This is a genomic window from Streptomyces viridosporus T7A, assembly GCF_008704515.1.
Classification (GTDB): Bacteria; Actinomycetota; Actinomycetes; order Streptomycetales; family Streptomycetaceae; genus Streptomyces; species Streptomyces viridosporus.
Genome location: NZ_CP023700.1, coordinates 862875 through 978217 on the forward strand (window position 1 = coordinate 862875; position 115343 = coordinate 978217).

The 115343-nt window shown below is 73.3% G+C and carries 93 protein-coding genes and 3 pseudogenes (2 of these 96 cut by a window edge); 59 read left to right on the top strand and 37 right to left on the bottom strand.

All coding sequences use genetic code 11. The features are described 5' to 3' along the window. The 10 genes from CP969_RS04200 to CP969_RS04240 all read left to right on the top strand — a co-directional run. A protein-coding gene (locus tag CP969_RS04200) for a TIGR03619 family F420-dependent LLM class oxidoreductase (RefSeq protein WP_016827763.1) crosses the window boundary here: on the top strand, positions 1–253 show its 3' portion. The gene continues 656 nt to the left of window position 1, outside the view; only the last 253 of its 909 coding nucleotides appear in the window; its start codon lies off the left edge, out of view; the stop codon is at positions 251–253. 472 nt (positions 254–725) lie between these two features. Beyond that, the gene (locus CP969_RS04205) at positions 726–1853 is read left to right on the top strand and encodes an enoyl-CoA hydratase/isomerase family protein (protein ID WP_223887051.1); all 1128 of its coding nucleotides are present in this window, start codon (positions 726–728) and stop codon (positions 1851–1853) included. A gap of 659 nt (positions 1854–2512) precedes the next feature. Then, the gene (locus CP969_RS04210) at positions 2513–2731 is read left to right on the top strand and encodes a hypothetical protein (RefSeq protein ID WP_223887052.1); all 219 of its coding nucleotides are present in this window, start codon (positions 2513–2515) and stop codon (positions 2729–2731) included. A gap of 324 nt (positions 2732–3055) precedes the next feature. Beyond that, positions 3056–3772: an HAD family hydrolase gene (locus CP969_RS04215; RefSeq protein WP_016827760.1), complete on the top strand. Its 717-nt coding sequence runs from the start codon at positions 3056–3058 to the stop codon at positions 3770–3772. An 18-nt stretch (positions 3773–3790) separates the two neighbouring features. Next, positions 3791–4543 carry a 3-oxoacyl-ACP reductase FabG gene (fabG, locus tag CP969_RS04220; RefSeq protein WP_016827759.1) on the top strand — a complete coding sequence of 251 codons (753 nt, stop codon included), beginning with the start codon at positions 3791–3793 and terminating at the stop codon, positions 4541–4543. Between the two features lie 49 nt (positions 4544–4592). After that, positions 4593–5045, top strand: coding sequence for a MaoC family dehydratase (locus CP969_RS04225; RefSeq protein ID WP_016827758.1), 453 nt, complete (start codon positions 4593–4595; stop codon positions 5043–5045). An 84-nt stretch (positions 5046–5129) separates the two neighbouring features. Beyond that, positions 5130–5279 carry a hypothetical protein gene (locus tag CP969_RS33145; protein WP_004992411.1) on the top strand — a complete coding sequence of 50 codons (150 nt, stop codon included), beginning with the start codon at positions 5130–5132 and terminating at the stop codon, positions 5277–5279. Positions 5280–5568: 289 nt separating this feature from the next. Beyond that, positions 5569–6750 carry a thiolase family protein gene (locus CP969_RS04230; RefSeq protein WP_004992408.1) on the top strand — a complete coding sequence of 394 codons (1182 nt, stop codon included), beginning with the start codon at positions 5569–5571 and terminating at the stop codon, positions 6748–6750. Between the two features lie 41 nt (positions 6751–6791). Continuing rightward, positions 6792–7568: an enoyl-CoA hydratase/isomerase family protein gene (locus tag CP969_RS04235; RefSeq protein ID WP_004992405.1), complete on the top strand. Its 777-nt coding sequence runs from the start codon at positions 6792–6794 to the stop codon at positions 7566–7568. Positions 7569–7928: 360 nt separating this feature from the next. Then, complete coding sequence (locus tag CP969_RS04240) at positions 7929–8654, top strand: TetR/AcrR family transcriptional regulator (RefSeq protein ID WP_016827756.1); 726 nt, start codon at positions 7929–7931, stop codon at positions 8652–8654. Positions 8655–8843: 189 nt separating this feature from the next. Here the strand turns inward: CP969_RS04240 and CP969_RS04245 are convergent, their stop codons facing one another. From CP969_RS04245 to CP969_RS04280, 8 genes are all read right to left on the bottom strand, one after another. After that, on the bottom strand, positions 8844–10262 hold the full coding sequence (locus tag CP969_RS04245) for an amidohydrolase family protein (protein WP_016827755.1): 1419 nt from the start codon (positions 10260–10262) through the stop codon (positions 8844–8846). After that, positions 10259–11476, bottom strand: a complete 1218-nt coding sequence (locus tag CP969_RS04250; RefSeq protein ID WP_223887053.1) for a CoA transferase — start codon at positions 11474–11476, stop codon at positions 10259–10261. Before CP969_RS04250 ends, CP969_RS04245 begins: the two co-directional genes overlap by 4 nt. Next, positions 11469–11645 carry a hypothetical protein gene (locus CP969_RS33150; RefSeq protein ID WP_004992394.1) on the bottom strand — a complete coding sequence of 59 codons (177 nt, stop codon included), beginning with the start codon at positions 11643–11645 and terminating at the stop codon, positions 11469–11471. Before CP969_RS33150 ends, CP969_RS04250 begins: the two co-directional genes overlap by 8 nt. Before the next feature lie 576 nt (positions 11646–12221). After that, entirely contained in the window at positions 12222–13082 is an 861-nt protein-coding gene (locus tag CP969_RS04260; protein ID WP_016827753.1) for a 3-hydroxybutyryl-CoA dehydrogenase, read from the bottom strand. A 49-nt stretch (positions 13083–13131) separates the two neighbouring features. Then, positions 13132–16359 carry a fused isobutyryl-CoA mutase/GTPase IcmF gene (gene icmF / locus CP969_RS04265; RefSeq protein ID WP_016827752.1) on the bottom strand — a complete coding sequence of 1076 codons (3228 nt, stop codon included), beginning with the start codon at positions 16357–16359 and terminating at the stop codon, positions 13132–13134. Between the two features lie 563 nt (positions 16360–16922). Next, complete coding sequence (locus CP969_RS04270; RefSeq protein ID WP_016827751.1) at positions 16923–17696, bottom strand: SDR family NAD(P)-dependent oxidoreductase; 774 nt, start codon at positions 17694–17696, stop codon at positions 16923–16925. Further along, positions 17693–18733 (bottom strand): phosphotransferase family protein, encoded by a 1041-nt coding sequence (locus CP969_RS04275; protein ID WP_004992386.1) that lies wholly within the window; start codon positions 18731–18733, stop codon positions 17693–17695. The genes CP969_RS04270 and CP969_RS04275 overlap by 4 nt, the downstream gene beginning before the upstream one ends. After that, positions 18730–19941, bottom strand: coding sequence for an acyl-CoA dehydrogenase family protein (locus CP969_RS04280; protein WP_004992383.1), 1212 nt, complete (start codon positions 19939–19941; stop codon positions 18730–18732). The genes CP969_RS04275 and CP969_RS04280 overlap by 4 nt, the downstream gene beginning before the upstream one ends. A gap of 187 nt (positions 19942–20128) precedes the next feature. On the opposite strand from CP969_RS04280, the gene CP969_RS04285 reads away from it, so the two are divergent. The 3 genes from CP969_RS04285 (at position 20129) to CP969_RS04295 (ending at position 23931) form a co-directional block, all read left to right on the top strand. Beyond that, positions 20129–20764 (top strand): TetR/AcrR family transcriptional regulator, encoded by a 636-nt coding sequence (locus CP969_RS04285; RefSeq protein WP_016827750.1) that lies wholly within the window; start codon positions 20129–20131, stop codon positions 20762–20764. 804 nt (positions 20765–21568) lie between these two features. Continuing rightward, positions 21569–22990, top strand: coding sequence for an amino acid permease (locus CP969_RS04290; RefSeq protein ID WP_016827749.1), 1422 nt, complete (start codon positions 21569–21571; stop codon positions 22988–22990). A gap of 407 nt (positions 22991–23397) precedes the next feature. Next, positions 23398–23931: a hypothetical protein gene (locus tag CP969_RS04295; protein WP_016827748.1), complete on the top strand. Its 534-nt coding sequence runs from the start codon at positions 23398–23400 to the stop codon at positions 23929–23931. Positions 23932–24021: 90 nt separating this feature from the next. Here the strand turns inward: CP969_RS04295 and CP969_RS04300 are convergent, their stop codons facing one another. Continuing rightward, positions 24022–26334: an FdhF/YdeP family oxidoreductase gene (locus CP969_RS04300; RefSeq protein WP_016827747.1), complete on the bottom strand. Its 2313-nt coding sequence runs from the start codon at positions 26332–26334 to the stop codon at positions 24022–24024. A gap of 267 nt (positions 26335–26601) precedes the next feature. Here CP969_RS04300 and CP969_RS04305 point away from each other — a divergent pair, with 267 nt between their 5' ends. Next, positions 26602–27120 (top strand): SRPBCC family protein, encoded by a 519-nt coding sequence (locus CP969_RS04305; RefSeq protein ID WP_026085435.1) that lies wholly within the window; start codon positions 26602–26604, stop codon positions 27118–27120. A 201-nt stretch (positions 27121–27321) separates the two neighbouring features. Here the strand turns inward: CP969_RS04305 and CP969_RS04310 are convergent, their stop codons facing one another. Together CP969_RS04310 and CP969_RS04315 are read right to left on the bottom strand one after the other, a co-directional pair. Continuing rightward, positions 27322–27735: an SRPBCC family protein gene (locus CP969_RS04310; RefSeq protein WP_016827744.1), complete on the bottom strand. Its 414-nt coding sequence runs from the start codon at positions 27733–27735 to the stop codon at positions 27322–27324. Between the two features lie 32 nt (positions 27736–27767). After that, entirely contained in the window at positions 27768–28778 is a 1011-nt protein-coding gene (locus CP969_RS04315) for an aldo/keto reductase (protein WP_016827743.1), read from the bottom strand. 147 nt (positions 28779–28925) lie between these two features. On the opposite strand from CP969_RS04315, the gene CP969_RS04320 reads away from it, so the two are divergent. The 4 genes from CP969_RS04320 to CP969_RS04340 all read left to right on the top strand — a co-directional run bounded on the left by CP969_RS04320 (position 28926) and on the right by CP969_RS04340 (position 33327). Further along, on the top strand, positions 28926–29825 hold the full coding sequence (locus tag CP969_RS04320) for a LysR substrate-binding domain-containing protein (protein WP_016827742.1): 900 nt from the start codon (positions 28926–28928) through the stop codon (positions 29823–29825). Between the two features lie 289 nt (positions 29826–30114). Further along, positions 30115–31071, top strand: coding sequence for a GlxA family transcriptional regulator (locus tag CP969_RS04325; protein ID WP_016827741.1), 957 nt, complete (start codon positions 30115–30117; stop codon positions 31069–31071). A gap of 100 nt (positions 31072–31171) precedes the next feature. Next, positions 31172–32170, top strand: coding sequence for a type I glyceraldehyde-3-phosphate dehydrogenase (gene gap, locus CP969_RS04330; RefSeq protein ID WP_004992366.1), 999 nt, complete (start codon positions 31172–31174; stop codon positions 32168–32170). 656 nt (positions 32171–32826) lie between these two features. Continuing rightward, positions 32827–33327: a hypothetical protein gene (locus CP969_RS04340; protein WP_016827739.1), complete on the top strand. Its 501-nt coding sequence runs from the start codon at positions 32827–32829 to the stop codon at positions 33325–33327. 243 nt (positions 33328–33570) lie between these two features. Here CP969_RS04340 and CP969_RS33155 read toward each other — a convergent pair whose 3' ends face one another. Together CP969_RS33155 and CP969_RS04345 are read right to left on the bottom strand one after the other, a co-directional pair. Continuing rightward, the gene (locus CP969_RS33155) at positions 33571–33738 is read right to left on the bottom strand and encodes a hypothetical protein (protein ID WP_004992359.1); all 168 of its coding nucleotides are present in this window, start codon (positions 33736–33738) and stop codon (positions 33571–33573) included. 40 nt (positions 33739–33778) lie between these two features. Continuing rightward, complete coding sequence (locus tag CP969_RS04345) at positions 33779–33997, bottom strand: hypothetical protein (protein WP_051044453.1); 219 nt, start codon at positions 33995–33997, stop codon at positions 33779–33781. Positions 33998–34276: 279 nt separating this feature from the next. Here CP969_RS04345 and CP969_RS04350 point away from each other — a divergent pair, with 279 nt between their 5' ends. The 5 genes from CP969_RS04350 (at position 34277) to CP969_RS04370 (ending at position 39524) form a co-directional block, all read left to right on the top strand. Beyond that, the gene (locus CP969_RS04350) at positions 34277–34666 is read left to right on the top strand and encodes a thiol-disulfide oxidoreductase DCC family protein (protein ID WP_016827737.1); all 390 of its coding nucleotides are present in this window, start codon (positions 34277–34279) and stop codon (positions 34664–34666) included. A 374-nt stretch (positions 34667–35040) separates the two neighbouring features. Next, positions 35041–36132, top strand: coding sequence for a DUF475 domain-containing protein (locus tag CP969_RS04355; protein ID WP_004992356.1), 1092 nt, complete (start codon positions 35041–35043; stop codon positions 36130–36132). Between the two features lie 142 nt (positions 36133–36274). After that, complete coding sequence (locus CP969_RS04360; protein ID WP_004992355.1) at positions 36275–36706, top strand: NfeD family protein; 432 nt, start codon at positions 36275–36277, stop codon at positions 36704–36706. Positions 36707–36710: 4 nt separating this feature from the next. Next, positions 36711–37751, top strand: coding sequence for an SPFH domain-containing protein (locus CP969_RS04365; RefSeq protein WP_016827735.1), 1041 nt, complete (start codon positions 36711–36713; stop codon positions 37749–37751). 312 nt (positions 37752–38063) lie between these two features. Next, the gene (locus CP969_RS04370; protein WP_026085434.1) at positions 38064–39524 is read left to right on the top strand and encodes a dihydrolipoyl dehydrogenase family protein; all 1461 of its coding nucleotides are present in this window, start codon (positions 38064–38066) and stop codon (positions 39522–39524) included. A 307-nt stretch (positions 39525–39831) separates the two neighbouring features. Here the strand turns inward: CP969_RS04370 and CP969_RS04375 are convergent, their stop codons facing one another. After that, positions 39832–40434: a GOLPH3/VPS74 family protein gene (locus CP969_RS04375; RefSeq protein ID WP_004992352.1), complete on the bottom strand. Its 603-nt coding sequence runs from the start codon at positions 40432–40434 to the stop codon at positions 39832–39834. 364 nt (positions 40435–40798) lie between these two features. Between CP969_RS04375 and CP969_RS04380 the strand changes: the two genes are divergently transcribed. Continuing rightward, entirely contained in the window at positions 40799–42919 is a 2121-nt protein-coding gene (locus tag CP969_RS04380) for a SpoIIE family protein phosphatase (RefSeq protein ID WP_026085433.1), read from the top strand. A gap of 70 nt (positions 42920–42989) precedes the next feature. Further along, positions 42990–43550: a DinB family protein gene (locus CP969_RS04385; protein ID WP_399474232.1), complete on the top strand. Its 561-nt coding sequence runs from the start codon at positions 42990–42992 to the stop codon at positions 43548–43550. A 292-nt stretch (positions 43551–43842) separates the two neighbouring features. On the opposite strand, the gene CP969_RS04390 is transcribed toward CP969_RS04385, so the two are convergent. Then, positions 43843–44457, bottom strand: a complete 615-nt coding sequence (locus CP969_RS04390; protein WP_063744539.1) for a CatB-related O-acetyltransferase — start codon at positions 44455–44457, stop codon at positions 43843–43845. A gap of 367 nt (positions 44458–44824) precedes the next feature. On the opposite strand from CP969_RS04390, the gene CP969_RS04395 reads away from it, so the two are divergent. After that, positions 44825–47833, top strand: coding sequence for a 3-keto-alpha-glucoside-1,2-lyase-like domain-containing protein (locus CP969_RS04395; RefSeq protein WP_016827730.1), 3009 nt, complete (start codon positions 44825–44827; stop codon positions 47831–47833). 489 nt (positions 47834–48322) lie between these two features. On the opposite strand, the gene CP969_RS04400 is transcribed toward CP969_RS04395, so the two are convergent. Next, positions 48323–49681 (bottom strand): MFS transporter, encoded by a 1359-nt coding sequence (locus CP969_RS04400; RefSeq protein WP_004992345.1) that lies wholly within the window; start codon positions 49679–49681, stop codon positions 48323–48325. Positions 49682–49890: 209 nt separating this feature from the next. Between CP969_RS04400 and CP969_RS04405 the strand changes: the two genes are divergently transcribed. After that, positions 49891–50667, top strand: coding sequence for an aminoglycoside adenylyltransferase family protein (locus tag CP969_RS04405; RefSeq protein ID WP_016827728.1), 777 nt, complete (start codon positions 49891–49893; stop codon positions 50665–50667). Between the two features lie 310 nt (positions 50668–50977). Here the strand turns inward: CP969_RS04405 and CP969_RS04410 are convergent, their stop codons facing one another. The 4 genes from CP969_RS04410 to CP969_RS04425 all read right to left on the bottom strand — a co-directional run bounded on the left by CP969_RS04410 (position 50978) and on the right by CP969_RS04425 (position 55844). Then, positions 50978–52417, bottom strand: coding sequence for a GH1 family beta-glucosidase (locus CP969_RS04410; RefSeq protein ID WP_016827727.1), 1440 nt, complete (start codon positions 52415–52417; stop codon positions 50978–50980). 97 nt (positions 52418–52514) lie between these two features. Then, complete coding sequence (locus tag CP969_RS04415) at positions 52515–53432, bottom strand: carbohydrate ABC transporter permease (RefSeq protein ID WP_016827726.1); 918 nt, start codon at positions 53430–53432, stop codon at positions 52515–52517. Between the two features lie 12 nt (positions 53433–53444). Further along, the gene (locus CP969_RS04420; protein ID WP_016827725.1) at positions 53445–54440 is read right to left on the bottom strand and encodes a carbohydrate ABC transporter permease; all 996 of its coding nucleotides are present in this window, start codon (positions 54438–54440) and stop codon (positions 53445–53447) included. 93 nt (positions 54441–54533) lie between these two features. Beyond that, positions 54534–55844 carry an ABC transporter substrate-binding protein gene (locus tag CP969_RS04425; protein WP_004992335.1) on the bottom strand — a complete coding sequence of 437 codons (1311 nt, stop codon included), beginning with the start codon at positions 55842–55844 and terminating at the stop codon, positions 54534–54536. A 303-nt stretch (positions 55845–56147) separates the two neighbouring features. On the opposite strand from CP969_RS04425, the gene CP969_RS04430 reads away from it, so the two are divergent. The 4 genes and pseudogenes from CP969_RS04430 to CP969_RS33720 form a co-directional block, all read left to right on the top strand. After that, positions 56148–57161, top strand: coding sequence for a LacI family DNA-binding transcriptional regulator (locus CP969_RS04430; protein WP_004992334.1), 1014 nt, complete (start codon positions 56148–56150; stop codon positions 57159–57161). Between the two features lie 241 nt (positions 57162–57402). Then, entirely contained in the window at positions 57403–58134 is a 732-nt protein-coding gene (locus CP969_RS04435) for an alpha/beta fold hydrolase (RefSeq protein WP_016827724.1), read from the top strand. 325 nt (positions 58135–58459) lie between these two features. Then, complete coding sequence (locus tag CP969_RS04440) at positions 58460–58813, top strand: VOC family protein (RefSeq protein WP_004992331.1); 354 nt, start codon at positions 58460–58462, stop codon at positions 58811–58813. A 19-nt stretch (positions 58814–58832) separates the two neighbouring features. Then, a pseudogene (locus CP969_RS33720) lies at positions 58833–59227 on the top strand (IS5/IS1182 family transposase); the annotation flags it as partial. A 38-nt stretch (positions 59228–59265) separates the two neighbouring features. Here the strand turns inward: CP969_RS33720 and CP969_RS04445 are convergent. Beyond that, positions 59266–60099, bottom strand: a complete 834-nt coding sequence (locus CP969_RS04445; protein ID WP_016827723.1) for a class I SAM-dependent methyltransferase — start codon at positions 60097–60099, stop codon at positions 59266–59268. 558 nt (positions 60100–60657) lie between these two features. On the opposite strand from CP969_RS04445, the gene CP969_RS04455 reads away from it, so the two are divergent. The 3 genes from CP969_RS04455 to CP969_RS04465 all read left to right on the top strand — a co-directional run bounded on the left by CP969_RS04455 (position 60658) and on the right by CP969_RS04465 (position 63274). Next, positions 60658–60960, top strand: a complete 303-nt coding sequence (locus tag CP969_RS04455; RefSeq protein WP_026085432.1) for an ArsR/SmtB family transcription factor — start codon at positions 60658–60660, stop codon at positions 60958–60960. Continuing rightward, on the top strand, positions 60957–61349 hold the full coding sequence (locus tag CP969_RS04460) for a VOC family protein (RefSeq protein ID WP_004992324.1): 393 nt from the start codon (positions 60957–60959) through the stop codon (positions 61347–61349). The genes CP969_RS04455 and CP969_RS04460 overlap by 4 nt, the downstream gene beginning before the upstream one ends. A gap of 443 nt (positions 61350–61792) precedes the next feature. Beyond that, positions 61793–63274, top strand: a complete 1482-nt coding sequence (locus CP969_RS04465; RefSeq protein WP_016827722.1) for a pyridoxal phosphate-dependent decarboxylase family protein — start codon at positions 61793–61795, stop codon at positions 63272–63274. Positions 63275–63342: 68 nt separating this feature from the next. Here the strand turns inward: CP969_RS04465 and CP969_RS04470 are convergent, their stop codons facing one another. The 4 genes from CP969_RS04470 to CP969_RS04485 form a co-directional block, all read right to left on the bottom strand. Continuing rightward, the gene (locus CP969_RS04470) at positions 63343–64344 is read right to left on the bottom strand and encodes an NADPH:quinone reductase (protein ID WP_016827721.1); all 1002 of its coding nucleotides are present in this window, start codon (positions 64342–64344) and stop codon (positions 63343–63345) included. A gap of 220 nt (positions 64345–64564) precedes the next feature. Beyond that, the gene (locus CP969_RS04475) at positions 64565–65899 is read right to left on the bottom strand and encodes an NAD-dependent succinate-semialdehyde dehydrogenase (RefSeq protein WP_016827720.1); all 1335 of its coding nucleotides are present in this window, start codon (positions 65897–65899) and stop codon (positions 64565–64567) included. A gap of 109 nt (positions 65900–66008) precedes the next feature. Next, on the bottom strand, positions 66009–67109 hold the full coding sequence (locus tag CP969_RS04480) for an alcohol dehydrogenase catalytic domain-containing protein (RefSeq protein ID WP_016827719.1): 1101 nt from the start codon (positions 67107–67109) through the stop codon (positions 66009–66011). After that, complete coding sequence (locus CP969_RS04485) at positions 67109–68590, bottom strand: APC family permease (protein WP_004992317.1); 1482 nt, start codon at positions 68588–68590, stop codon at positions 67109–67111. The genes CP969_RS04480 and CP969_RS04485 overlap by 1 nt, the downstream gene beginning before the upstream one ends. 162 nt (positions 68591–68752) lie before the next feature. On the opposite strand from CP969_RS04485, the gene CP969_RS04490 reads away from it, so the two are divergent. The 10 genes from CP969_RS04490 (at position 68753) to CP969_RS04535 (ending at position 79972) form a co-directional block, all read left to right on the top strand. Further along, positions 68753–69388 carry a TetR/AcrR family transcriptional regulator gene (locus CP969_RS04490; protein WP_004992316.1) on the top strand — a complete coding sequence of 212 codons (636 nt, stop codon included), beginning with the start codon at positions 68753–68755 and terminating at the stop codon, positions 69386–69388. 296 nt (positions 69389–69684) lie between these two features. Beyond that, entirely contained in the window at positions 69685–70206 is a 522-nt protein-coding gene (locus CP969_RS04495) for a hypothetical protein (protein WP_004992315.1), read from the top strand. Between the two features lie 395 nt (positions 70207–70601). Continuing rightward, positions 70602–72734, top strand: coding sequence for a hypothetical protein (locus tag CP969_RS04500; RefSeq protein WP_016827717.1), 2133 nt, complete (start codon positions 70602–70604; stop codon positions 72732–72734). Positions 72735–72820: 86 nt separating this feature from the next. Beyond that, positions 72821–74374, top strand: a complete 1554-nt coding sequence (gene pelF, locus CP969_RS04505) for a GT4 family glycosyltransferase PelF (RefSeq protein ID WP_016827716.1) — start codon at positions 72821–72823, stop codon at positions 74372–74374. Beyond that, complete coding sequence (locus CP969_RS04510) at positions 74371–75774, top strand: hypothetical protein (RefSeq protein WP_016827715.1); 1404 nt, start codon at positions 74371–74373, stop codon at positions 75772–75774. Before pelF ends, CP969_RS04510 begins: the two co-directional genes overlap by 4 nt. 85 nt (positions 75775–75859) lie before the next feature. Continuing rightward, positions 75860–76861, top strand: coding sequence for a GDP-mannose 4,6-dehydratase (locus CP969_RS04515; RefSeq protein ID WP_004992308.1), 1002 nt, complete (start codon positions 75860–75862; stop codon positions 76859–76861). Positions 76862–76893: 32 nt separating this feature from the next. After that, on the top strand, positions 76894–77607 hold the full coding sequence (locus tag CP969_RS04520; RefSeq protein ID WP_004992307.1) for a nucleotidyltransferase family protein: 714 nt from the start codon (positions 76894–76896) through the stop codon (positions 77605–77607). Positions 77608–77613: 6 nt separating this feature from the next. Continuing rightward, positions 77614–78516: an NAD-dependent epimerase/dehydratase family protein gene (locus CP969_RS04525; protein ID WP_016827714.1), complete on the top strand. Its 903-nt coding sequence runs from the start codon at positions 77614–77616 to the stop codon at positions 78514–78516. After that, positions 78513–79175 carry a spherulation-specific family 4 protein gene (locus CP969_RS04530; RefSeq protein WP_016827713.1) on the top strand — a complete coding sequence of 221 codons (663 nt, stop codon included), beginning with the start codon at positions 78513–78515 and terminating at the stop codon, positions 79173–79175. The genes CP969_RS04525 and CP969_RS04530 overlap by 4 nt, the downstream gene beginning before the upstream one ends. Continuing rightward, a complete protein-coding gene (locus CP969_RS04535; protein ID WP_016827712.1) occupies positions 79172–79972 on the top strand; it encodes an endo alpha-1,4 polygalactosaminidase in 801 nt (266 codons plus the stop codon). Before CP969_RS04530 ends, CP969_RS04535 begins: the two co-directional genes overlap by 4 nt. A 256-nt stretch (positions 79973–80228) precedes the next feature. Here the strand turns inward: CP969_RS04535 and CP969_RS04540 are convergent, their stop codons facing one another. Beyond that, on the bottom strand, positions 80229–80495 hold the full coding sequence (locus CP969_RS04540) for a GlsB/YeaQ/YmgE family stress response membrane protein (RefSeq protein ID WP_004992303.1): 267 nt from the start codon (positions 80493–80495) through the stop codon (positions 80229–80231). Positions 80496–80691: 196 nt separating this feature from the next. Next, a complete protein-coding gene (locus tag CP969_RS04545) occupies positions 80692–81291 on the bottom strand; it encodes a DUF998 domain-containing protein (protein ID WP_016827711.1) in 600 nt (199 codons plus the stop codon). Between the two features lie 394 nt (positions 81292–81685). Between CP969_RS04545 and CP969_RS04550 the strand changes: the two genes are divergently transcribed. Together CP969_RS04550 and CP969_RS04555 are read left to right on the top strand one after the other, a co-directional pair. Beyond that, positions 81686–82576, top strand: a complete 891-nt coding sequence (locus CP969_RS04550) for a DMT family transporter (RefSeq protein ID WP_039831775.1) — start codon at positions 81686–81688, stop codon at positions 82574–82576. 222 nt (positions 82577–82798) lie between these two features. Beyond that, positions 82799–83248: a hypothetical protein gene (locus CP969_RS04555; protein ID WP_016827709.1), complete on the top strand. Its 450-nt coding sequence runs from the start codon at positions 82799–82801 to the stop codon at positions 83246–83248. A gap of 32 nt (positions 83249–83280) precedes the next feature. On the opposite strand, the gene CP969_RS04560 is transcribed toward CP969_RS04555, so the two are convergent. The 6 genes from CP969_RS04560 to CP969_RS04585 form a co-directional block, all read right to left on the bottom strand. Further along, on the bottom strand, positions 83281–85101 hold the full coding sequence (locus CP969_RS04560; protein WP_016827708.1) for a hypothetical protein: 1821 nt from the start codon (positions 85099–85101) through the stop codon (positions 83281–83283). Then, a complete protein-coding gene (locus tag CP969_RS04565; protein WP_191093694.1) occupies positions 85098–88775 on the bottom strand; it encodes a vWA domain-containing protein in 3678 nt (1225 codons plus the stop codon). The genes CP969_RS04560 and CP969_RS04565 overlap by 4 nt, the downstream gene beginning before the upstream one ends. Before the next feature lie 5 nt (positions 88776–88780). Beyond that, the gene (locus tag CP969_RS04570; protein WP_016827705.1) at positions 88781–89950 is read right to left on the bottom strand and encodes an ATP-binding protein; all 1170 of its coding nucleotides are present in this window, start codon (positions 89948–89950) and stop codon (positions 88781–88783) included. 35 nt (positions 89951–89985) lie between these two features. After that, positions 89986–95085, bottom strand: coding sequence for a hypothetical protein (locus CP969_RS04575; protein ID WP_016827704.1), 5100 nt, complete (start codon positions 95083–95085; stop codon positions 89986–89988). Continuing rightward, positions 95082–95936 carry a DUF4132 domain-containing protein gene (locus CP969_RS04580; RefSeq protein ID WP_016827703.1) on the bottom strand — a complete coding sequence of 285 codons (855 nt, stop codon included), beginning with the start codon at positions 95934–95936 and terminating at the stop codon, positions 95082–95084. The genes CP969_RS04575 and CP969_RS04580 overlap by 4 nt, the downstream gene beginning before the upstream one ends. A gap of 190 nt (positions 95937–96126) precedes the next feature. Further along, entirely contained in the window at positions 96127–96630 is a 504-nt protein-coding gene (locus CP969_RS04585; RefSeq protein WP_016827702.1) for a hypothetical protein, read from the bottom strand. 992 nt (positions 96631–97622) lie between these two features. Here CP969_RS04585 and cpt point away from each other — a divergent pair. The 3 genes from cpt to CP969_RS04600 all read left to right on the top strand — a co-directional run bounded on the left by cpt (position 97623) and on the right by CP969_RS04600 (position 100499). Beyond that, a complete protein-coding gene (gene cpt, locus CP969_RS04590) occupies positions 97623–98171 on the top strand; it encodes a chloramphenicol phosphotransferase CPT (RefSeq protein ID WP_004992285.1) in 549 nt (182 codons plus the stop codon). Between the two features lie 75 nt (positions 98172–98246). Continuing rightward, positions 98247–99458: an MFS transporter gene (locus tag CP969_RS04595; RefSeq protein WP_026085427.1), complete on the top strand. Its 1212-nt coding sequence runs from the start codon at positions 98247–98249 to the stop codon at positions 99456–99458. Between the two features lie 480 nt (positions 99459–99938). Next, positions 99939–100499 (top strand): hemerythrin domain-containing protein, encoded by a 561-nt coding sequence (locus tag CP969_RS04600; protein WP_004992280.1) that lies wholly within the window; start codon positions 99939–99941, stop codon positions 100497–100499. Between the two features lie 11 nt (positions 100500–100510). Here the strand turns inward: CP969_RS04600 and CP969_RS04605 are convergent. The 3 genes and pseudogenes from CP969_RS04605 to CP969_RS04615 form a co-directional block, all read right to left on the bottom strand. Beyond that, positions 100511–100879, bottom strand: a pseudogene (locus CP969_RS04605) (SAM-dependent methyltransferase); the annotation flags it as partial. Positions 100880–100943: 64 nt separating this feature from the next. Then, positions 100944–101753 (bottom strand): SAM-dependent methyltransferase, encoded by an 810-nt coding sequence (locus CP969_RS04610; protein WP_016827697.1) that lies wholly within the window; start codon positions 101751–101753, stop codon positions 100944–100946. A gap of 165 nt (positions 101754–101918) precedes the next feature. Next, positions 101919–105293, bottom strand: coding sequence for a pyruvate carboxylase (locus tag CP969_RS04615; protein WP_026085426.1), 3375 nt, complete (start codon positions 105291–105293; stop codon positions 101919–101921). A gap of 547 nt (positions 105294–105840) precedes the next feature. On the opposite strand from CP969_RS04615, the gene CP969_RS04620 reads away from it, so the two are divergent. The 3 genes from CP969_RS04620 (at position 105841) to CP969_RS04630 (ending at position 108841) form a co-directional block, all read left to right on the top strand. Beyond that, on the top strand, positions 105841–106248 hold the full coding sequence (locus CP969_RS04620; protein ID WP_004992276.1) for a RidA family protein: 408 nt from the start codon (positions 105841–105843) through the stop codon (positions 106246–106248). Positions 106249–106522: 274 nt separating this feature from the next. After that, on the top strand, positions 106523–107506 hold the full coding sequence (locus CP969_RS04625; RefSeq protein ID WP_016827695.1) for a sporulation protein: 984 nt from the start codon (positions 106523–106525) through the stop codon (positions 107504–107506). 423 nt (positions 107507–107929) lie between these two features. Beyond that, a complete protein-coding gene (locus CP969_RS04630; protein ID WP_078495539.1) occupies positions 107930–108841 on the top strand; it encodes a YceI family protein in 912 nt (303 codons plus the stop codon). A gap of 46 nt (positions 108842–108887) precedes the next feature. On the opposite strand, the gene CP969_RS04635 is transcribed toward CP969_RS04630, so the two are convergent. Then, the gene (locus CP969_RS04635) at positions 108888–109988 is read right to left on the bottom strand and encodes a winged helix DNA-binding domain-containing protein (protein WP_016827693.1); all 1101 of its coding nucleotides are present in this window, start codon (positions 109986–109988) and stop codon (positions 108888–108890) included. Positions 109989–110275: 287 nt separating this feature from the next. Here CP969_RS04635 and CP969_RS04640 point away from each other — a divergent pair. From CP969_RS04640 to CP969_RS04670, 7 genes and pseudogenes are all read left to right on the top strand, one after another. Beyond that, positions 110276–110410 (top strand): annotated as a pseudogene (locus tag CP969_RS04640) (helix-turn-helix domain-containing protein); the annotation flags it as partial. A gap of 413 nt (positions 110411–110823) precedes the next feature. Beyond that, positions 110824–112029 carry an ATP-binding protein gene (locus CP969_RS04645; protein ID WP_004992260.1) on the top strand — a complete coding sequence of 402 codons (1206 nt, stop codon included), beginning with the start codon at positions 110824–110826 and terminating at the stop codon, positions 112027–112029. Beyond that, the gene (locus tag CP969_RS04650; protein WP_004992255.1) at positions 112026–112427 is read left to right on the top strand and encodes a roadblock/LC7 domain-containing protein; all 402 of its coding nucleotides are present in this window, start codon (positions 112026–112028) and stop codon (positions 112425–112427) included. The genes CP969_RS04645 and CP969_RS04650 overlap by 4 nt, the downstream gene beginning before the upstream one ends. Further along, positions 112424–112798, top strand: coding sequence for a DUF742 domain-containing protein (locus CP969_RS04655; RefSeq protein ID WP_004992252.1), 375 nt, complete (start codon positions 112424–112426; stop codon positions 112796–112798). The genes CP969_RS04650 and CP969_RS04655 overlap by 4 nt, the downstream gene beginning before the upstream one ends. Then, positions 112773–113375, top strand: coding sequence for a GTP-binding protein (locus CP969_RS04660; RefSeq protein WP_026085425.1), 603 nt, complete (start codon positions 112773–112775; stop codon positions 113373–113375). The genes CP969_RS04655 and CP969_RS04660 overlap by 26 nt, the downstream gene beginning before the upstream one ends. A 104-nt stretch (positions 113376–113479) precedes the next feature. Further along, on the top strand, positions 113480–114781 hold the full coding sequence (locus CP969_RS04665; RefSeq protein ID WP_016827690.1) for a cytochrome P450 family protein: 1302 nt from the start codon (positions 113480–113482) through the stop codon (positions 114779–114781). A gap of 101 nt (positions 114782–114882) precedes the next feature. Further along, a protein-coding gene (locus CP969_RS04670) for a cytochrome P450 (RefSeq protein WP_016827689.1) crosses the window boundary here: on the top strand, positions 114883–115343 show its beginning. 805 nt of this gene lie beyond the right edge of the window; only the first 461 of its 1266 coding nucleotides appear in the window; its start codon is at positions 114883–114885; its stop codon lies off the right edge, out of view.

A 115343-nucleotide genomic window follows, 5' to 3' on the forward strand; every position in this document is an offset into this window, starting at 1 on the left:
ACTGCGCGACGCGGTGGAGGCGGCGTGCGCCGCAGTCGGCCGGACCGAGCCGTTGCGCTGCTGGTTCCGGATCGAGCGGCTCGACCCGGCCCTGATCGACCGCTTCACGGCCGAGGGCATGACCGATCTCGTGGTGTGGGCCGATCAGCTGTGGCGCGGGCCGGACCTCGACGCCCGGCGCGCGGCGCTTGCGGAGGCGGCGTCCCACGTCGGGCTCGGTCTTCAGGTGCGCGCCGACACGGGGACACCGTAAGCCCGCCTCGCGGGCCGCTGCCGAGGGTTCCCGGCGACGGTCCCTTCCCGGTTTCAGCGACCCGCCTCCTCGGGACCGGTGAAGGCGTTGATCGGTGCGCCTGCCTGATCCGTCGTCACGGCCTCGGTGGCGGTGGTCACCTCGACACGCCGACCCGGCCAGGCCGAGCAGGTGGCCGTACCACGGCCCGGCTCACGGCGTGCTGAGGTCGACCACGGGCAGGCCGCCGACGGGCCGTGGTGCGGGCGGCACCGACGGTGGAGCGGGGCGGGCGGCGGCAGGCGGGGGGACCGGGGCGGCGGCGGTCCGGCGGGGCGTCCGGCGAGCGCGACGATGCCGCTGGACGCCCCGCCGGCCGGCGGATCCGGGGGACGGTCATGCCGCTGCCCGCACAGAAGCCGGCATGACGCTGAACACAGGCCGACGGTACACTCGCGCTCGTCAGCCGTGATCGTTAGGAGCGTGCTGTTCCGTGTCCCCCGCGCCTGTGATCAGCCCGGCGCAACTGGCAGCCGGCGCGGCGGGCACCCCGCTGTTCGATCCGGCCGCGCGGCAGGTCGCCCCGGTGCTGGCCGTCGACCTCGACGAGCCCGTCGACCCCGCCGTGCTCGACGCCGCGGTCCGCCACGCCCGGGCTTGCGACCGGCTGCTCGTCGGGATCACGGGCGCCGCTGGGGCGGGGGCGCGCAACGAGGCCGGGGTGCTGGCGGCGGCACTCGACATGACCCTGGTCGACCGGGGCTCACAGGCCAACGATCGCCCGTTCGTCCCGGTGCCCGATCCGGCCGTCGCACTGGCCGAGGTAGAAGCCGCGGTGACGGCGAACCCCCAGGCCGCGCTCGTACTGGCCGGACTCCTGCGCACGACCGAGACGCTCCCGGTGCGCGACGCCCTGGAGGTGGAGTCGCTGGCGTACTCCACTCTGCTCGGCGGTGCGGAGTTCCATCGGTGGCTCGCCGCGCGCGGGCCCCGTCCACAGCTTCCGCCCGTCCCGGACCCCGTGCTGGTCGCCCGCAGCGGGGACGACCTGGAGGTGACCCTCAACCGGCCGTCGCGGCGAAACGCCTACGACCGGCAGATGCGGGACGCGCTGGTCGAGGCCCTGCACCTCGCCGCCCTCGACGACACCATCTCCCGGGTGGTGCTCACCGGCGCCGGCCCGGCGTTCTGCTCGGGCGGAGACCTCGACGAGTTCGGCACGGCCCCCGACCCGGTCACCGCCCATCTGGTGCGGACCCGCGCCGGCGCCGGCCGCCTCCTCCACGAGTTGCGCGACCGGATGCAGGTGGAGGTGCATGGCACGTGTGTGGGCTCCGGCATCGAACTGCCCGCCTTCGCCGGGACCGTCCTCGCCGCCCCGGACACCACCTTCCGGCTCCCCGAGGTCGGCATGGGACTGATCCCCGGCGCCGGCGGCACCGTCAGCATCCCGCGACGCATCGGACGCTGGCGCACCCTGTACCTCGCCGTCACCGACAGCGTCCTGGACGCCCCCACCGCACTGACCTGGGGACTGGTCGACGCCCTCGGGCCAACGGACGACAGACAGCCCCCGGTTCCGCAGGACGGCTCGAGCGAGACCTTGCGCCCTCAGCCATGAAGGCCACCGCGCGCCGAAGGCTCGCCGGGACCGAGGCGCGGCACACGCCGCGCTGTCCCGCACCGGCCCGCACTCCACAGATGCGAGGCGGCGTGCGCTGGACGGCCGCGTGAAAGCCGGTGTGGCCAGCGTTCGTGACCGCGCTCCACAGTGACGTGACGGCGGCGTCCCGTCGAGAGGACGTCATCCGCCTCCCGGGCGGGCCCTCCTTCGGGCAAGGCGCGGTGGCCAGTGACGCGGGGACACGGCGTCGCATCGCGCCGTGGTCACGGCCGGCCGGGTCGCGGTCGGCACCGAGGCGGGCACCGGCTTTCCCACGCTTTTGAACGACCCCGCTCCTGAGGCGCCTGCGTGCGGTGCCCCGGAGCACCCGTGTCCGCGCTCTCCGCCGACCGTCCGCGGTGTGACCACCCCCTCCCCTTGGCCGCCCCGATCAGCTTCACGACGCTCGCCACGGTGCTCTCCTCTTCGTCGGGAGTGGGGCGTACGACACGCAATACGAAACCGACGGCGACTTCATCCATAGTTGAACTTGACGTCGACTTTGAGCTAGGGTCAGCGGCGGCAGGACGACGGCGGATCCGGGAGGTCGGCGTGCTGAACTCCACCGACGACGGCCCCTACGCCGACGCGCTCGGAAGGTCGCCGCATTGCCGCCGGTGCTCCGGTCCAGTGCCACGGTCGCCACGGCCGGCTGCTGCCCGTCCAACGACGGGGCCGCGGCACCGGCGATCCCACCGGCGCGCCACCTGGGAGTCGACTTCGACCGGCTCGACGTCGACGGCGGCGCCACCGGCGTCGACCACCCCTTCGGCCCGGAGGCCATGCGCGTGGGCGGCGGTCAGGGCCTGGGGATGATCACCGAAGGACTGAGCTGAGGCCCGAGCGCTACGCGCAGCCATGCCCGGCGCCACCGCGCTCCTGAGCCGCCGACCGACCACCCCAAGACGAGGAGCCACCGTGTCTCGCAGGTTCGACGGCGCTACCGCGACCGACTCCGGTCGTTGCAGCGCCGACCGACTGGCCGCCCGGGGTGCCGAGCTGAGCGAAGCCGCCCGTCGGCACGAGGCGTTGAAGAAGGTGCCGGCCGCGCCGGGCGGCCCGGCGCACCCCCGCCGTGGCGGGTCGGGCCGACGCAGTCGGCGGGTGGCCGGGGGCGTCCAGGCCCCGGCCGCCGGAAGCACGGTGGGAGAACCGGAGTGATGGCCGACGACCCGCCCGTGGCCGCCGTGGTGTTCGACTACGGCGGGGTGCTCACCACACCGGTGCGGCAGTCGATCGCTGCCTGGCTGGAGCACGACGGCATCGAGCCGGCGTCGTTCTCCCGGACGCTGAAAGCCTGGCTCGGGCGCCGGGCACCGGAGGGCACCCCCATCCACCTGCTGGAGACCGGAGAGCTGCCGGTGGCGGAGTTCGAGCGCCTGTTCGCCGCCGAGCTGGTGCGCCTCAACGGCACACCGGTCGATCCGGTCGGTGTGTTGGACAGGTTCTTCGCGGGTCTGCGACCCGAGCCACGGATGTATGCGCTCGCCGAGGAACTGCGCGCGTGCGGTGTGCGGGTGGCGCTGCTGTCGAACAGCTGGGGCAACGACTATCCCCGTGAGCGCCTCGAGTCGCTGTTCGACCCGGTGGTGATCTCCGGCGAAGTGGGCTTGCGCAAGCCACTGCCGACGATCTTCGAGCTCACCCTGGACCGGTTGGGCCTGGCTGCGGCGCAGGTGGTCTTCGTCGACGACGCCGAGCCGAACGTGGTCGGCGCCCGTGCCGTGGGCATGCGGGCCGTGCTCCACACCGACCCCGCGGCGACACGGGCCGCGTTGGCGCAGCTGCACCAGGCCTCCTCGGCGGGGGGACGCTCCCCTCTTGGGCCGGCGCCTTCGGCCGTCCGCGACGACATGACGCCTCCCCGAGGGGAATGACGAAAGGAATGAGGAGAGATGAGCCGACGTACCGCGATCGTGACCGGTGCCGCACGCGGCATCGGCGCCGCCGTGGCGAAGCGGCTGGCCGCTGACGGCTTCGCCGTGGCCGTGCTCGACCTGGACGAGGCGGCCTGCGAACCGGTCGTCGAGGACGTCCGGTCCGGGGGCGCCGATGCGCTCGCGGTCGGCGCCGACGTCGCCGACGAGGCGGCCGTCGAGGCGGCGGTCACCCGGGTCGCGCAGGAGCTCGGCGCCCCCACCGTGCTGGTCAACAACGCCGGCATCACCCGCGACAACCTGCTGTTCAAGATGACCATCGGCGACTGGGACGCGGTGACGGACGTCCACCTGCGCGGGGCGTTCCTGATGAGCCGTGCCGTCCAGCGCCACATGACCGAGCAGAGGCGGGGACGCATCGTCAACCTCTCCAGCACCTCCGCGCTCGGCAACCGGGGCCAGACGAACTACGCCGCCGCCAAGGCGGGCCTGCAGGGCTTCACCAAGACCCTCGCCATCGAACTCGGCGCGTTCGGCATCACCGCCAACGCCGTCGCCCCGGGCTTCGTCGAGACCGACATGACCGCCTCGGCCGCCGAGCGGATCGGCATGCCGTTCGAGGAATTCAAGGCCTCCGCCGCCTCGCAGATCCCACTCGGCCGCACCGGCAAGCCCGAGGACATCGCCCACGCAGTGTCGTTCTTCGCCAGTGAAGGGGCCGGCTTCGTCTCCGGCCAAGTCCTCTACGTCGCAGGCGGTCCGTGCGACTGACCGCGGCGCGACCCCGTCCGCACGGAGCCCGACAAGAACAGGAGCACCCATGAAGGTCTTCAACGGCATCGACGAGCTGGAGAAGGCGGTCGGCACGCACCTCGGGTACAGCCCCTGGCATACCGTCACGCAGCAGCGGATCGACCTGTTCGCCGACGCCACCGGCGACCACCAGTGGATCCACGTCGATCCCGAGAAGGCGGCTGCCGGACCGTTCGGCACCACCATCGCCCACGGCTACCTCACCCTGTCGCTGATACCGCGGCTGGCTGGGCAGGTCTACCGGGTCGACGGCCTGGCCATGAGCGTCAACTACGGCTGCGACAAGGTGCGTTTCCCCTCCCCGGTGCCGACCGGGTCGCGGGTCAGGGCCGGCGTCGAACTGCTCTCGCTGGCCTCGGGACCGAAGGGGGTCAGGTCCACCTCCCGGGTCACCGTCGAGCGCGAGGGCGCCGACAAGCCGGTCTGCGTCGCCGAGACCGTCAGCGTGATGGTGCCCTGAGACGGCCGGTGTTCCCACCCCGGGCGAGCGGCCCGGCCGACCTCGGCCGGTTCGGCGCCTGGTCCGCCCCGGCCGCATCCGCCGATGTCGCTCCTCCGCTGCCCACGGCTGCTGTCCGGAGGCAAGCCCGGCTTCACCGACGAGGTGACCGACGGCGAGCGCGCTCGGATCGTGCGTCGGCCACCGCTGGGGCACCTGCTCGCCACCGTCCACGCCACGCGGGCCGCACCCTGAGCACCGTGCTCAGCGCGCTGCCCCCGCCGAGCCTCGCTCAAGATCACTATCCCCCGTACCGTCGAGTCGAGTGGATCTTGACAAGGCGGTCCGGGCGCGCGGGCTCCGGAGGCCTCCCAGGACTTTCGGCTCGCCCCGGCGTTCGCCGGCATCCGCGGGCTCCGCGCCCGACACAGGCCCACGGGGACCGGGGACGGTGATCGCTTTCAGCAGGGGTCCTGGCTTCGCAGGGCCCCACCCACCTCCCGTGGGCGCGACACGCAGAACACATCTTTCGGAAGGGACAGCCATGGGGTCACAGGAAAAGATCCTCATCGTCGAGGGGGCGCGCACTCCGATCGGCAGCTTCGGTGGCGCGTTCAAGGACGTCCCGGCGCACGAGCTCGGCGGCACCGCGGCGCGGGCGGCGCTCGAACGCGCGGGGGTGGAGCCGCAGGACATCGGCGAGGTGGTCATGGGCTGCATCGGGCAGGTCGGGCCGGACGCCTACAACGCGCGCCGGGTCGCCTTGGCGGCCGGGCTGCCGACGAGCACCCCGGCGTACACCGTGAACCGGCTGTGCGGCAGTGGCCTGCAGGCGATCTGGTCGGCGGCGATGCAGATGCGCTGGGGCGGCGTGGACATCGCGCTGGCCGGCGGCGACGAGAACATGAGCCGGATGCCGTTCTACGACTTCGGCGCCCGGTCCGGTTACCGACTCGGCGACCGAACGCTCGTCGACGGCACGGTGATGATGCTGACCGATCCCTTCCACGGCATCCACATGGGTCTCACCGCGGAGAAGGTCGCCGCGGAGTACGGCGTCTCGCGCCGGGAGCAGGACGAGTTCGCGGCGGAGTCCCAGCGACGAGCCGCCTCGGCGGCGGCCCAGGCGGCCTTCGCCGAGGAGATCACGCCCGTCGAGGTGGGCGGCCGCAAGCCTCGCGTTGTCGGGGTCGACGAGCACCCCAAGCCCCGCACGACGGTGGAGACACTGGCCGGCCTGCGCCCGGCGTTCCAGTCGGAGGGCACGGTGACCGCCGGCAACGCGTCGGGGATCAACGACGGCGGTGCGGCGCTGGTGCTGGCGCGGGAGCCGGTGGCAGCCGAGCGCGGGCTGTCCGGGCTGGTGTCGCTGGAGGCGGTGGCGACCGCGGCGATGGAGCCGGAGCTGATGGGCTACGCGCCGGTACTGGCGTTGCGGAAGCTGTTCGAGCAGACCGGCACCTCCCCGTCCGACATCGACGTCGTCGAGCTCAACGAGGCCTTTGCGGCGCAGGCGGTCGCGGTGATCCGCGACGCCGGTCTGGATCCGGAGAAGACCAACCCCAACGGCGGGGCGATCGCGCTGGGCCACCCGGTCGGGGCGACCGGCGCGATCCTGACGCTGCGGGTGGCCAAGGACCTGGTCCGCCGGGACCTGGAGCTGGGCGTGGTCACGATGTGCATCGGCGGCGGGCAGGCACTCGCCGCGCTCTTCCGGCGGGTCTGACCGCCGCGCCGAGACCGCCTCGACCAGGAAGCGAGCATGGCATGACAAAGGACCTCGTCCGCTACGAATGCGCAGCAGGGGTGGCCCGGATCACCCTGGCCAGATCAGCGAGGGCGAATGCCGTGGACCTGCCCACCGCCCGCGCCTTCGGCGCGGCGGTGGACCGGGCGGCGGCCGACCCCGGGATACGGGCGGTGCTCGTCCGCGGGGAGGGCAGACGGTTCTGCTCGGGGGGCGACGTGGCGGCGATGGCCGCCGCGCCGGACCGGGCCGCGTACCTCGAAGAGCTCGCCGGCACCTTCGATGACGCCCTGCAGCGCCTCGCGGCGCTGCCCAAGCCGGTCGTCGCCGCGGTCCAGGGGGCTGTGGCGGGAGCCGGACTGGCCCTGATGCTCAGCTGCGATGTGATCGTCTCGGCCGCCTCGACGAAGTTCCTGCTGGCCTACGCCGGTGTCGGCCTGACCCCCGACTGCGGTGTCTCCTACCTCCTCCCGCGCGCGATCGGGCAGCAACGTGCGCTCGAACTCGCCCTGACGGGCCGGACGCTCACTGCCGAGGAAAGCCGCGCGTGGGGCCTGATCACTGAAATGGTGGACGACGCCTCGCTCGACGACCGGGCACGCCGGCTCAGCGAGCAGCTCGCCGCGGGGCCGGAGTTCGCCCTCGGACAGGGGAAGCGACTCCTGCGCTCCTCCTGGCGGACCTCGCGGGAGCAGAGCGGCCGGGAAGAAGCCCGTGTGATCGCGGAGGCGGCCACCCGGCCGGAGACCACCGTGCTCCTCGCATCCTTCGCCGGGCGTCGAGGAGAACCAGCGTGAGCGGAGTGCGGGTCGCCGCATGACGCGGGCGGCCGGGAGGACGGAGCGAGCGACAAGCGAAAAGGCACTGCTGTCGTCGGCCTCCGGTGACGCGTGCGACCGCTGCCGTCCGCCATGCCTCCGCTCCAGACCGCTCCCCCACCGGTCCGTGTGGGGAGGTGCTCCTTGCCTCCCGCCCACTCACCGGGCCACTGGCACCCGCCCTGCCAGGGGTGGGTGTGCGGCCGGCGACGACGGCGCACGTCGAACAAGGCATCGGGCTCGGTGTCGCCCAGGGACGGAACTGCAGTGAACCCGACGTCAAGGTCGAGTAGTGTTGCGGGTCAGTGGAGGTTTCGACGGGACGGAGTCACCGCCGGCATGGGGAGCGACAGGGTGGACACCAGCGACCTCGCCGGGGCTGATCCGGAGGCCCGCCCGCTCCCCGCCACTGCGCGGGGACGGCGGCGCAGGCAGTCCCTGCTGGACGCGGCCAGGGAGGTCTTCGCGCGCGACGGCTTCGCGAATGCGCGGATCACCGACATCGCCGACACCGCGAACACGGCGCACGGCTCCTTCTACACGTACTTCGCCTCGAAGGAGGAGATCTTCGTCGCGCTGCTGCGCGAGTTGGAGGAGGAACTGCGGAGCCCGGGTCCCCGTGATGTGCAGCAGGACGGCGACGGGTCGAACCGCGTGGAGCCGTACGAGCAGATCCTCCGGGCGAACCGCGCCTACCTGACCGCGTACCGCAAGAATCGCGCGATCATGGTCGCCTGGGAACAGGTCGCCACGTTGGACGCGGGAGTCGAGCGCCTGCGGCGCGAGGCCAGTGACCGGTTCGTACAGCGGATCGAGAAAAGTATTCGCCACTGGCAGGACAAGGGGATCGCGGACCCGGACGTCGATCCCGTGTACGCCGCCATGGCGCTCACCGGAATGGTGAGCAACTTCGCGTACCGCTGGTCGGCGCGCGACGCGGACTACGAGGTGGGGAAGGCCGCCGAACAGCTCTCCCTGCTATGGGCCAACTCACTGGGCATCCGGACACCCCGAGGCCCCGGCGAAACGTCGATCTCCCGGGGCCGGTCGGGGCGTCAGGATTAGTCGACCGTCGGCACTCCCCGAGTCTCCGCGGGTACATCCACCCCATCGGTGGCCCGGGCCGGGGTGCGGGGACTTTCGCGGTGGTGCCGGGACGGTCGGGGCGGTGTCGGCGGTGCCCGTACCCGCTGACCGGGACCCGGTGCAGCGAGCAGGGGTGATCGGCTCGGCCGCAGTCCGCCCCCGGCCGGGTCACGGTCGGTGCCCGGCGATTCCGGGACCCGTGGTGTCGAGGCGCCGCCCGCAGCGCCACACCGCGGCGACGGCACCGGCGTCCGGCTCGGCGAGCGCCTGGTCGAGGGGCGTCCGCAGCAGGACCAGGTCGGCCGGTGCGCCTGGGAAGACGCGGCGTGGTGTGCCTCCGGGCTCGTCGTGGGCGCAGAGGTAGCCGGCGAGTGCGGTGGCCGGCGGAACCCGCTCCCCGGCCCCGAGGATGTCGCCGTCCGCGGTGGTGCGGTCGATCGCACTGGCGATCACCTGCCACGGGTCGGCCACGCCGAAGGGGGCGTCGCTCGAGGCGCAGGTCGGCACGCCCGCCCCGAGCAGGCCGGCGTACGGGTAGAGGTGTGGCAGGTCGTCGGGGTCGACCTCGCGCCGGTACGTCCCGCCGCGGGTGCGCAGGAAGTCCGGCTGTGTGACGACGCGGACCCCGAGCCGGGCCATCCACTCGGCGATGCCCTCGGGGACCACCGCCGCATGCTCGACCCGATCGCCGGGCAGCGGTCCCACCTCGTCCAGCACGGTGAGCGTGAGCAGCAGCGAGTCCCGGGTCACGCAGTGCACGGCGACCGGCCTCCCGGCGGCGTGCTCGTCGGCGATCACTGCGGCCAGCTCGTCGTACGGTGGCAGGTCGTGGTCGCGCAGGAGCAGTTTGCGGGGGCCCGCGGTGAGGCCGGGCGGCAGCTCGGTGCCGGTCGGCGCGCCGAGCAGCACCACCCGCTGCGGGAGGGCACCGTCGGCCACCGCCCGGCCGAGCAGGTGGACCGTCGCCGGGTCCAGGTCCGGTGTGGCGTCGGTGACGCCGGTGATGCCGTAGGCCGCCAGGGCGCTGCCCACCCGTGCCAGGTCGGGTGGTGCGTCGGCCAGCGCCGGTCGCAGGCGGGCGTCGTACCGCCAGAGCCGTCCGGTCGGCCGACCGTGCGCGTCCCGCTCGACGTCGGGGCTCTGGTCCAGGACGTGGGCGACCTCGCCGAGGCCACGCGAGTTCACCATCCACAAAGCGCCACTGCGGTGCTGCACCCGGACCGGCCGGTCGGGCACCAACCGGTCGAGCAGGTGCCGGTCCAGCGGACCGGCGACGTCCTCGTGGTAGCCCGTACCCCGCACCCACCCGCCGGGTCCACCCGGGGCACGGCGCAGCGCCTCGGCGAGCGCCTCAGGACTGCGGACCGCCCCGGGGCCGCAGTCGACCGAGTCGAGCGCAGCGGCCATCGAGAGCAGGTGCAGGTGGTGGTCGTGCAGTCCGGGCAGCAGCGCCCCGCCGCCCCCGGCCACCACCTCGGCGCCGACCGGTGCGGGCAGCCCGGCACCGATGGCGGCCACGCGGCCACCCGCGAGGAGGACGTCCGAGCGCCGGCCCTCCACCTCGACGTCGCGGAGGAGCACGTTCACCGCAGACCGTCCAGGATTCGTTCGCTGTCGACGCCCAGCTCGCCGGCGGGCCGGAGCGGCATGCGTGGCGCCGGGTCGGCGACCACGGCCTCGCCGCCGTCCCAGGCCACCCACCAGCGGTCCGCGCGGCGGACCACCTCGTGCGGGGCCGGCGGCCCCGAGAACTCGGCGCAGACGTGGTGCATCGACACGTCGATGAGCGCGGCGCGCTCGGAGAGCAGTGCCTCGGCAGCCGCCGCGGCTGCCGCCACGCCTGTCAACGGGTCGGCGAGGGCGTCACCGCAGGGAAACAACTCGCCGTCGTCCTCGACCACCAGGCCGGCCCCGGCCGCCACGTCGTCTCCGAACCCCACCGCGTCGCAGTCCCGGCCCCGCGCGGTGATCGACAGCCAGGACACCCCTTTGTCGACCAGCGCATCGGCGTCCAGACCGAGGCGTGCCAGTGCTCGGGGGCGGGACGCCTCGAGCACCAGGTCGGCCGAGGCGACGAGGTCGCGCAGGCGGGCGACGGCGTCGGGATCGTGGAAGTCGACGGCGACCATCGCATGCCCGCCGTGCAGCAGGTCGAGGAAGGCACGCGGCCCGCGACGGCTGCCGTCGGGACGGTGCCGGCTTTCCACCTTGACGACCTCCGCGCCGCCGAGACCCAGCAGGTGCGCGCAGAGGGGGCCGGCCCACAGCGAGGTCAGGTCGACCACTCGCGGGCGCTCCCGCGGAAAGCGGCGGCCGCCTTGCCGGGCCACGACGCCGGGACGGGACCGGTCGACCGACGCCGGGTCGCAGCAGGGCAGCCCGAGCAGTCGGCCTCGTGCCACCGCGTCCGCCGAGGCGGCACCGCGTGCCCATCGGGCGACCGCCTCCCAGGGGTCGCCCGGATCATCGTCTTCGACGAGGGCCGGCACCATTTCGATGTCCTCGGGACGCGGCAGCGACACCCCCCACCAGCCGTCCGCGGTCGGCAGCAGGCGGAAGGCGCCGCCGCAGGACCACGGGCCGTTGCGGCGCAGCCCGGCGATCGCCGCCCGTTCCCCGAGCAGGCGGACGTCCGGCAGGGTGGGGAGGGCGCCGGTGCGCCGCCGGGTGGCCTCGGCGACGCGCGCCAGCGCTCGCCGTACTGCGCCCGCCGGGTCGCCGGGGGCGGCCATGGGCGGGCCGTCGCGTCGACCGGTGAGGCACATCGCACCCGACGCGGCCCAGGCACCGAGGTCAGCCACGGCCGCGCACTTCGGCCCGGGCGTCGAGGGGGCCCCGTTCGAGCGCGGTGCCGGCACCGCCGGGCCGGTCGGGGTCGACCACTGCCGAGGGGGCGTCGGGGAGGCCGTCCGCGCCGACTGTCGGAACCGCCGCGCCGCCGGCCACGTAGCGCAACCCGACCCTGTCCACGCTTCGGCCTCCTGCCTGGTTCTTCGGGTGTCGGCACCCCGGCCGGACGCACCCAGCCTACGACGACGGTCGCGAGCCCCTCCGAGCAGGCCCGGAAGCTGACCGTCGAAGCCTGTCCGGGCCTCCCCGGCTTCATGGAGGGCCATGATCCTGGACGCGCGGGCGAGGTGGCCCGAGCGGGTGGTCCCGCATGCGGCCGGGGCGAACGTGAACGGCCGCCGGCGCCCTCTCCCCGTGCCGCTCGCACGCTGTTCCCTGCCGCGCGGACGGACCGGGCGCGGACAACGGCGCCCTCGTGGGCCACGGCGGCCTCGGCTGCGCGCAACCGCCGGGCCCTCGGGGGTGCCGCTCGGTTTCCACCACCACCCACTGGCGGTGGAAGGAGCGGGGACGTCAGGGCGCGCGAGCTTCGTCCGGGCCCGCAGGCCGTGGCCGTGCGGGCCCGTTCGCGTGCGGCGCGGTCGCTTCGGGCCGAGCACATCCGTCGTGTCGGCGCGGTCCGCGTGAGCTGTGGGGACGTCCGGCCGCCGCCGACGGTGCGGTGCAGGTCAGGTCTCTGCTGGAAACCTCCCTCGGTCAAGCGGTGTAGGTGTAGAAGCCGCGGCCGCTCTTGCGTCCGAGGTGGCCGGCGGCGACCATGCGGCGCAGCAGGGCGGGCGGCGCGTACAGCGGCTCCTTGAACTCCTCGTACATGGACTCGGCCACTGCCTGGGCGGTGTCGAGACCGATGAGGTCGAGCAGGCGCAGCGGCCCCATGGGGTGGGCGCAGCCGAGTTCCATGCCCCGGTCGATGTCGTCCGGGACCGCGGAGCCCGCCTCCACCATCCGTACCGCGCTGAGCAGGTAGGGGACCAGCAGGGCGTTGACCACGAAGCCGGAGCGGTCGGGCGCCTGGATGGCTTGCTTGCCCAGCTGCTGGGTGAGGTGGCGGGCGCGCTCCACGGTCTCTTCCGTGGTGGTGAGCGCGGGGATGAGCTCGACCAGCTGCTGCACGGGCACGGGGTTGAAGAAGTGCATGCCGATGACCTGCGCGGGACGCTCGGTGGCGACGGCGAGGTCGATGATGGGGATCGAGGAGGTGTTGGTGGCCAGGATCGCCGCGGAGTCCTCGACTGCCTTGTCCAGGGCCCGGATGACGTCGGTCTTGATGTCGCGGTTCTCGGCGACGGCCTCGATGACGAACTGGCGGTCGGCCATGTCGCCGAGGTCGTGGGTGAAGGACAGCCTGGCGAGGGCCTGATCGCGCTGCTCCTCGCTCAGCTTGCCGCGCCGTACACCTCGGTCGAGGGAGACGGTGAGACGACGGCGGCCCGCTTCGGCCGCGTCGTGTGTGGCCTCGGCGACGAGGACGTCGAGGCCGCTGCGGGCGGCGACTTCGGCGATGCCGGAGCCCATCAGGCCGCAGCCGACGACGCCGAGACGGGTAACGGGGTCCATGTGAAGTCCCAACTGGTGAGGAGAGGAAAGGTCGTTGTCGGGGCCGGGGTCAGACGTTGCGGCGGTATTGTCCGCCGACCTCGAAGAACGCCTCGGTGATCTGCTGCAGGGTGCAGACCCGGGCGGCGTCCATCAGGACGGCGAAGACGTTGCGGCCGCTGACCGCGGCGTCCCTCAGGTCGGCCAGGGCGGTCTGCGCCTGCTCGCGGTGGCGAGCCTGGAAGTCGCGGACACGCTCCAGCTGGGACTCCTTCTCGGCCTCGGTGGCGCGGGCGAGCTCGAGCTCCTGGGGCTGGGCGTCACCGCCGGGTCGGCGGAAGGTGTTCACGCCGATGATCGGCAGTGAGCCGTCGTGCTTGCGCTGCTCATACAGCATCGACTCGTCCTGGATGCGGCCACGCTGATAGCCGGTCTCCATCGCGCCGAGCACGCCGCCACGCTCGTTGATCCGGTCGAACTCGGCAAGCACCGCCTCCTCGACCAGGTCGGTGAGCTGGTCGATGATGAACGAGCCCTGCAGCGGGTTCTCGTTCATCGCCAGGCCCCACTCGCGGTTGATGATGAGCTGGATCGCCAGCGCCCGGCGCACCGACTCCTCCGACGGGGTGGTGACGGCCTCGTCGTAGGCGTTGGTGTGCAGCGAGTTGGCGTTGTCGTAGATGGCGATGAGCGCCTGCAGGGTGGTGCGGATGTCGTTGAAGTCCATCTCCTGGGCGTGCAGGGACCGCCCGGAGGTCTGCACGTGGTACTTCAACTTCTGGGAACGCTCGTTGGCGCCGTACTTCTCCTTCATCGCGACGGCCCAGATACGGCGGGCGACCCGGCCCAGCACGGAGTACTCCGGGTCCATGCCGTTGGAGAAGAAGAACGACAGGTTCGGCGCGAAGTCGTCGATGTGCATGCCGCGGGCCAGGTAGGCCTCGACGTAGGTGAAGCCGTTGGCCAGGGTGAACGCGAGCTGGCTGATCGGGTTCGCACCGGCCTCGGCGATGTGGTAGCCGGAGATGGACACCGAGTAGAAGTTGCGCACCTTGTTGGCGATGAACCACTCCTGGATGTCGGCCATCATCCGCAGGGAGAACTCGGTGGAGAACAGGCAGGTGTTCTGGCCCTGGTCCTCCTTCAGGATGTCGGCCTGCACCGTGCCGCGCACGTTCGCCAGTGCGTACGCGCGCAGTTCGGCCGCTTCTTCGGGAGAGGGGTCGCGGCCTTCGGCGGCGCGGAACTCCTCGATCTGCTGGTCGATGGCGGTGTTGAGGAAGAACGCCAGCACGGTGGGTGCCGGACCGTTGATCGTCATCGACACCGAGGTCGTCGGCGCGACCAGGTCGAAACCGTCGTAGAGGGCCTTCATGTCCTCCAGGGTCGCGACCGAGACGCCGGAGGTGCCGACCTTGCCGTAGATGTCGGGACGTTCGTCGGGGTCACGGCCGTAGAGGGTGACCGAGTCGAAGGCGGTGGACAGCCGGGTGGCCGGCTGGTCCTCGGAGAGCAGCTTGAACCGCCGGTTGGTGCGGAACGGGTCGCCCTCGCCGGCGAACATCCGCGCCGGGTCCTCACCGTCGCGCTTGAACGGGAACACGCCGGCGGTGAACGGGAAGTAGCCGGGCAGGTTCTCCCGGCGCCAGAACCGCACCAGCTCCCCGTGGTCGGTGAACCTCGGCAGCGCCACGCGGGGGACCGCGTTGCCCGACAGGGACTCGCGGGTCAGCTTGGTGCGGATCTCCCTGTCCCGGACCTTCACGACCTGCTCGTCGCCGGAGTAGGACGCCACGACGGCGGGCCAGTTCTCGATCTGTTCCGTGACGTCGGGCGGGAGCTGCTTGCGGGCCTCCACGAGCAGCGAGGCCACGTTCCCCGCGTCGGAGCCGGCCCGGGTGAGCTCGCCCTCGACGACGTCCAGGCGCTGCACCCGCCGGGCCGCCTCGGCGAGGCGTTCGGTCTCGGCGTGGTACCTGCGGATCGTCTCGGTGATCTCGGCCAGGTAGCGCACCTGGCCCGCGGGCACCACCTGGCGGATGCCGGAGGAGTGGCGCACGTCGACCGGTGCCAGCGTGCCCTCGGACAGTTTCAGCCCCTTCTCGGCCAGGGCGGTCCTCAGGTGCTGGTAGAGCGCGGTGACCCCGTCGTCGTGGAAGGTCGCGGCCGAGGTGCCGAACACCGGCATGTCCTCGGGCTTCTTGTCGAACGCCTCACGGTTGCGGATCAGTTGACGGCTGACGTCGCGCAGCGCGTCCTTGGCGCCGCGCCGCTCGAATTTGTTGATCGCCACGACGTCGGCGAAGTCGAGCATGTCGATCTTCTCCAGCTGCGAGGCAGCGCCGAACTCCGGTGTCATCACGTACATCGATGTGTCGACGAACGGCACGATCGCCGCGTCGCCCTGGCCGATGCCCGGCGTCTCCACGATCACCAGATCGAATCCGGCGACCTTGACCACGTCGATCACGTCGGAAAGGTGCTCGGGCAACTCGTGGCTCCCGCGGGTGGCCAGACTGCGGAAGAAGACCCGGTTGCCGTCGAGGGAGTTCATGCGGATCCGGTCACCGAGCAGCGCACCGCCGCCGCGGCGGCGGGTCGGGTCGACCGCGATCACCGCGATCCGCAGCTTGTCCTGCTGGTCGACGCGGAACCGGCGCACCAGTTCGTCGGTCAGGGACGACTTCCCGGAGCCGCCGGTACCGGTGATGCCGAGAACCGGCGTGGTCCGTGCTGCCGCCGCGGCACGCAGCTGGGCCAGGAAGTCCGCGGGCAGTCTGCCGAGTTCGGCGCCGGTGATGGCGCGCGCGATGGCGGGCCAGTCGCCGGCCAGGACGGCGGCCGCGTCGGCCGGCTTGTTTTCCCAGAGGTCGAAGTCGCAGTCCCGCAAAACCGAGTTGACCATCCCGGCGAGGCCCATCCGCTGGCCGTCCTCCGGGGAGAAGATGGTCACCCCGCTGGTGCGCAGCCGGGTGATCTCCTCGGGCACGATCACGCCGCCACCACCACCCACCACGCGGATGTGCTCCGCTCCCCGCTCGCGCAGCGACTGGACCAGGTACTCGAAGTACTCCACGTGCCCGCCCTGGTAGGACGAGACCGCCACGCCGTGTACGTCCTCCTCCAGCGCCGCGTCCACGACTTCCCGCACCGACCGGTTGTGCCCGAGGTGGATCACCTCGGCGCCCTGCGATTGGAAGATTCGCCGCATGATGTTGATCGACGCGTCGTGCCCGTCGAACAGGGCCGAAGCGGTGACCAGGCGGACGGGGTGCGCGGGGCGGTGCAGGTCGTTCATGAAGGCCTTCCCGGACAGGTCAGGGGAACGCTGACCAAGAGATAGTAGGACGTCCTAGTAAATTGCAGGAGGTGACGATGGTGTGACCACGAGCACAGAGGGCGAACGCCGTGCTGTCAGGTGTTGGCGGCGGCTGACGGGTAGGAGGGTTCCTCCTTGTCGGGTCGGATGTCTCCGCGGGCGACGCGGGACGGGCACGGGGCGGCCGTCCGTACGACCGAAGCAGGACGGGTGGGGCGGGTGACGTGACCGGGGCACGGCCACCGACAGGGCGGGCACGGCCGTGTCCCGGCGAAGACGGGCGGCAGCGATGCGGCTCACCTCGGGTGCGGCCTCCAGCTCCTCGTGGACCAGGCCGGAGGGCCCGGATCCTCTCCAGCGCCGTGCGGAGTCGCACCGGGTCGGTGATCGGGTGCGGGGGTGGGGCTCGGCAGCGACCGGAAGAGCACCTCCTCGGTCGGCTCGGCGCCGGAGAGGGCGAGCAGGGCCCTGCCCACGCCGGTGCGGCTCAGCGGCAGACCACCGCCGGTGCGGGAGGGCAGCCGCAGGGCGTCGTGGTCGTCTCAGGCTCGCCAGGGTCGCTCCCCGGGTCGGGTGACCACCATTTCGGGGACCACCGCGCGCGCCGACAGACGGGTGACGGCCAGGGCGAGTTCGACGATGTCCTCGACGCGGATCATGTCGGTGGGGTCGATGCGGTCGTGCGTCCACGCGCTCATGTCGGTGTCGACGTAGCCGGGGCAGATCGCGGTGGCGGACACTGCGTCCGCCGACACTTCGGCGTTGACCGAGCGGCAGAGTGAGATCAGTGCGGCCTTGCTCGCGCCGTACGCGGAGAGGGCGGGTTCGGGGGCGAGGCCGGTGATGGACGCGAGGGCGATCACCTTCGCCCCGCGCGCCGGGTTGCGGGCGGCCGTCTCGCGCAGGAGCGGGAGGGCCTCCTGGAGGAGCACCAGGGGGCCGCGTACGTTGACCGCGAACTGCTTGTCGAACCGGCGCATCGGCGCGTTGCCGACGGCTCCCGCGCTGCCGACTCCGGCACCGATCACGAGGACGTCGAGGCGGCGGTGCGCCCCTGTGTGCGCGTGTGCGATGCGGCGGACGTCGTCCTCGTCGGCCATGTCCCCGGCCACCGGGTGCACGCGTACGCCCCACGACCGCAGGTCGTCGGCGGTCTTCTCCAGGAGTCCGGCGTCCCGGGCCGTGATCGTGAGGTCGTGTCCCGCCCGGGCGAGGCCCTGGGCGATGCCGAGGCCGATGCCGCGGGAGGCTCCGGTGACGAGCGCGGCCGAGCGCTCCCCTTCCGGGGAACCCGCCGTGACGGCCCGGGTGTTCACGAGGGGTTCCCTTCCGCGAGTGCGCGCAGTCCCGCCGCCGCGAGCAGGGGCACCGCGTCGCCGACCGTTTCGAATCCGTGGCCGACGGTCATGCCGGCCTGGTGGCGGGCGTGGATGCCTTCGGCGATCACGGCGATCTTGAGGTAGCCGAGGCCGAGGTGGAAGGCGAGCCGTCCCAGGTCCCGCCCGGAGGCGCGGGCGTACTGCTCGGCGAGGTCACGCGGGGAGGGGAGCCGGTCGCTGGTGGAGGCGGCGGAGCCGCCCAGCACCGGGTCGAACGCGGGGTCCCGGTAGACCAGGGCCATGGCCAGGTCGGCCAGCGGGTCGCCGATGGTGGCCATCTCCCAGTCGACGAGCGCGCGGACCGTTCCCGGGTCGGCCGGATCCAGGATGGCGTTGTCGATGCGGTAGTCGCCGTGGACGACCGCCGCGCCGCTTTCGGCGGGCACCTCGGCGGCCAGGCGCTGGTGCAGGGTGTCGAGGTCGGGCAGTTCACGGGTGGCCACGCGTGACCACTGGTCACGCCAGCGCCGGACCTGCCGGGTCAGGTAGCCCCCGGGCCGGCCGAAGCCGGTGAGCCCGACCTCCTCGTACGGCACGGCGTGCAGCCGGGCGAGCACCTCGACCAGGGCGGTGGCGCAGCGGTCGATGTCCGCCTGCGGAAGGGCGTGCAGGTCCTCGTGGGTGCGCAGCACCGCGCCCGCCACGTGGGAGACGACGCAGAACGGCGCACCGAGCACCCCGGGGTCCTCGCACAGTGCCACCGCCCGGGCGACCGGTACGCCGGTGCCCTGCAGCGCGGCGACGATCCGGTACTCGCGCCCCATGTCGTGCGCGGACGGCGTCAGGACACCGAGCGGGGGGCGGCGCACGACCCAGCGGGAGTGACCGTCGGTGACCAGGTAGGTCAGGTTGGAGCGGCCGCCGTGCAGCAGTTCGGCCCGCAGCGGGCCGGCGGTGTCCGGCACGTGGACCTCGAAGTACCGCTGGAGGGCCGCCAGGTCCAGGCCCCGGGGGCTCGTCGCCTCGGCGGTCACGGCTGCGCTCCCGGGGTCCGGCCGTCCAGGTGGCGCCGGACCACCCGGCGGGCGATCGCCCAGCGGTGGGTCTCGGAGGGCCCGTCGTAGATGCGGAAGGGGCGGACCTCGCGCAGGAAGCGGGAGAGCAGGACGTCCCCGGAGATGCCCAGTGCACCGCAGATCTGCAGTGACCGGTCGACGACCCGCCACACCGCCTCGGCGGTGAACGTCTTGGCGATCGCGGTGGACTGCGCCCCCGAGCGGCCCTGGTCGAGCTCCCGGCAGGCCTGCAGGATCAGTCCGCGCGAGGCGGCGACGTCGATCTCGTTGTCGGCGATCATCTGCTGGACCATGCCGAGTTCCGCGAGTCGGGAGCCGAACAGCTGCCGGTCCGCGGCCCGGGCCACCGCGATGTCCTGGGCGCGGCGGGCGATGCCCAGCCACCGCATGCAGTGCGTCATCCGGGCCGGGCCGAGCCGGACCTGAGCGTACTCGAACCCCTTGTCGACCTCGCCGAGCACCGCCTCGTCCGGCACGACGCAGTCGTCGAAGAGCACCTCGCAGTGCCCGCCGAAGAAGGCCTCGTCCAAGGTGTCGATGTGCCGCACGATCTTCATCCCGGGGTTGTCGGCGCCGACGAGGAACATCGTCGCCCCGCCCCGCGTCCCCGGCTCGCCGGAGGTACGGGCCATGCAGATCGCGTACGCCGCGCCGTCCGCGCCGGTGATGAACCACTTGCGGCCCTCGATCCGCCAGCCCCCGGACACCTTCTCGGCGCGGGTCGTCAGCGCCGACGGGTCCGAGCCGGCACCCGGCGCCGGCTCGGTCATCGCGAAGCACGACCGCACCCGGCCCTCGGCGAGCGGGCGCAGGTAGCGCTCCTTCTGCTCCGGAGTGGCGATCGCCTCCAGCATGTGCATGTTGCCCTCGTCGGGGGCCGCGATGTTCAGGGCGAGCGGACCGAACAGCGAGTAGCCGGCCTCCTCGAACACCAGCGCGCGGCCCCGCATGTCCAGACCGTGGCCGCCGTATTCCGGGGAGACGTGCGGGGCGAAGACGCCGGCCCCGCGGGCGGCCTCCTGCAGGCGCGTCCGCAGCGCCTCCCCGCCGGCGGCGGTGACCCCGCCGTACTCCTCCTCGGCCGGGATCACCACCTCGCGGACGAACTCCGCCGTACGGCGGGCGAGCTCCACGGCCTCGGGGCCGTGGTCCGGGTTGACGGGCAACGGTGCCTCCTGACACCAGGCAGGCGCCTCGCACCGCGCGGCCCCAGCCTGGCTAATAGACGTTAGCCACATGACAACGGTCCGCTCCTTGCCTTGTCAAGGCCCGCAGTGATTCGCCGCCATGGCCGCCCGCGCTCCCGCTAACATGTACTAGCCGAACTGTGAAGTCCACGCCGAGGAGCCTTCCGTGCCGCAGCCCCGCACGCACCGAGACACTGCTGCGAACCGGCCCGGCGGCCCCCCGGCAGCCGGCGGCCCCCCGCGGGCCCACGCGATCCGCGCCGCCGCCCTGGAGCTGTTCACCCAGCGCGGGTACGCGGCCACCACCATGGCCGACATCGGTGCGGCGGTCGGCGTCCGCGGGCCGAGCCTGTACAAACACGTCAGTTCCAAGCAGGCACTGCTCGCGCAGATCATGATCGGCACGATGGACGCGCTCCTCGCCGCCCACCGGACCGCCGTCGCCGGGACCGCGGACCCCGCCGAACGGCTCAGGCGCGCCACCGAGGCCCACGTCCGCTACCACGCGCGGCACCGACTCGAGGCATTCGTCGGCAACCGGGAGATCCGCAGCCTCGAGGAACCGCACCGCACCGCGGTCCTGGCCCGGCGCGACGCGTACGAGAAGGCGTTCCGCGAGCTGGTCGAGGCCGGGATCGCCGCGGGACGCTTCCACGTCGCATCGGCCCGCCTGGCCTCGTACGCGATCCTGGACCTCGGGATGGGCGTGGCCGTCTGGTACCGCGAGGACGGAGAACTGACGGAAGACCAGATCGTCTACCAGTACGGCGACTTCGCCCTCTTCCTCGTGGGCGTCGGATGACCTGTTCGCGCCGCCGTCCGTTCCCGGCCCGGGCCGGGAACGGGAAGGGCGCGTCCGACGGGAAGGCGGAGCCGTCCTGCGCTCCACGGCTCCCCCTCACTCCCCGACCGGGGAAGACGAACGGGCCTAAGACCCGCGCTCGATGCGCCTGCCCTGGATCAGTCGGACGCCCCTGGACGGCCGGTACGACCTGTGCCGGGCAGGACCGTCACTGCCCGCGGCGGATGGCCACGGCCTCACGCGGCCACGGCGAGGAGATCGTCTCTCCGCGCCGGCGGCGTGCGGGTTTCGGCGTACTGGGGGGTCTCGGCCGGTGGGCGCGTCACACCGGAGTGCGAGCGGATGCATCAGGCCCCCTTTCCGGCTCCGACCGCTGCGTGGCGCCGGGCAGCGACCCGGCCCGAGGGAGCACATCGGTCGAGTTCCGGACCGTTTCCGGGCCGGCGTTCCCGCCCAAGCCGAGACAGGCGCTGCTTGCGCCGGTCAGCGATGCGCTGCCGCTTTACCCCCGGCAGACGAAGAACCTCCTGGTGCCGTACTCGCCGAAGATGCTCGGCTCCTTCCAGCCACGGCAGAAGGACGCCCGGCTCGTACTGGGTCCCGCGTCGCCGGCTGCGCGGGTCGGACGCCTCCGGAGCCCCGGACGATTCCCGGCCAGAGACCCGTGACGGTGCACCTTTTACGATGCCGGACGGGTTCACACAGGACAAAAGCGTCCGATTTGGAGCCTCCCCGGGGCATACCGGACCATGGGCGCCGTCCCGGCGACCCCGGGCAGCAGTTCGAGGAGAGGCGCACCACCCCATGCACGTCACCGGGACCGTCCCGCCGTCGGCTCCGGCCCCGCAGGAGATCCCCGCGGCCCCCGCCCACCCCGCCGGCACCACCGGCGCCCCGGGCCGGCACGCCCGCCGTTTCGGGCTGCCCGTCGCCACCGCCCTGGTCATGGGCAACATCATCGGCGGCGGCATCTTCCTGCTTCCGGCCTCCGTCGCCCCGTACGGCACGATCAGCCTGCTCGCCTTCGGTGTCCTGACCGTCGGCGCCATCGCCCTCGCCCTGGTCTTCGGCCGGCTCGCCGAACGGGACCCGCGCACCGGCGGCCCGTACGTCTACGCCCGTGAGGCCTTCGGCGACTTCGCCGGCTTCCTCGCCGCCTGGGCGTACTGGATCACCACCTGGGTGTCCAACGCGGCACTCGCCGTCGCCGCCGTCGGCTACCTCGACGTGCTGATCCCGGTGAACGACCACCGCTGGACCGCCTGCCTCGCCGCCCTCGTCCTGCAGTGGCTGCCCGCGCTCGCCAACTTCGCCGGCACCCGCTACGTCGGCGCCGTGCAGCTGGTGTCCACCGTGCTGAAGTTCGCGCCGCTGCTGCTCGTCGCCGTCGGCGGTCTGTTCTTCTTCGACCCGGACAACCTCGGCCCCTTCCACGCCGCCGGCGGCAGCGCCATCGGCGCGGTCTCCGCCTCGGCCGCGATCCTGCTCTTCTCCTACCTCGGCGTGGAGTCCGCCGCCGTCAGCGCGGGCGAGGTGGAGAACCCCCGGCGGACCGTGGGACGCGCCACCGTCATCGGCACCACGGGCGCGGCGCTCGTCTACCTGCTGGGCACGCTCTCCGTCTTCGGCACGGTCGCCCACGACCGCCTGGTCGACTCCACCGCGCCCTTCTCGGACGCCGTCGACGCCATGTTCGGCGGCGCCTGGGGCGGCTGGGCCGTGGCGCTCGCCGCGCTCGTGTCGATGACCGGCTGCCTCAACGGCTGGACGCTGCTCAGCGCCCAGACCCCGTACGCGGCGGCGAAGGACGGACTGTTCCCCGCCGCGTTCGCGCGCAGGCGGCGCGGGGTGCCCACGGTCGGCGTCGGCGTCACCGTCGTCCTCGCCTCGCTCCTGACCGTCTACAACTACACCTCGGGCACGGCGAAGGTGTTCGAGGTCCTGGTCCTCGTCACCACGTTCACCGCGACCGTGCCGTACCTGCTGGCCACCGCCGCACAGCTGTTCCACCTCGCCTCCGGGCGCCGCGACCGGGTCGACCGCGCGCGGCTGGTGCGCGACGCCGTGATCGCGTCGATCGCGGTCGGGTTCTCGCTGTGGCTGGTCGCGGGCGCCGGACACGTGGCTGTCTACCAGGGCGTGCTGTTCCTGTTCGCGGGCGTGCCGGTCTACGCGGTGATGGCGGCCCGCAGGCAGCGGACGAAGGTCCCGGCCGACGGACGGTGACGCCGGCCGGCGGCACGCACGGCGGAGCGTTCGACGCCGTGTTCCCGCGGTCCGCCGGGCCCGCCGCGACGAGCACCGGTCCCACCGGTCCCGCAGCAACGACTTCTCCAGCGGCGCGGGCGGGACGCGGTCGGCCGCTCGACCCGTGCACCGCCCGAGCGGATGGAATAGTTGTATTCCGTGAGAACAACGGTCCCGTCACGGTCCGTGCCGTGGCACGCTCGGCGTCCCGCAGGTCGGGCGGATGGAGCCGGCTCCAGCAGAAGGCTTCGGGAGAAGGCGCTGCTCGTCCGCGTCACGGAAACAGAAGTCGGGTCAGGCCACGCCTCACGCGCACAGCCGGGCCCCGATCTCCCGGTGCGCGCCTTGCCGCCTCCTTCCGCACCCTCCCGGCGGAGGCGGTAGCGATGCACCACGGTGCCCACCGTCTCCCCCGGCCGACCGCCCCGCGGCAGGGACCGGGCCGGCGACCGGCGGAAACAACACTGTTCAGCGGCGTCTACGGGCTCGTCCTGGCCAGTGCGCTGGCGGCCGCGCTCGACTCCCCCGGCGAGGCGGCCGACCCCGGATCGGACGCGCTGTGGGTCCTGCTCACCGCCCTCGCCTCCGCGGCCGCCCACGGCTATGCCCACGTTGTCGCGCACCGGCTGTCGTCTGACCGCAGCGGTGCCGGAGTCGGGCTGCGCGCCATGCTCGCCGAGTGGCCGGTCGTCGCGGCGGCCGCTCCCACCGTGGTGCTGCTGCTGACCGCGGTGCCCTCCTGGTGGACGGAGACCGAGGCGGTGAACACCGCCCTGGTGCTCAACACCCTGCTGCTCGCCGGTTGGGGAGCGTGGACCGCGCGCCGTGCGGGCCGCGGGTGGACGGCCTCGCTCCGCGCCGGAGCCGCCGACATGCTGATCGGCCTGGTGATCATCGTGGCCAACGCCCTGATCAAGTAGTGGCCGCGGCCGCCGGCGTCCGGATCGCGGCTGGACGCGTCCCGGTGTCGCGGTGGAGCCGCACCACGTCGACGGCCGTACCGGTCACCCTCAGCCCAATGCCGGGACGGGCCGGGCGTGGACGGGCTCCAGGCGGACGACGATGCCCTTGTAGGTGGGCTGGTTGCTGGTTTCCGCCACGCTGTCGAGCGGCACCAGGACGTTGGTCTCGGGATAGTACGCGGCGGCGGAACCGCGCTTGGTCGGGTACGCGACGACCAGGAAGTCCTCGGCGCGCCGCTCGGTGCCGTCCGTCCACACGCTGACCAGGTCGACGTGGTCACCGTCGACCAGGCCCAGTCCGGTCAGGTCCGCCCGGTTGACGAGGACGACCCTGCGGCTGCCGCGGATGCCGCGGTAGCGGTCGTCGGACGTGTAGGGGACGGTGTTCCACTGGTCGTGCGAGCGCAGGGTCTGCAACAGCAGGTGCCCCTCGGGGACCCGCGGCATGTCCCAGGCGTTGCAGGTGAACCGTGCCTTGCCGACCGGTGTCCGGAACACGCCCTCGTTGACCGTGTTGGGCAGCCTGATGCCGCCGGGGCGCACCACGCGCCGGTTGAAGTCGTGCAGTCCCGGGACGATGCGGGAGACACGGTCCCGGATCTCCCCGTAGTCGGCCTCGAACGCGTCCCACGGGATGTTCCCCGTGCCGTCGAGCGTACGGCGGGCGAGCCGGCACAGGATGGCGACCTCGCTGAGCAGGAGGGGGGAGGCCGGCTCCAGTCGTCCGCGCGAGGTGTGCACCTCGCTCATCGAGTTCTCCACGGTGACGAACTGCTCGCCTCCGGCCTGGAAGTCCCGTTCGGTGCGGCCCAGGGTCGGCAGGATCAGCGCGGTGCGGCCGCACACGGTGTGCGACCGGTTGAGCTTGGTGGAGATGTGGGCGGTCAGGCGGCACGAGCGCAGGGCCTCCTCGGTGACCGCGCTGTCCGGTGCGGCCCGGACGAAGTTGCCGGCGAGGGAGAGGAAGAACTTGATCCGGCCCTCGCGCATCGCCCTGATCGCGTTCACCGAGTCCAGCCCGTGGGCGCGCGGCGGGTCGAAGCCGAACTCCTGCCGCAGCGCGTCCAGGAAGGAGTCCGGCATCTGCTCCCAGATGCCCATCGTCCGGTCGCCCTGGACGTTGCTGTGCCCGCGCACGGGGCAGGCTCCGGTGCCCGCTCTGCCGAGGTTTCCGCGCAGCATCAGGAAGTTCACGATCTCCCGGATGGTGGGGACGGCGTGCTTGTGCTGGGTCAGTCCCATGGCCCAGCAGACGATGACGCGCTCGCTGCCCAGCACCTCGTCCCGGACCTGCTCGATCTCCTCGCGGGTCAGACCGGTCGCCGTGAGGATGTCCTCCCACTCGACGGTGCGGGCGTGCCGCGAGAAGTCCTCGAACCCGTCGGTGTGCGCGCGGATGAAGTCGTGGTCCAGTGCGCGGCCGGGCCGGGCGTCCTCGGCCTCCAGCAGCAGCCGGTTCAGTCCCTGGAACAGGGCCAGGTCCCCACCGCCGCGGATGTGCAGGAACCGGTCGGCGATCCGGGTGCCGTTCCCGATCACCCCGCGCGCCTTCTGCGGGTTCTTGAACCGCAGCAGTCCGGCCTCGGGCAGCGGGTTCACCGCGATGACACGGGCGCCGCTGCGTTTGGCCTGTTCCAGCGCGGAGAGCTGCCGGGGGTGGTTCGACCCGGGGTTCTGGCCCACCAGGAAGATCAGGTCGGCGTGGTGGATGTCCTCCAGGCTGACCGTGCCCTTGCCGGTGCCCAGGGTCTCGTGCAGAGCGAAGCCACTGGACTCGTGGCACATGTTGCTGCAGTCGGGCAGGTTGTTGGTGCCGAACGCCCTGGCGAAGAGCTGCAGCACGAAGGCGGCTTCGTTGCTGGCCCTGCCCGAGGTGTAGAAGACGGCCTCGTCGGGTGAGTCGAGGGCGGTGAGCTCCGAGGAGAGCAGTCCGAGTGCGTCGTGCCAGCTGATCGGCTCGTAGGTGTCGGAACCGGGCCGCTTGACCATCGGTTCCGTGAGCCGTCCCTGCTGGTTCAGCCACAGGTCGGATCGCCCGGCGAGGTCGGAGACCGGGTACCGGCGGAAGAAGTCGGAGGTGATGCGCCGCGTGGTCGCCTCGTCGTTGATGTGCTTGGCGCCGTTCTCGCAGTACTCGTTGCGGTGCCGGTGCCCCGGGGACGGGTCGGCCCAGGCGCAGCCGGGACAGTCGATGCCGTCCACCTGGTTCATCGTCAGCAGCGTCTCCCCGGCCCGCAGGGGGGAGGTCTGCCCGAGGGAGTACTCCAGCGCGTGCGCCACCGCCGGCACTCCCGCCGCCCACGTCTTGGGCGCTGTCACGGTGAGCGGGTCCTTGGAACCGTCGTCGGGCCGCTTCGCCATCGGACTCCCTCTCACCGGACCGTCGGGTTTTCCCAGTCTCGCGCCCCTGTCCGGGGGTCGCCACATGATCTTCCGTCGGCAGCCGCCACACTCCGTTTCCCCGACGTTCCCCCGACCGCGGCCTCGGGGCCGTCCCGCGTGCGGGGCGGGGTGTGCGGGTGGGCGCCGTGGGGGACGCACGGGGCCTTGTGGTGGCGGATCGGCGAGTGGGCGACGACACTGAGGACAGCAGTGCCGACGACAGGCGGGGCCATGCGTGCAGCAGCCATGAATTCCGTTGAAGAGTCGATCGAAGTCGCGGTTCCCTTGCGCACCGCCTACAACCAGTGGACGCAGTTCAAGACCTTCCCCCGCTTCATGTCCTCGGTGAAGGAGGTCGAGCAGCTCCGACCCCATCTCGTGCGCTGGGTGATCGGGGCCGGTCCGGTGCGCCGCGAGTTCACGGTGGAGATCGTGGAGCAGCGGCCCGACTCGCTGGTCGCGTGGCGCTGCCTCGACCGGTGGGCCGGTCATCGGGGCGAGGTGTCGTTCCGGGGGCTGGCCCCGGACCGTACCGAGGTCGTCCTGCGCATGCGTTTCGAGCCGCACGGAGTCAAGGGCCGCGTCCTGGCCCGCGCCGGGGCGACGCCCCGTGCGGTCCGGGCGGAACTCGGCCGCTTCAAGGAGTTCATCGAAGGGCTCGGGCAGGAGTGCGGCGCTTGGCGGGGCGTCATCCACCACGGACACGTCCAGCCCCTGGAACCGGATCCGCCCGGGAGCCGGGTGGCCGGGTGGCCGGTCGGCTGAGCTCGCCCGCGGGCTTCCCGGGCGGGGCTCAGGCGTCCGCGGAGTCGGCGTGGTCCCTCCGTGTCGTGTGGTGCAGCGCTTCGTGCACCGCGTCCGTCACGAGCGTGTGCCCGGGTTCGGCCTCGCCGCCGGGTCCCACGGCACGGGGCCGGTCGGCGCCGTCGTGCGAAGCGGACGGCGCCGACCGGCCCCGTGCCGTGTTCACCCCTCGAGGGTCTTCTTCAGCGCGGCCAGCCCCTCGGTGTAGATGCCCTGGAACAGGGTGATCGCCTCTTCTTCGCCTGCTCCTGTCGGCGTGAAGGTGCCGGACCACTCCACACGGCTCCGCCCGCCGGGCACCTCGTGCACGGTGAGGGTGGAGCGGTAGCCGGTGACAGGGAACGGTGCCCGGAGGATGGAGTAGCTGTAGGTGCGTGCCCGGTGGTCGAACGCCTCGAGGCGTTCGACGATGACGCCGCCCTCCTCGTTCGTGAGGCTGCGCACGCGGCCGCCCTCGCTGAGGGTGCTCTCGGGGATGTAGGGCAGCCAGTCGGGCAGGGAGTCGAAGCCGCCGATGAGCTGCCAGACGCGGTCGGCGGGCAGGGGGAGGTCGATGGTTGCGGACGTGGTGGCCATGGTCGTCGTCTCCTGAAGGGATGAGGGGGAGGTCAGGCTCCGGGTACGGGCGCGTCCTGGGCGATCAGCCCCTCCGCGCGCAGAGCCGTCCAGAAGGCCGCCGGGACGGTCTCGTCGAGCGCGGCGACGTCCTCCGCGATACGGCTCGGCCGGGAAGCACCGGGGACGGCCGCGGCGACCGCGGGGTGGGCGAGGGAGAACTGCAGCGCTGCCGCCTTGATGCCGACGCCGTGCTGCCCCGCGAGTGCCTTGATGCGCTCCACCTTGGCGACGACGGGCGCGGGGGCCTGCTGGTACTCGAAGTGCTGCCCGCCCGCCAGGACACCGGAGCTGTACGGTCCGCCGACGACGATGTCGACGCCCCGCTCCGTCGCGGCCGGCAGCAGCCGCTGCAGCGCGCGCTCGTGGTCGAGCAGGGTGTAGCGGCCGGCGAGGAGGAAGGCGTCCGGCTTCGGTTCGTCGAGGTCCAGCGTCAGCTCCAGGGGCTCGACCCTGTTCACCCCCAGTCCCCAGGCCCTGACGACGCCTTCGTCACGCAGCCGCTGCAGCACACGGAACGCGCCGGTGCGGGCGCTTTCGTATGCGGCGAGCCACTCGTCGCCGTAGAAGTCCTGCGCGACGTCGTGCACCCACACGATGTCGAGTCGGTCCGTCCGCAGCCGCTCGAGGCTGCCCTCGATGGAGCGCAGCGTGGCGTCGGCCGAGTAGTCGTTGACGATCCTGTTGGGGCGCCCGTGCTCGAAGAGCCCGCCCTTCTCCCCCAGCTCGCGTGCGGAGGGGTCCTCGGTCTCGTCGAGGATGACGCGGCCGACCTTCGTGCTCAGGACGAACTCCTCGCGGGGACGGCCGGCCAGTGCCGCACCCAGCCGGATCTCGGACAGGCCCGCGCCGTAGAAAGGCGCGGTGTCGAAGTAACGGACGCCGTTGTCCCAGGCGGCGTCGACGGTGGCCGCGGCCTCCTCGTCGGGTATGGCCCGGAACATGTTGCCCAGCGGTGCGGTGCCGAAGCCCAGACGGCCGGGCAGGAAGGACGTGATGGACATGGAGCGGATCCTTGCTGTACGAGCTGCGGCGGATGCGGTTCGCGCGCGCTGGGCGCGGTCCGCCGGTCTGACCTGTTCGAGGCTAGGAACTAGGCTTGAGACTGTCCAAGACTTACTTGGACACACTTGAGTCCTCAGAGGTCTTACATGCTTGACCTGCGGCAACTCCGCTACTTCGTCGCCGTCGCCGAGACCGAACACGTCGGCCGGGCCGCCGAGCGGCTGCACATCTCCCAGTCACCGCTCAGCCGGCAGATCGCGCAGCTCGAGCAGAGCCTGGGCCTCACCCTGTTCGAACGCAGCCAGCAGAGAATCCGGCTCACCCGGGACGGCCAGGTCTTCCTGGCCGAAGCCCGCGCACTGCTGCGGCACGCGGACCGCCTGGAGAACCTGGGCCGTCGACTGGGCCGCGGCGAAGAGGGCGGCCTGTGCATCGGCTACGTGGCGGACGCCATGCACACCGGCGTGCTGCCCGGCGCACTGCGCGCCGTGCGCGGCGAACGCCCCGACGTCCACATCGCCCTGTACAACCTCCCGCCCACCGAGCAGTTCGAAGGCCTGCGGCAGCGCAGCCTCGACATCGCCCTCGTCCACGAACCCCCGGCCGCGGACGATCCCGACCTGCTGGCCGCCCCCCTGCTCGAGGACCCCCTGTTCCTCGCCCTGCCGGCGAGGCACCCCCTCGCCGGCCGGGAAGAGGTGACACCCAGCGACCTCGACGGCCGGCCGTGGATCGCCGTCGGGAACAGCCAGGACCCCGCCTGGCGGGACACCTTCATCGCCACCTGCGCGGCAGCCGGTTTCACACCCGACATCCGCCTCCACGCCGCCGAGCCACTGACCGCGCTCGGTCTGGTCGCCTCCGGGCTCGGACTCGCCCTCGTACAGAAGAGCATGACCCGCGCCACCACCGAAGAGGTCGCCGTACGCGAACTCCCCTGGTACACGACGAACATCCAGCTGTGGGCCGCATGGCACCGAATCGACCTACGCCCCCTGGTCACGGACTTCCGCACCACCGTCCTGCGCACCCACGACGCCCCCTGACGTCCGTCATGGACGGGCCTCGCCCGGCACGGGAACGACGCGAGCACGGCCGCCGCTCCGACAGGAGGCGGCCGTCTCCCTCCGCATCGGGCGGCCCGGCACGGCGCGGACTTCGCCGTGGCCGGCATGACGGACGGCTTCACCCACCGCCTCGGCGGAGAACGCCGTGCGGGTGCACGGCCGTTCCCCCAGGGACGCCGATGCCGGGCAGTGCTCCCGCGTGCCCCCGGCGACCGGGCAGCGGTCGCGCTCGTCACCGGCCTCCGGGAGACCTCGTACCCTGTCTCCCGTGTCGTCCTCCCGTCTGCGCCGCGTCGCCGTCCTGGTGCTCGAGGGCGCGAAGCCGCTCGATGTCGGCATTCCCGCGCAGGTGTTCACGACCCGGGCGAGCATGCCGTACGAGGTGCGGGTGTGCGGCGCGGCGCCCGGCCTCGTGGCCGGCGGCGACGGCCTGTCGTACCACGTCGCCCATGGTCTCGACGCGCTCGCGTGGGCCGACATCGTCTTCCTGCCCGGCTACCGGTTCCCGGACCGCGACGACCCGCCACGGGCCGTCGTCGACGCGCTGCTCGCCGCCCACCGTCGGGGCGCGCGGCTCGCCGCCATCTCGACGGGCGCCTTCGCCCTCGCCGCCACGGGCCTGCTCGACGGCAGGCGCGCCACGACGCACTGGCACTACGCGCGGGCGCTGACGGCGAAGCATCCGCTCGTCCGGGTCGACGAGAACGTGCTGTTCGTCGACGAGGGCAGCGTGCTGACGTCGGCCGGGGCCGCCTCGGGCATCGACCTGTGCCTGCACATCCTGCGCGGCGACCTGGGGGTGGCCGCCTCCAACCACGCCGCCCGGCGCCTGGTCGCAGCCCCGTACCGCAGTGGCGGTCAGGCGCAGTACGTGCCGCGCAGCGTGCCCGAGCCGCTCGGCGAGCGGTTCGCCGCCACCCGCGAGTGGGCACTGCACCGGCTCGGCGAGCCCCTCACCCTCGAGATGCTCGCCCGGCACGCTGCGGTCTCACCGCGCACCCTGTCGCGGCGCTTCGTCGAGGACACGGGGTACACGCCGATGCAGTGGGTCATGCGCGCCCGCATCGACCTGGCCCGTGAGCTGCTGGAGCGTTCACAGCGCGGTGTCGAGCAGATCGCCGCCGACGTCGGCCTGGGCACCGGCGCCAATCTGCGGCTGCACTTCCAGCACATCCTCGGCACCACCCCGAGCGAGTACCGGCGCACCTTCGCCCGGGGCGAGTAGCCGGTTGCCTGGCGCGATCCTTTCGAACCGTGGCGCTCGCGCCGCGGTCGCGGCCGGATGCCGCGCGCGACGCTGGTGGTGAACCGGAAGGACAGCATTCATGACTCGCATCGCCATCAACGGATTCGGCCGCATCGGACGCAATGTGCTGCGCGCGCTGCTCGAACGCGACAGCGACCTCGAGATCGTCGCCGTCAACGACCTCACGGAGCCCGCCACCCTCGCCCGGCTGCTCGCCTACGACACGACGGCCGGCCGGCTCGGTCGCCCGGTGACCGTCGACGGGGACGCCCTCGTCGTCGACGGCCGTCGCATCGCGGTGCTCGCCGAGCGGGACCCGGCGCGGCTGCCGTGGGCCGAACTCGGCGTGGACACCGTGCTCGAGGCGACCGGCCGCTTCACGTCGGCCAAGGCCGCCCGCGCGCACCTCGACGCGGGCGCGAAGAAGGTGCTCGTCGGCGCGCCGTCGGACGGCGCCGATGTCACGCTCGCCTACGGGATCAACACCGCCGCCTACGACCCGGCCGTGCACACGATCGTCTCGAACGCGTCGTGCACGACCAACGCGCTCGCGCCGCTGGCGGCGGTGCTGGACGAACTCGCCGCCATCGAGCACGGCTTCATGACGACGGTGCACGCCTACACCCAGGAGCAGAACCTGCAGGACGGCCCGCACCGCGACGCCCGCCGCGCCCGCGCCGCCGCCGTCAACATCGTGCCGACCACGACGGGCGCCGCCAAGGCGATCGGCCTCGTGCTGCCGGGCCTCGACGGAAAGCTGTCGGGCGATTCGATCCGCGTGCCGGTTCCCGTGGGCTCGCTCGTCGAACTCAACACGACCGTGGCCCGCGACGTGACGCGCGACGACGTGCTGGCGGCGTACCGCGCCGCGGCACAGGGGCCGCTCGCCGGCATCCTCGAGTACGCGGACGACCCGCTCGTGTCGTCCGACATCACGGGCAATCCGGCCTCCGCGATCTTCGACTCGGCCCTCACCCGCGTCGACGGCCGCCACATCAAGGTGGTCGCCTGGTACGACAACGAGTGGGGCTTCTCGAACCGCGTGATCGACACACTCGAACTCCTCGCCACCCGCTGACGGGGATCCGGTGACAGGGCTCCGGGACACCCCGGTGCCCGCTCCCGGCGGATCGAGGGCGGCTCCGCGCGGACGGGGACCACGGCCGGCTCGGCCCGTGCGGACGGCTGCGAGGCGAGCACAGAGGAGGGGAGAGGACGGGAGAGAGCGGGAGAGGGCGCAGCGCACCTCGGGGGTTCTGGAAGCACGCGAGCTGCTTTCACCCGCTCGGGTGATTCCCGCCGCCCTGGCGGTCGGAGAGCTCCGTTCGGCACCCGGCCTGCCCCACGAGCAGTTCTGGTACGCAGGTGCCTCGACGGTCCGCCCGTGGTGGGTCCGGATCACCGGCAACCTCGCTCCGCGCTCCGTCGCCTTCCAGAACGCCGTCCGTACGGCGTCCACTCTGGCGCCCGCCCGTCAGTTCCTCACATCCGTTTTGCGGAGGGGCGGCTGACGGCCGCGTGCACGGTGCGTGGCGCGTGGTCGTTCGCCCGTCTCCTCGTGCCGTTCGGGGCGTTCTTTCCGCAGGTGCGGTGCGGTGGTGCCAGCACGCTCCCACCGGCCGGGAGTTCGGCCGACCCCGACTGGTGGGCGCGGGCGCTGTCCGCGCGGTCGGACGGTGCGACGGTGGTTAAATCCTTTTACGCGTCGCGCTCCGGCGTGGTTGGCTCGCGCCCATGACCTGGCTCCCGCACGACTTCGTCCACCCCCTCCACGTCGACGTACCCGGCGGCGGGGGCCACCGGCTGCGTCCGATCAGCGGTGCGGACGCGCCGCTCGACTACCCGGCGGTGATGGGCTCGCGGGAGCGGCTGTGGTCGCTCTTCGGCGCCGCCTGGGGCTGGCCGTCGGCCACGATGTCGTACGAGGCGAACCGTGCGGACCTGGAGCGGCACGCCGCGGAGATCGAGGCCCACGAGTCGTTCAACTACACCGTCGAGAACGCGGACCGCACCGCTCTGCGCGGCTGCGTCTACATCGACCCGCCGGAGAAGCGGGGGGCCGACGCCGAGATCTCCTGGTGGGTGGTGGACGAGGAGGTGGGTGGTGCGCTGGAGCGGGCGCTGGAGGCGTTCGTGCCGCGCTGGATCGCCGAGGACTGGCCGTTCGAACGGCCGCGGTTCATCGGACGGGACCTGACGTGGGAGGAGTGGCTGCGGCTGCCGGACCTCCCGTGAGCCGCGCGCGTGTGCCGGCTCCCGTGGCTCCGGCCGGTCGAACCGGTGCACGAACCGCCCGTGCGCGGAAGCCGGTTCACCCGCCCGCAGCCCGCTACCGGCAAGCCCCCTCACGACCACGCCGGCGGACGGCCCGGCCGGCAGTCATCGGAGACACCGTTGCGGCGCCGAGGGCCGGTTCGGTCACCGCGGTCACCGCGAGGGCCCGGTGACAGGATGTCACCGGGCCCTCGTGGTGCCGGGTCAGCGTCTGCGGGACCAGCCGGCCCCGATTCCTGCCACGTGCAGCGCCAGGGCCGTCAGGCCCAGCAGCATGACGTTCACCGAAGAGAACACGTCGTTGGTGCCGATCTCCGCCGCATTGATCAGGAACGCGATGAAGAACAGTACCGCCGCGACTATGCCGAGCACGGGTGAGCTCCTCTCCTAGGGGTGAATCCCGTATGCCCGGTCATCGCGTTCGCAGACGCGCCGAGACGTAGGTCCGGTCGTCACCGGTCGCGCACGCCTTGGTCCCCGTCCCCAGGTCCCGTACGAGCGGCTGGTCCGGCGGCAGGTTCTCCGCCGCGTACGCCGTGCCGGACGTGCCCGTCCCCGTCGTCACGGCCGCCGCCGCGGCGCAGCACACCGCCGCCAGTCGCGCGGCAGCGGCCCTTCGTCTTCCGGTCAACTTGTCCCTTCCTGTTCGTCGTTGGTGCACGTGGACCGCACGAGCCGCATGGAGCCAGCAGAGACGACCGACACAGCCGAAGCGATGTCCGCCGCTGCAGGACTCCTGGTGCCGCCGGGCTTTCCCGTCGACCGGTGCCGGGGGCGTTCGGTCGTGCGACGGGTGTGCGCCGGCGGTGGTCCGCCCCGGCCGGGGCGGCTCGCGCACGGTGACCGGCGCTCCCGGCGGCAGCGACACCTCGGCGGGGAGGTGGACGGCGCGCGCGGCATGATGGGGGTTATGCGGATCCGGCCTGTGCTCGTCTTCGACGGAGACTGCGGCTTCTGCACCGACTCGGTGCGTCTCATCGAGCGAGTGGTGCGGCCACGGTGTGAGACCGTCCCCTGGCAGCGGGCCGACCTGGCGGCTCTGGGCGTCACCCCGGAACGCGCCCGGCACGAGGCGCTCTGGGTGACGCCGACCGGAAGGGTGTACGGCGGCGCCCAAGCGGTGGCGAAGCTGCTGCTGAGCGCCGGCGGCGCCTGGACGCTCGCGGGAGCGTTCCTCACCCTGCCGGTGGTGCGCGGGGCGGCCCACGCCGCCTATCGGCTCGTGGCGGACAACCGGCAGCGTCTGCCCGGTGGCCCGGCAGGGTGCGCGCTGCCCGCGGACCGGACACGGCGGACGTAGCCCGGTGGCGCGGCGGCGCGGACCGGGAAGCCGTCCTTCCTTCCCGCCCCCGGCTCGTCGGACCGTCCCGGGTGTGCCCGGAGCAGGTGCTCGGCGGACCCGTCAGGGCGCCGGAGCGACGGCAGGCCCCCGTGCCGGACGGTGCCCGGCGGGCCGGCAGGACGCGACGTCCTCCCGCAGCCGGCCGCGGACGTGTGCGGCGCCGCCGAAGGAGTCGCGGGCGACGACCCCGGCGGGGCCGCTCTGCGTATGAGGGTGCGGGGCCGGTTCCCGCAGGCACTGCCTCGCGCCGCGTAGTAGACATCCGGGAGAAGGGCACTGGAACGGGAGTCACCGTCCGGCGACGAGCGCGACGAGAAAGAGAAGAGTGCCACGTGCTGCTGAAGACATTCCGCTGGACCTTCGTCGTCACGGCCCTCGGCCTGGCCGCCGGAGCGCTGTACGACGGCTGGACGGCTCTCGGCCTGGTCGCCATCCTCGCCGTTCTGGAAGTCTCGCTGTCCTTCGACAACGCGGTGATCAACGCCGGCATCCTCAAGAGGCTCAACGTCTTCTGGCAGAAGATCTTCCTCACCGTCGGCATCCTGATCGCCGTCTTCGGCATGCGGTTGCTCTTCCCCATCGTCATCGTCGCCGTCAGCGCCCGGCTCACACCGTCCCAGGCCGTCCACCTCGCGCTCACCGACAAAGCCCGCTACCAGGAACTCGTCACCGACGCGCACCCGTCGATCGCCGCGTTCGGCGGCATGTTCCTGTTGATGATCTTCCTCGACTTCGTCTTCGAGGACCACGAGACCAAGTGGCTCGGCCCGGTGGAACGCCTCCTGGCCAAGCTCGGCAGGATCGACATGCTGTCGGTCTGCATCGCTCTCGCCGTCCTGCTCGTCACCTCCATGACGTTCGCCGCCCACGCCCACCAGCACGGCGGCGTCCATGCCGACAAGGCCCAGACGGTTCTCGTCTCGGGCATCGCGGGTCTGATCACCTACCTGGTCGTGGGCGGGCTCTCCGGCTTCTTCGAGGACAGGCTGGCCGCCAGGGAGAACGAGAGCCGTGCCGAGCAGCGTCCCGAAGGCGTCGGCGGGGGCCGGTCCGCGGTGGCCCTGGCCGGCAAGGCCGCGTTCTTCACCTTCCTCTACCTCGAGGTCCTGGACGCGTCCTTCTCCTTCGACGGCGTGATCGGCGCCTTCGCCATCACCAACGACATCATCCTGATGGCCCTGGGCCTGGGCATCGGCGCCATGTACGTCCGGTCGCTGACCGTCTACCTGGTCCGCCAGGGCACCCTGGACGACTACGTCTACCTCGAGCACGGCGCCCACTACGCCATCGGCGCGCTCGCCCTCATTCTCCTCGTCAGCATCCAGTACGAGATCAATGACATTGTCACCGGTCTCATCGGCGTCACCCTGATCTGCGCCTCCTTCTATTCCTCCGTCCGCCACAACCGCGCTACGGCTCGATAAGGACCGAAGAGAGATGCACGCTTGAATCTAACCGCTCGCCGATTCGACGGGTCCCCGACGAAGAACACGCAATTCAGTGATCAGGGGAGAATGGAGAGAACCACAGGCAGTCACTGTCCTCACCTGCGAGAAGAAGCACATCATGGATCCATGGTTGATCTGGTTGATCATCGCGGCTGTTCTGGCCGTGGCGGAGATCCTCACACTCACCGCCGCGCTCGGAATGCTGAGCGCGGCCGCCCTGGTCACCGCGGGCTTCGCCGCGATCGGGTTGCCTCCGGCCTTCCAGCTGGTGGTGTACGCCGTCGTCGCCACCGTCACCGTGCTGTTCGTACGCCCCATCGCCCTGCGTCACCTGCTGAAGCCCCAGACGGCACGGTTCGGTGTCGACGCGCTGGTCGGCAAGGCCGCCTATGTCGTCTCGGAGGTGACGGGCTCCGGCGGCAGGGTCCGCATCGACGGCGAGGAGTGGACGGCCCGCGCCTATGACGACACGCTGGTGATTCCGTCCGGGGCGACCGTCGACGTCATAGAGATCAGTGGCACCACCGCATTCGTCTATCCCCGGGACTGAAGCCATGGACTCTTCAGCATCTCTCATCGCCGGCCTGATCGTCGCGGTCATCGCGATCTTCACTGTGATACGGGCCGTCCGCATCGTCCCCCAAGCGCGCGCCCGCAATGTCGAACGGCTCGGCCGCTACCACCGGACGCTGAACCCCGGCCTCAACCTCGTCATCCCCTACATCGACCGCGTGCGCCCCTTGATCGACCTGAGGGAGCAAGTCGTCTCCTTCAAACCGCAGCCGGTCATCACCGAGGACAATCTGGTCGTCGAAATCGACACCGTCCTGTATTTCCAGGTCACCGACCCGAAAGCGGCTTTCTACGAGATCGCCAACTTCCTCCAGGCCGTCGAGCAGCTCACCGTCACCACCTTGCGCAACGTCGTGGGCTCCATGGACCTGGAGAAGACGCTCACCTCACGGGACACCATCAACAGCCAACTCCGCGGCGTCCTGGACGAGGCCACCGGCAAATGGGGGCTCCGGGTCAACCGGGTGGAGATCAAGGCCATCGACCCCCCGCAGTCCATCAAGGACGCGATGCAGAAGCAGATGCGGGCCGAGCGGGACAAGCGGGCCGCGATCCTGGGTGCCGAGGGACAGCGCCAGTCGCAGATCCTCACCGCCGAAGGGGACAAGCAGGCTGCCGTCCTGCGTGCGGAGGGCAACCGTACCGCCGCGATCCTCCAGGCCGAGGGCCAGTCCCGGGCGATCGACGAGGTGTTCCAGGCCGTTCACCGCAACGACCCCGACCCCAAGCTCCTCGCCTACCAGTACCTCCAGGCGCTGCCCCAACTCGCGCAGGGCCAGGGCAACAACTTCTGGATGATCCCCAGCGAGATCACCTCCGCGCTCCAGGGCGTCTCCCGCGCCTTCACCGAGGCGCTGCCCCCGTCGTCGGCCACCCGCGAGAAGCCGTCCCACGACGACATGGCCGCCCAGGCCGCCAGCGACACGGCCCAGGCGGCGGAAGCCGCCGCCGAGGCCCTGGCCGACGCCGCACAGGCCGACGGCGCCGCCGCCGGCCGCATCCCGCCCCGTCCGACTCCCTGAGCCCTTTCCGCCGTCGGCGCGAGCCGGCCGGCCGCAGACAGGGGACGGGGGCGATACGCGGGCCGCGCCGGGCGGAAAACCTCGCGCCGGCCCGCCGGGAATGCGCGGTCCCGACGGGCCCACCGGACGGTCGCGCGCCGCGGTGCCGGAACACGGGCGGGGGGCTCCCGGCCCGCCAGGCGATGTCTCCCCCGCTGGAGGAAGATGGAGAAACGCTGCCGCGACGTCGCACGGGTCCCGTCGTCACGCAGTGGCCTCCCCCCTTCTGTGCGCCGTGCGGCGGCTGGCAGTCGAATGAGGACGGGAGCAGGGATGAAGGGCACTTCTCGCGTCTGCGACGTGGTGGTTCTCGGTGCCGGTCCCGCGGGCGAGAACCTGGCCGATCGTACGAGCGCCGCCGGACTCACCTCGGTGATCGTGGAGAACGAGCTGCTCGGCGGGGAGTGCTCGTTCTGGGCGTGCGAGCCCAGCAAGGCGCTGCTGCGTCCGGTGGTGGCGCGGGCCGACGCCCGTCGGGTACCGGGGCTGAGGCGAGCCGCCGAGGGGCCGCTGGACGTTCCCGCGGTCCTCGCCCACCGGGACGAGATGGCCGCCCACTGGCAGGACGACGACCAGGTGGACTGGTTGCGTTCCGTGTCCGTGGACCTGGTGCGGGGCCACGGCCGGCTGGACGGGCCGCGGCAGGTCGTGGTGGACACCGCGGACGGCGGGACCGTGCGCCTCACCGCCCGGCACGCCGTCGGCGTGGCCACGGGAACCATCACCGCCTTCCCCGATCTTCCGGGGCTCGAACAGGTCCACCCCTGGACGAACCGTGACGCGACCGCCGCCCGGCACGTGCCGGAGCGGCTCGCCGTGGTGGGTGGCGGTGTGGTGGCCGTCGAGATGGCCACGGCCTGGCAGGCGCTCGGGTCCCGGGTGACCGTGCTGGTGCGCGGGCACAGGGGACTGCGCAGCCGGATGGAGCCGTTCGCCGGGGAGATGGTGGCGGACGCCCTGCGCGCGGCCGGTGCGGACCTGCGCTTCGACACCTCGGTGACCGAAGTCGTCCGGGAGGGCGGGGCGGGAAGTCCCGTGCGGATCACCCTGTCCGACGGGGGCTCACTGGTCGCGGACGAGATCCTGTTCGCGACCGGCCGCGCGCCGCACACGGCGGACATTGGCCTGGAGACCGTCGGTCTGACCCCTGGCGACTGGCTGGCCGTGGACGATTCCTACCGGGTGACGGACGTCCCCGACGGATGGCTCTACGCGGTCGGCGACGTCAACCACCGGGCGTTGATGACACACCAGGGGAAGTACCAGGCGCGCATCGCGGGCGCCGTGATCGGAGCGCGCGCCAAGGGTGAGCCGCTCGACGACGGCAGGTGGGGCGCGCACGCCTCGACGGCCGACAGCGCCGCCACGCCCCAAGTGGTCTTCTCCGAGCCGGAGGTGACCAGTGTGGGGCTGACGACGCGGGAGGCGGAGCGCACCGGGCACCGGGTCGACGTCGTGGACTACGACATCGGCCGCGTCGCCGGCGCGGCCCAGTACGCCGACGGGTACCGCGGCAAGGCGCGCGTACTGATCGACGCCGGTCGCGGAACCGTCGTCGGGGTGACCTTCGTCGGTCCCGGGACCCAGGAACTGCTGTACTCGGCCACCGTCGCGATCACCAGTGAGATGCACGTGGACCGGCTGTGGCACGCCGTTCCCGCGTTCCCGACGATCAGCGAGGTCTGGCTGCGCGTCCTCGAGACCTACCGGGACCGGGCCGGCCGGACGACGTGACGCCCCTGCGGCACGGTCCCCGGCCGGCCGCGCGCGACCGGGCCCGGGCGGGCACTTCACTTCACGCTCGACGCTCGCGAAGAGCCCGTTCGCGGTGGTGACCCGGACGACCCGACAGGTGTCCGTGTGTGCGTCCGGAACCAGGGGCGGCGGTCCTCGACGCCACGGACGGCCGCGGGACGGCCGCGCACCGGAAGGAGAGGGGAAGCCGAAGGGGGGTGGGGGCGGGCCTCCGAGTCGGACCAGGACGGCGGCCGTCGGGCCGGGCCGTCGCCGGGCGGTCGGGGGCCGGCCCGTTCTCACCGCGTCACTGGCCCCGCCAGATGTTGTCGAAGGCCGCCTTCTCGATCGATCTGCGTTGCCGTACGGCAGCCAGCTGTGTGACGGCGTCGTAGACGCCTCCCAGTACGGCGCCCTGCTCGTCCGTCAGGCCGGTGAGCGCGGCCTCCTGCTGGTCGGTGATCCCGGCGGCGGCCGCGAGGCCGGTGAGGACGGGCTCGCGGGCCGTCCAGCGGTCGGCCGCACGACGAAGGTCCGGGGAGTCCACCGGTGCCGGACGGCTCCTGCTGAACGGGTTGCGGTGGGGTCGCGCGGGCGCCACCAGTCCTTCCGCTTCGAGCGCGGCCCGATAGCGCGCGGCCAGGTCACGGCCCCGACGCCACAGCCAGTCCACCACGGTTTCGTGGGGTGCTCGCCGTACGAGCAGCGACTCGGCTTCCCGCAGCAGGGGATCGTCGGTCCGTGGCGACGCGCCGGGCACGAGCCGGTCACCGTCGAGGGTGACCGCCCGGGAGTCGATGAGGTCGATCAGTTCGGCGCCCGCCAGCGCGAGCGACAGGTCGCCCTGTTCCACGGCGGGGTTGGTCTCCGGGTCGGCGGCGACGATCGACAGGTCCCGGGCGGTGGTCATGAGCGACTCCAGATCTGACGGGGCGATCGTCACCGGCGGGGCCGATCGCTTGACCGGCCGAACGCGTCGGCCGGCGGCCGGGGGGGAGGTCATCAGGAGGCCCGACCGTCTCCCCGACCACGATAAGCGCAGGCGCGGGCGGGGCGCGTCGCGGAACGGGGACCGATGACGAAAGCCGGGTGGTCCTGTCCGGCCGTGTCCGGTTCCGGGCCGGAGCGGCCCCATTCGGCGAGATCGCCCCCGGGCGGTGGTCGCGGGCGGCCGGTGAGCGACGGCCGGTGCGGAGGCGGACCGCGACCCGCCCGTGCGGGCGGTGGCGGCGGTTGCTTCGCTCGCCGACGGTCCGCACCGTACTGTCTGTTATGTGAAGAATGGCGGTTCCGGTGGGTTCGACGGCGAGAGGGCGTTGGACGAGGCGCTCGTCGCCACGGTGCGCCGCACGGGGGCTCTGGCGGGGGGCGTGTACCTGCTGTCGGCGACCGAGCCGGTCCTGGGCCTGACGGTGGTGTGCGGGCTGCCGTTGGTGGCGGTGGCCCCGTGGAGACGCGTCGCGGTGTCGGCCCTGGGCCCGCTGTCGGAGGCGGTGCGGGAGGACCACCTGGTGTGGGTGGGGCGGCAGGAGGACATGGCCCGTCTGTATCCGCACGCCGCGGCCGGGATGCCCTACCAGTTCGCGCTGGCCTTCGCCCCTCTGCACGGTGTCCACCGCTGGGGGGCGCTGGTGCTGGTGTGGTCCAAGAGCCACCCACCGTCCCTCACCCGCCGCGAACGCGGGCACATCCTGTCAAACTCGCGGCGCATCACCCGGGTGCTGGACGAGTCCCCCGGGCCGCTGAGCCTTCCCGACCGGCCGCGTGCCGTGCCCCTGCGCTGGTCCGGCCCCGATCCGGCACAGGCGGGGCTGGCCGCCGCCGACCTGGTCCAGCGGCTGCCCCTCGGCGCCCTCAGCCTCGATCTGGAAGGACGCATCACCTACCTCAACGACGCCGCCGTCCGCCTCCTGGGCCGCAGCGCCGAGCGCCTCCTGGGCACCCTGCCGTGGCAGGCCCTGCCCTGGCTCGACGACCCCGTCCACGAGGAGCACTACCGCACCGCGGTCTTCAGCCGTGAGTCCGTCGCCTACACCGCGCTGCGCCCGCCCGACCGGTGGCTGGACTTCCGGCTCTACCCGAACGACAGCGGCATCAGCGCCCTGATCTCCCCGCACCAGGACCAGCAGCCGGCACAGGAGCCGCCCCGTGTCGCGACGCCTCTGGGCGCCGCGCCGGAGGGCGTCGGCACGGGACGGATCCACCAGCTGATCCACCTGGCGGCCGCCCTGAGCCAGACCGTCACCGTCGCCGATGTGACCCATGTGGTGGCCGACCGGATCCTGCCCGCGTTCGGCGCCCGGGGCATGGTCGTCTTCGCTGCCGACGCCGGACGTCTGAAGGTCATCGGGCACCGGGGCTACGACCCGCGCGTCATCGCACGCCTGAACGGCCTGCCGCTGGACACCGACCTCACCCCCGCCGGGCACATCCTCCGCAGCGGCATCCCGTCCTTCTTCGCCGACCCCGACGAGCTGGCCCGCGTCCACCCGCGGACGCTCGTCATCAGCGGCAAGCAGGCATGGGCGTTCCTGCCCCTGGTGGTCGCCGACCGCCGGGTCGGCTGCTGCGTGTTGTCCTACGACCGTCCGCACTCCTTCAGCGCCGGCGACCGCGCCGTCCTCGTCTCCCTGAGCGGACTCATCGCCCAGGCGATGGACCGCGCGCTGCTGTACGACGCCGAGCACGACCTCGCCCACGGTCTGCAGCAGGCCCTCCTGCCGGTGACCCTGCCTCCCGTCCCCGGGCTCACCGTCGCCGCCCGGTACCTGCCGGCCGCCCACGGCATGGACATCGGCGGCGACTTCTACGACCTGATCCGCCTCAGCGACACCACCGCCGCCGCCGTCATCGGGGACGTGCAAGGGCACAACATCACCGCCGCCGCCCTCATGGGCCAGGTCCGCACCGCCGTCCACGCCACCGCCGGCGCCCAGCCCGGCGAGGTCCTGGCCCGCACCAACCAAGTCCTGATGGACCTCGAGACCGACCTGTTCGTCTCCTGCCTCTACCTCCACATCGACCTCGCCGCCCGGCGCCTCCACCTGGCCAGCGCGGGGCACCCTCCCCCGCTCCTGCGCAGCCCGGCGCCCGCGGCGAGGACCCGCGTGCTCGAGGTGGAGCCGGGCCCCCTGCTCGGCATCGACGTCGACGCCTCCTACCCGGTGACCACCGCGCCGCTGCCCGCGGGAGCGCTCCTCGCCCTCTACACCGACGGGCTCGTGGAAACCCCCGGCACCGACATCACCGCGTCCATCACCGCTCTCGCCGGCCACCTCACCGACAGCGGCGACCGGCCACTGGACGACCTGGCCGACCGCCTCGTCCACGCCGTCCCCCACCGCACCCGCGCCCGCGCCGACGACATCGCCCTGCTCCTGCTCCGCAGCCGGTGAAGGACCGCCCGGGCTCCCCCGGAGAGAATTCAGTGGCGGGCCGGGACCGCCGCGGACGAGCATGGCGCGCATGAGTGAGCGACCCGCGCGATGGAGCCAGGCGACCGTCCACCCCGACATGTGGACCGATCCGGACGACGACCCCCGTGAGAACGAAGGCCCCGGTCCGGAAGGCGAGTCGGCGACGCTGCTGGACTTCCTGACGGGTTACCGCATGACCCTGCGGATGAAGTGCGAGGGCCTGGACGCGGAGCAACTGGCCCGCCGGTCGGTTCCGCCGTCGACGATGTCGCTGCTCGGCCTGGTCCGGCACCTCGCCGAGGTGGAACGGGACTGGCGCAACTGGATCACGGACGGTGACCCGCTGCCGAAGCTTTACGGCGAGAAGGACGCGGACTTCGACGGAGCCGCCGCGGAACAGGCCGTGGTCGACGCCGCGTTCCGCGACCTGGAGCGCGAGCAGGCCGCGACCGACGCCGCGCTGGCCGGGCACCCGGACCTGGGGGCGCGCGTGGGGAAGGACGGGACCTCGGTCCGGGAGCTGATGGTGCACCGGATCGAGGAGTACGCCCGCCACTGCGGGCACGCCGACCTGTTGCGCGAGTGCATCGACGGCAGGGTGGGCCAGTGACGAGGCCCTGAGGCCCCAACCGCCCCCGCTGGCACGTCGCTTCGGGTGGAAGCCTCCTCCCCCGCCGACCCGGCCCGTGGGGGGCCTCACCGTCCGCCGGACTCGTCCGCCACCCGTCCGGGTCGGGCCGGACCCACCGCGCCGGCTTCGATGAGCCGCTCCGGCAGGGCGAGGCCCGGTGCCCCGTCACCGTGCCGGTGGGACGGTGCCTTCCGAAGCCGGCCCGCTCGGCGGCCCGAACTCCCCGCGACCGTACGGCTGATGCGTCCGTGCGGGCACTCCCGCACGGGCGTCACCCGTGCGGGGTGGCCGGGGCGGCGGCTTCCAGATCGGCGATGCTGCCCGACATGATCGTCCGCACGTGCTCGGTGATGTGCTCCGCGGGCCAGTTCCACCAGGCCACCGCCAGCAGCCGGGCGATCTCCTCCTCGCTGTACCGGGTGCGGATGAGGCAGGCCGGGTTGCCGCCGACGATGCCGTAGTCGGGCACGTCGGCGGTGACCACGGAGCCGGCGCCGATGATCGCGCCGTGGCCGATCCGCACGCCGGGCATCACCGTCGTGCCGTGGCCGAACCAGACGTCGTTGCCGACGACGGTGTCCCCGCGGTCGGGCAGGCCCGTGAGCAGGTCGAAGTGTTCCGCCCAGGAGCCGCCCATGGTGGGGAAGGGGAAGGTCGAGGGGCCGTCCATCCGGTGGTTGGCGCCGTTCATGAGGAACCGCACGCCCGTGCCCAGCGCGCAGAACCTGCCGATGACCAGCTTCTCGGGCCCGTAGTGGTACAGCACGTTGCGCGTCTCGAACGCGGTCGGGTCGTCCGGGTCGTCGTAGTAGGAGTACTCCCCGACCTCGATCAGCGGGGACTTCACCAGCGGCCTGAGCAGCACCACCCGCGGCTGCTCGGGCATCGGGTGGAGGACCGTGGGGTCGGCGGGTACGGGCACGGGGTGATCCTCCTCGGCGGCGGGTCCGTGTCCGGTCCATGATCGCGGCTCCGCACCGTCCCCGGACAGCGATTCGTCACCTGCGCGAACGCGGCGCACCGCCCCCGGCGTCCAGCCCCAGGACCATCCGCGTGGACGTGGACTTGTCGGCCCCGTTCCTTCGCGGGGCACACCGCCCCGACCGCACACGGCCCCGGACTTTGAACTCTCCGATGACAAAGTATGGACATGTCAAACAGAAGCCTTCTACCGTGGCGGCGCACGTGCAGCGCCACCGCAGCAGACCGGAGCGATATCCGGCACGGTCCGGTCCCCGACTCGTGGAGGACCAATGCCCCACCGTCTGTTCCCGCGCGTCCGAAGACACCTCGTCCCCCTCCTCGCCGGAGCCTTCCTGGCCGGCGGGCTGTGCTCCGCCCCGCCGGCTTCCGCCGCTCCCGCCGACCTGCCTCCCCAGGAACCGGGAGTCACGCTCCGCGTGTTCGACGTGCAGACACCGCTGAGCAGGCTGTGCACCCTGAAGCCGGGTCAGACCCCCAACCACGACCGACTGATGCCGACGGTCGACTGGTCCACGGAGGCCGACTTCGGCGGGTTCTCCGACCACTTCGTCACCGAGACGTCCGGTTACCTGAACGTGCCGGAGGACGGCAGCTACGCGTTCCGCCTCACCAGTGACGACGGTTCACGGCTGACCATCGACGGCGACACCGTCATCGACCACGACGGGCTCCACGGGAGCGAGCCGAAGGACGGCACGGTCCATCTCACCGCCGGTCCGCACCCGTTGCGCATCGACCACTTCGAGCGGGACGGCGGACAACGGCTGCAACTGGCCTGGAGACCGCCGGGCGAGAGCGACTTCGCGGTCGTGCCCCGCGAGGCGCTGAGCACCGACGCCGGTGTCGTCCGGGTCACCGCGCCGGGCCGCAAGGAGTGCGAGGCGAGCGGCGACTCCCCCGGCGACGGCCTGCCCCTGACCTCCGTACGCCCCGACCTGACCCTCACCGACCTGCGTCCGGACGGCTTCGAGCCGCAGGTCAGCGGTATGGACTGGCTGCCCGACGGACGGCTTGCGATCAGTACGTGGGGCGGCACCGACAACGTTGCCGGAGAGGTGTACCTGCTGGACAACGTGACCGGCCGGACGAGCCGGGAGAAGGTCACCGTGCGGAAGGTGGCGAGCGGGCTGCGCGAACCCATGGGCGTCGCGTACGTGGACGGTTCGCTGTACGTCTCGCAGAAGCACGAGCTGACCCGGCTGGTCGACAAGGACCGCGACGGGGTGACCGACGAGTACCGCACGGTCGCCACCTGGCCGTACGGCGGGAACTTCCACGAGTTCGCCTTCGGTCTGCTCTACCGGGACGGCTACTTCTACGTGAACCTCTCCGTCGCCATCGACCTCGGCGGCGCGACCACCACCCCGCAGCCCGCGCCCGGGCGCGGGATCACGTACAAGGTCAGCAAGAAGACGGGGCGCATCAGCCCCGTCGCGGGCGGTCTGCGGACCCCCAACGGCATCGGCTGGGGCCCCGGCGGCGGCCTCTTCGCCACCGACAACCAGGGCGGATGGCTTCCGTCGTCGAAGCTCGTCCAGATCGAACAGGGCCGCTTCCACAACCACTACACCGAGCCCCCGGGCACCTTCGACGACTCCCCCGTCACCGAGCCGGTGCTGTGGCTGCCGCAGAACGAGATCGCCAACTCGCCCTCCACTCCGCTGTATCTGAAGAAGGGCACCTTCGCCGGCCAGATGCTGCTGGGCGACGTCACCTACGGCGGTCTGCAGCGCGCCTTCCTGGAGAAGGTGAAGGGCCAGTACCAGGGAGCCGTCTTCCGCTACACCCAGGGACTCGAGGCCGGCGTCAACCGCATCACCCTGGGCCCCGACGGCGCGATCTACGCAGGCGGCCTGGGCGCCGACGGCAACTGGGGGCAGGAGGGCAAGCTCAGGTTCGGCCTGCAGAAGCTGACGCCGAACGGCAAGAACACCTTCGACATCCGGTCGATGCGCGCCGTGCCCGGTGGCTTCGACCTGACGTACACCCAGCCCGTCTCCGCCGCCACCGCCGAACAGCTCGCCGCCCGTTACCGTGCCGAGCAGTGGCGCTACACACCGACCGCGGACTACGGGGGCCGGAAGATCGCCGAGGAACCGCTTCCCGTGCGCTCGGCGACGCTCTCGAAGGACGGCCGTACCGTCAAGCTCCGGCTGGACGGCCTGAAGCCGGGCCGCGTGGTGCACCTCCGCTCCCCGCGCCCCTTCACCTCGGCCTCCGGTGAAGCGCTGTGGAGCACCGAGGCCTGGTACACCCTCAACCGGATGCCCGGCAAGCAACCGCCCCCCGCCACCCGGTACGAGGCCGAGGAGGCGCGCCTCACCGGCACCGCCGGCATCAACACCGACCACGCGGGCCACTCCGGCAGCGGCTTCGTCGACCGCTACGCCACCGAGGGCAAGGTCGCCACGACCTTCGACGTGACGGTCCCGAAGACCGGCGCCTACGACGTGGGCCTGCGCTACTCCAACGGACCCAACCCGTTCCGGGGCACCAAGACCCTTTCCCTGTACGCCAACGGGAAGAAGGTGCGGCAGACGGAGCTCGCCCCCACCGGTGACTGGGACTCCTGGTCGACCCGGACCGAGAAGCTGACGCTGCGCGCCGGACACAACACGCTCTCCTACCGGTACGACCCCGGCGACACCGGCCATGTCAACCTCGACCTGATCACCGTCCGCCCGCACGGAGCCCGGTTCACCCTGTTCGACGGGACGGCCGCCTCGCAGGCCCAGTGGCAGCACACCGACGGAAGACGCCTGCGGTGGCCGCTCACCGACGAGAAGTCGATGGAGGTGTGCTGCGGTGACATCCGCACCTTGGACGCGTACCAGGACTTCCGGCTGCACGTGGAGTTCCGCGTCCCCCTGCTTCCCCCCGATGTCACCGGACAGGACCGCGGAAACAGCGGCATCTTCCTCCAGGACCGCTACGAACTCCAGATCCTCGACTCCTACGGCGACACCTCACCGGGCACCGACGAGGCGGGGGCGATCTATCTGAAACGGGCGCCGGACACGAACGCGGCGACGGCGCCCGGGACCTGGCAGACCTACGACGTCGTCTTCCGCGCGGCCCGCTACGACGACAGCGGCCGCAAGACCGCCGACGCCCGCGTCACGGTGGTGTGGAACGGCGAGAAGGTCCACGACGACGTGGCCCTCGACGGACCGACCGCGTCGGGCCGGGCGGAGAGCCCGGCGGCGGGCGCGATCAGGTTGCAGGACCACGGGAACGAAGTCAGGTTCCGCAACATCCGGATCACCCCCTTGGCATGACCGCCGAGCCGAGCCGGGCCGGACGGCCTTCGCGGCCGCCCGGCCCGGCTCGGCCGGACTTGCGGCGCGGACGACCGGACGGCTCGAGGCCGTCGGTCCCGGCGCGTCTTCCCGGCGGCCGCGGGGAATTCCGGGCGGGGCCGTGGACGCGTTCGCGCGGGAGCCGGTCGTGCGTCACCACGACCGGCGTGCCGGTGCAGCGGGCCGGGGCTGCCTCGTTCTCCTCCGCCAAGGCCGGGGCCGGGTGGTCCGTCGGCTCGTCGAGCGGCAGCAGGTCGAGTGGACCGGCCGCTCCCCCTGCGAGCAGTGGGAGAAGAGGGCTTCTGCCGAGGCCGCCGGGACCGGTGACGAGCAACCGGTCGCCAGGACCGAGTCCCCTGTCGGCGCCGGGCTCCCCCGCGCGGAGCGACAGGTCGGCCACACGGCCCCCGAACCGAAGGACCGGCGGGCCGACCGCGGGCGCCGCGGCGGCAGGGGCGGCGCTCCCCGCTAGGCGCCGGGAGGCACGTCGGGTGCGGTACGGGCCACCGCGGGTCCGGGTTCGCCGGGCGCCGTGTCCGCCGTGCCCGGTCCGCCGGCCGCGGCCGTGTGGGCGGCGCGGCGCCGGCGGGCGTCCTCGTCGGTCTGCGCGTCGTAGGTCAGGAGCTTGGGCAGCGCGGTGGCCAGCAGGCCCACGGAGACCACGCAGGCGAGGCCGCCGGTCCAGAACGCCGGACGGGTGCCGGTCCAGCCGGCCATCGCGCCCGCGCGGACCTGACCGAGCTGGGGGCCGACGCTGTAGGACAGGACCTCGATGCCGGCCAGCCGGCCGCGCAGTTCGTCGGGGACGGTCTGGTTCCAGATGGTCGAGCGGCCCAGCCCGCTCAGCATGTCCCCCGCACCGGCCAGCCCCAGGCACACCAGGACCAGCCAGACGTCGGACAGCCAGCCGGCCGCCGCGATGGCCAGTCCCCAGCCGGCCGCGCCGCACACCACCAGCAGCCCGTGCCGCCGTACCCGGGACACCCAGCCGCTGGTCAGGCTCACCAGGACCGAGCCGACCGACCCGGCCGCGTACATGAGCCCCAGCGACCAGTCGGCGTCCAGTTCGTCGGCGAGGAAGGGGAAGATCGTGTTCGGGAAGGCGAAGAACATCGCCGCCAGGTCCACCGCGTAGGTACCCAGCAGCACCGGTCGCGACCAGGCGTAACGGGCGCCCTCGGCGATACCGCGCAGCGACGGCTTGTCGGCGTTCTCCGCAGGCGGCGCGGGCGAGAGCCGCAGGCACATCAGCACCGAGGCGATGAAGCAGATCACCGTCGTCGCGTAGGCCGGGGCGTTGCCGGCGTAGGCCACCACCAGGCCCGCCACCGCGGGTCCGGCGATCGCCCCGATCTGCCAGCGCAACGCGTTCAGCGCGGCCGCCGCCGCGAGCTGGTCGTGCGGCACGATCCGGGCCAACAGGGAGTCCAGCGCGGGCCGTTGGAGCCCGGCCAGGGCCGCCACACCGGCCGCCACCACGTACAGCGGCCACAGCATCGGCTCCGGCAGCATCGCGTTGACCAGTAGGACCACCGCCAGCAGCCCCAGCCCGGCTTCGGTGAGCAGGATGACCCTGCCGCGGTCCACCGCGTCCGCGAGCGCCCCGCCGTACAGCCCGAAGATCACCAGCGGCACCAGTTCGACCGCGCCCATCGCGCCCACCGCGAGCGGTGAGCCGGTCAGCTCCTTGATCTGGAGCGGCAGGGCGACCAGGGCCATGAAGCTGCCGAAGTACGTGATCAGTCCCTGCGCCCACAGGAGCCGGAAGTCACGGGAGGAACGCCAGGGCGAGAGGTCGGGCAGCACCGCGGAGAGCTTGGAGGTCACGACGGGTCATCCTCCGTCGGCGCGAACACACGGCGCAACTTCATATCGGCCCGCTCCGCACGGCCCGGCTGCCGTGGTCCACCGGCCGCGCCGTCCGGCGGCGGAGGACCGGAGAGGAGCGGAGAGGGGGCGGAGAAAAGACGGAGAAGCGGCACCCCACGTCCGGTGATGGCGTGCGGTCGGCCCGTGCGGCGGGAGACACTCGCCCGGTGGATCTGATTCGGGAGACCGTGGGGCTGGTCGGTGATGTGCTGGGGCCGGACGCCCTCGGCACCTACCTCCACGGGTCCGCCGTGCTCGGCGGCCTCAGACCGGCCAGCGACGTGGATGTGCTGGTCGTGTCCCGGCGGCGGATGGACGAACAGCGGCGACGGGCGCTCCTGGGCGGGCTGCTCGACATCTCCGGTTGCGGGGACACGGCCCGCCCGGTCGAGCTCACGGTGGTCGTCCGGTCCGAGGTCCGGCCGTGGCGGTACCCGCCGATCGGCGACTTCCTGTACGGCGAGTGGCTGCGCGCCGAGTACGAGGCCGGGAAGGTTCCCCGGCCGGAGCCGATGCCCGATCTGGCCCTGCTGATCACCACGGCACTGGCCGGCGACCACCCCCTCACCGGCCCGCGCCCGGCACAGGTCCTCGATCCCGTGCCCCGCGCCGACCTGGTCCGGGCGAGCCTGGCGGGCGTCCCCGGCCTGCTCGACGACCTGGACGGCGACACCCGCAACGTCCTGCTGACCCTCGCCCGTGTCTGGAGCACGCTCGCCACCGGCCGGATCAGACCGAAGGACGCCGCCGCCGACTGGGCCCTCGCCCGGCTCCCGCCCGAGCACCGCCCCGTCCTCGAGCACGCCAAGCGGCTCTACCTCACCCGCCGCTACTCCGAGGAGACCTGGAGCGGCGCGCTGCGGGCGCGGGTGCGTCCGCATGTGGACCACGTGCTCGGCGAGATCGACCGTTCCCGCACCCGGTCCCCGCGGGCGGGCCGCTGACGGCGCGGGCGGGCGGCGATCCGCGCCTTCGGTCCGGGCACGCGCCACGAGGGTCCGTCCGCGGACCTCGCCCGCCGGGGCCGGCGGGCCCTTCGGTTGCTCCGGCCGGGTGATGCGGGTCGTCTTCGGAGGTCCCGTCAGCACCTGCGTCGCGGGCGCGGCCCGGCTCCGGCGCCCCGGGCCCCGAGGATGCCGAACGCGTCCGGCACCGAGGACGGGCCCGCTCCCGCGCCCCGGCGCGCGAGGGCGGGAGCGGGCCCGCGGTGCGGCATCCGCGCGGGGCGGCGGTGGGACACCGCACCGGGCTCGGTCAGGCGCCGGGCAGGACGCCGGTGCGGACGACCTCGGAGTACCAGCGGGCGCTGGCCTTGGGGATGCGCCTGCCGGTCGGGTAGTCCACGTAGACGGCGCCGAAGCGCTTGCTGTAGCCGTGGGCCCACTCGAAGTTGTCCAGCAGCGACCACAGGAAGTAGCCGCGCACGTCCGCGCCGTCCACGACGGCCTGGTGGACGGCGGCCAGGTGGCCGCGCAGGTAGGCGATCCGGGCGGGGTCGTTGACCTGGCCGGCGGGGTCGGCGTAGTCGTCGAACGCCGCGCCGTTCTCCGTGATGACCAGCGGCGTCCTCGGGAAGTCCGATGCCAGCCGCCGCAGCAGGTCGTACAGGCCGGTGGGGTCGACGGCCCAGCCCATGGCGGTGGTGTCGCCGGGCGGTTGGTGGAAGGCGACCCGGTCGGCCCCCGGCCAGGGGCTGTGCTCGCTCCTGCCGTGTCCGTCGGAGGTGTGGCTCGCGCCGCCGTCGGCATCGGAGACGAGGGTGGGCGTGTAGTAGTTGACGCCGAGGAAGTCCAGCGGCTGGTGGATCTGTCGCAGGTCGCCGTCCCGGACGAAGGACCAGTCGGTCAGCGCCGCGGTGTCCTTGAGCACGTCCTCCGGGTAGGCGCCCTGCAGCATCGGGCCGGTGAAGACCCGGTTGGCGAGCCCGTCGATCCGGCGGACCGCGTCGGCGTCGGCGTCGCCGTCGGTGAGCGGGCGGACGTGGTGGAAGTTGAGCGTGACCGAGCACTGGGCGTCGGCGCGGACGCGGTCGCGCAGCGCCTGGACGGCCAGGCCGTGGGCCAGGTTGAGGTGGTGGGCGGCGCGCAGGGCGGCGACCGGCTCGGTGCGGCCGGGGGCGTGCACACCGGAGCCGTAGCCGAGGAAGGCGCTGCACCAGGGCTCGTTCAGGGTGGTCCAGGTCCTCACCCGGTCACCGAGGGCGTCCGCGGCGAGGGCCGTGTACTCGGCGAACCGCTCGGCCGTGGCGCGTGCGGGCCAGCCTCCGGCGTCCTCCAGTTCCTGCGGCAGGTCCCAGTGGTAGAGGGTGGCGACGGGCTGGATGCCCTTGTCCAGCAGTTCGTCGACGAGGCGCCGGTAGAAGTCCAGGCCCTTCTGCACGGCGGGACCGCGGCCGGTGGGCTGGATCCGGGGCCAGGCGAGGGAGAAGCGGTAGGCGCCCAGGCCCAGTTCGGCCATGAGGGCGACGTCCTCGCGCCAGCGGTGGTAGTGGTCGGTGGCGATGTCACCGGTGTCGCCGTTGCGGACCCGGCCGGGGGTGCGGGCGTAGGTGTCCCAGATGGACGGTGTGCGGCCGTCCTCGGCGGCGGCCCCCTCGACCTGGTAGGAGGCGGTCGCGGAACCCCAGAGGAAGCCCTTGGGGAAGGTACGGGCGGCGTCCGGGGCGGACGCGGTCTGCTGTCCTTCGGTGACCACGTGAGTCCTTTCGAAGTGGGGGAGTTCGCGGGCGGGCGAATACCGGAAGGGGGCGGGGTGGGGGCCCGGCGGCTCGGGGCCGGGCCCGCGCGGCGGGTCAGCCCTTGACGGCGCCCGCCATGATGCCGCTGACGATCCGGCGGCCGAAGACGACGAACATCACCAGCAGCGGCAGCGTGCCGAGCAGCGCGCCCGCCATGATCAGCGACTGGTCGCGGACGTAGCCCGCGCTGAGCTGGGTGAGGGCGACGGGGACCGTCGGGTTGGTCATGTCGAGCACCACGAACGGCCAGAAGAAGTCGTTCCACGCGTGCACGAACGTGATCATGAACAGGACCGCCATGGCGGGCCGCGCGACGGGCAGCACGATGCTCCAGAAGATCCGCAGCGAGTGCGCCCCGTCCACCCGTCCGGCCTCGACGAGTTCGTCCGGCAGCGCCTCCGACAGGTACTGCCGCATGAAGAACACGCCGACCGCGCTCACCAGCGTGGGGAAGATGACGGCGGGCAGCTGCTGCGACCAGCCCAGCTCGGACATCAGCATGAACAGCGGCACGACGCCGAGCTGCGGCGGCACCATCATGGTGCCGATCACCAGCATGAGCAGGACGTTGCGCCCCTTGAACCGCAGTTTGGCGAAGGCGAATCCGGCCAGGGTCGCGAACATCACCGTGGACATCGCGATCACCCCGGCCACGATCAGGCTGTTGATCATGGCCTTGCCCATCGCGGCCTCGTCCCAGGCCCGGGCGAGGTTGCTGAACAGGTTCGGGCCGGGCAGGAAGGGCGGCGGTGTCTGGCTGACCCGGGTGTTGTCGGTGGAGGCCGCCACCATCGTCCAGTACAGCGGGAAGATCGACAGCAGCGCCATGACGGCGAGCAGGAGGTAGGCGAGCGGGCCCGCGTGGTGCTGACGGCCGGCGCGCTGGCGCAGCAGCCGGCCGCCGCGGCCGGTCTTCTCGGCGGGGGTCCGGGCCGGGGTGTCCGTCCGGGCCGGGAGGCTGTGGGTGGTCATGGCGACTCCAGGTCAGGACGTACGGGAGCGCGCGCGCCTGATCAGGCGCTGCGCCGCGAAGACGAGGACGAGCAGCAGGAACATCGTCCAGGCGACGGTCGCCGAGCGGCCCATCTGGTAGTTCTTCCAGCCCTCCTCGTACAGCAGCAGGCCCAGCGTCTGGTACTGGTTGTCCGCGCCGCCGCTGACGCCGTTGGGTCCCTGGCCGAAGATCAGCGGCTCACCGAACAGCTGGGTGGCGCCGATCGTGGAGAGCACGATCGTGAAGACGATGGTGGAGCGGATCCCCGGGACGGTGACCTGGGTGAACTGCTTCCACCGCGAGGCGCCGTCGAGGGAGGCCGCCTCGTACCGGTCGGCGGGGATGGCCTGCATGGCGGCCAGGTAGAGCAGCGCGTTGTAGCCGGTCCAGCGCCAGATGACGATGGTGGAGATCGCGATCTGGGCGGGCCACTTGTCGGCCTCCCAGTCCACCGGGTCGATGCCGACCGTGCCGAGCGCCCAGTTGATCATGCCGAAGTCGCGTTCGAAGATCATGGTGAACACGAGGGCCGCCGCGGCGACCGAGGTGGCGTAGGGGACCAGCGAGGCGACGCGGAAGAACAGCGAGGCGCGCATCCGGTAGTTGAGCAGGTGTGCCAGGCCGAGCGCCATCAGCAGCTGCGGCACCGTGGAGAGGACGCCGAGGGTGAAGGTGTTCAGCAGCGCGTTCCAGAACCGCGAGTCGTTCCAGAGTGCGACGTAGTTGTCGAACGCCACCCACTCCATGACGTCGAGGGTGGCCAGTTCCACCTGGTGCAGGGAGATCCACGACGTGTAGACGAGGGGGTAGAAACTGAAGGCGGCGAAGACGACGAAGAAGGGCGCGACGAACGCGTACGGGGCGCCCTTGACGTCCAGCCGGTGCAGCAGCGCGCCGCGCCGCCGGGCGGTGCCCTCGCCGCCCGTCTTCGGCGGCGGGCCCGGCGGCTCCTCGCCGGCCAGGGCCCTGGTGGTGGAGGTGGCCACCGGACTTTCCTTCCTGGGATACGGATGTGTGGTCCGGGCCCCGGGCCCGCCGCGGGATGTGCCGGCGGGCCCGGAAGGCCTCAGGGGGAGGGGTCAGCCGACCGCCTTCTCGATGCGTTCCCCGGTGGTCTTCCACGCCTCGTCACGCGAGGTGCCCTGCTGCTCGATCAGGGTCAGGCCCTGGGAGAAGGTTTCCTTGATGGCGCCGTCCTTGCGCCCCAGGACCTGCTTGGCGGGGATCTCCTGGGCGGCGGCACCGAAGATCCGGCCGATCGGCGCGTTGCTGAAGTACTCCGACTCGGCGTTCTTCACCCCGTCGCTCTCCAGCGCCTCCCGCGAGGACGGGATGTTGCCGATCTCCTTGAAGATGTGGGCCTGCTGCTCGGGCGCGGTCAGCCACGCGACGAGCTTCTTGGCCTCCTCCTTCACCGGGCTCTTCTCCACCACGCCGAGGAAGGAACCGCCCCAGTTGGCACCCTTGGGGGCCCTGGCGACGTCCCACTTGCCCTTGTTCGCCTCACCCGCCTTCTCGCTGATGTGGCTGAGCATCCACGCCGGGCAGACGGCCGTGGCGAACGTGCCGTTGGCCAGGCCCGGGTCCCAACCCGGCTGGAACTGGCGGAGCTTGGCGGTCAGGCCGTCCTCGGCGGCGTCGGCGGCGAGGTTCCAGGCCTCCTTGACGGCCGGGTTCCTGTCGTAGATCAGCTCGCCCTGCTCGTCGTAGTACTGCTCGGGATGGCCGTAGACCATGGCGTTGAACAGGCCGCTGGCCGCGTCCATGTAGGCCACGCCGTCACCCTTGAAGCCCTTCTTGAAGGTGCGGCCGGCCTCGACGTACTTCTTCCAGTCGCCCTCCCACAGCTCGGCGACCTCCTCGCGGTCGGTGGGCAGGCCCGCCTTCTCGAAGTAGTCCTTGCGGTAACAGACGGCCATCGGGCCGATGTCGGTGCCCAGGCCCAGCACCTTGCCGTCCCCGGTGCTGATCTGGGACTCCTTCCAGGGCAGGAAGTGGTCGGTGTCGGGCACGTCGGAGAAGTCCGCGAACTTGTCCGCCTGGGTCTCGGTGATCTCCTTGGCCCGGCCGATCTCGATGCCCTGGATGTCCTTCAGGCCCTTGCCCGCCGCGAGCCGGGTCTGCAGCGCGGTGTAGTAGGTCTGCTCGTCGCCGGCGACCTCGGCCTTGATGTCGACGTTCGGGTTCTCCTTCTCGTACTGCTCGAGAAGGCCCGTCTCCTTGAGGCCCATCACCCCGTACAGACCCATGGTGATGACGACCTTGCCGTCCTTCTTGCCGCCGCCGGTGACCGAGTCGTCGCCGCTGCTGCAGCCCACCACGAGTGCCAGCGAGCCGACGGCCGCGGCTGTCGCCACCGCCTTCGTGCGCAACGAACCGAGAGTGCCCATGGATCTCCTCCTAGCGACGGCGCCGACACACCGGGGTGACGAGTTCTGCGGTGGCCGCAGCGGTTTCGACAACGGGTGGGAACGTGCCCACTTAAGGGTGGGCACGTTCCCATCGCCGCACCGAAGACTCCTGGCCCGCGAGGGATCTGTCAATGACTTGAACCGACTTCTCCCCCGGTCCCGCTGCCCGGCGCTCGTTCCCGAAGCTTTCGGGGGTGCTCCGCCCGCGGCGGCATCTGCAACAATTGCCGCTGGTCATCCCCGCGGCCGAGGCCGCCGCGGCTGCCGAGGGAGGGGGAGCGCATGGCTGGGAACCGCCGGCCCACGATCAAGACGGTCGCCGCCCGTGCCGGCGTGGGCCGCACCACGGTGTCCCGCGTCGTCAACGGCTCGGATCTGGTCAGCGCCGACGCCCGCTCCAGGGTCCTGGCGGCGATCAAGGAGCTCAACTACGTCCCCAACTCGGTCGCCCGCGGCCTGGTGACCAACCGCACCAACGCCGTGGCCCTGGTGATCCCGGAGTCGGAGAGCCGGCTCGGCTCGGAGCCGTTCTTCGCCGCGCTGATCCGGGGCGTCAGCGGCGCCCTCGCCGAGAGCCGGACCCAGCTGCAGCTCATGCTCGTGCGCGACCAGGCCGAGCGGGACCAGCTGACCGAGTCGGTGGCGGCGCGCCGTGTGGACGGCGTCCTCCTGGTCTCCGTCCACGCCGAGGACCGGCTGCCCGGAATGCTGGAGGAGATGGGCCTGCCCACCGTGCTGGCCGGCCGCCGCGACGCGGGCGAGCAACTGAGCTACGTCAACTCCGACAACGCCTCAGGGGCCGCCGCGGCCGTCCGGCACCTGCTGCACAGCGGCCGGACGCGGATCGCCACGATCACCGGCCCCCAGGACATGGACGTCGGCCGCAGCCGGCTCGCCGGATGGCGCACCGCCCACCACGAGGCGGGAGTGCCGGCGGACGAACTCCTGGTCGAGACGGGCGACTTCACCGAGGAGAGCGGTGGCCGCGCCATGCGTTCGCTTCTTGAACGCGCCCCGGACCTGGACGCCGTCTTCGCCGCCTCCGACCTCATGGCGGTCGGCGCCCTGGCCGAACTGCGCCGCTGGAAACGGCAGGTACCCGGCGATGTCGCCGTGGTCGGATTCGAGGACTCCGTCCTCGCCCGCCACACCGACCCGCCCCTGACGACGGTGCGCCAGCCGGTGGAGGAACTGGGCCGGACCATGGCCCGGATCCTCACCGACATCACCCAGCACGGCGCGCCCCGGCAGCAGATCACGCTGCCGACGGAGCTGGTGGTGCGCGAGTCGTCCTAGACGATCGATGCCAAGGGGCCGGTGACCGTACGAAGACAGCGACAGGTCCAGCAGGGGCTCGCGCCGTCGGCCTTGTTCGTCGCACGACGCTCTTGGACGCCCCCGTTCCCGTCTTCCGCAGACCTGTGACCGAGCGGCGTACAGTCAGCCGTTCGAGCACCTTCCGGCACCTGCCTCGATCGCGGGGTGGGCCCCGCCGGTGGGGCCGGCTCGAGGACGGTGTCGCCTGGGGGGGAGGCTGATGACGACAGCGGACGCGGTGCCCGTGGTCTTCGTTCACGGGACGCGCTTCAGCGCGGGACAGTGGAGCATGCAGCTCGCCGCGCTCCGGGACGAATTCCCGGTGGTCGCCGTCGACCTGCCCGGCCACGGGGAGCGCTCGGCTCAGCCCTGGAGCCTGAGCGCCGCGACGGAAATCATCGCTTCCGCGGTGGACTCGCTCGACCGCGGGCCGGCTCTGGTCGTCGGGCACTCACTCGGCGGATACGCCTCGCTGGAGTTCGCGCGGCGCTGTCCGGAACGCCTGCGCGGGCTGATCCTCGCGGGAGCCAGTGCCTCCACCCGCGGCCTCTGGTCAGTGCCCTACCGGTGGGTCGCCAGGCTGGTCCCTCGTATGCCTGCGGATCGCCTGGCCCGGTGGAACGACCGGCTGCTGCTGCGGCTTTACCCCCGGGAAGTGGTGGAGGCGACCATCCGGTCCGGCTACGCCTTCCATACCCTGCCGGCAGCCTGGGAGGAGGTACTCGGACGCTTCGACGCGGGTGCGATGCGTGGGGTGAAGGCTCCGGTCCTCATCCTGAACGGCGAGAAGGACACCGTCTTCCGGGCCGGGGAGACGGACTTCGCCCGCGCGCACCCGCACGCTCGCGTCGAATTGATCCCGCGGGCACGACACCTCGCGAACTTCGACGACCCCGATGCCTTCACCGATGCCGTCCGCCGCTTCGCCCACCGGCTCTCTGCCGTCGACTGAGCGCGCCACGGCCGGGATCACCCGGCACCCCTGGACGCCTCGACAGCGACCGCGTGCTCAGCCTGGTCAGAGAGTCGAAGGCCTTGCCGGTGGGCGGGGCCGCCCGCTTGCGGTGGTTGCGCCGGGTGGCGGCCTCGCGGTCCTCGACCTCTTCTTCGAGCAGGACGCGGACCACCTCGGCGGGGTCCCGCCACCGCGCTCCCGCGGTGGCGGGGACGTCCGGGGCGGCCCCGCGCAGACAGGGCGAGCCCGCTCGGGTCGGCCCGTCGGCGAGGGAGGCCTGCATGTCTGTCATGCGCTGCCCTGGCGGGTCTAAGGTCGGCAGATGACCTTGGAATGGGAACAGGTAATCGTTCACTCGGCAGATCCGGTGGCCTTGGGGCAGTGGTGGGCCGAGGCTCTTGGTTGGGTTGTGGTCCACTCCTCCGACGAGGAGTTCGAGATCCGCCCGGAGCCGGATCGCCTGCCGGGGTTGGAGTTCGTCCGGCTCGATGAGGACAAGAAGGCCAAGAGCCGGCTGCATCTCGACTTCAGGCCCGACGACCAGGAGGCCGAGGTGGCTCGTCTGGTGGCTCATGGCGCACGGCACGTCGACATCGGCCAGGGCGATCAGTCGTGGGTCGTACTGGCAGACCCCGAGGGGAACGAGTTCTGCGTCCTCGGCCCGCGGCGTCGGTGAGACCCACGCCCGGGCCGGGGCGGTGGTGAGCGCCGATTCGACCACCTGCGGGGCCCCTCGGCATGCCGCCGGGGTCCGCAGGAGCGTGCCGCGGGTGCCGGGGGAAGACGCCCGCCCCGGCGGCACCGGCCCGACGGGGACTCGGGTGCTCCCGGGGCGGCCCGACCTGCGCGACCGCTCGCGTCGGTGAGGGCGGGGGCCGCCCGCCGGCCCTGCCGGTCACCCGGGGCCGGTGGGGCGGTGCCCCGCGGCTCGTCCCGGGCGTGGAACGCCTCCGCGTCGGCCGGGCGGCCGGGCGGCGGGCATCCGCGCACCCGGCCCGATCACCTCGGCGGCGACAAGGCGTACTCGTCCCGCCGCAACCGTCGCCACCTGCGGCAAGGGCAGATCAAGCGTGCCCTCCCCGAGCCGAAGGGATCCCGGGCTGTGGCCACGGGGTCCGACGAGCGCGCCTACGTCTTCCGCGGCGCCGTCGTCGCCTCGGTCCGACTCCGCTCGTGATCCGCGACCGGCCGGTCGTCCGGGCCCGCAGCCGACGGCGGTACCTCGACGACGAAGAACAGGAAGGTGGGTTTGGTCGAAAGGTCGTGGAAGTCGTCGGGGAACAGCTCACGGGCGGCCGGGTCGGGCTGCGGCTCGCTGATGGCGGCGAGGCGGAAGCCGGCGGTGGCGAAGGCACCGGTCATCGCGTGCAACGGCCTGCGCCAGAACCTCATCGGGGCGGACCGCCCGCCGAACGTCCACTCGAAGCCATAGCTGGTGCTCGCAAAGTAGTCGGGCCGAGGTTCCTGGATCGTGTAGGCCACGAAGGGGTGCTCCACCGACGCGATCAGCCGGCCGCCGGGCCTGAGCACGCGCCGCAACTCGGCCAGCGTCGGCCCCCAGTCCTCCAGGTAGTGCAGCACCAGCGACGCGACCACGTCGTCGAACGCACCGTCGGCGAACGGCAGTCGGTCGCTCAGGTCGACCACGTGCAGGGCCACGTCGTCACCGAGCCGCCGCCTGGCCAACGCCAGCATCCCGGCGCTGGCGTCGATGCCGGTGACGACCGCACCGCGGTCGCGCAGTGCGGCGGACAGGGGGCCCGAGCCGCAACCGGCGTCCAGGATCCGACGGCCGGCCACGTCTCCGGCGAGGGCCAGCATCGCGGGCCGCTCGTAGTACGCGTTCACGAGGTTGTCCTCGTTCTCCGCCGAGTACGCCTCGGCGAAGCTGTCGTAGTCGTTCACCCGGCCCCGATCCGCGGACCGGGTGAGGCTCTCGGGCACGTCGGTCAAGCGTTCCATCGCCGCAGCCTAGTAGTCACATGATCCGCCGGACAGGCGCCGGTGACCTGAGTCGGACAGCCGTTGTCCTGCGGCATGTGACGCGCCGTTCCGCCCCCGGCGGCCCGGCGGCACCGCGCCGCCCGGACCGGCGGGGGCGGAACGAGGACGCGCTCGCGGGATCGACGACGAGAAGGGGAGCGTCCGCTGCGGGACGTCCGGTGGGGACAGGCACACCGCCGACATGCGCCTGCGCACCCTCGTCACCCGGGGCGGCATCGCCCGACACCCGACGGAGGCGGAGGAGGGGAGAAGGAGAAGGCGACCTGGCGAACCCGCCCCGTCGACCACGACCCCGTACGGGCCGCGGCTCACGGCCGCCCGCACTCGCCGCCGGGACGACCATCCCAGTATGGCGGCCGCGGCCCGTGCCCGGGACGGCCGGACCGTCACCGAGGTGAACGCCGTCCGGTGCGGCACCGGATCCTGTCGCGTCACTCCGCGGACCGGAGCGGGCCGGCCCGGAACGCGGCGCGCCCCGACTTGATAGGCAAGTGGACACTTGCCTATCCTGTGGTCGTGGCCGACGACCTCTTCAAAGCTCTGGCCGACCCCACCCGCCGCACCATCCTCGACGAACTCACGGAGAAGTCCGGGCAGACGCTGTTCGAGATCTGCTCCCGGCTGAGCATGAAGCACCGGCTCGGCATCTCGCGCCAGGCGGTCTCCCAGCACCTCGCCGTGCTGGAGTCCGCCGGGCTCGTCGAGACCAGGCGGGAGGGCCGCTACAAGTTCCACGACCTCAACACGGCCCCGCTGCGGCAGATCACCGAGCGATGGCTCGTGCCCGACCCATCCGGACCGGAGAAAAGCACCCCATGAAGATCCATCTGACCAGCGTCTTCGTCGACGACCAGGCCAAGGCCGAGCACTTCTACACCGAGATCCTCGGCTTCGTGAAGAAGCACGACGTCCCGGTGGGCGAGAAGGACCGGTGGCTGACCGTCGTCTCGCCCGACGAGCCCGGCGGCACCGAACTCCTCCTGGAGCCCGCCGGTCACCCGGCCGTCAGGACCTACCGCGACGCGCTCGCCAAGGACGGCATCCCGCTCGCCCAGTTCGCCGTCGACGACGTGCGGGCGGAGTACGAGCGCCTGCGCGGCCTCGGCGTCCGCTTCGTCCAGGAACCCCTGGAGATGGGCCCCGTCACCACCGCGGTCTTCGACGACACCTGCGGCAACCTGATCCAGATCGCGGCACAGCCGCAGTAGGCGGTCGGCCACGCGCGGGGACCGGTCCGTGGCGGCGACCGGATCCCCGCCACGGGCCGGCGGCGCGGGCATCACCCCGAAGCTGCCCGGAAGCCTCTCGTCCGGGGCGCCCGGCCCGGGACGGCCGCCCTGTCCCGTCGCACACACCCTTGCCACCGGACCGCCGCTGTTCCATGATCTGCGTTCCCGGTTCCCGGTTCCCGCACCGCGCCGCACGCTCCGCCACGTCACCCCACCGGCCCGCGCCGTCCGCCCACGCAACGCCCGGGGCCCTGTGCACGATGCGAGCTCCCCCGCACGCTGCGGCGCCACCGGTACGAGTCACCGCGGGCGGGCACCGCCGGCACCACGGACGGACGGGCGGCCGACCGGCCGAACCCGCCGCCCGGCCACCGCCTCCGCACCCGAGCCCGGCACCGCCGGCGGACAGGAAGAGACGCGAGATGCCCCCTGAGCCCTCCCCCTCCCCCACCGCGCTGCCTCCGGGCCGGCCGGCCGACGAGCTGCTCGCCGAACTGCGCGGCCTGCGGGACGGCGACGCCCCGACGCGTGGCGGCCGGACCTTCGCCTACGTCTACGACGCCGGGCTGCCCGGCCTGGACGAACTCGCCGCCGCCGCGTACGGCGCGTACGCGACCGTCAACGGGCTGGACCCCACGGTCTTCCCCAGTGTGGCCCGGCTCGAGAACGACGTGGTGGGCGCGGTGTCGGCGGTGCTGGGGGTGCCCGGTGCGCAGGGCACCTTCACCAGTGGCGGCACGGAGTCGATCCTGCTGGCGGTGAAGGCCGCCCGGGACCACGCCCGGGCGGAACGGGGCGTGGAACGGCCGGAGCTGGTGCTGCCCTCGACGGCGCACGCGGCCTTCCACAAGGCGGCCCACTACCTGGGGGTGGAGACGGTGGTGGTCCCGGTCGACCCGGTGGGCTTCCGTGCCGTCGTCCCCGCCGTCGAGGCCGCGCTGACCGACCGGACCGCCCTGGTGGTGGCGTCGGCGCCGTCCTACGCGCACGGGGTGACGGATCCCGTGGCCGAGATCGCGTCGGCCGCCGCCGCGCGCGGGGTGCTGTGCCACGTGGACGCCTGCATCGGCGGCTGGTACCTGCCGTTCCTGCGCCGGCCGGGCCGGGCGGTGGAGCCGTTCGACCTCTCGGTGCCGGGGGTCACGTCGCTCTCGGTCGACCTGCACAAGTACGGGTACGCCGACAAGGGCGCCTCCGTGGTGCTGTACCGGGACGCCGAGCTGCGCCGCCACCAGTACTTCGCCCACGCGGGCTGGCCCGGTTACCCGGTGGTCAATCCCACCGTCCAGGGCACCAAGTCCGCCGGTCTCCTCGCCCAGACGTGGGCCGTGCTGCGGCACATCGGCGAGGACGGCTACACCGAGTTGGCGCGGCGCGTCGCCGAGGCCGCCGAACGGCTGGTGCCGGGGCTGCGGGAGATGGACGGTCTGCGGGTGCTGGGGGAACCGGACGGCAGTCTGGTCGCGTTCACCGTGACCGGGCCGGAGGGTGATCCGGACCTCGGTCTGGTGCTGCACACGGCGGACGAGATGCGGGCCCGCGGCTGGTACCTCCAGCCGCAGCTCTCCTTCGACGGGATGCCGCCGAACCTGCACCTGACCCTGACGCCGGCGACCGGCGACCGGGTGGGCGCCCTGCTGGCCGATCTGGCGCAGTCGCTGAAGGCGGCACGCGCGGCCGGCCCCGTCGTCGCCGATCCGGCGCTGGTCGCACTCGCCGCGGGGCTGGACCCGGACACGCTCGGCCCCGAGGAGGTGGCCGGGGTGCTGGCCTTCGCCGGGCTGGGCGACGGAGGAGGGTTGCCGTCGCGGACCGCTCCGCTGCTGGCGCTGCTGGACGCGCTGCCGGGACGGCTCAAGGAACGGCTGCTGACGGAGTTCGTCGGTTCGCTCTTCCGCGTCTGACCGGCGACCGGACCGGCCGCCCGCCCAGCCGGCCGGCGCGCGGCGAACGGGCAGGAAGGCGTGAACGGTCAGGGAGGTGTGAGGAGCAGCCGGCCGCGCACCTCGCCGGCCTCCAGTCTCCGGTGGGCCTGGGCCGTCCTCGACAGCGGCAGGCGGTCGGCGATGCGCGGGCGCCACGCGGTGTCGCGCAGGAGGCGCACGACCGCTCCCGCCGCCTCCGCGAGGTCGCCCACCGCGGCGTTGCTGAGGGCGAAGCCCACGATGCTCGCGTCCCTGGTGTACAGCCGGCCCAGCGGCAGCACGGACGGTCCTCCGCCCAGCCCGACCATCGCGACCAGGCGCCCGCCCCGCGCCAGCAGGTCCACGGCGTCGGCGAGGACCCCGTGCCCGGAGGTGTCGAGGTGCACGTCGTAGCCCCCGGGCGCGGCCCGGCGCATCCGGGGGCCGAGATCGGGCGCCCGGTAGTCGAGGACCTCGGCGGCCCCCAGAGCGCGCACCGCCGGGGCGTCCTCGGCACGCGCGGTGCAGACCACCCGTGCCCCGGCCGCGGCGGCCAGTGCCACGGCGGCGGCGCCCACGTTGCCGGCTCCGCCGCCGACGTACACGGTCTCCCCCGCCTTCAGCCGCCCGTGCCGGAACAGCGCCAGCCAGGCCGACGCCGCGGGGTGGGCGGCGGTCACGAGGTGCTCCGCGGCGATGTCGGGCGGCGCCGCGTAGAGCCGTTCGGCGGCGACCGTGGCGTACTGCGCGCACGCTCCCTGCCGGCCCGCGTGGCCCAGGCTGTTGCACCACACCCGCTGCCCGGGGGTGAAGCCCACCGCGCCGGTTCCGGCCTCGGCGACCTCGCCCACCAGGTCGCGGCCGAGGACGAAGGGGAACGGGAGCGGTGTGGCGTAGGCCCCGGAGCGCACGAAGGTGTCGACCGGGTCGACGGCCACGGCCCGGACGCGGACGAGTACGTCCGTGGGCCCCCGGGCGGGCACGGGGAGTTCGCCGTAGTGGATGGCGTCGGCCGGGCCGACGGAGTCGATGTAGGCCGCCCACATCGTCTCGGGGACTGTGCCGGTCATGGCCCTCATGCTAGGGACCGCGGTCCCCTCGGACGTGCGCCCGCGCGCCGCCGGGCGCGGCGCGCGGGCGCACCGAGCGGGGAGCACTCGACGCCTGCTCGGGGCACGTGCCCGGCGACGGGTGGCCGTCGCCGGGTGGCCGTGGTGCGGTGCCGTCCCCGGCCCGGCCGTCCGGCGCGGTGCCGGGAGGGCGGGAAGGGGACGGCGCGGAGGAGACGTCCTACTTCACGACTCGGATGAGCTTCTTGTTGACGAACTCCTCGATTCCGAGCCGGCCGAGCTCGCGACCGAACCCGGAACGCTTGACACCGCCGAAGGGCAGCTCGGCGCCCTCCGCGCCCACGCCGTTGACGAACACCATGCCGGCCTCGATCCGGTCGGCGACCCGCTCGGCCTGCGCGGGGTCGGTGGTGAAGAGGTAGGACCCGAGGCCGTAGGGGGTGTCGTTGGCGATCCGCACCGCGTCCTCCTCGTCGGCGGCGGGGAAGACCATCGCGACCGGGCCGAACAGTTCCTGGCGGGCGGCGCCGTGCTCGGTGGTGAGTCCCGTGAGGACGCCGGCCGGGAAGTGGGCGCCGCGCCGCTCGCCCGTGCCGTGCAGCGTGGCGCCCTGGGCGACGGCCTCGGCGACCTGGCGGCCGAGGTTCTCGGCGGCGGCGGCCGACGACAGCGGGGCGCCGGTCTGGGCGGCCAGCAGCCGGGCGGTGAACTTCTCGACGAACTCGTCGTAGAGGTCCTGGACGACCACGAACCGCTTGGCGGCGTTGCAGGCCTGGCCGGTGTTGTCGAGCCGGGCGGCGACGGCGGCCTCGACGACCGAGTCGAGGTCGTCGGTGGACAGCACGATGAACGGGTCGGAACCGCCGAGTTCGAGGACGACCTTCTTCAGGTGCCGGCCGGCGATCTCGGCGACGGCGGCGCCGGCCCGCTCCGAGCCGGTGAGCGACACGCCCTGGACGCGCGGGTCGGCGATCACCCCGGCGATCTGCTCGTTGGTGGCGTACACGTTGACGTACGCGCCGGACGGGAAACCGGCCTCGGCGAACAGCTTCTCCAGCAGGGCCGCGGTGGCCGGGCACTGCGGGGCGTGCTTGAGGACGATGGTGTTGCCGATCGCCAGGTTCGGGGCGGCGAAGCGCGCGACCTGGTAGGCGGGGAAGTTCCACGGCATGATCCCCAGGAGTACGCCCACCGGGCTGCGCCGGATGACGGCGCTGCCGGGGCCGGACGTGACCTCGATCGTCTCGTCGGCGAGGAACGCCTCGGCGTGGTCGGCGTAGTAGTGGTAGATGTCGACGCAGAAGTCGACCTCGCCCTCGGCCTCCTCGAGCGGCTTGCCCATCTCGCGCACGATGCTCGCGGCCAGTTCCGCCCGGTGCTCCTTGTGCAGGTCGCCGAGCCGGCGCAGCAGCGCGCAGCGCTCGGCCACGGAGCTCGAACGGCCCCACTGGGTGGCCGCGTGCGCGGCGGTGACGGCCGCCGCGACCTCGGCGTCGCTGGCGGTCGGGTAGATCTCGGCGATCTCACCGGTCTTCGGGTCGGTGACGGCGTACATCAGGCCTCCGGAAGGTGGTCGGGCGCAGGGCGGCCGTGTCCGGTGACCGCCTGTCCTGCGTCTGTGGTCTCTGTATGGGGGTGTGCCGGGTGACCGGCAACCGGATGTCTCACGGCTCGAGGATCGTCCTGACGCCGGTGTTCGACCTGAGGTCGTCGAAAGCCGCCGCCGCTTCCGCGAGAGGCCGGATCCTGCCGATCAGATCGTCCATCGGCAGCCGACCCGCCAGGTGGAGGCGGGCCAGTTTCGGGATGTCGATCTCTCCGACGCTGGAGCCGTAGTTGCATCCGAGGATACGTTTGCCCTGGTCGGCGAGATCGAACAGGTCGAACGCCCCGGTCGCGCCGGTCGGGGCCATCCCGACCAGGACCGCCGCGCCGCCCGGGGTGAGCATGGCCGGGAGCGTCTCGATGACCTTGGGGCTTCCTATCGCCTCGAAGGCGTAGTCCACCCCGCCGAGCTCCTCCTGGCACCAGGCCGCGACGTCGGTCACGGCCCCGTCGAGGGTGTGGGTGGCCCCGAACCGCTCGGCCGCGGCGAGGCGTTCGGGAGAGAGGTCGACGGCGACGACGGGGTCGGCTCCCGCCAGGCGCAGCCCCATCACCACGGAGAGTCCCACGCCGCCCGTGCCGACGACGACCGCGGACTCGCCCGGACGGACGCGGGCGGTGTTCACGACCGCGCCCACGCCGGTCGTGATGGAGCAGCCGAGGAGGGCGCCGATGCCGAACGGCAGCTCGTCGGGGACCTTCACCGCGGCCGTCTCCGGAACGACCAGCCGCTCGGTGAACGCCCCCAGGCCCAGGTAGGGCCACACCGCCTCGCCCCGGTCGTCCGTGAACGGGGTGCTCCCGTCGGGCAGCGTGTTGGCGACGGCCCGGGTGCCGGTGCACAGCCATCCCTTCCCGGCGACGCACTTGCGGCAGCGCCGGCACGGTGCGAACCAGGACAGGACGACGTGGTCGCCGGCCTTCACCGAGGTGACGCCGGCCCCCACGGCGGTGACCACTCCGGCCGCTTCGTGGCCGAGCACCAGCGGGCGGTCGGTGGGCCAGTCGCCCGTCACGATGTGCAGGTCGGAGTGGCACACGCCCGCCGCGCGCACCTCGATCTCGACCTCGCCCGGCCCGGCGGGCCTCAGCGAGACGCGGCTCGACCGCAGGCCGCAGGCGGGGTCGAAGACGACGGCCGGGGAGAGTGTCGACGACATCAGAGCGCCTCCGCCTTCTGCGTGGTCGGGCTTTCGGGAAGCTTGGTGTGGGGTTTGACGACCATGACGTAGACGAGGCCGGCGACCAGGAGCGCGGAGAAGACCAGGACCACGGCCCAGACCTGGATCCAGCTGCCGTCGGCGGGGGCGAGCTCGGCGCGGGGCCAGGCGATGTTGATCGCCTCGAAGAGCAGCCACACCACGGCGAGCGCGTTGATCACCAGACCGGGCCGTCCCAGCCGCAGCCGCCCCGCGGAGGGGTTCCACCGGCCGCTCAGCCTGGCGACGAGTGCCACGACCGCGACCGTGAGGAAGATGAAGTAGAACCCGCCGGACCCGAACGCGATCAGGGTCGCGGCCGCGTTGCCGTTCAGCCCGAGCAGGAGTCCGAGGCCGGCGAGCACGGCCGTCGCGATGAGCGAGACGTACGGGATCTGACGCGGGCCGACGGTGGCGAGCGTCGGGGAGAAGGGCAGCTGACGGTCGCGGGCGAACGCGTAGACGGCACGCCCGATGTACGTCTGGATCGAGATGGCGCACGCGAAGAACGCGATCAGGACGACGAGGATGAAGGGCTTCTCGCTCCATCCGCCCAGTTCCCGGGTCACGGCGGTGAAGACGGGGTCCGCGGTCGCGCCGGACACCGCCTCCTCGGGCCGGCGCAGCGCGAGCGTCACGGCGAGCCCGGTCAGCAGGACGGTGAAGGCGACGAACAGATAGGCGCGCAGGAGTGCCCGCGGCACGCTGCGCCGCGGCTGCTCGGTCTCCTCGGCCACCTGAGTGGTCGCGTCGAAGCCCAGGAACGCCCAGCCGGCCACCGCGAGACAGGTCAGGAAACCCGCCAGGACCGACCCGCCGGAGGCCGCCTCGGCTCCCAGCGTCTCGAAGAGGATCCCGAAGCCGTTGTGGTGCGCGAAGAGCAGCAGGAAGGCGCTCACCGCGATGGAGGCGACGCCCTCGGCGAGGATGCCCGCGTTGAGGAAGTGCTTCACGGGGTTGACGCCCAGGAGGTTGATCCCGAGCGCCACGGCGACGAAGAGCACGCCGAGGAGCACGTGGGTCGTCGGCGACAGCGGCCGGTCGCTGAAGAGCATGTGCAGCCAACTCGCCCCCAGGTAGGCCACCGTGGTCAGGGAGGCGACGGCCGAGGCGAGATAGATCCAGCCCACCAGCCAGCCCAGGCGCGGCCCGCCCAGCCGGCGCACCCACTGGTACACCCCTCCCGTCATCGGGAACTGGGACGACAGCTCGGCATAGACCGTGGCGACCAGCAGCTGGCCGAGGAAGGCCACGACGACCGCCCAGATCCAGGCGGGTCCCGCGAAGACGAACCCGAGCTGGACGACGGCGTAGATGCCGACCACGGGCGAGATGGTCGCGAACCCGATCGCGAACACGGCCCACGCGGACAGGGTCCGTTTCAGCTCCTGCTGATAGCCGTACTCGGCGAGTTCACCGGCGTCGGTGCGCGTGTCGTCCATGTTCGTCTCCTGACAGTGGTGCAGACCGGCCCGCGGCCGGAAAGAGCCGCCCGCGCTGCGGACCGGGGGCCGGCGGCGGACCCGGGGGCACCGATCCGGCCGGCAGCTATTGGTCGCGTGACCAATTGCCTAATTGGTCGCATACTCAATAGCATTCGCCGCATGACGTCAAGGGATCCGGGCAAACGAGTCCGCAAGGCGCCGGCCGAGCGCCGCCACGAGATCGTCACCACGGCCGCGCACATCGGACTCACCGAAGGGCTGGAGTGCATCACCCTCCGGCGGGTCGCCGACGAGCTCGGTGTCCAGCCCGGACTGGTGGGGCACTACTTCCCCTCGGCCGACCAGCTCGTGGCCGAGGCCTTCACCAGCGCCACCATGGCCGAGCTCGACGGCCTGCTCCCGGAGGAGTCCGCCGGCCCCGGCCACGACACCCCGCTGCACGCCCTCCGGCGCTTCTTCACCCTCATCTCCAGCACCGAATTCGACAACGTCAGCAAGCTGTGGCTGAACGCACGGCACCTGTCGCGCTACCGCCCCGTCCTCCGCGACCACGTCGTGGAGCAGGAACTGCTCTGGTGCCGCCGCATCGAGCGGCTCGTCGCCGCGGGCGCGCGGGCGGAGGTCTTCCGCTGCGACGACCCCTGGGCGGCCGCCGTGCGCATCCTCGTCGCGATCGACGGAGCCAGCGCCTACATCAACACCAGCGCCGACCACCGCACGGCCCCGATCGCCCACATGGCCCGCGCCGTCGCGGAGAGCGAACTGTCCCTGCCGCCCGGCGCCCTCGCGCCGTAGCCCCGGGCCCGACCGGCTGCCCGGCGGGCGGCCCCGGCCCGGTTCACCGTCCGGAAGGCCCGGCACAACCGGTACGCGCCAATACCTCCACCGCCGGCCCGTCGAGGTGCCGGGCACGACCTCCCCCGCCGGGCCGGTCCTCCCCACCGGCCCCACCGTGCGCGTATGCGGTCCGCGACCGCTCGCCGCGCCCCCGGCGCACGGCCTTCGCGCGCAGCGCGCTTTCGGTCGTCCCCGGATCCGTTCGCCGGCGCGGGGCAGACGCCGCGCTCCTCCCGTGCCTAACCTCCCGGGCCATGCGATCACCCTTGAGGAGACGTCTCGGTCTCACCGTTGCCCTCGTCCTCGCCGGGTTCGGCCTGGCCCCCTCCGCGAGCGCGGCCGGGCCCGGCCCCGCCGAGCTGACGTTCACCAGTGACAGCGCCACCACCACGCCGGGCGGCACGGTGAACCTGTCGATGACGCTGACGAACAACAAGACCTACGACCTCTGGTTCGTCTACCAGAGCATCGATCCCACCTGGCTGACCACGCAACGCCCCGACCTGAAGTACGCCATCACCGGCTGCAGCCTCGCCACGGCCACCGGCCCCACCGCCTGTTCCGGCACCGGCCCCACCGATCTCGGCACCAACTACGGCGCCCCCGTCCCGCCCGGCCAGAGCCGGACCGTGACGCTGACCCTGCAGATCGCCGCCGACTCCGGCTGCAACGGCAACATCGGCTTCTACTCGTACTTCTACGCCGAGTTCAGCGACGGCACGAGCACCAGCGGCGGGCCGGTCCACACGCCCGAGACGCGCGTCCTCTGCTCCTGACGGTCGCGCCGGGCAAAGGGCGGTGACCGAAACCCTCCCGCCCCCGCCCCGGCCGCGCCCCTCCGTGCCGACGGCAGTCCCACCGGCGGGCCCCGACGGTCCGCCGGTGTCCGGCATCACCTCTCCGAGCTGGGCAGGACCCCCAAAGCCGGGTGCCGACCGGCGCCCGGGGCGGGCCTTCGGCCCCGAAGCGCGCCTCGGCCGACGACCTGCCGTACACCTGCGTTTTTCCGTCAGGTTTCGCAACAGGGACACAAAAGCTGCACAGGCACCCCACCATGTGAGGCGACGGATGTGTCGACGACCGGCTTCTGAGGGGGACGCCGGCGTCGCGCGGGGGTGCGTCCGCTCCACGGAGCAGCGTCCACCCCTGCCCGGGGAGGGGACAGCACCGCATGAAGCGGACCATACGCACCGCCCTGCTCACCGCAGGTGCGCTCATCGCCGCCTTAGGCATACCGAGCACGGCGGCCCGTGCCGACGCCGCGGCCCCCCGCATCGATCTGCGGGTGCTCGTCGTGAGCGACGGCGGCCCGGCCACCGAGGCCATCGCCGCCGAACTGGACACCGCGGGAACGCCGTACACGGAGATCGACCTCACGCGGTCCGACCGGCCCGTGATCGACGCCGACTACCTCGCGGACACCGTGGACGGACGCGAACGCGCCAAGTTCCAGGCCGTCGTCCTGCCCAACGACAACCCGTTCCCGGCGAACTCCGCCGAGATGGCCGCGCTCGTGGCGTACGAGCGGGCCTACGACGTGCCGCAGGTCGACGCCTACACGTACGCCCGTCCCGAGGCCGGGCTCCAGTACCCGGTCCACGGCGGCTACTCCGGCAGTGTCGACGGCGTGCAGGCGGAGGTGACCGACGCCGGCCGGGCCGGCCCGTTCGGTTACCTCGACGGCCCGGTGCCGTTCGAGGACAACTCGCCCACCGTGGGCGAGAGTTACGCCTACCTGTCGACTCCGGTGGCCGGTGCCGACTTCACGCCGTACGTCCAGGCGCCGATCCCGGGGACCACCAAGCGGGGTTCGCTGGTGGGCGAGTACCGGCACGACGGGCGGCGCGAACTCGTCGTCACCTTCGTCTACAACCGGCACCAGCAGCAGTTCCGGCTGCTGGCCCGCGGCATCGTCCAGTGGATGACCGGCGGTGTGCACCTGGGTTCCTCCCGCAACTACTTCGCCGTGCACGTCGACGACGTCCTGGCCGCCGACGACCGCTGGAACTCCGAGCTCAACTGCACGCCCGGCGACGTCGACTGCACGGATCCGGACGCCGTCCCGGACCCGATCCGCATGACGCCCGCGGACGTCGACCGCGCCGTCGCCTGGCAGCGCGAGCACGGCTTCACCCTCGACCTCGCCTACAACGGCGCCGGCAGCGTCGACCACCGCGAGGACGGCGACGGAACCGACCCGCTCGCCGACCGGTTCCTCGCCGAGCGGGACGAGTTCCGCTGGATCAACCACACGTACACGCACGCCTTCCTCGGCTGCGAGCAGGACACCACGGTGGTGCCCTGGCGGTGCGCCACCCACGCGGACGGCAGCACCAAGTGGGTCAGCCGGAACGACATCTCCGACGAGATCGCCCTCAACCGCGTCTGGGGGCAGACTTCCGGACTCCCCCTGGACAACGGCGAGTTGGTCACCGGTGAGCACTCCGGGCTGCGGGTGCTGCCCCAGCAGCCGACCGACAACCCCCACCTGGCGCCCGCCCTGGCCGACAACGGCGTCACCTGGCTCGCCTCGGACAACTCCCGCGAGCCCGACCAGCGCCGGGTCGCTCCCGCCACCACGGTCCCCCGCTACCCGATGAACATCTTCTACAACGCCGGGCGGGCGGCCGAGCAGGTCGACGAGTACAACTGGATCTACACCAGCCGCGCGCAGGGCGGCAGCGGCATCTGCGAGGACAACCCGGCCACCACCACCTGCCTGCCCGCCCCGCTCGACACGGCCACCGGCTACGCGGAGCACATCGTGCCGCTGGAGCGACGGATCGCCCTCGGCCACGTCCTCGCCAACGACCCCAAGCCGCACTTCATCCACCAGTCGAACCTGGCCGAGGACCGCATCGCCTACCCGGTCCTGGACGGCGTGCTCGACGGCTACGCCGCCCTCTTCGCGGAGAACACCCCCGTGGTCAACCTGCGGATGAAGGACATCGGCGTCGAACTGCAGCGGCGCGCCGCGTGGCGCGCGGCCGTGCGGGACGGGCAGGTCACCGCCCACCGCATCGGCGGCACCGTCACCGTCGAGGGCCCGGACGGCGTGGCGGTTCCCGCGACGATGCCCGAGGGCACCACCCGCTCCGGGTCCGTGTTCGGCGGCGCCTACGCGGGCGGACGGTCCGGATGGACGCCCCCGACGTCCGCCCCGCTCGTCCTGGCACTGCCGCCGTCCGCCGTCCCCGCCCCGGCCACCGGCGCGGACGGTTCCGCGCCGGCCACCGCCCCGGCGCCGAAGGCCCGCGTGCCCGAGGGCGTGGCCGAGCCGGTCTCCCCCGGCACGAACGGCTGACCGGAGCACCGGCAGCGAGGTCCCGGCCGCCCCTTCGCGGCCGGGACCGGCACGACCACCCCACATCCCGGCCGTGGAGCCCATCGATGCACGTTCCCCACGGCGCGCGACGCTCCGAAGCGACGCGCGTCACCCTGCTCACCGAAGGCACCTACCCGCACAGTCACGGCGGTGTGAGCGTCTGGTGCGACCAGCTCGTCACCGGCATGCCGGACATCGACTTCGACGTCATCGCCGTCACCGGCACCGGGCGCGAGCCGGTCGTATGGGACCTTCCGGGCCATGTCTCTAGCGTCCTGTCCGTACCCATGTGGGGCGAGGCGCCGCAGGGCACGCCGCCCCGCGGCCGTTCCCGCGGCCGGCTGGCCGACGCCTACGAACGGTTCCTGACCGCGCTGGTCGACCCCTGCGCCGAGGACGGTTTCGCGCCCGCCCTGTACGCCCTGGCGCGGGCCGCGGCGGACGGACGGCTCAGCCCTTTCCTGCGCGGCGACACGGCGGTGACGATCCTGACCTCCGTGTGGAGGCGGCCGGGGCTGGCCGTGCGCGAGGCGGGGCCGACCCTGCACGACGCGCTCACCGCGACCGGCCTGCTCGAGCACGCCCTGCGCCCGTTGGCCGCGCCGCCGCCCGAGGAGGGGGTCGCGCACGCCGTCAGCGGCGGGGTCGCCGTACTGCCGGGACTGGCCGCGCTCGAACGGCACGGTGTCCCGCTGCTGCTGACCGAGCACGGCGTCTACCTGCGCGAGCGCTATCTGGGCTACCGGACCGCCCCCTACCGCTGGCCGGTCAAGGCGGTGGTCCTGGGGTTCTTCCGGCTGCTGGCGGAGGAGAGCTACCGCCGGGCGGCGCTGATCACCCCGGGCAACCGCTACAACCGGCTCTGGGAGGAGCAGGGCGGCGCCGACCCCGCGTCGATCCGCACGGTCTACAACGGCGTCGACCCCGCCGCCTTCCCCCCGGCGGGCCCGGAGCCGGAGGCCCTCACCCTCAGCTGGGCCGGGCGCGTCGACCCGATCAAGGACCTGGAGACCCTGATCCGCGCCTTCGCCCTCGTCCGGGACCGGCTGCCCGGCGTACGGCTGCGGTTGTTCGGCGGGACGCCCCGGGGCGGCGAGGGCTACCGGGAGCGCTGCGAGGCCCTGGCCGCCGGACTGGGGCACGCGGACGCCGTGACGTTCGAGGGGCGCGTGGAGGACATCAGGGACGCCTACGCGGCCGGGAACGTGGTGATGCTGTCCAGCATCAGCGAGGGGTTCCCGTTCACGCTGATCGAGGCCATGTCGTGCGGGCGGGCGACCGTCTCCACCGACGTGGGCGGGGTGCGGGAGGCCGTCGGCGGGACCGGTCTGGTGGTCCCGCCGCGCGATCCGGCCGCGATGGCCGCCGCCGCGCTGGACCTGCTGAACGACCCCGCGCGGCGCCGGACGATGGGCGAGGCGGCCCGGCTGCGGGTGATCGAGCAGTTCACCCTCCGGCAGACCATCGACACCTTCCGCTCCGTCTACCGGGAGCTGTCGGAGCGGGCGGCCGTGCGGCAGCCGGGCGTCCCCGCGCTCGTCCGGCCCCGCACCACCGACCGTCCCCCGCCGGATCTACGGGTCCCGGCCGGCACGGAGACGAGGAGCATGGCGCTGTGAGCGGCCCGATGGCCCTGGAGCCGGGCGGCGCGGAGCAGGACACGCTCGCCCTGCGGATCGCCCGGCCGGGCCGGAGACGCGTCCGGCCCGGCGACGACCGCACGCTCACCCTCCGGCTGCCGGAGCAGGGCCCGGACGAGGAGGCGGTCAGCCGGCTCGCCGCCGACCTGGCCGACCGCGTCGGTCCGGCCGTCCACCCCTACGAGGTGGCCGCGCTGCTGGAGGCGGAGGGGCTCTCCGCCGAGGTGATCCGGCACCGGTACGGGCATCCGAACCTCTTCTCCCTCGCCTCGGCGCTGTACGACAGGGTGCCCCGGACCTTCCCCGAGCCGCCCGCCGCGGCCGACCCCTGGCGTCCGGACACCGTGCGGTGCCTGCTGCGGGGCGTGCTGTTCGCGCTCCCGGCCCTGGCCTACCTGCTCACCGCCCCGCTGTGGCGCGCCGACCGGCACGCCCCCGCCCTGATCCTGGCGGGCGTCGTCTCCTGGGCGTGGGGGCAGGCGCTGGGGCACCGCGCGCACCTGCGGCTGGTGACGGGGCGCCGGGAGGCGGCCCGCACCCTGCTGACCGGGGCCCTGCTGGGCGCGGCGGTGGCCACGGTCCCGGCCGCCCTGTACGCCGGGGGCGGTCCGGTGACCGCGGCGGCCGCCGCCCAGTCGCTGTACCTCGCGGCGGCGGGCGTGCTGCTGGTACTGGCCCGGGAGCGGCTGCTGCTGGCCGCGCTCAGCCCGCTGGCCGCCGGCGCCGCGGTACTGCCCTGGTGGGATCCCGGACCGCTGCCGCGGGCCGGTCTGCCCCTGCTGGCGCTGCTGGCCACGCTCGCCTCCGCCGCACGGGTCCTGTGGACCGGCCTCACCGCCCCGGCCGCTCCCGGCGGACCGAGGCCTCGGCTGAACTCCTCCCTGCCGTACGGGCTGTTCGGGCTGGCCGCCGCGGTGCTCGTGGTGCTGGTGGGCCGGCAGGACCCGTACGCGGTGATCGCGCTGACCGTGAGCATGGGACCGGCCGAGTGGCTGCTGTACCGCTACCGCGGCTGGTCGGTCGCCGCGCTGCGGGTGAGCGCGACGCCCCGGGCGTTCCGGCTCCGCTCGGCCGCGATCCTCGGCCTCTGCCTCCTCGCCTACCTCCTGCTGTTGCTGCCCCCGGTGCTCCTCACCGGCTCCGGGACGGCCGCGCTGCCGCTCGCGGCGGCCCTGTGGACCGCCCTGCTCCTCCAGGCGTTCGGCGTGGCCTGGCCCCCTGCCGTGCTGTGCCTCCTGACCGCCGGCGCCGCCGGGGCGGTCACCCTGCTGGACCTGCCGCCGGGCCCGGCCGTACTGCCTCTGGGCTGCGGCGCGGCCGCCGCCCTGCTCGCGGTCTGTGCGGTCCGTCTGCTCGGCAGGCCCTCCCCGCACGCCTGATCACCGGGCCGCCGCACCGTGCGCGCCGCCCACCCCGTGGAACACCGGCACCCCCGCCGCTCGACCGGACGAAAGGACACCAGAGTTGACTTCCGCACCGCTCGCCGCCGTCACCGGGGCCGAGGGATTCATCGGCTCGCACCTCACCGAGGCGCTCGTCGCCTCCGGCCATCGCGTCAGGGCCATGGTCCAGTACAACTCGTTCTCCTCCTACGGCTGGCTGGAGACCCTCTCCGCCGACCTGCTCGAGCACGTCGAGATCGTCCTCGGTGACGTGCGCGACCCGGGCTCGGTCCGCGGTCTGCTCGAGGGCGCCGACTGCGCCTACCACCTGGCCGCGCTCATCGCGATCCCCTACTCCTACCGGGCGCCGCACAGTTACGTGGACACCAATGTCACCGGCACGCTCAACGTGCTGGAGGCGGTGCGCGCCCTGGGGACGCCGCGTCTGGTCCACACCTCGACCAGCGAGACGTACGGCACCGCGCAGACCGTGCCGATCACCGAGGACCACCCCATCAACACCCAGTCCCCGTACGCCGCCTCGAAGGCCGGCGGCGACCGGCTGGCCGACAGCTACCACGCCAGTTTCGACACGCCCGTGGTGACGCTGCGGCCGTTCAACACCTTCGGCCCGCGCCAGTCGATGCGCGCGGTGATCCCCACCGTCATCGGCCAGGTGGCGGCCGGGCAGCGCACCATCACCCTCGGCGACCTGCGCCCGACCCGGGACTTCACCTTCGTCGAGGACACCGCGCAGGCGTTCCTCGCGGTGGGCACCGCGCCGGCGGAGCGGGTCGTGGGCCGCACCTTCAACTCCGGGACCGGTGAGGAGGTCTCCGTCGGCGACCTGGTGGCGCTGATCGGCAAGGTCATGGACTCCCCCCTCGACGTGCGGGAGGACCCCGAGCGGCTGCGACCCGCGGGCTCCGAGGTGATGCGGCTGGTCGCCGACGCGACCCGGCTGACGGCGGCGACCGGCTGGCGCCCCCGCCGCACGCTGGCGGAAGGACTCACCCGGACCGCGGAGTTCTTCGGCGACCCGGCCAACCTGGCCCGCTACAAGACCGGCATCTACAACATCTGACCCGTCCGGCACGTCCATGCAGGAGGTATCCCATGCACGCAGTGATCCTGGCCGGCGGAAAGGGCGTCCGGCTGCGGCCCTACACCACCGCGCTGCCCAAGCCGCTCGTCCCGATCGGCGACCAGCACGCCATCCTGGAGATCGTGCTGCGTCAGCTGTCCACGGCCGGCTTCACCCGCTGCACCATCGCCATCGGCCACCTCGGCGAGATCATCCGGGCCTATGTGGGGGACGGTTCGCAGTGGGGCATGAGCGTCGACTACGCCACCGAGGAGAGCCCGCTGGGCACCATGGGCCCGCTGCTCCCCCTCCGCGACCGCCTGCCGGAGAACTTCCTGGTGATGAACGGCGACGTGCTCACCGACCTCGACTACGCCGACGTGCTGCGCCGGCACGAGGCGTCGGGCGCGCCGCTGACCATCGCCACCTACGCCCGCAGGGTGCACATCGACTTCGGGGTGCTGACCACGAACGCGAGCCGGGTCGTCGCCTTCACCGAGAAGCCGAGCATCGACTACCGGGTGTCCATGGGCGTCTACGGCGTCTCGCGGGCCACGCTCGACCCCTACACGGCCGGGCTCCCGCTGGGCTTCGACGAGCTGGTGCTGGACCTGCTCGCCGCCGAACGTCCGCCGCACGCCTACGAGTTCGACGGATACTGGCTGGACATCGGCCGCCCCGACGACTACGACCGGGCCAACGCCGAGTTCACCAACCGCAAGTCGCTTCTGCTCAAGGGAGCCTGAGCCCGTATGCGCATCCTCGTTCTCGGCACCACCGGTTACCTGGGCGGCCACGTCGCCGAGCGGCTGCGCGCCCTGCCGGGCACGCGGGTGCTCGCCGGCGGCCGCTCGCCCGCCGCCGAGGTCACCGTCGACCTCGCGTCCGACCGCCCGCGGCACCTGGCGAAGGCGCTGGCGTCGGCCGCGCCCGACGCGGTCGTCAACTGCGCGGGCGCGACCGGCGGTGACGCCGTCACCCTCGCGGAGGTGAACGCCCGCGGCCCCGCCGTGCTGTGCGCGGCGCTGCGGGAGGCGGCGCCCGGGGCACGCCTGGTCCATCTGGGCTCGGCCGCCGAGTACGGTCCCGGCGCACCCGGTGTCCGGGTGGCGGAGTCGGCGGCCACCCGCCCGGCCGGCCCGTACGGCGCGACCAAGCTGGCGGGCACGGTGGCGGTGACCGCCTCGGGACTGGACGCGGTGGTGCTGAGGGTGGGGAACCCGGTGGGCCCGGGCGCCCCGCCCACCGGGCTGCCCGGCCGGGTCACCGCCCTGCTGAGGGACGCCGGGTCCGACCCGGGCGCGGCCCTGCGCCTCGGTGACCTGTCCGCGCACCGCGACTTCGTGGACGTACGCGATGTGGCCCGGGCGGCGCACCTGGCGGTCACCGCACCCGGGCCGCTGCCACCGGTCCTCAACGTCTCCGGCGGCGAGGCGGTACCGGTGCGCGAACTGGTGCGGACACTGGCGGACGTGGCCGGTTTCCGGGGGCGGATCGTGGAGGAGGGGACGAGCGGATCGGCGCGGTCCGCGCGGGTGTCGTGGCAGTGCTCCGACATCACCGCCGCCCGCGACGCCCTCGGCTGGCGCCCGGCCCACTCCCTGGACTCCTCCTTGACGGCGCTCTGGGCGGCCGAGGGGGCATCGGTGCGATGAGCCTGCTGATTCCGCTGTACGTGCATCCGGCCGAGGACCCGGCCGCCTGGAACCGGCTCATCACCCGCGCCGCCCGCACCTACGCCGTCGTCCTCAACCCCGCGAACGGGCCCGGCCACGCCCCCGACCCGGCGTTCGCCGCCGCGGCCGGGGCGCTGCGGGCGGCGGGCGCCCGGCCGCTCGGTTACATCGACACGGACTACGGCACGCGCGACCCGGCGGAGATCGCCGAGGACCTGCGCAGACACCGGGAGTGGTACGCCGCCGACGGCTGCTTCCTGGACCGGGTGACCTCCGCCGCGGACGGGTTGCCGGCCTGCCGCAGGCTGGTGCGGTCCGTCCGCCGGCTCGGTGCCTCGACCGTCGTCCTCAACCCGGGCGTCCACCCCGCTCCCGGCTACGCCCGCCTCGCCGATCTGACGGTCACCTTCGAGGGCCACTGGTCCACGTACGTATCGGCGTTCAGCCGCCCCTCGTGGACCGTGCGGCAGCCGCCCGGGCGGCTGTGCCACCTCGTCTACGGGGTGCCGGAACCGCTCGTGCCGCTCGCCGTGCGCACCGCGCGCGAGCGGGGCGCGGCGGTGTGCGGTCCGGTGACGGGGGAACCCCCCAACCCGTGGTCCCGGCTGACCCCCGCGCTGGCCGGGGAGGAGCGGTGAGGCGGCTCGCACCGGCCTTCGCCGTCGTCCTGGCCCTGCTGGCCGCCCTCACCGCGTGCTCCGGCGAGGACGACCGCACGGCCGACCCGCGCACCCGCGCCGTGTGGCAGCCGCGCCCCGGGCTGGCCTGGCAGTGGCAGCTCGACGGCAGGGTGGACCCCTCGGTCGACGTGCCCGTCTACGACATCGACGGCTTCGAGAACACCGCGGCCGACGTCGCCCGTCTGCACCGCGACGGCCGCAAGGTGATCTGCTACGTCAACGTGGGCGCCTGGGAGGACTTCCGCCCCGACCGGGACGACTTCCCCCGCTCACTGCTCGGCAGGCCCAACGGCTGGCGCGGCGAACGCTGGCTGGACATCCGCCGGGTGTCGACGCTCCGGCCCCTCATGGAACGCCGGTTCGACATGTGCCGGGACAAGGGCTTCGACGCGGTGGAACCGGACCTGGTCGAGGGCTACGCCGACGACACCGGCTTCCCGCTCACGGCCCGCGACCAGCTCCGCTACAACCGCATGATCGCGGACATCGCGCACGAGCGCGGTCTGGCCGTGGGCCTGAAGAACGACCTGGCCCAGATCCCCCACCTGCTGGACGACTTCGACTTCGCGGTCAACGAGGAGTGCGCCCAGTACGGGGAATGCGAACGGCTCGAGCCCTTCGTCGCGGCGGGCAAGGCGGTCTTCCACGTGGAGTACGCGCGGCCCGCGGCCGACTTCTGCCCCATGGCCCGGGAGTTGCGGCTGTCGTCGATGCTCAAGAAGCCGGAACTGGGTGTCTGGCGCAAACCCTGCTGAGGGACCGGGCCGGTACGGGAAACCGGATTCCGGCGCGGTCGCTTCGCCGGTCCGCCCTTGCGACGCCCCGTCTCGTCCCCCCTCGGCCGCACGGTGCGAAGCGGGCACGGCCGTCCTCGGCTCGTCCGACGCGTGTGGCATGCGGGCCGGAGAGGCCGCTGCCCACGACCGCCGTGGCGGCGCGTCAGAACGGCCGCGGGAACCCGGACGCGCCGCACCCCGTCGGCCGGTTGCCGACGGGGTGCGGCGCGAGCGGTCAGGCGTGGTGGCGTCGGCGGGTCCACATAGGCGTGACGAACGCGATCAGAGCAGCCGCGATGCCGATCTGGAAGATGTGGCGGATCCAGTCGACGCCTCCGGTGTCGCGGACGCCGAAGGCGGAGGCGAGGGCGTTTCCGGCCACCGCGCCGAGGATGCCCAGGAGGACGGTCATCCAGAGCGGGATGGGCTGACGTCCCGGCAGGACCAGCTTGGCCAGCAGACCGATGATGAGTCCGGCGATGATGGCCCAGAGAAACGACATGACGACTCCTTCGACTCTGTGTGCTTCGGCTTCCGGCTACCACGCAGCGGCGTTCGTATGCACGGCTCTTCGCGCGGCTCCCCGTGCGACGGGTCCACCCGGGAGCGGAATCCGGACCGGGAACGGTGCGCGAAGCCCCCGTCCTCCGGCGCCTGACCGGCCGGTCCGTCCGTGTGCGGCGAGGCGCCCGCACCGGTCATGCCGACGGCTCGTCCCGGTCCCCCGGACGACGGAGACACGACGCGGCGACGACGAAGGGCCAGAGGGACTGAGCAAGCGTCACCGCCCGTTCCGCGACGCCGGCGACACCGTCCCGGTGGACCTCGACGAGGAACCACAGCGCGCCGACGACCATCACGGCAGCCGCCGCGGCCGAGGGCGCGGGCCGGAGCGCCCACGGCACGTCTCCGCCACCGGCGGCCAGGACCGGCCACACGGCCAGGAGCACGAACCCGACCACGACCACTGAACCGTGGTGCAGGGACCCCCCGCTGCTCGGCGTCGGGAACAGTGCCACGACCAGCGCCGCCAGTCCCCCGCCGGCCAGCGCCACGCGCCCGGCCGGTGCGGCCGCCCGCAGCCCCCAGGCGGTGAGCAGGTGGCAGGCGCCCAGCGCGAGGAACGCCCCGGTCATCACCCAGTAGCCCGGCGCCCCGTGGGCCGCCAGGACGCTGATCGTCTGAGTGGCGGGATCGTAGGCGGGGCCTTCCAGCGACGCCGCGACCACCCAGCCCGCGATCAGCAGGACGGGCGCGCACCCCGACGAGAGCAGGACCCATCCGGGAACAGGAGGCACCGGATGATCATAAAACGTGGAATACCGTCACCACCGCCGTCACCGCCGCCCCGGGCTCCGGCACCGCGGCGACCGGTCCTCACCGTCCGGCGGCCGGCCGCTCCCCGCGGAGCGGGTTCCCGCGTCTCCGGCGTCTCCCGTGTTTTCCGCGTCTCCGGCGTCTCCGGCGTCTCCCGCGGCCAGTACGGCGAGGCCGCGCCATTCGTTCGGCGGGATCCGGCTCGCGCCGTCCGGCGGCGGTCCCCGAGCGCCGCCGGACGGCCCCTTCCGGTCGGCTCCGGCGGCCGAGTGCTCCGTGGCACGCCCCGAGCGGTTCGCGAGGACCGGGGGGAGCACGCCACCATGGCAGGACCGGGGGTGGGCCGTCTCGTCGTCCTGGAGGATCACGGTGGACATGCTCATACCGGTCCTGTTCGCGCTGAGCGGCGCGTTCAGCAACGCTCTCGCGACCGTCCTCCAGCGCAAGGCCGCGCTGAGCGTGCCCCGCTCCGACAAACTCCGGGCCCGGCTCATGCTCGACCTGCTGCGGCACCCCGTCTGGCTCGCCGGCATCGTCGCCGTCATCGCCGCAGCCGTCTGCCAGGCCGTGGCCCTCGCGACGGGGCCGTTGACGGTCGTCCAGCCCCTGTTCGTGCTGGAGCTGCCGCTCACCCTGGTCATCGCCGCCGTGCTGCTGCACGGGCGGATGTCCCGGCTCGGCTGGGTGGCCGTGGCCGCCGTCGTGGCCGGGCTCGCCGTCGTCCTCGTCGCCGCGTCGCCCGTGGGCAACCGCACCCACGCGCCGATGGACCGATGGGTCCCGGCGCTCGCCGTCTGCTCCGTCGTGATCGTCGCCCTGGTGGTCACGGCGCTCCGCCGGCCCGAGGGGCGGGGCCGCGCCGCCTGCTTCGGGCTGGCCACCGCCGTCGCGTACGCGATGACGGCGGCCCTGATGAAGACGTCGATGCACACGCTCGACGACGGCGGCGTGACCGCGTTCCTCACCACCTGGCAGACCTACGGCTTCGCCGTCTTCGGCGGGACCGCGCTGTTCCTCCTGGAGAACGCGATGCAGGCCGGGCCGCTGGTGGCGTCCCAGCCCGCCATCACGCTCGGTGACGCGAGCATGAGCCTGGCCCTCGGGCTCACGGTCTACGAGGAGTACGTGCGGACGGGCTGGTGGCTCCTCCCCCAGCTGCTGGGCGTGGCCCTGATCGCCGTGGGCGTGTTCGCGCTGTCGAGGATGTCGCTCGCCCGCGCCCTGACCGGCGAGGACCGCCCCGCCGTCGGCGCCGGGGCCACGTGACGCACGTGACCGGCGGAAGCCGCGCCTCGGCGGGCCGGACACGGTCGGCCGAGGCGCGGCGCCGTCGAGGGCACCGCGGCGCGCCGGGCGGGCGCGGGCCGGCCCCGTCCGGACGGATTCCGCGCGGGTGTGCAACCTCCGGGTGGTACGAAGGGTCTGAATCGGTGCACGGGGGCAGAACGACCTTCCGTGTCACTCCCACTCGTCCCACCGGGGGAACACATGAACCCGACCCGCTCTCTCACCCGGCGCGGCACGGCCGCGGCCCTCACCGTCCTGCTGGCCGCCGCGCTCGGCGCGGCCGGCGCCGGGGCGTCGAGCGCGGAGCCCGCGGCGCCGCAGAAGCAGAAGATCGCGTCGGCGGTCCTCGGCTCCGACCACCGGATCACCCTGACCGCGCTGCGTTCGGCCGACGACGGGTACGCGGCCTCCGTGCGCCTGCAGGTGTACACGAAGACCGGCGGTGTCTGGAAGGAGACCGATCGCGTGACCGTGGGCGACGTGGACGGCTGGTTCTGGTACCCGCTCACCGGCAAGGGCGCCGTGTGCCAGTTCTCGACGGCCGGCACCGAGCCCGCGCCGCTCACCGTGAGCCTGCTGGTCACCCCGTCCGTCGGCTGCTCGGACCCGGTGCACTACCTCGTGAAGGAAGGCCGGGTGTACGCCGGCTGAGACGACCGGCGGGGCCCCGCAAGCCGTACGGGTCACCCCCTGGCCAGGGTCGCGGAAGAGGGCTCCGAGGAGGGTGTCCCGGTCGTGGCGGCCCCCCAGCCGCCCGCGCACAGGGCCCGTTCGACCGCGTCGGTGTAGACGGCGGCGGCGAGCCAGGCCCGGGCGAAGTGGTCCGTGTCGGCCGGGAGCAGGCGGCCGAAGGCGTCGCGGGAGCGGTCCGCGGCGGCGGCGTGGAGGTCGTCGAGGAGGTCGCCCGCGGTGGCGAGGCCGAGACGGCGCAGGCGGACGGCGTCGCCCGAGACGCTCCCGGCGGAGGCGAGGACACGGCGGCCTCCCGACACCGCCTGGTGGACGCGGCGACGCAGCAGGTGCAGGGGGACCTCGTCCGCGGTGGGGGCGGCCTCGGCCGGTGGGGCGACCGCTCCGGCGGGCAGGTCCGCGTGCCGGAGGCGGTCCAGGCCGAGGTCCACCCGGGCGGCGGGGTCGGTGGGGTGCTCGACGGCGAGCAGCAGGGCGCGCGGAAGCGGCTCGGGCACCAGGCGCGCGACGATCCGCAGCCGGCTGCCCCGGGCGGCGGCGAGCAGGCGGAGGTTGTCGCGGTGGGGAAGCGAGGGATCGTCGTGGGCGGTGGCCAGCCGCAGGGGCAGGCCCGCGCAGTCGGCCAGCAGGCAGTCGCCCGTCGTCTCCCGCACCGTGCCCGTGAGGGTCACCTCGAGGAACAGCAGGTCCTGTCCGCCCTTCAGGGCCCGGGCCACTTGCTCGGCGGCGGGTACGGCCCACAGCCGGTCCAGCGGCTCGGCGTGCCAGGCGGCGCCGGACGCGCGGACCGCCCGCACCCCGGCCCCCGCGCCGAGACGGCCCGTCGGGGAGACGGTGGCACCGGACACGGCCAGCCCGGCGCGCGACAGTTCACGGTGGGTCAGGGCGGTGTCGCCGATCCGTACGGCCCGGTCGGCGGCGCCGGTCGCCCGGGCGGGGCCGCCCGGAGCCACGTCCGACACCGTGTACAGGCGTCCGTCGGCGTCGGCGGTCCAGGTGACCGCGCCCGCGTAGCCGGTCGCCGTGAGGACAGGTTCGGAGAAGAGCCCGTACAGACGCAGGGAGCCGTCCGGGCGGTACGGCTGCCGGGCCGTGCCGCGCAGTTCGGTCAGGTCCGGGCCGGTGGCGTGCGGGAGGCGGTGGGCGACGCCCAGGACGTCCGCCAGCGCGCCGGCGAGGTCGGCGAGGCGGTACCCGGGGTCGGCGGAGCGGGCCGCACGCACCCCGGTCACCACGGAGACCGCCGCGGCGGAGGCCCGCGGGAGGCCGGCGAGGCGGGCGGTGTGCGCGGCGTGCAGGAGCCCCGCCTGGAGCACGGCGCCGGCACCGTCCGCGCCGGCCTCCAGGACGGCGGCGGCCGCGTCGCACACCGTTCGGGCGGCGGCGCGCTGTTCGGCGGTGGCGGTCTCGGTCTCCGCCGGCCCGGTCCGGTCCGGCTGCGCCGCCGGTCCCGTCCCCGGCACCGGTTCCGTCCCTTCCCGCGCTTCCGCGGCCTCGGCAGGAGCCGGGGACGGGGGCGGGGCTTCGGCGGCGACCGGTGCGGCCGAGGCCGCCGCCGCCCGGTGGAGGCAGTCGGGGGCCAGCAGGCATCCGCAGCGGATCGCGTCCGCGCCGGTCACCGTCCCGCCGGGCGCGTGCAGGACGACGTCGGTCTCGTCGTCCACGGCGATCCGCACGGTGTCGCCCTCCCGGACGGCCGGACGCGCCACGAGCTTGGTGACGCCCGCGTCCAGCCGCTTGCGGAGCCGGGGCGAGAGCGCTTCGACGAGTTCGGCGGTGACGGACGGAGCGACCGGAGGCAGGTCCGGGGTCATGCGATCTTCTCCCCTACCCAGCGGGCGAGTTCGAGCGGACTGAGGGCGGCGACGGGCATGCCCGCGGCGACGAGCTGACCGGCGACCGCCGTGGAGTAGCGGGGCCGGCCCGTGTCGTCGAGGCTCGCGCAGCCCAGGACGTGGCAGCCGGCCCCGACCAGCGCGCGGACCTCGGCGAGCAGGCCGCCGAGCGGGTAGCCCTCCTCGAAGTCGCTGACGACCACGACGAGGGTGCGCGACGGCACGGTGACGAGTGCGCGCGCGTGCCGCAGCCCCGCGGCGATGTGGGTGCCGCCGCCCACGCTGACCTCCAGCAGCAGCGACAGCGGGTCGTCCACGTGCCCGGTGAGGTCGATGACCTCCGTGGAGAACGCCAGGAAGTGGGTGGAGAGCGTGGGCACCCCCGCCAGCACCGAGGCGGTCAGCGCGGCCCACACCGTGGACGCCTCCATGGACCCCGACACGTCCGTGACCAGGATCAGCCGCCAGTCGGCGGCCCGGCGTCCCCGGGTACGGAAGACCGGGCGTTCGGGGATCACCCGCACCGTGCCGTCCGGGCCGCGGCGCGCGGTCGCCAGGTTGGCCCGCAGGGTGCGGGGCAGGTCCAGGCCGCCGCCGGGCCGTCTGCCGGGGCGCGGCAGGGTCGTGCCGTGCAGGGCGGGGCGCAGGCGGGTGGCCAGTTGCCGGGTCAGTGCGTCGACCAGTCTCCGCACGAGCGGGCGCAGTGCGGCCAGCCGTGCCTCGGGCAGCCCGCCCGCGTGCCGCAGCACGGTGCGCAGCAGGTCCACCGAGGGCCGCACGCTGTCGGCGTCCAGTTCGGCGAGGACGTCCCTGCGGCCCGATGCGGCGGCCGCCGCCAGCACCTCCTCCCGGATGCCCGGCCCGAACAGCACGGCCAGTTCCTCGGACCACTCCCGCACCCCGGGATACGGTGCCTGGCGTCCACCGCCGGTTCCCGGGCCCGTGAGGTCCCCCCGGCTGCCCTCGCCGCGTCCGCTGCCGTACAGCTCGTCCAGCGCGGTCGCGAGCGGTGCGGCGGACGGCGGCAGCCGGTCCGTGCGGCGGCCGAGGAGGAGGCGCCAGCGGTCGGCGGGGGCGAGGAGGTGGTCCGCGGCCCGGGGTGCCGCGGCCCCGGCGGTGCCGCCCGTCGCCGCGGCGCCCGGTCCGGGCCTCGCGGTGGTGTCCCCCGGGGCACCGCCGTCCGGGTCGCCGCTCCGCGGGCCCCCCGGCGCAGTGCCCGCCGGGTCGTCCTCCGCCGGGCCTCCGCCCGGCGCGGGCAGCAGTCCCAGTGACCGCAGCGTCTCGCGGGCCGCGAGGTCCGCCCCGGTCCAGGCGGCGAGCGCGGCCGGGTCGACACCGTCCGTGTCGGCGACGCGCGCGGTGCCGAGGCGCTCCTCGACGGACGCGAGGAGACGGTCGCGGGCCGCGGGGCTCAGGGTGTCGAAGCCGCCGCGCAGCGCGGGGAGCCAGTCGAGGAACGCCCGGTCGGGCAGTTCGGACACCCGGGTGAGCAGCGGCTCCAGCGCGGGCGCCGCCGCCTCCAGCAGCGGGCCCGCGGCGGTCAGCAGTCCGCCGAGCCGGGCGGTGAGCCCGGCGCGGGAGTCGGGGTCGGTGGCCCCGTCGACCCAGGAGGCCACACGGTCGCCGAAGGCCCGCGCGTCCTCGTGCCCGAGCAGGACGCGCACGGCCCCGGCGGCACCGCGCATCAGCGGGGAGCCGTCGGCGCACAGGCGGCCCAGGGCGTCGGCGAGCCGGATGCCGCCCGACAGGTCGGCCCGGTGGGAGAGCTCGAGCAGGGCGTGGGCGTCGGCGGGGTCCTCGGACCCGGTCAGACCGTCCACCTGCCGCACCGCCGCCTCCGTGAGCAGCTCCGCGACGGCGGCCGCCCGGGCCTCGCGGTCCGGCTCGACGCCGAGTCCCGGGACGTGACCGGCCCGCAGCCGGTCCAGCAGGGCCAGGCCGGCGAGGAGTTCCGGCAGGGTGCCGGCCCCGGGCAGGACGTCGGCGACGTCGCCGAGCCGTTCGTCCGCGAGCGCGGCCAGACCGCACTCCGCCGCCCGTTCGAGCCCTTCGAGGGCCTGTGCGGCCGTCGGCCCTCCCTCGTCGCGCTCCAGGCGCCGCCGTTCCCGCAGGACGCCTTCGGCGGCCTGTGCGGGTGTGACTCCGCGCACGCCGGCCGCGGTCAGCACGGCCGCCGTGGCAGGGGTCCAGCGCACTTCCCAGCGGGAGGTGAGGGCTTCGGCGCCGCCCGCGCCGACGACCTCCCTGACCTCCCCGTAGGGCACCCCGCACACCGTCAGCCGGCGCAGCAGCAGTTCGCGGCGCCGGTCGAGGTCGGAGCGCAGCGGGTCCAGCCGCAGGTCCCGTGAGGGGCTCGGGCCGTCCGTCGCCGGGCCGGGCAGGCCGAGCCGTGCCACCTCGGCCTCGACCGCGGGGGTGAGGCCGCTGCGCGGCGCCTGCGGGGCGGGGTGCCCGCTGCGCGTGCCGACGAGCACCCGCTCCATCGCCCGTGCCACGGCCCGCCCCCGGCCGTACGGCTCGCCCTGCGCGAGCACCGTCTGCACGGCTTCGACCAGTTCGCCGCGGCCCGCCGCGGGCAGGCCGCGCAGCCGGGCGAGGTCCGAGGCGAGCCGGCCGATCTCCCGGGCGTCGGCGGGGCCCGAGGGGTGACCGAGGCCGCGCAGTTCGGCGCAGACGCGTACGGCCGCCCGCGTCAGCGCCTCCTCCAGCGCCGCCGGGTCGCCCGCCGCGCGCAGGACCATGTCCTGCCACTCCGGATCCCGGATGCCGGCCGGGTAGCCGGACCGCTCGTCGAGGAGGGCGTAGGTGTACGGGATCAGCGAGGTGGTCCAGGCGGGCCGCCGCGCGGCGGCGGCCGTCGCGGCCTCCTCGTTCTCCTCGCCGGCCTCCTTCTCGCTCTCCTCCCCGGCGTCCTGCCGTACGAGCGCCGGGGCGTGGAACGCGCCGACCACCACGGCGGCCCGCTCGCCCCGCGCGGTGGCCTCGGCCAGCCGGGCCCGCATCCAGCGCTCGCGCCGCAGGTCCAGCTCCGGTACGCCGCCCGAGGCGGCCGCGTCCTCGCGCAGCGCCCACCCGGTGAGCAGGGCGGCCCGGCGCAGGGCCTCGGGCGGGGAGCCGGGGGCGGCCGCCTCGACGAGCCGGTCCCAGAGGTCGTCCCCCGGGCGGCCCGTCACCCGGGACCGCAGGGCGGCGGCGAGGCCCGGACCGCCGGCCCGCGCCCCCGCGGCCCGCCGCCCCTCGGTCCACGCGCGGTCGGCGAGCGGCAGGTCGCAGGCGACCACCGGCACGCCGCGCCGGGCGGCCCAGCGCACGGCGGCCAGTTCGGGCGAGAAGTCGGCGAACGGGTAGAACGCCGGCCCCCCGCCGCTCCCGTCCCCGGGAGCGGCGGCGAGCGCCACCGGGGCCCGCGTCTCCTCGTGCCCCAGCCAGGGCAGCCACGGCTGCATCTCGGCGGGCAGTTCGACGAGCAGCACCTCCGGCTCCGCCCCGTCCAGCAGCGCGGGCACGGCGGCGGCCAGGGAGGGCGCGTGGTGTCGTACGCCGACGAGGTAGGGCGCGGACGGGCCGGTGAGGACGGCGAGCGCCTCGTCGGGCGAGGCGGGGGAACCGTCCGGGGCGGGGGCCGCGGAGGCGGCCCCGTGGGAGAGGGACACGGCCGTCAGCCCTCCAGGACGGTGCGCAGGTCCCACAGGGTGCGCCAGGTGGCGGAACCCTGCTCGGCCCGGCGCCGGACGGGGCCGTCCCAGTAGCCGCGCAGCCGGGCGGCGTCGGCGGGGTCGTCCTTGCGGACCACGCCGAGCAGGTGGCCGGGCAGCAGTCCGAGCACGTCGCGGTCGCCCGGGAAGTACGCCGCCGCGAGGGCGAGCGCGCCGGCCACGGACACGGCCTCCGCGGTGCTCATCACCGTCGACGGCCGCTCCACCTCCCAGCCCTCCGCCGACCGGCCCTCGCGCAGGTCCCGGAACGCGGTGACCAGGGCTTCCAGCACGGCGTCGTCGACCTGGAACGGCGCCCCGGCCCGTGCCACGGACGCCCGCGCCTGGCTGCGCACCAGCGCGGTCTCCGCGTCGAGGTCCCCGATGGGGCCGACCGTCTCGAAGTTGAAGCGGCGCTTGAGGGCCGCGGACATCTCGGAGACGCCCTTGTCGCGGAGGTTGGCGGTGGCGATGAGGTTGAAGCCGGGTGCCGCGTGCGCCAGGGCGTCCTCGGTGCCGGCCAGTTCGGGCACGGCGATCCGCCGCTCGGAGAGCAACGACACCAGCGAGTCCTGCACTTCGGGCAGGCAGCGGGTGACCTCCTCGACGCGGGCGACGGCGCCCCGGGACATGGCGGTCAGGACCGGGGACGGCACGAGTGCCTGCCGGGTGGGGCCCTGCGCCAGCAGCAGCGCGTAGTTCCAGCCGTACTTGAGCTGGTCCTCGGTGGTACCGGCCGTGCCCTGCACGACCAGGCCGCTGGTGCCGCACACGGCGGCGGCGAGCAGCTCCGACAGCATCGACTTGGCGGTGCCGGGCTCGCCGACGAGCAGCAGACCGCGCTCCCCGGCGAGGGTCACCACGCACCGCTCGACCAGCGCCCGGTCGCCGACGAACTTGTCCTCGATCACCAGGCGGCGCGGCACCCCCTCGGACGCCTCGGCGCCGTCGGGCAGTTTCAGCGCGCGGCCGTCGCTGCCCATGACGAACGTGACGACCGCGCGCGGGGTGAGCCGCCAGGCGGGCGGGCGCGGTCCGTCGTCGTACGCGGCGAGGAAGGCCAGTTCGGCCGCGTACCGGTCCTCGGGCGGGACGATCTGGCGGGCCGGAGCGGGAGGGAGAGCGGTGGTCATCGGCGCGGTTTCTTCCGGGTGCGGGTGGACGGTGGTCATCGGCGGCGGCCCTTGCGGGTGGCGCGGGTGGTGAGTTCCTCGTAGGCCGGGGCATCGCCGGCGCGGACGCGGTCCCACGCGCGCGTGAACAGTTCGGGCACCGGCATCGGCGGCACCGTGCGGGAGTGACCGCGGATCGGGTAGAGGCCCCGCTTCCAGATCTCCACCGGCAGCGCGGGGGACTTCAGGTCGAGCCAGCCGCACGGCAGGAAGAGGGTGCGTCCGGCGCGTGTCCGCTTCGCCTCCACGACCAGGCCGGTGGCCGCCAGTTCGGTGCGGGCCTTCTTCGTCCGGGCGGGCTTCCAGCCCGTCCAGCGGGCGCAGTTGCGGTCCGTCGGGTCGGGCAGGGCCAGCAGTTGCAGGTAGAGCGCCGCCGCGTCCTCGCCCAGACCGTGGGCCTCGGCGACCTCGGCGACCAGACCGGGCACGCTGACGGAGGGGTCCTGGGCGTACCCCGCGGGCCCCTCGGGATCGGTCCCGGCCGCGAGGGCGCGGGCGAGCCCGTCGTCCAGGATCGTCCGCAGCGCCTGCATGCCCTGGCCCGACCCGGGCCCGACGAGCCCCTCGACCAGTGCGAAGACGGGGTCGTCCGCCCCGGTGAGGGCGCCCGGGCGGACCAGGACGGTCTCCTGCTCGCCGTACCAGGGGCGCAGCACCAGTGCCTCGCCGACGTGTGTCAGACCGTGCGCGTCGGCACCGCCGGTGGCGGGCAGTCCGTACGCCTTGCGCAGTTCGGCGGCGGTCGAGGAGCCCTTCTCCGTCCACTCCAGGCCGAGGTCGAGCAGCAGCCCCGGGTCCGCGACGCGGCGGCGCAGCGCGGCCAGCCCTTCCGGCAGGGCGGCGCGCAGCAGGTGCCCGTACGGCAGGAAGTAGGCGAGCCCGGCCAGGGCGGTCACGGCATGGGCCAGGTCGTACCGTCCGGGCAGGGCCGCGGGGTCCTCCGGCACCAGGTCGCCGTTCTTGCCGGGCCGCTGCACCGTGGTGCGGCTGATCCAGGGGGTGCGGTGCGGGTTGAGCACCTCCTCGACGGGGCCGACGGGCAGACCTGCGAGGGAGAGCTCCCCGGCGAGGTCCTCGGGCAGGCGGACGACCCCGGCGAGGCGCTCCGCCCACACCCGGCCGGCCGTGTCCGTGTCCGGTCCGGACGTCCAGAGGTCACCGGGGTCCCCGGGCAGCAGCGCGCCGAGGAGCGCCGTCCGGTCGCCGGGCTCCAGCGAGTCCAGCAGCGCGTCGCCGAGCTGCTTCTGCCGCGGCTTCAGCCCGGTGGCGGCGCTCACCTCGTCGGTGAGCTGCGGCGGATTCCCGGCGAGCAGCAGGGCCGCCTGCACGGGACCCAGCCCGTTCCGGGTCGCGGCGGTCAGGGCGGCGGGTGCCTCCGGCTGCCAGGGCGCGGGGCCCTTGTCCCGGATCAGCCCGGTCACCGCGGTCAGCGCGTCGGCCGGGAACACCGGCGGGCGTGCGGTCTCCCTCTCCAGGGTGAAGTGCGCGACCGCGCCGAACGCGTCGGCCGGGTCGTGGTCCAGGGCCAGCCAGTGCACCCGCTCCGCGTGGTGGTCGACGCTCTGGCAGCCGAGGACGACGACGGTGCGGCCTTCCCGGCGCAGCACCTGGCCCACGCGTTCCTGCTTGCCGCGCGGCTCGCTCAGCACGATCTCGCGCAGCGCGCCCCCGGGCGCGGCCAGCGGGCCCTCCGCGATCGCCTCGAACAGCAGCAGCAGCGCCCGGCGGTGCGCCTCCGTCAGGGCCGGTGAGGCGGCGCGGTAGGCGAGCGGGCGCAGCACGTCCAGCACGGACGGCCACACCACGCCGATGCCCGGAACGGTGAACTCGTCGCTGGACCACCCGTCGGCGGGCCCGGTGAGCCGGGAGGGGCCGGGCAGGGGCCTGCCGTCGGCGGGCCTCCCGGACAGGACGTGGTTCACGGCGCGGATCTGGCGCAGCGCGTTCCAGCGCTGCCCGCCGCCCCACCAGCCCTCCATCCGGGCGAGACCGGCGGTCGCCTCGCGCAGCGTCCGGTCGTCGCCATCCTCGGGGCTGTAGTCGGCGAACATGCCCTCGATGCGCCCGCGTTCCGCCCTGGGCCGCTCCGCCGGAGGCGTCACGAACGTGGCGACGGACTCCGCCAGGCGCAGCACCGCGCGGACCAGGGCGGTGACGCCGGTGAGCAGACGAGGCTCGGTGAGGGTGGGCAGGCAGCGGGAGACGGTCTTCCGCAGGACCTCGTCGGCGGTCGGGACGGCGGGCTTTCCGGTGCCGGCTCCCGAGGCGTTCGCGGCCCCCGCTCCCGAGGTGCTCCCGCTCCCGTCCGCCGTGTTCGCCCGGCCGGCCGCCGCCACCTTCGCCTGCCGCTCCGCCAGCGCCCGGGCCCCGGCGCGCAGCAGCCCGTCCGCCTGCTCGTCGGTCAGCGCCCGCAGGACCGCCGACGCGTTCTCGTCGCGCGGCCGCAGCGCGTGCCAGAAGTCGACCGGCGGGACGAGCCGTGTGCCGGCGGCGAACTCGCCGCCCCGCTCCAGCGGCGTCACCCGGCCCAGCTCCCGCACACCGGTGCTGTCGTCGCCCGCGCACAGGGCGACCTGGCGGTACTGGGCGACGACGACGGACTCGGCGCCGCCGGGCAGCCGCAGCACACCGACCGGAACTCCCGGGGTCCGGCCGTGCGCCGCCGGCAGGGTGACGGTCCGGCCGTCCGGCGTGCCGACGGTGGTGCGGGCCCCGTCGCCCTCGCCCTCGGTGCGCACCCAGTGGCCGAGGACCGTGCCGTCCGTGCCGAACGGGCTGTGCTCCAGGCCGGGCTGGAGGGGCAGCACCGCGCAGTGCTGCTGGAGCAGGGTCGCGCCCTCGCGGATGCCGGACCGCAGGAAGGCGGGCAGCGAGGCACGCCCGTGCGTACCGGTGGCCGGGTCGTACTCGAGCCACACCTGCTGCCGTCCCTGCCGTCCCCGGCGCCAGTACGAGGTGCCGTCCCCGAGGACGCGGCGGCCGGGCGGCAGGACCGTGTCGCCGGCGTGCAGGGCGCGCCCGCCGGTGGCGCGACCGCCGCCCGGCAGCGGAATCGAGGTCTCGCCCGCGTCGCTGCTGCCGTACCAGTGCGGGAGCTTCTCGCCGCCGAGCGGGAACACCTCGGACGGGCGGGCCGACCAGTAGCCGTACTGCTTGCCGTCGTGCCGCCACATCACCAGCAGCTCGCCGTCCGCGTAACGGAACGACGGACGCTGCCAGCGGTCCAGCTCCGCCGGCAGCCGCAGGTCGTGCTCCAGCAGGATGTCCTGCGGCCCCACGACGATCACCCTGTGCCTGCGGGAGAGGATCAGCGCCGGCCAGGCCTCGTGGACGCCGAGCGTGTCGTCGCGGTCGCGCCGGGTATCCGCGTCCAGCCGCCGCAGCGCCTCGTCGAGGGCGGGCCAGCCCAGTTCGTCCGGGATGCCGGCGCGCAGGGTGCGGCCCAGCAGCGGCGCGACGTCGAGTGCGGCGACCCGGGCGACGGCCTGCGGGCTGATCCGGGCGGCGATCGCACGGAACGGACGCAGCTGTTCCAGCGCCGTGCGGGCGTCGGGCAGCCCGGCCGCGCCGTGCAGTTCGCCGGCGGTGTCGTCCAGCCACTCGCGCAGCACCTCGGCGAGCACGGGGTGCCCGGCCAGTCCCTCCAGCAGTCCGGCGCCGGGGCGGTGGCCGCTCAGGTTCCCGACGGACCGGTACAGCAGGCGTCGGCAGCCCGGGTCCGCCGCGACGGCCGTCAGGTCCCGTCGGCCGGGCCGGGTCTCCTTCAGCCACTGGTCGAGCGGGAGGAAGACGTCCTCGTCGGCCTCGGGCAGGGCCAGCGGCACCCTCTCAGCCGCGCACAGGTCCAGCAGGTCGAGGTCGGCCGCGGCGTGCCAGCGGCCCGTGAAGAGGTCCACGGGACGGCCTTGGGCGCGCAGGCGCGGAGCCATGCGCTCCACGAGCGCGAGGGTGGCCGGTGAACGGCCGCTGACCGAGGAGCCGTGCTTGCGGTGCAGTGCCCATCGGCCGAGCCAGTCAGCCGCGTCGACTCCGTCCGCGTCGGCCCCGTCCGCCTCGGCCTCGCCGGTCAGCAGCCGGTCGGCGCCGGTTTCCGCGAGCAGCGCCAGCCAGAACTCGTCGTCCTCCGTCGAACGGCCCAGCCCGGCCGGCATGATCTCCAGCAGCCGGACCCGTACGGCGGGCTGCCGTTCGGCGAGGACGACGAGCGTCGCCCGGTAGGTGTTCCAGAAGGACGCGGGGGCCCGGACCGCCGCGGGCGACGCGAGCAGGTCCGCTACCAGGGCGCACTCCTCGGTGACCCGGTCCAGGCCCGCGGCCTTGATCAGGGTGCGGGCGTCCTGGGGCAGGGACGCGTACGGCGGCATGCCCGCCGCGCAGCGCTCCACGGTCAGTTGCCGGTACTGCGCCCAGGCCTCGGCCGGGGTGAGCCGCGCCGCGAGGGCCTTCACGTGCTCCTTGAGCGCCTTGACCGTCAGCGCGCCGGCGAAGGCGAACTCCAGGAACACGGCCCGCTGCCGCTCCTCGTCCACGGTCAGCGCGTGCACCCGCTCCGCCTCGCGGGCCTTGCCGAAGAAGGCCGCCGCGTACGTGGTGTTCCCGTGCTGGAGGAAGACGCGGGCGGCCTGCTCGTAGAAGGTGGGCAGGAAGTGCGGCACGGCCCGGCCGAGTCGCTCGCCGAGTTCCTCGAAGCCCTCCTTGGCGGTACCGGGGCGGGACTTGGCCTGCCGGGCGAGCCGCTCGATGTCCCTGACCAGCGCCAGCGCGTGGTGCCCGTTCGCCGGGTCGTTGACCAGCGCCCAGGCGGGGAAGCCGAGGGTCTCCCGGCGCACCTGCCCGACCTCGTGCGTCTGCGGCTCCCGGACCAGTCCGAGGAAGTCCAGGGCGAGGTCCTCCGCCTCGCCGAGCATGCCCGGCACCAGCCGGACGATCTCCCGCCCGTCCAGCGCGGGGTGCGTGTACGTGCGGACGGTGAGGACGTCGGCGTCCTCCCGGTCCGTGGTGCCCGGGGGCAGTACGGCACCGGCGTCGAGCAGTGCGGCGGAGGCCGCCCCGTCGTACGCGACGCCGTCGTACGTGATGCCGTCATGCGTCGTCATGCCGCACGCTCCTCGTCCTCGATGTCGCGTCCGGCGTACAGCGCGGCCGCCATGCGCATGCCCTCCGACCAGGCCACCGGCCCGACCTGGCCGAGCTTCAGCACCCGGCCCGCCGGGTCGGTGAAGCACAGGGGGCCGGTCTCCGTCTCCTCGTAGCCGTCGTAGTCGCCGACCCACACCCGGGCCTCGACGCCGCGGCCGTCCTCCAGTACGGAGCACACCGCGTGGCCTCCGCGCACGCGGTAACCCAGCTGGGTCGCGCGGCCGTGCAGGAACCTCAGTTCCTTGAAGACACCGCCCGCGTGGTCCTCGACGGAGGTGGCCTCGGCGTCGAGCGCCGCGGGTCGGTGCCACACCTCGCGGAAGAGCTGCTGGGCGCGCTGCTCGATGCCTATCTCGACGGCGAACTCACGCAGTTCCTCCAGTTCGTCGAGGAGCACCGGGTGCGGCAGGCGGACCAGGCCGGGGGTGAGGCGGACGGTGTCACCGTCGAGGTCGACCAGGCCGAGGCCGCGCTCGGGGTCGGCGTCCCGCAGGAACCCGGCCACCACGCCGTCCGTCCCCGTGACCACCAGATCGCGGAGGGCGGCCTGCCAGGCCGGGTCCGGCCACACCCGCGCCAGGACCGCGAACGGCACCGGCAGCGAGCGCACCATCCACCGCTCCACGTCGGCCAGGCACTGCCGTTCGTGCCGCTCCAGCCACTCGGCGAGCTGACGCAGCCCCACCACCGCCGGATCGTCGGCGATCTTGGACGGTACGGATTTCAGCCGCCGCCCGGCCGTGTTGCGGCACACCACCTTGCCGTCGTCGAGGGCGACTTCGTAGCCGCCTGCCGACACCCACCCCATGCGTGCCTCCCGCACCCGCAGTGATCAAGTGACGGGAACTGTAGGACAGACCTCTGACAACGGGTCCGGTGCGGCGCCGGGCGGTGCGGGCCACGCGAGCGGAACGGTCCCGGTGTCGCTCGCCCCCTCCTGGCTCCGGGCGCGGCTCCGGGCGCGGCGCCGGGTGCGCGGGGAGGTGCCGGAGGGCCGATCAGCCGGTGCCCGACCCCCGCACGGCCTGCTCCCAGAGATCCAGTCCCGCGCGGAGGAATGCGCGCACGGCCGCGGTCTCCCCGTCCGTCCAGGCTCCCTCTCCGGCGGCCGGGTCGAGAGCGTCGCCCCCGAAGATCTTTTCGTAGGCGCTGTCGTGGATCGGCCCCTGGGAGGGAAGACCCGGACCGGCCTTCAGGCTGTGGGAGAGGTCTTCGAAGAAGTTCCACGCGTCCAGCAGCAGCCCTGCCGACACCGAGCCGGGCGCGGGGTGCTCGACCCACCGCCGTACGGCAACCAGGTCGAGAGCGGCTTCGTCCTCCCGGACGAGCTCCCGATCGTTGCGCTCGCAGTCCTCCTGCAGCGTCCCGAGGTCGTGGAACGCGAGGATCCCTCCGAGGTCGTCGACGACGAGTTCATCGGGGGCATCGCCCTCTCCGGGACGCCAGATCAGCGTCAGGTCCCCTCTCCGGGTCGCGATGCGGTACGGGTAGTGGTCGGCCATGCGGGGTCTCCCGTGGTCTCGTGGCGGCACTCGCCGGACGGGCCTCCTGCCCGCAGCGGAGAGCCGCGCACGCCTGCGGCACCTCTCGGTCCGTTCCTCCGGGTGCCGGTGCCGGGCGGTGTGATCACGCTGCGGTCGTGTCACACGGTGTGCCGCTCGGCTGCCACGGGGGCCACGGTCGTCGAACGTCGCGGTCGCACCCGTCACGTCCGCCTCGTGGACCGGGCCCCGGAACGTGTGCGCTCCGCCCGAATCACCCGTATTCCGCAGTGTGTTCCCGCCCATGATGCCCGAGGGGTCCGTATCCCGGCATTCGAGCCGAGCACCACCGCGGGTGAGCCGGTGGGGGGTGCAGCGCGAATGGCCGAGGACGAGGGGACCACAGGGTCTCGGGAACCCGCACGGCGCACAACATCGAGATCGCCGCTGAGAGCCTTCAGGAGGACCTCGCCCGCCTGGAGATCCAGAAGCAGGCGCTGGAGAGGGAGTCGGCCGCGGTCGTGGCCCACCTCGGCTCCGTCCAGCGGGCCCTCAGCTCCCTCGAGGCCCTGATGCCCGGCCCGGCCGGTGCGGACACGGTGGACACGACGGACACGACGGACAGACACGGCGTCCGCCGCGGGGCGGCGGCGGACGCCGGCTCCCGTGGCGCCGGGGGCGGACGTGTCCCCCTCCGCGCCCGCGGACGTCGTGCCGGAGGAAGCGTGAACGCCCCGCCCGGGCCCACGACTCCCCCGTTCCCCGCCGAGGACCCGGCGCCGCTCCTCTCCCCCGGCACCCGCACGGTCGCCGTACGGCACGCACCGGCACGCGTCGAGCAGCGCCACCACGCGGCCGGCACCGGTCCCCCACACGGCTCGGCCGGCTCGACGACGACGGCACGACCGCCGCACCGCGCATGGTCATGCCCTCGATGCCCCGGGCCCCGTGCCCGTCGAAATTCGCTTCGTGCCGCGGGGGAAGCGCCCTACTGTGGCACGGTGGCGACTCAGATGATCATCCTCAACGGTGGTTCCAGCTCGGGGAAGTCCGGGATCGTGCGGTGCCTGCAGGACGTGTTGCCGGATCCGTGGCTGGCGTTCGGGTGCGACTCGTTCGTCGACGCCCTGCCGGCGAGGATGCAGGCGTCGGAGGGAGGCATCACGTTCGCCGCGGACGGCGGGGTGAGCGTCGGGGCGGACTTCCGGGCGCTGGAGGCGGCCTGGACGGAGGGCATCGTGACGATGGCCCGCGCAGGCGCCAGGGTCATCGTCGATGACGTCTTCCTGGGGGGAGCGGCGTCCCAGCAGCGGTGGCGGAAGGCGCTGGACGGGCTGGCCGTGCTGTGGGTCGGCGTCAGGTGTGAGAGCGCGGTCGCCGCAGGCCGCGAGATCGCACGGGGAGACCGCGTCCGGGGGATGGCCGCGTCGCAGGCCGACGTGGTGCACCGGGGGGTGTTCTACGACTTGGAGGTGGACACGACCCGCACCGAGTCCCTGCCGTGCGCGCGGGCCATCGCCGCCCGCGTCGGCCGATCGCCGGACCGTCCGACGCGTTCCTGACCCCCGCGCGAGGAGCCGTCCGCCTCCCGCCGAAGCAAGTGTACGTTCGTACGCTCCCGATATAGGCTCGCGCGCATGACTGTCGACGCACTACGCCGGCCTGCCCCGGCCGAACGGCAGGCCCGCGTGGCCGTCGCCGTGCTCTTCTTCACCAACGGGGCGCTGTTCGCCAACCTCCTGCCGCGCTATCCGCAGATCAAGGCGGACCTCGGCATCGGCAACGCCGCCTACGGCCTGGCCGTCGCGGCGTTCCCGACGGGTGCCATCGTGGCCGGTCTGGCGGCCGGGGTGCTCATCCGCCGGTTCGGGTCGGCGCGCGTGGCGGTGGCCGGCACCCTGCTGACCGGCGTCGGGGTCCTCGCCGCCGGTCTGGCCGGCTCGGTGCCGGCGTTCGCGGCGGCGCTGTTCCTGGCCGGGGCCATGGACGCGATCACCGATGTCGCACAGAACGCCCACGGCCTGCGGGTGCAGCGCCGGTACGGACGCTCCATCATCAACTCCTTCCACGCCATCTGGTCCATCGGAGCGGTCTCCGGAGGCTCCATGGCCGCCGCCGCGATCGCGCTCGACCTGTCGCGGGGGCAGCACCTGCTGATCTCGGCGGTGCTGTTCACGATCGTCGCCTGCGTCGCCCTGCGGTTCTGCCTCCCCGGGCCCGACACCGAGCCGGCCGGGGAGGAAACGGACGCCGCGGACCGGGAGCCGCTGCGTCAGGAGCGCGTGACAGCGCCGCTGCGCACCGGGTACGTGCTGGCCGCGCTCGTCCTCATCGCCACGGCCGGCACGCTCGTCGAGGACGCGGGCAACTCCTGGGCCGCGCTCTACCTCTCCGATTCGCTCCACGCGTCGGTGACGCTCGCGGCCACCGGTTACATCGCCCTGGTCGGTGCCCAGTTCGTCGGCCGCCTCCTCGGCGACCGGCTCGTCGACCGGTTCGGCCAGCGCACCGTGGCCCGTGCCGGCGGGCTCGTCGTCGCGGCCGGCATGGGCCTGGCGCTGGCCGTGCCCACCGTGCCCGGGACGATCCTCGGTTTCGCCGCGGCCGGATTCGGCGTGGCGACCCTGGTCCCCGCGGCCATGCACGAGGCCGATGAACTGCCCGGCCTCAAACCCGGATCGGGCCTGACGATCGTCTCCTGGCTCATGCGCCTGGGCTTCCTGCTCTCCCCGCCCGTCGTCGGGCTCGTCGCCGACGCCACCAGCCTCCGGCTGGGCCTGCTGGTGGTCCCGTTCGTCGGTGTGCTCGTCGTCCTGCTCGCCGGAGTGCTGCGGCCCAGGCGGCGCTGAGGCTTCCGCCGGGCCGGGGCCGTATCCCCTGCGGCCTCGGGTGCGGCCACGGGCACCGTGCCCCGTCCGATCCGACCTTCCGGGGCGCCGCCCGCGCGGCACTCACGTCCTACCGGTCCGTCTTCGGCGGGAACGCGGTCGTGGTCACCTACGAGGACGCCGGTGCCGTACCTGGGTGGTGGACGTCGTCGGCGACCACGGCGCGTCCTGACCGCCGCGGGGCCGGGTGGCGGGCGACCGCCGCCCGGCCGGCGTTCCGGCGGCGGCGTCCGGGGCCGGCGCGCGGGCCCGACTCGAACGGGCCCTGCCGACGATGCACGCGGCGCGCGGCGCTGGTGTAGTGGTGCGCAGCGCCTCGAAGCAGCGACCGCCTGCCGCACGAGCGGATCGGGCGGGAGACGGCAGCGCGCCGGGCGCCCGGCATGCCCGGAGGATCCGTTGCAGCACAGCCGTCCAGGCCTGAAGGGAACGGGAGACGTGATGGGACACGGCGGAAACGTGATCGAGGAGCTGACCGCTGACCACCGCGAGGTCGACGCGCTCTTCGAGGAGATCCAGGCGCTCCCCACCGGCGACGACAGGCAGCGGGAGGTCGCCGACCGGCTCACCATCGCACTCGTGAGGCACTCCGTCGCCGAGGAGGCGCATCTGTACCCGGCGGTGCGCCGGTACGTCGACGACGGCGACGACATGGCCGACAAGGAGGTCGCCGACCACGCCGAGATCGAGCGGACGCTCAAGGAGCTGGAGGGCTGCGCTCCGGGCGACGACCGGTTCGGCGCCCTCGTCACGCGGCTGAAGCAGTCGGTCACCGCGCACGTGCGGGACGAGGAGGACCGGCTTTTCCCCCTCCTGGCCGAGTCGTGCCCCGCCGGGCTTCTGGACGGCCTCGGGGACGAGGTCCGCTCGGCCAAGAGGACCGCCCCGACTCGTGCCCACCCGGCCGCTCCCGACGCCCCTCCCGGGGACAGGACCCTGGCCCCCGGCGCGGGCATGGTCGACCGCGTGCGCGACCTGCTCACCGGCCGCGGCCGGGGCTGACGTCCCCGGCGTCAGGACGTCCCCCGTCCACGCGTCGCCGCCGGGGCGGGCGGGACGCGGTGGACGGAGACGTGGGAGCGCGACTCGGCGGTGGCCTCGGCCCCGTTCCCGTCCGCGTGCCCGGTTCCCAGTTCGAATCCGGCCGGTCGGGCCATGAGGTCGAGCTCGGCCGACCGGACGTAGTGGTGGGGGCCGCGGAACAGCCGGGCCCGCTCGGCCTCGTCGAACCGGAAGTGGTGCGACACGACGTGCTGGCGCAGGACGTCATGGGAGTCCGGGCCGATGCGGCCCGGCTCGGCATGCCAGACGGTGGCCGACCGGCCCGGTGGGAGCTTCCGCAGCCCGGGCACCCAGAGCTCGGCCACGAACCGGCCGCCGGGTCCCGAGGGGGCGGCGCCGTGCGCGGGCGGACGGCGAGCCCGGCCGCCCGCGCACGGCGGGGTGTCACGGCTTGCGGGCGAGGCCGCCGTGCTCGGCGACGGTTTCCGGGGCGGGGGAAGCGGCGTCCGGGCGCCAGAGGGGGACCGGGACCACGCCGGGTTCGACGAGGTCCAGGCCGTCGAAGAACGCCGTGATCTGCTCGACGGTGCGCAGGTGGTACGGGACGGCGCCGCTCTCGTTGTAGGCGTCCTGCGCCTGCTCGAAGACCGGGTCGATGCCCCGCGAGCCGTCGTTGACGACGAGATGGCTGCCGGACGGCAGGGCGTCCATCAGACGGGTGACGACGGAGCGCGCCCGGTCGTAGTCGGCGATGTGGCCCAGGATGTTGCTGAGGATGAGGGCGGTGGGGCGGGTCAAGTCCAGGGTGGCGGCGGCCGCCAGGATGCGGTCCGGGTCGAGCACGTCGGCGTCGACGTAGGCGGTCGCCCCTTCGGGGGTGGAGTAGAGCAGGGCGCGGGCGTGGGCGAGGACCATCGGGTCGTTGTCGACGTAGACGATCCGGGCCTCGGGGGCGAGGCGCTGGGCGACCTCGTGCGTGTTGTCGGCCGTGGGCAGGCCGGTCCCGATGTCCAGGAACTGCCGGATGCCCGCCTCATGGACCAGGTGGGTGATGGTGCGGCGCAGGAAGGCCCGGCTGCTGCGGGCGATGGTGACGATGCCGGGGAAGACGGCGGTGTAGGCGTCACCGGCTTCCTCGTCGACGGGGTAGTTGTCCTTCCCGCCCAGCCAGTAGTTCCAGATCCGGGCCGAGTGCGGCACCGACGTGTCGATCTGCTGCTGCGTGGGTCCGGGCGTCGGTGCGGGGTCGGTCATGGGTACCGTCCGTCGTCGGTCGAGGCATGAATGGGTCGACCACAACCTACGCCGTGACGGCCCGCCCTCGCAGGTCCGTTCGTGGTCCGGCGGGGCCCCGCCGGCGGGCGGCGCCGGCCGGAACGCGGGCCGGGCACGCACCGACGCGCGTGCCCGGCCGGAGGTTCAGGCGAGTTCCACCAGGAGGTCGCCGCCCTCCACCTGCTGGATGCGGTTGATGGCCAGCCTGGCGACCGTGCCGGACTTCGGGGCGGTGATCGCGGCCTCCATCTTCATCGCCTCGATGGTGGCCACCGTGGCCCCGGCCTCCACCTCGTCGCCCTCGGCGACCGCGAGGGTCACCACGCCGGCGAAGGGCGCCGCGACGTGCCCGGGGTCGGCCCGGTCGGCCTTCTCCGTGACGGGCACGTCGGAGGCCGCCGACCGGTCGCGGACCTGGATCGGCCGCAACTGGCCGTTCAGCGTGGCCATCACGGTGCGCATGCCGCGCTCGTCGGCGTCGCCCACGGCCTGGAGCTCGATGAGCAGGCGCACACCGGGGTCGAGGTCGACGCTGTACTCCTTGCCGGGGCGCAGTCCGTAGAAGAAGTCCTTGCTGTCCAGGACGCTGGTGTCGCCGAAGGTCTGCCGGTGGGTCTCGAACTCGCGCGCCGGTGCGGGGAACAGCAGCCGGTTGAGGGTCGCCCTGCGGTCCTTCGCCAGTCCGGCGCGGTCGTCGGCGGTCAGCTCCTGCACGGGCTTGGGCTCGGCGCGGCCCCGCAGGGCCTTGCTCCGGAACGGCTCGGGCCAGCCGCCGGGCGGAGTGCCCAGCTCGCCGCGGAGGAAGCCGACGACGGAGTCGGGGACGTCGAACCGGCCGGGCTCCGCCTCGAAGTCCGCCGGGGAGACGCCCGCGCCCACCAGGTGCAGGGCCAGGTCGCCGACCACCTTCGAGGAGGGGGTGACCTTCACCAGGCGGCCGAGCATCCGGTCGGCGGCGGCGTACATCGCCTCGATCTCCTCGAAGCGGTCGCCCAGGCCCAGCGCGATCGCCTGGGTGCGCAGGTTGGAGAGCTGCCCGCCGGGGATCTCGTGGTGGTAGACGCGGCCGGTCGGTGAGGCCAGGCCCGCCTCGAAGGGGGCGTAGACCTTGCGGACGCTCTCCCAGTAGGGCTCCAGGTCGCCGACGGCCGTCAGGTCCAGGCCGGTGGGCCGCTGCGAGTGGTCGGTCGCGGCGACGATCGCCGACAGGGACGGCTGCGAGGTGGTGCCCGCCATGGAGGCCACCGCCCCGTCGACCGCGTCCGCCCCGGCCTGGACGGCGGCGAGGTAGGTGGCGAGCTGGCCGCCGGCGGTGTCGTGGGTGTGCAGGTGGACCGGGAGGTCGAACTCCCGGCGCAGGGCCGACACCAGCGTCGCCGCCGCCGGTGCCCGCAGCAGGCCGGCCATGTCCTTGACGGCCAGGACGTGGGCGCCCGCCTCGACGATCCGCTCGGCCAGGCGCAGGTAGTAGTCCAGGGTGTAGAGCCGCTCGGACGGGTCGGACAGGTCGGCGGTGTAGCACAGGGCCACCTCGGCGACGGCCGTTCCCGTCTCGCGCACCGCATCGATGGCGGGGCGCATCTGGGAGACGTCGTTCAGCGCGTCGAAGATGCGGAAGACGTCGATGCCGGTGGCCGCCGCCTCCTGGACGAAGGCGTCGGTCACCTCCGTCGGGTACGGGGTGTAGCCCACGGTGTTGCGGCCGCGCAGCAGCATCTGCAGGCAGATGTTCGGCACGGCCTGCCGCAGGGCGGCCAAGCGCTCCCACGGGTCCTCGGCGAGGAAGCGCAGGGCGACGTCGTACGTGGCGCCGCCCCAGCACTCCAGGGAGAGGAGTCCGGGCAGGGTGCGGGCCACCACCGGGGCGACGGCGAGCAGGTCCTTGGTGCGCACCCGGGTGGCCAGCAGCGACTGGTGGGCGTCGCGGAACGTGGTGTCGGTGACGCCGAGGGTCGGGGAGTCGCGCAGCCAGCGGGCGAAGCCCTCGGGGCCGAGTTCGGCCAGGCGCTGCCGGGAGCCGGCCGGCGGTTCACCGGCCGGCAGCGGCGGCAGCTTGGTCAGCGGGTCGACCAGGTCGGGCCGCTCGCCGTGCGGCTTGTTCACCGTGACGTCGGCGAGGTAGGTCAGCAGCTTCGTCCCGCGGTCGGCGGAGTGGTGTGCGGTGAGCAGTTGCGGGCGCTGCTCGATGAACGAGGTGGTGACCCGCCCGGCCTCGAAGTCCGGGTCCTCCAGGACGGCTTGCAGGAACGGGATGTTCGTGGCCACGCCGCGGATGCGGAACTCCGCCACCGCGCGCCGGGCGCGGCCCACCGCGGTGGCGAAGTCCCTTCCCCGGCAGGTCAGTTTGACCAGCATGGAGTCGAAGTGCGCGCTGATCTCCGTACCGGCGTGGGTGGTGCCGCCGTCCAGGCGGATGCCGGAGCCGCCGGGCGAGCGGTAGGCGCTGATCCGGCCGGTGTCCGGGCGGAAGCCGTTGGCCGGGTCCTCGGTGGTGATGCGGCACTGCAGGGCGGCGCCGCGCAGCGTGATGCCCTCCTGGGAGAGCCCGAGGTCGGCGAGCGTCTCTCCGGCGGCGATGCGCAGCTGCGCCTGCACCAGGTCGACGTCGGTGACCTCCTCGGTGACCGTGTGCTCGACCTGGATGCGCGGGTTCATCTCGATGAAGACGTGGTTGCCGTCGCGGTCGAGGAGGAACTCCACGGTACCGGCGTTGCGGTAACCGATCCGGCGGGCGAAGTTCACCGCGTCGGTGCAGATCCGCTCGCGCAGTTCCGGGTCGAGGTTCGGTGCGGGGGCGAGTTCGATGACCTTCTGGTGGCGCCGCTGCACCGAGCAGTCCCGCTCGAAGAGGTGGATGACGTCGCCGTGTCCGTCGGCGAGGATCTGCACCTCGATGTGGCGGGGTTCGACGACGGCCTTCTCCAGGAAGACGGTGGCGTCGCCGAACGCGGACGCCGCCTCGCGGGACGCCGCCTCGACGGCCTCCCTGAGCTGGGCGGGGTCCTCGACGCGGCGCATGCCGCGCCCGCCGCCGCCCGCGACCGCCTTGACGAACACGGGGAAGCCGATGCCGTCGGCCGCGCGCAGGAGTTCGTCCACGTCGGTGGAGGGCTCCGAGGAGGCCAGGACCGGCACACCCGCCTCGCGGGCGGCGGCCACGGCGCGCGCCTTGTTCCCGGTCAGTTCCAGGATGTCCGCGCCGGGTCCGACGAACGTGATGCCGGCCTCCTCGCAGGCCCGGGCCAGCTCGGGATTCTCGGACAGGAAGCCGTAGCCCGGGTAGACGGCGTCGGCTCCCGCGCGGCGCGCGGCGCGGACGATCTCGTCGACGGAGAGGTAGGCCCGCACCGGATGGCCCGGCTCACCGATCTCGTAGGCCTCGTCGGCCTTCAGACGGTGCAGCGAGTTGCGGTCCTCGTGCGGAAAGACGGCAACGGTTCGGGCGCCCAGTTCGTAGCCCGCGCGGAACGCCCGAATCGCGATCTCACCGCGGTTGGCGACCAGCACCTTGCGGAACATTCGTGATCCCTTCAGCCTGCCGGTGACGAAGACCATCGTGTCGGTGGCGGGTCGGGTGCGCCATGTGAACCGGGCCACTCCCGCGGTCCGAAGCGGCCGGGGGCGGTCCGGTGACCGGGCGGGCGGGGCCCGACGGCCGGGCCCCGGGCGCGGGTGGGCCGGCCGTCCCGCCCGACCAGGGCGTTGCGCTCCGGCGCGCGCGGGTTCCCGGGAGAGCGTCTTGCGGCCGGCGTCGTCCACCTCCTCACGCGGCTCGCTGAAGCTCAGTGTGCGCTCCTCGAGCGCCTCCACGACGGGAAGCGCCCGTCTGCCGGTGGCGGCCGGGAAGGTCTCCCGCGCCGGTGGGCCCGCGCGCGTCGGGTCCGCGTCCGCGGGAAAGCCCTTGAACTGCTCGGTCACCCTCAGGTTCCCCTGTCACCGAAAAGTGCGTTCTTCCACGTCAGCCCTCGCTCTCCTACGGTTTCCGAGTAACCACAGGAGAGCACGCGAGGAGCGGGTCCGCACCGGGCAGGCCCTCGGGCTCCCACCACGAGGAGGCGAGGACGGCATGACCATCACCCTGGTGAATCCCAGTGGATTGCCGGAGATCGACGTGTATCACCAGGTGTCGATCGCGACCGGGTCGAGACTGGTCTTCATCGCCGGGCAGGTTTCCTGGGACGCCGACGGGGTCACGGTCGGCGCGGGGGACCTCGCCGCCCAGGTGGAGCAGTGCTATCTCAACGTCGGCGCCGCCCTGGCCGGGGCCGGCGGTTCCTTCGACGACGTGGCGAAGCTGACCGTCCACGTCGTCGACTGGACCCCGGACAAGATGCCCCTGCTCCTGGAGGGCATCGCCCGGGCGGCGGCGAAGCTGGGAGTGACCCCGGCCGCGCCGGCCACGCTGCTGGGCGTCGCGGCCCTGGACGTGCCCGAGCACCTGGTCGAGGTCGAAGCCACGGCGGTCATCGACTGACCGCGGGCCGCGGATCGGGATCCGCGAGGTGCGGGGCGGGCCGTCCGGGCGCAACGCGAGAACCGGTTTCGGCCTTTTCGGTGCTCCGGGCGGGAAGCGCGTCCTCCCCGGCCCCGAACGGCCCTATGCTTCTACGTGCTTGTAGAAGCACTGTTCACGGGCCGGTTCCCGCACGACGCGACCGGCCCGTGAGCCGTCGTGGTGCCGTGTCCCCGGGCGGGCCGCCGGCACCCGCCCCAAGGACAACACGCACGTTGAAGGAGTGGACGCCACGATGGTGTTCAAACGACTGCTCGCCTCGCTCGGCGTGGGCGGACCCACCGTCGACACGGTCCTCGACCCCGGTGCCGCCCGCCCGGGCGGCACCCTGTCGGGTCAGGTCCACCTCAAGGGCGGTGACGCCGACTTCGACATCGACCACATCACCCTGGAGCTGGTGGCCCGGGTCGAGGCCGAGCACGACGAAGGGGAGAGCGAGGGGGTCGTCGCTTTCGACCGGTTCACCGTCGGCGGGGGGTTCCGGCTCGCCGCGGGCGAGCAGCGGAGCGTGCCGTTCGGCGTGACGCTGCCGTGGGAGACGCCGATCACCGAGTTGTACGGGCAGCCGCTGGGCATCGTGCTCGGCGTGCGCACCGAGCTGGCGGTGGCCGGCGCGAAGGACAAGGGCGACCTCGACCAGTTGTCCGTCGCCCCGCTGCCCGCCCAGGAGGCGATCCTGGAGGCGCTCGGCGGGCTCGGTTTCGGCTTCCGGTCCGCCGACCTGGAGTACGGCCGGATCGGCGGCACCGGACAGCAGCTGCCCTTCTACCAGGAGATCGAGCTCACCCCGGCCCCGCAGTACGCCGACCGGGTCAACGAGCTCGAGGTCACCTTCCTCGCCGGCCCCGGCGGCCTGGAGGTCGTCCTGGAGGCCGACAAGCGGGGCGGCTTCTTCTCCGGGGGGCACGACGCGCTGACCCGTTTCACCGTGTCCCGCGCCGAGGAGGGGCACCAGGACTGGACCGCCCTGGTCGACGGCTGGGTCCGGCACCTGGTCGAGCACCGGGCGTCGTACGGGTCCCCCTCCGCGTACGGCCACGGCGGGTACGACGGGCACGCGCCTCACCACGACGGTCACCGCTCCGGCCCCGGCATGGGCACCGTCGTCGCCGCGGGCGCGGCCGGACTCGCGGTCGGTGTGGTCGGCGGCATGGTCGCGGCCGAAGTCGTCGACGAGGTCGGGGACTTCTTCGAGGGCGAGGAGGAAGAGGAGGGCTGACGTCCGCCGAGCGGGGCGCGGAGGGGCCGGCCCCTCCGCGCCCGGGAGGAGACGCCGGTTCCGCACGGGCCCACGGCCGCTCGCCGTGGGCCCGTGGTGACGGTGTCGGGGGTCCGGACGTGCAAGCCGTGCGGAAGTACGGTGAAACTTCGGTCGTTCTTTGCCGCAGCAGTTGTGCAAATCATCTGCACCTGATGTGACGCCGCCTTGAGAAGTCCTTCTGAGCTGTGGAAATCAACCCGTCGAGGGGAAGGCCGCATCCGGCCCGATACCGGTGAGCAAAAGCTTCACGCTAAAACCTTTATGATCGTTGACGAACTGCGCCCTTCGTGCCGGCTTCCTGTTTCCATGATCCTGGCGACCGCGAACGCATCCGAGGAGGCGGGCCCGCGAGGGTGACACGTGTCAAGAAAGGTGAACACCATGGTCCTCGGAATGCTCCGGCGCCTGCGGTCCCACGGCTCCGACGCCGCCCACGGCCTGACGGTCCCCCTGCCGCCCGGTGCGGGGGCGTTCGGCTGCGAGGTCGTCGACCCCCTGGGGCAGCCCATGGGCGGAGCCGAGGTCACGGTGACCGCGATGGACAGCCACCGGGTCGCGGCCCAGGGCACCACCGACCCGTACGGCCTCTACGTCGCGACGCTGCCGCCGGGCACCTACAGCGTGATGACCGCGGCCGAGGGCCTGTCACCCGCCCGCGAGACCATCGGCATCACCGCCGGTGTGGCCCTCCCCCCGGCCCGCATCGCGCTGGAGTCCGCCCGCCGGCTGGAGCTCCCGCCGGCCGGCACCTGGTTGTTCGATCCGCCGCACACCGCGATCCGCTTCATCGCCAAGCACGTGGGCATGGCCCATGTCCACGGCCGCTTCACCCGCTTCGAGGGCGGCATCCGCGTCGCGCCGGACATGGCCGACTCCCAGGTCTCGGTGCGCATCGACGCCTCCAGCATCGCCACGGGCAACAAGACCCGCGACAACCACCTGCGCTCCGCCGACTTCCTGGACGTCGAGCGCTACCCACACATCGACTTCACCAGTACGCGCTTCGTCTACCGCGGCGGCTCCAAGTGGACCCTGCACGGCACGCTCACCATGCACGGCACCAGCCGCTCCGTCGGCCTCGACACCACCTACCTCGGGACGGTGAACGGCGGTTACGGGCAGGAACTGCGCTGCGCGGCCCTGGCGAAGACGGAACTGCACCGCGAGGACTTCACGCTCAACTGGCGTTCGATGCTGGCCCGCGGCATCGCGGTCGTCGGCCCCACCGTCCAGCTGGAGCTGGACGTGCAGGCGATGTACCGCACCCACGACACGCCCACGCCCCCGGAGTAGGCGGGACGGGCGAACGGGCCCGGAAGGGGCCGCGCGGGCGTGCCGCTCAGCGGGGCGAGGCGGAGATCCGGACGCGACGGCTCGCGTCGTCGGAGAGGAACGACGCCAGCGCCCTCCCCTCCTCGGCGACGGCGGTGCGGTCGGCCCGGGAGAAGCGGCGCAGCGGGGCGACCGTCACGGTGCCGGCGTCCACGGTCCAGGTCGCGGCGACCCGGCCGTCGAGCAGGACGACGCGTTCACCGGCGACCGACAGGCCGCGGTGGGCGTCGTCGACGATCCGGCTGCGGTCGTGGTAGGCGAGGAGCGCGTTGTCGAACGCCGGCAGGAACCGCACCGGGGCGGGGGTGTCGGGGTCCGGGCGCGGCGCGTCGGGCAGGTCCAGCAGCTCCCGGCCGCGTTCGTCGCGGAAGGCGACCAGTTCCTCGCGGAGGGCGGTGATCGCGGCCGACAGCCCGGTCAGGCCGCACCAGGCGCGCAGGTCGGCCGGGGAGGCGGGGCCGAACGCGGCCAGATAGCGCCGCACCAGCGCCTGGCCGACCGGATCGGTGCCGTCCGGGGACGGCGGGTCGATCTCGCGTCCCAGCCAGGAGGAGAGCAGCACGGTGCGCACCCCGGCCCTCGCGCGCCACAGCCCTCGCGGCGGCAGCTGCACCACCGGGACGAGAGCGGCGAGCACCATCTCCCCCAGCGCCCGCCGGCCCGGCCCGGGCCGGTGTGCGGCGAGTTCCCGCGTGAGTTCGGCCGTCGTGCGCGGCACGCCGTCGGCCATCACCGCCCGGGCCGCCGCGGCGAGCCGGTCGAGGTCCACTCCGTCGAACTCGCGGCGGTAGGCGCCGAGGACCCGCCGGCGCAGCATGGTGTCGTGGCGGGCCCGCCAGGCCAGGACGTCGTCGGCGGTGACGAGGTGGACGGTGCGGCGCATGAGGTGGGTGCGCACCACGCGCCGCCCGGTCAGCAGGTCCGACAGCTCCGCCGGATCGAAGGCGCGCAGCCGCGACCAGAGTCCGGCGAACGGTTCCTGCGGCTCCTGCGCCTGCAGTCCGCACAGGTGCGCGACGGCGTCGGCCACGGGGAGGCCGGCGCGTTCGAGCAGCAACTGCCGGGCCAGTGCGGCCCGGTTGAGCGCGCGGTCGTCGAGAACGGTCATGGGGTCCCTCCCGGGGTGTGCTCGCCGGGCACCGGCCGGCCTGCTCGTGGGGCGGCCCGCGTGTCGTCATGGCCGGCGCGGATCGCGCGGTCGCCCGCGCGGCGCGCGGATCGGCCCGCCCGCCGCCGGGCGGAGCGGAACGCGGTGACGGCGGTCATGGTGAGCCGGTCCTTCCGGTCGAGCTCGTCGGGGCACGGGAGAACCGTCGCAGCCGAAGCGGTCAGGACGTGTCCTCGTCCCGGGGCGGGGTCCCCGTCACGCCGACGGCACCAGCGCGACGGCCGGCTCTGCTCTTCCTGCTCTCCCTGCTCCAGGCACGCCGCGACCGGCCCGGGGTGCTGCTCGCCGAGCGAGCGGACGTCAGTTCGCGCACCGTGCGCCGCGACGTCGAGCGTCTGCGCGAACCCGGTCACCCGGTGGCCGGCCCCGCCGAGGCGAGGTGGTCCTCGGTGCGCCCGCCGCGTCACCGGCGCACCGGTGAACACCGTGCCCGTGGCCCGTCCCCGCCCCCGTTCTCCACGGCCCGTTCACCGGATGAACCACCGGAAGCGGACATCTTCCGGCCCGGTTCCGCGGTGCCGTGTGTGGGTCTGGTGAGGGTCCTCAACCAGTCGCCCGGGCAGACGGGTTGCCTGTATGTGCCTGATAAGATCATCGGACGTTCAGCAGGCTGGCGGCGCGTCATGAACGCGTACGGGGGACAGTCTCTAAGGCCCCATCGCTAAGGAGTCAGGCTTGGTCCGCCTGTGGCCCGCGTCGTTCGACGGCACGGACCCCGACAGGGTTCGGTGGACCTCCGGCACTCCTGAAGCGATGCGACTTCCAAGAGAGTCTCATGACGTCATTGATCCGGGATCCACTGGTGTGGATCCTGCTTGTGGTGCTCATCGCTGCGGTGTTCGCGGTGATGCGGGCACGGAGAACCAACTTGGCGCTCCGAAGAACAAAGAACGACCTGGAGACCGGGCTGGGTCAGGCCCAGGGACAGGTCGCCCGGCTCCAGGAACACATCGCCTTACTGAACACGCAGCACAAGGACGACCTCGCCGGCGTCCGGGCCGACGCCGAGTCGTCGACCAAGGCCGTGCTGAAGTCGGCCATGGGAACGCTGCAGTCCCTTGCCGAGGAGCAGCAACTGCTCCTTGACGGACTGCTGAAGAAGTACGGCAACGACACCGAGGTACTGGCCGACCTGATGTCGGTGGACCACACCGGCAGCCAGTTCGGCCGCCGGGCCAAGGGCATTTCGGTGCTGTGCGGCGGGTGGCTGGGCCGGCGCGAGGGCGCGGCGAGCGTCTACGACGTGGCCCGCAGCGCGCAGGGACGGATCAAGGACTTCGACCGGGTCAGCATTCACGCGCAGGCCAGCGTCTCCGTCTCCAGCAAGGCCGTGGAGCCGCTGGCCGTCGTCCTGGCCGAGCTGCTCGACAACGCGACCACCTACAGCGCCCCGGGCACGCCGGTCGAGGTCAACATCCAGGCCGTCCCCACCGGCGTGTGCTTCATCGTCGACGACGCCGGGCTGGGCATGGACCAGGAGACCAAGGACCGGGCGGCGACCCTCCTCTCCGCCGACGGCCCCGTGGACATCACCGGGCTCGGTGACCCGCCCCACTTCGGCTTCGCCGTGTGCGGCATGCTCGCCGCCCGTTACGGCTTCGCCGTGTCGGTCGGCTCCGTGTCCCCCTACGGCGGAGTGCGTGCAGTGATCCGTGTACCGGAAAGTCTCCTGTCGGCCGACGGTCCGACGCCCGCCGAACCGGTCCGGGAGCCCGAGGCCCGGGAAGCCGCGCCCCAGCGGCTGACCCCCGTGCCGGTGGGCCCCTCGCACGTGGTGGGCACGACGTCCGGCGGGCTGCCCAAGCGCCGCCGGCGCCAGGGACCCATCGCGGTGGTGCCTTCGCCCCAGGCCGCACCCGAGACCGACGAGCAGACGTCCGAGCCGGACAGCGAGGTGACCGCGTCCCGCCTGGGTGCGTTCGCGCGCGGCACCCAGCTCGGACGGACCACGAACACCACGGAAGGACCTGACCACCAGTGAACACCGACCTGTCGTGGGTGCTGAACGACGTGCTCGAGGTGCGTGGTGCCCGCCACGCGGTCCTCGTCTCGGGTGACGGCCTGCTGCTGCAACGTTCGGACGACATCTCGCGCGACGACGCGGAGACGAACGCCGCCGCGATGAGCTCCATGCAGTCCCTCAGCCGGGCGGTGGCCGGGTTCGTCGGTGCGGGGCACGGCATCTGGAAGCAGACGCTGCTGGAGTACGACGGCGGCTGGATCTTCCTCATCGCCGCCGGCCAGGGCGCCTATCTGGCCGTGTCCGCCGCCCTGGACGTCGACATGGAGGCCATGTCGTTCCGCATGCAGAAGACCGTGGCGGCGCTGAGCAAGGCGATGAGCGTGGCACCACGCTCGAACAGCGGTGTCGACGTATGACGACGCCCGGCGAGGAAGCATCCGTCACCAGTGACTTCGTCCGCTCCTACGTCATCACCGGCGGCCGGAGCCTGCCGTCCTCGGACGATCTGGCGCTGCACACCCTGGTCACCCTGGCTCCCGAGCGGACCCTTCCGCTGGGGGCCGGGCCCGAGGTCAAGGCGATCTGGGACCTGTGCGCGGGTGGTTACCTGTCGGTCGCCGAGGTGGCCGGCCATCTCGGCCTGCCGGTCGGAGTGGCCCGGCTGCTGCTGACCGATTTATTCGAACAGGGGCATCTGTTGCGCCGTGCCGAACCGCCCCGGGCCCAGAACGTTGACAGAGCGACCCTCGAGAAGGTTCTGAATGGACTCCAATCCCTCATCGGCTGAGACGGCCCAGAGGTCCATCTACGTCTCCAGCGCGGTGACCAATGCCGCCAAGATCCTGGTCGTCGGGCATTTCGCCGTGGGCAAGACGACCTTCATCGGTTCGCTGTCGGAAATCACTCCTCTGCGCACCGAGGAGAAGATGACCCAGGCGTCCGTCCAGGTGGACGACCTGCGGGGCGTGACGGACAAGACGACCACCACGGTCGCGCTGGACTTCGGCCGTCTCACCCTGAGCAACGACCTGGTGCTGTACCTGTTCGGGACGCCGGGGCAGCAGCGCTTCATGCAGTTGTGGGAGGACATGGCCCGCGGCGCGCTGGGGGCGCTGCTGCTGGTCGATCCGGCACGGCTGGAGGAGACGTTCCCCGTCATCGACCTCATCGAGCGCTACGGCCTCGAGTACGCGATCGCCGTCAACTGCTTCGACTCGACGACCGCCTACGGCGAGGAGGAGGTGCGTGAAGCGCTCGACCTGCTCCCGGACACCCCCGTCGTCTACTGCGACGCACGCGACCAGCGGTCCTCCGCCGAGGCGCTGATCGCGCTGGTCCGGCACCTGCTCGACCGCGCGGCCTGATCCGCCCCGCGCCCACCCGGCCCGGGAACGGTGGTTCCCGGTTCACTAAGGAAAACGTCATGGATCTTCAGCAGACATCCCCGCCCACCGCGGGCAGATGCCCCATGCACGACAGTTCGTTCGCCGACGATCCGCAGCAGGTCTACGACCGGCTGCGCGCCCACGCCCCGGCCGGCCCGGTCGAACTCGCCCCGGGCGTGGAAGCCACCCTGGTCGTCGGGTACGAGACGGCGCTGAGGGTGCTGCAGAACACCGAGCTCTTCGCACGCGACGCCCGCCGCTGGAAGGCACTGAACGAGGGCAGCATCAGCATGGACAGCCCGGTCCTGCCGATGATGGCCTACCGGCCCAACTGCCTGTTCACCGACGGCGCGGTGCACCTGCGGCTGCGCAAGGCGGTCACCGACAGCCTGGCCCGGCTCAACATGACCCGGATCCGGCGGGACGTGGAGCCGATCGCCGACTACCTCCTCGACCGGTTCAGCGAGCGGGGCCGCGCCGACCTGCTCAACGACTACGCCAAACTGCTGCCGCTGCTGCTGTTCAACAAGCTCTTCGGCTGCCCCGCGGACATCGGCGACACCCTCACCGCCTCCATGTCGGCGATCTTCGACGGCAAGGACGCCCTGCGCGCCAACGAGGACCTCACCGCCTGCCTCATGGAGCTGATCGCCCTCAAGCGGCGCCGGCCCGGTGACGACGTCACCTCCTGGCTGATCCAGCATCCCGCCGGGCTGACCGACGAGGAACTCAAGGACCAACTGGTGATGCTGATGGGCGCCGGCGTCGAACCCGAGCGCAACCTCATCGGCAACGCGCTGGTCCTGCTGCTGTCCGGCGCGGGCGGCCGGCAGAGCGGCATGCTGATCGAGGAGGCGCTCGACCACGTGCTGTGGAACCAGACCCCCATCGCCAACTACGCCACCCACTACCCGGTCCAGGACGTCGACCTCGGCGGCCACGTGGTGGAGGCGGGCACCCCGGTCGTCATCTCCTTCGCGGGGGCGAACAGCGACCCCGCACTCGCCGAGGCCCGCCGCGCGCACCGCAAGGGGGCCCATCTGGCGTGGGGGGCCGGGCCGCACGCCTGCCCCGCCAAGGACCCGGCGCAGGTCATCGCGACCACCGCGATCGAGCGGCTCCTCAACGCACTGCCCGACCTGATGCTCGCCGTGCCCGAGAAGGACCTGCAGTGGCGGCCCGGGCCGTTCCACCGCGCCCTCGTCGCGCTGCCCGTGACCTTCAGCCCCACGCCGGCCACCCGCATGGCGGCCGCGCTCCGCAACCGGCCCCCGGCGCCGGGGGCGGAGCAGCCCTTCCCGGCGGCCCCGTCCGCACCGGTCCGGCAGGACCCGGCACGCAGGAAGGGATTCTGGAGCAGTTTCCTGGACATCTTCCGTGTCTGATGCACTGCATGTGACAGGAGCAACACACAGAGGCGCATGACACCGGAGGGTGGAAGGGTAGATTCCGGCGGTACCGGTAGAACCAGCAAAGGAGCCCCTGCGTGACCGCCGTTGGCGACATACGCGGCACCACCACCGACCGCCGAGCCGTCATCTCCCTCCTCCGCCGTCTGCGTTCCGGTGAGGGGCAGGCCAACCCCCTTCCCATCTGGGAGGAGTTGCGTTCCCTGGGAGACGTCGTACGCGCCCCCTGGGGCGGCTACTTCGTCACCGGGTTCGATGCGTGCAGCCAGGTCCTGCGGGGCAGGACCTGGCTCGTGCCGGACTTCGCGTGGCAGGAGCGCCAGCCCGACATGGAGCGCTGGCAGGCCCCCGCCACCCAGGAGATGACACGAACCCTGCCCCGTCTCAACGCCCCCACCCACACCTGCCAGCGACGGGCCCTGGGCAACCCCTTCGACCGCGCCACCCTCCAGGCCATGCGGCCCCGGGTCGCCGCCCTGGCCTCCGGGCTCCTGGACGACCTCGAGGACCGGCTGCGCGCCGACGGGGAGGCCGACTT

What these genes read in the sequence shown, in the direction of transcription:
- CP969_RS04215 (WP_016827760.1), top strand. Translation starts at nt 3,056, where the DNA reads ATGGCCGACGACCCGCCCGTGGCCGCCGTGGTGTTCGACTACGGCGGG.
- fabG (WP_016827759.1), top strand. Translation starts at nt 3,791, where the DNA reads ATGAGCCGACGTACCGCGATCGTGACCGGTGCCGCACGCGGCATCGGC.
- CP969_RS04225 (WP_016827758.1), top strand. Translation starts at nt 4,593, where the DNA reads ATGAAGGTCTTCAACGGCATCGACGAGCTGGAGAAGGCGGTCGGCACG.
- CP969_RS33145 (WP_004992411.1), top strand. Translation starts at nt 5,130, where the DNA reads ATGTCGCTCCTCCGCTGCCCACGGCTGCTGTCCGGAGGCAAGCCCGGC.
- CP969_RS04230 (WP_004992408.1), top strand. Translation starts at nt 5,569, where the DNA reads ATGGGGTCACAGGAAAAGATCCTCATCGTCGAGGGGGCGCGCACTCCG.
- CP969_RS04235 (WP_004992405.1), top strand. Translation starts at nt 6,792, where the DNA reads ATGACAAAGGACCTCGTCCGCTACGAATGCGCAGCAGGGGTGGCCCGG.
- CP969_RS04240 (WP_016827756.1), top strand. Translation starts at nt 7,929, where the DNA reads ATGGGGAGCGACAGGGTGGACACCAGCGACCTCGCCGGGGCTGATCCG.
- CP969_RS04260 (WP_016827753.1), bottom strand. Translation starts at nt 13,082, where the DNA reads ATGGACCCCGTTACCCGTCTCGGCGTCGTCGGCTGCGGCCTGATGGGC.
- icmF (WP_016827752.1), bottom strand. Translation starts at nt 16,359, where the DNA reads ATGAACGACCTGCACCGCCCCGCGCACCCCGTCCGCCTGGTCACCGCT.
- CP969_RS04290 (WP_016827749.1), top strand. Translation starts at nt 21,569, where the DNA reads ATGCACGTCACCGGGACCGTCCCGCCGTCGGCTCCGGCCCCGCAGGAG.
- CP969_RS04295 (WP_016827748.1), top strand. Translation starts at nt 23,398, where the DNA reads ATGCACCACGGTGCCCACCGTCTCCCCCGGCCGACCGCCCCGCGGCAG.
- CP969_RS04300 (WP_016827747.1), bottom strand. Translation starts at nt 26,334, where the DNA reads ATGGCGAAGCGGCCCGACGACGGTTCCAAGGACCCGCTCACCGTGACA.
- CP969_RS04305 (WP_026085435.1), top strand. Translation starts at nt 26,602, where the DNA reads ATGAATTCCGTTGAAGAGTCGATCGAAGTCGCGGTTCCCTTGCGCACC.
- CP969_RS04310 (WP_016827744.1), bottom strand. Translation starts at nt 27,735, where the DNA reads ATGGCCACCACGTCCGCAACCATCGACCTCCCCCTGCCCGCCGACCGC.
- CP969_RS04315 (WP_016827743.1), bottom strand. Translation starts at nt 28,778, where the DNA reads ATGTCCATCACGTCCTTCCTGCCCGGCCGTCTGGGCTTCGGCACCGCA.
- CP969_RS04320 (WP_016827742.1), top strand. Translation starts at nt 28,926, where the DNA reads ATGCTTGACCTGCGGCAACTCCGCTACTTCGTCGCCGTCGCCGAGACC.
- gap (WP_004992366.1), top strand. Translation starts at nt 31,172, where the DNA reads ATGACTCGCATCGCCATCAACGGATTCGGCCGCATCGGACGCAATGTG.
- CP969_RS04340 (WP_016827739.1), top strand. Translation starts at nt 32,827, where the DNA reads ATGACCTGGCTCCCGCACGACTTCGTCCACCCCCTCCACGTCGACGTA.
- CP969_RS04350 (WP_016827737.1), top strand. Translation starts at nt 34,277, where the DNA reads ATGCGGATCCGGCCTGTGCTCGTCTTCGACGGAGACTGCGGCTTCTGC.
- CP969_RS04360 (WP_004992355.1), top strand. Translation starts at nt 36,275, where the DNA reads ATGGATCCATGGTTGATCTGGTTGATCATCGCGGCTGTTCTGGCCGTG.
- CP969_RS04365 (WP_016827735.1), top strand. Translation starts at nt 36,711, where the DNA reads ATGGACTCTTCAGCATCTCTCATCGCCGGCCTGATCGTCGCGGTCATC.
- CP969_RS04370 (WP_026085434.1), top strand. Translation starts at nt 38,064, where the DNA reads ATGAAGGGCACTTCTCGCGTCTGCGACGTGGTGGTTCTCGGTGCCGGT.
- CP969_RS04375 (WP_004992352.1), bottom strand. Translation starts at nt 40,434, where the DNA reads ATGACCACCGCCCGGGACCTGTCGATCGTCGCCGCCGACCCGGAGACC.
- CP969_RS04385 (WP_399474232.1), top strand. Translation starts at nt 42,990, where the DNA reads ATGAGTGAGCGACCCGCGCGATGGAGCCAGGCGACCGTCCACCCCGAC.
- CP969_RS04390 (WP_063744539.1), bottom strand. Translation starts at nt 44,457, where the DNA reads ATGCCCGAGCAGCCGCGGGTGGTGCTGCTCAGGCCGCTGGTGAAGTCC.
- CP969_RS04395 (WP_016827730.1), top strand. Translation starts at nt 44,825, where the DNA reads ATGCCCCACCGTCTGTTCCCGCGCGTCCGAAGACACCTCGTCCCCCTC.
- CP969_RS04415 (WP_016827726.1), bottom strand. Translation starts at nt 53,432, where the DNA reads ATGACCACCCACAGCCTCCCGGCCCGGACGGACACCCCGGCCCGGACC.
- CP969_RS04425 (WP_004992335.1), bottom strand. Translation starts at nt 55,844, where the DNA reads ATGGGCACTCTCGGTTCGTTGCGCACGAAGGCGGTGGCGACAGCCGCG.
- CP969_RS04430 (WP_004992334.1), top strand. Translation starts at nt 56,148, where the DNA reads ATGGCTGGGAACCGCCGGCCCACGATCAAGACGGTCGCCGCCCGTGCC.
- CP969_RS04435 (WP_016827724.1), top strand. Translation starts at nt 57,403, where the DNA reads ATGACGACAGCGGACGCGGTGCCCGTGGTCTTCGTTCACGGGACGCGC.
- CP969_RS04440 (WP_004992331.1), top strand. Translation starts at nt 58,460, where the DNA reads ATGACCTTGGAATGGGAACAGGTAATCGTTCACTCGGCAGATCCGGTG.
- CP969_RS04445 (WP_016827723.1), bottom strand. Translation starts at nt 60,099, where the DNA reads ATGGAACGCTTGACCGACGTGCCCGAGAGCCTCACCCGGTCCGCGGAT.
- CP969_RS04460 (WP_004992324.1), top strand. Translation starts at nt 60,957, where the DNA reads ATGAAGATCCATCTGACCAGCGTCTTCGTCGACGACCAGGCCAAGGCC.
- CP969_RS04465 (WP_016827722.1), top strand. Translation starts at nt 61,793, where the DNA reads ATGCCCCCTGAGCCCTCCCCCTCCCCCACCGCGCTGCCTCCGGGCCGG.
- CP969_RS04470 (WP_016827721.1), bottom strand. Translation starts at nt 64,344, where the DNA reads ATGACCGGCACAGTCCCCGAGACGATGTGGGCGGCCTACATCGACTCC.
- CP969_RS04475 (WP_016827720.1), bottom strand. Translation starts at nt 65,899, where the DNA reads ATGTACGCCGTCACCGACCCGAAGACCGGTGAGATCGCCGAGATCTAC.
- CP969_RS04480 (WP_016827719.1), bottom strand. Translation starts at nt 67,109, where the DNA reads ATGTCGTCGACACTCTCCCCGGCCGTCGTCTTCGACCCCGCCTGCGGC.
- CP969_RS04485 (WP_004992317.1), bottom strand. Translation starts at nt 68,590, where the DNA reads ATGGACGACACGCGCACCGACGCCGGTGAACTCGCCGAGTACGGCTAT.
- CP969_RS04490 (WP_004992316.1), top strand. Translation starts at nt 68,753, where the DNA reads ATGACGTCAAGGGATCCGGGCAAACGAGTCCGCAAGGCGCCGGCCGAG.
- CP969_RS04495 (WP_004992315.1), top strand. Translation starts at nt 69,685, where the DNA reads ATGCGATCACCCTTGAGGAGACGTCTCGGTCTCACCGTTGCCCTCGTC.
- CP969_RS04500 (WP_016827717.1), top strand. Translation starts at nt 70,602, where the DNA reads ATGAAGCGGACCATACGCACCGCCCTGCTCACCGCAGGTGCGCTCATC.
- pelF (WP_016827716.1), top strand. Translation starts at nt 72,821, where the DNA reads ATGCACGTTCCCCACGGCGCGCGACGCTCCGAAGCGACGCGCGTCACC.
- CP969_RS04520 (WP_004992307.1), top strand. Translation starts at nt 76,894, where the DNA reads ATGCACGCAGTGATCCTGGCCGGCGGAAAGGGCGTCCGGCTGCGGCCC.
- CP969_RS04525 (WP_016827714.1), top strand. Translation starts at nt 77,614, where the DNA reads ATGCGCATCCTCGTTCTCGGCACCACCGGTTACCTGGGCGGCCACGTC.
- CP969_RS04530 (WP_016827713.1), top strand. Translation starts at nt 78,513, where the DNA reads ATGAGCCTGCTGATTCCGCTGTACGTGCATCCGGCCGAGGACCCGGCC.
- CP969_RS04540 (WP_004992303.1), bottom strand. Translation starts at nt 80,495, where the DNA reads ATGTCGTTTCTCTGGGCCATCATCGCCGGACTCATCATCGGTCTGCTG.
- CP969_RS04550 (WP_039831775.1), top strand. Translation starts at nt 81,686, where the DNA reads ATGCTCATACCGGTCCTGTTCGCGCTGAGCGGCGCGTTCAGCAACGCT.
- CP969_RS04555 (WP_016827709.1), top strand. Translation starts at nt 82,799, where the DNA reads ATGAACCCGACCCGCTCTCTCACCCGGCGCGGCACGGCCGCGGCCCTC.
- CP969_RS04560 (WP_016827708.1), bottom strand. Translation starts at nt 85,101, where the DNA reads ATGACCCCGGACCTGCCTCCGGTCGCTCCGTCCGTCACCGCCGAACTC.
- CP969_RS04570 (WP_016827705.1), bottom strand. Translation starts at nt 89,950, where the DNA reads ATGACCACCGCTCTCCCTCCCGCTCCGGCCCGCCAGATCGTCCCGCCC.
- CP969_RS04575 (WP_016827704.1), bottom strand. Translation starts at nt 95,085, where the DNA reads ATGACGACGCATGACGGCATCACGTACGACGGCGTCGCGTACGACGGG.
- CP969_RS04580 (WP_016827703.1), bottom strand. Translation starts at nt 95,936, where the DNA reads ATGGGGTGGGTGTCGGCAGGCGGCTACGAAGTCGCCCTCGACGACGGC.
- CP969_RS04585 (WP_016827702.1), bottom strand. Translation starts at nt 96,630, where the DNA reads ATGGCCGACCACTACCCGTACCGCATCGCGACCCGGAGAGGGGACCTG.
- cpt (WP_004992285.1), top strand. Translation starts at nt 97,623, where the DNA reads ATGATCATCCTCAACGGTGGTTCCAGCTCGGGGAAGTCCGGGATCGTG.
- CP969_RS04595 (WP_026085427.1), top strand. Translation starts at nt 98,247, where the DNA reads ATGACTGTCGACGCACTACGCCGGCCTGCCCCGGCCGAACGGCAGGCC.
- CP969_RS04600 (WP_004992280.1), top strand. Translation starts at nt 99,939, where the DNA reads ATGGGACACGGCGGAAACGTGATCGAGGAGCTGACCGCTGACCACCGC.
- CP969_RS04610 (WP_016827697.1), bottom strand. Translation starts at nt 101,753, where the DNA reads ATGACCGACCCCGCACCGACGCCCGGACCCACGCAGCAGCAGATCGAC.
- CP969_RS04615 (WP_026085426.1), bottom strand. Translation starts at nt 105,293, where the DNA reads ATGTTCCGCAAGGTGCTGGTCGCCAACCGCGGTGAGATCGCGATTCGG.
- CP969_RS04620 (WP_004992276.1), top strand. Translation starts at nt 105,841, where the DNA reads ATGACCATCACCCTGGTGAATCCCAGTGGATTGCCGGAGATCGACGTG.
- CP969_RS04625 (WP_016827695.1), top strand. Translation starts at nt 106,523, where the DNA reads ATGGTGTTCAAACGACTGCTCGCCTCGCTCGGCGTGGGCGGACCCACC.
- CP969_RS04630 (WP_078495539.1), top strand. Translation starts at nt 107,930, where the DNA reads ATGGTCCTCGGAATGCTCCGGCGCCTGCGGTCCCACGGCTCCGACGCC.
- CP969_RS04635 (WP_016827693.1), bottom strand. Translation starts at nt 109,988, where the DNA reads ATGACCGTTCTCGACGACCGCGCGCTCAACCGGGCCGCACTGGCCCGG.
- CP969_RS04645 (WP_004992260.1), top strand. Translation starts at nt 110,824, where the DNA reads ATGACGTCATTGATCCGGGATCCACTGGTGTGGATCCTGCTTGTGGTG.
- CP969_RS04655 (WP_004992252.1), top strand. Translation starts at nt 112,424, where the DNA reads ATGACGACGCCCGGCGAGGAAGCATCCGTCACCAGTGACTTCGTCCGC.
- CP969_RS04660 (WP_026085425.1), top strand. Translation starts at nt 112,773, where the DNA reads ATGGACTCCAATCCCTCATCGGCTGAGACGGCCCAGAGGTCCATCTAC.
- CP969_RS04665 (WP_016827690.1), top strand. Translation starts at nt 113,480, where the DNA reads ATGCACGACAGTTCGTTCGCCGACGATCCGCAGCAGGTCTACGACCGG.